Origin of the sequence: Stappia sp. WLB 29, assembly GCF_023507705.1 — a bacterium.
Taxonomy (GTDB): domain Bacteria; phylum Pseudomonadota; class Alphaproteobacteria; order Rhizobiales; family Stappiaceae; genus Stappia.
Map to the genome: position 1 here is coordinate 1 of NZ_JALBGD010000009.1, position 110975 is coordinate 110975.

Genomic DNA, 110975 nt, shown 5'->3' on the forward strand with positions numbered 1-110975 from the left:
AAGCCGGAGAGCCGGGAACCATTGGCATCTTCGACGGATGTTTTTTGCTTCGGCCTCCCCATGCGTCATTCCGGCCAAGCGAAGCGCGAGCCGGAACCGGAGAGGCACGGCGCTTGCGGTATCCGCCGGGAGCGCTCCTGCCGTACTGCGATCACAATGATGATCGAGATCATCGCGAGCATATTGCGAGTCGACAGTATTTTTCAGGCACGGAGAGGCCGTTGCTCAAGAACATCGTCATAACCCTGCTGGCCCTGGGCCTGATTTCGGGGTTTTTCATTTTTCAGAAGAAGCTCTACCAGGCCAGCATCGAGATTGCCGAAGCGCGCTGCGGCGAGATGGTCAACGCGATGCCGGATCGCACGGGCAGAACCGCATCCGGAACCTGCAAGCTCGTTCACCACGACATCTTCATGAAGCTGGAAATCGAGAACCACACGGACATCGTCATGTCCTGCTGGCTCGACTACGGGTTCTGGGGCCCGTCCCCGCCGTCCGATTGCGAAATCCAGAAGGTCCGCGCGAATTAGGGCGGCGAGCTAACCGACAGGCCCTCGGCACTCCGATCCCGGCTCGGCGCTGACGCGCCGTCCGGGAGAACGCAAGGAGAGGGTTCTGTGTCCCCACAGCCGCTCTGGCAGCCAATAGGCCCCGGCGCGCGCTGCGCTTGGCCGGGGTGACGGCAGAGGGGATGCAAGGTCTCCCCCTCAGACCTCCAGCGAGGCGCCGGGGGCGGTGACCTTCACGCGCGAGCCCTGGTCGCCCATTTCCCGCACGAAGGCATCCGCCGACTGGTCGAGAATCGGGAACGTGCCGAAGTGGCAGGGGATGACCGTGTCGAAGTCGAAGAAGCGGCGGCAGGCGAGCGCGGCCGTGCGCGCGCCCATGGTGAAGCGATCGCCGATGGGCACGATGCCGACCTTCGGCGCGTAGAGCTCGTTCACCAGCGCCATATCGCCGAAAATGTCGGTGTCGCCCATGTGGTAGAGGGTCGGCTGGTCCTTGGCCCGCACGATCAGGCCGTTCGGCTGGCCCATATAGACCGGCGGCCAGCCGCCGGCGAGCGAGGACGAAGTGTGATGCGCCTGGGTGAGCGAGACCGCGAACGGTCCGACATCGACCGTACCGCCGCAGCCCATCGGGTTGATGTTCTCGTGGCCCTGCGACTGGACCCACATGGAGACCTCGAAATTCGCCGTCACCTGCGCGCCCGTCGCCTTGGCGATGGCGATGGTGTCGCCGGTGTGGTCGTCATGACCGTGGGTGAGCAGGATGTGGGTGACGCCCTCGCTGGCCTTCTCGACGGTCATGTCGGAGGGGAAGGACGGATTGCCGCTCAGGAACGGGTCGATGAGGAGGATCGCGCCGGGAATTTCGACGCGGAACGCGGCATGGCCGAGATAGGTGAGCTTCATGATGGGGGTCCCCTTGAGACGAAACTGGTGGGCGAACTGTCCCGCCGGAATCTAGCCGCTTGTCGGCAAACGGCAATCCCGGAGCTGTTCGCCCCTGCCGCGCCGTGCTAAAGCCGCAGGATGTCGAGCGACCCTCTCCTTGCGCTGGAAGATTTCGCAGCGCGCCTCCCCCGCATCGGACGCCTGATCGGTCTCGATCTGGGCACCAAGACCATCGGGCTTGCCCTGTCCGATCTCGGCCGCGGCATCGCCTCGCCGCTGGAGACGATCCGCCGCAAGAAGTTCGGCGTCGACGCCGCCGCCCTGCTCGACATCTGCCGCAAACACGAGGTGCGCGGGCTGGTGCTCGGCCTGCCGCTCAACATGGACGGCACCGAAGGTCCGCGCGTGCAGGCGACCCGCGCCTTCGCCCGCAATCTCGCCGCGCTGACCGACATGCCGATGACCGCCTGGGACGAGCGCCTGTCGACGGCGGCCGTCACCCGCACGCTGATCGACGCTGACCGCTCCCGCGCCCGCCGGGCCGAGCTGGTCGACAAGATGGCCGCCTCCTACATCCTGCAGGGCCTGCTCGACCGCCTGACCTATGGCAGCCTCGACGAGCAGGACGACAGGCCGTACGACGACCCCGACGACGGGCGGCCATGAACGGCGTCTTCAATGCGCTGATTCCGGTGCTGCTGGTGATCGCCGCCGGCAACATCGTCGCGCGCATGGGCCTGATCACCGGCGACCAGTGGCGCGGCATCGAGAAGATCGCCTATTTCCTGCTGTTCCCCGCACTGATCATCCGTACGGTCGTGCAGACCGACTTCATGGCGATCCCGGCCCTGGGCATGAGCGCGGCGCTGGTCCTGTCGATCTTCGCCATGTCGGCGCTGGCGCTGGCGCTGCAACCTCTCCTCAAGACGCGATTCGGCGTCGACGGGCCGCGCTTCAGCTCGATCTTTCAGGGCGCGACGCGCTGGAACACCTTCGTCGCGCTGGCCATCGCCGACGAGTTGCTGGGCCGCGAGGGTGTCGCCCTGCTGGCGGTGGCGGTGGTGGCGATGATCCCGCTGCTCAACATCGTCAACGTGCTGGTGCTCGCGCGCTTCGCCAGCGGCTCGCCGCCGGGCGCCGGCCGCATCGCGCTGGATCTGGCGAAAAACCCGCTGATCTGGTCGACCGCCCTCGGACTGGTGCTCAACGTCGCGGGCGTGCCGCTGCCGCGCTTTGCCGATTCGACGCTGCAGATCCTCGGCAATGCGGCGCTGCCCATCGGCATCGTCTGCGTCGGCGCCGGGCTGAACCTTGCCGCCCTGCGCCGCCCCGGCCCGGCGCTCGCCACCGCGACCGTGCTCAAGCTCGCGGTGATGCCGGTCTTCGGCGTCGCCTTCGCCCTGCTGCTGGGGCTGGACGGGCCGGCGCTTTCGGCGGTGATCATCGCCATGTCCGTGCCGTCGGCCGGCAACTCCTACCTGCTCGCCCGCCAGATGGGGGGCGATGCGCCGCTGATGGCCGAGATCCTGACCATGCAGACGGTGCTGGCGGCCATCACCATGCCGTTGGCCCTGTTGCTCGCGCATTAGGAAACGCACTCCCACGGCCATCTAGCGCGGTTTTCTGCGCTCACCGTGCTCACGTACCTGAATGTACGCTGCGCTCCGGTTCTCGAAACCCACACTATCTGGCTCGCGGGAGCGCGTTTCGATCTGCCGAGTGGGAGCGCGTTTCGATCTGTCACGCGGGCGCGCGTTTCGGCTCAATGCCCCCTGCCGGTGGAGAACGCCTCGCCGCGCTTGAGCCGGGCCAAGGAAGCGCCTATAGGGTTGGCTTTAATGAGCGCTCATCATCCCCCCCTCGCGGAGCTTTATCCGCACCGTCACCTCCTCGGCATCGAGGGCCTGCAGCCCAACGAGATCGTCGCGCTGCTCGACCAGGCGGAAGCCGCCGTCGAGATCAGCCGGCAGGTCGAGAAGAAAAAGGCCGTGCTGCGCGGCCGGACCCAGATCAACCTGTTCTTCGAGGCTTCGACGCGGACCCAGTCCTCGTTCGAGATCGCCGGCAAGCGGCTCGGCGCCGACGTGATGAACATGTCGGTCGCCTCGTCCTCGGTGAAGAAGGGCGAGACGCTGGTCGACACGGCGGCAACGCTGAACGCCATGCATCCCGACATCATCGTCGTGCGCCACCACGCCGCCGGCGCAGTGCACCTGCTGGCGCAGAAGGTCGGCTGCTCGGTGGTCAATGCCGGCGACGGCGCGCATGAGCACCCGACCCAGGCGCTGCTCGACGCGCTGACCATCCGCCGCCACAAGGGCGGCATCGCCGGGCTGACGGTGGCGATCTGCGGCGACATCCTGCATTCGCGGGTCGCCCGCTCCAACATCATCCTGCTGAACGCGCTCGGCGCGCGGGTGCGCGTCGTCGCCCCCTCGACGCTGCTGCCGAACGGCATCGCCCAGATGGGCGTGGAAGTGTTCCAGGACATGCGCAAGGGGTTGGCCGGCGCCGACATCGTGATGATGCTGCGCCTGCAGCGCGAGCGCATGCAGGGCGCCTTCATTCCTTCCGTGCGCGAGTATTTCCGCTATTACGGCCTCGACCGCGACAAGCTGGCGGCGGCCGCAGCGGACGCGCTGGTGATGCATCCCGGCCCGATGAACAGGGGCGTGGAGATCGACCCGGAAATCGCCGACGGGCCGCAGAGCCTGATCCGCGAGCAGGTCGAGATGGGCGTTGCCGTGCGCATGGCCGTTCTCGAGGCGCTCGCCGCCCATCTGCCGAACAAGTGAGGAGCCCGGCCATGGCAAACCCGCAGAGCCCGATCCTCCTCACGAACGCCCGGGTGATCGACCCGGCAAGCGGCCTCGACGCGCCCGGCAGCGTGCTGATCGAGAACGGACGCATCACCGCCGCAGGACCGGCGGCGCAGAACCAGGGCGCCCCGGAGGGAACTGAGGTGATCGACGTCGCCGGCGCGGTGGTCGCCCCCGGCCTCGTCGACATGGGCGTCACCGTGGGCGAGCCCGGCGCCGAGCACCGCGAGACGCTGGCCAGCGCCAGCCAGGCGGCGGCGGCCGGCGGCGTCACCACCATCGTCACTTCCCCCGACACCGATCCGGTGATCGACGACCCGGCGCTGGTCGACTTCGTGCTGCGCCGCGCCCGCGACACGGCCTGCGTCAACGTCCATCCCTTCGCCGCGCTGACCAAGGGTCTTTCCGGCGAGGAGATGAGCGAGATCGGCCTGTTGCAGGAAGCCGGCGCGGTCGCCTTTTCCAACGGCCACCGCTCGGTCACCCATGCCGGCATCATGCGCCGGCTGATGACCTATGCCCGCGACTTCGGCGCGCTGGTGGTGCACCACACGGAGGACCCGGCGCTGGCCGGCGCCGGCGTCGTCAACGAAAGCCTGTCGGCGAGCTGGAAGGGCCTGCCGGCAAGCCCCCGCGAGGCCGAGATCATCATGGTCGAGCGCGACCTGCGGCTCGCCGCGCTGACGCGCGGGCGCTACCACGCGCAGTCGGTCTCCTGCTCCGAGAGCACCAAGGCGATCGCCCGGGCCAAGGCGGACGGCCTCGACGTCACCTGCGGCATCACCGTCAACCACCTGACGCTGAACGAGAACGACATCGGCCCCTACCGGACCTTCTTCAAGATGTCGCCGCCGCTGCGCTCGGAAGACGAACGCCAGGCGATGATCGCCGCGCTCGCCGACGGCACCATCGACGTGATCGTCTCGGGCCACGACCCGCAGGACGTGGAGACCAAGCGCCATCCCTTCGCCGAGGCCGCGGACGGCGCCATCGGGTTGGAGACGCTGCTGGCCGCCGGCCTGCGCCTCGTCCATTCCGGCGAGATCGGCCTTGCCACCCTGCTCGCGGCGATGACCTGCAACCCGGCCCGCCGGCTGGGCCTGGAGGCCGGCCGTCTTGCCGCGGGCGCCCCGGCCGACGTTGTCGTGTTCGATCCCGACCGGCCCTGGGTGCTGGACAAGACGCGGCTGAAATCGCGCTCCAAGAACACCCCGTTCGAGGATGCACGCTTCTCCGGCGAGGTACTGCACACCATCGTCGCAGGAAAGATCGTGACGCCCTGAAACCGGCGCACGCCGCTGCGGAAAACCGGATTTCCCTTTTCGATCCGATGTTCTAGAGTTACGTCGTTGCTGCAACCGGAGGCTGCACGTTGCCCGATCCGATCAGCTGGGCCCTCGCCTGGCCCTACTACCTGACTGCGCTCGTCTTCGGCTATCTGCTGGGCTCGATTCCCTTCGGGCTGATCATCACGCGGCTGGCGGGCCAGGGCGACATCCGCAAGATCGGCTCCGGCAATATCGGCACCACCAACGTGCTGCGCACCGGCAAGAAGCACCTGGCCGCCCTCACCCTTCTCGGCGACATGCTGAAGGGCACGGTGGCGGTGCTGGTGGCGAGCCGCTACGGCGGGCCGGACCCGGCGGTAATCGCCGGCTTCGGCGCCTTTATCGGCCATCTATTCCCGGTCTGGCTGCGCTTTCGCGGCGGCAAGGGTGTTGCCACCTATCTCGGCGTGCTGCCCGGCCTCTACTGGCCGGCCGCGCTCGCCTTCGCCGCGATCTGGGTCGCGGTCGCTGTCGTCACGCGCTACTCCTCCGCTTCCGCCCTGGTGGCCAGCCTTGCCACCCCGTTGCTGCTGTGGTTCGTCTTCGACCGGGCGCAGATCGCCGAGCTGATGGCGCTGCTCTCGCTCATCCTGTGGGCCAAGCATCACGAGAATATCGGCCGCCTGATCAAGGGCACCGAAGGCCGGATCGGCCAGAAGGGATGAGCGCAGGCGCGACCGGGCGCGGTCGCGCCCTCTCCGACCGCCAGCGCCTGGCCTGGCTGCGCCTGATCCGCTCGGAGAATGTCGGCCCGGTCACCTTCCGCGAGTTGATCAACCACACCGGCTCGGCCGAGGCGGCGCTCGCCGCCCTGCCCGAGCTGTCCCGCCGCGGCGGCAAGCGCACCATCCGCATCGCCTCACAAGGCGAGGCCGAGCAGGAGATCGAGGCGCTTGCGCGGATCGGCGGGCGCCTGCGCGCGCTCGGCGAACACGGCTATCCGCCGCTGCTGCGCCATGTCGACGGAGCGCCGCCGCTGATCTCGGTGCTCGGCTCCGACGACCGGCTGGCAGAGAGCGCCGCCATCGCCATGGTCGGCGCGCGCAACGCCTCGCTGGCCGGACAGAAGATCGCGAGCGAGATCGCCGGCGACCTGTCGGCGCGCGGCTACACCATCGTCTCGGGGCTGGCGCGCGGCATCGACGCGGCCGCGCACCGGGCGGCGCTTGCGGGCGGCACGACGGCGGTGCTGGCCGGCGGCGTCGACATCATCTATCCGCCGGAAAACCGCGACCTCTATCACGACATCGCCGCCCGGGACGGCGCCGTCGTCAGCGAGATGCCCTTCGGCTGGAAGCCGCGCGCCCGCGACTTTCCCCGCCGCAACCGGCTGATCTCCGGCATGTCGCTGGCAACGGTGCTGATCGAGGCGGCGCGCGGCTCCGGCTCGCTGCACACCGCGCGCTTTGCCGCGGAACAGAACCGCGAGGTCTTCGTGGTGCCGGGTTCGCCGCTCGACCCGCGCTCGGAAGGCGGCAACCGGCTGATCCGCGACGGCGCGACGCTGGTGACGAGCGGCGCCGACGTGCTGGAAAGCCTCGGGCCGCGGCGCATGGCGGAGGAGACCCCCGGTATCGACATCGAGGAACCGGGGGCGGGCAGCGGCCCGGTTCCGCCGCCGGATGTGGGCGACAGCGACCGCGGCCGCGTACTCTCCGCCCTGGGCGCGGCACCGGTCGAGGTGGACGAATTGATCCGCTACACGGGCCTGCCCGCGCGTGTCGTCCATGTGATCCTGCTGGAATTGGAACTTGCCGGGCGGCTGGAGCGCCATCGCGGCCAGCGCATCAGCCTGATCGACGGGCGCTGAGCGAGGGCGCCGCGGCACGAACACGGCAGGCGGACCGGCAGGGGCGAGCCGTCCTCAGGGCACGAGCCTTGCCGCGTCATATGTGCTGCGCATGCCCCCGCTCCCGCCCATCGCTCCTGCCCGTCCGAATGCCGCTGCCGCGTTTCGCCCGCTGCATCGTCATTCGTTCCAGGGGGTATAAAACCGCCAAAGATTGTACTCATAGAAAGCACAACCAAAATTTCAACCACAAGAGGCGACCCGGTTGCGCGATAGATATGCAAACGGGAATGCAACCTGTGATGTGGCTCACCGCCTTGCGGCTTTCCCCGCTCCGGACCGCTCCATCTCCGCATGCCTGTCGAAGGCTTCGACCCGCGCCATTTCAAGCAAATATGCGAGGAATTCCAATTCATTATTGGATGCTAGGTCTCTTAGCTCACGGCAGATCTGAGCGCAGTAGCGAGCTGCCTCTGAGCGGTCATTCTGGGGATCTATCGGCATTGTGTGACCCGGTTGTTGGCCTGACGAGGCGTCACGGAAGATTTATACAACCATTGATTTTATACAATCATAGTACACGTCAAAAACGATGGCTGGCAAGGACGCGGCGCGATATTCGCGTGACCTGCCCGCGGCTTGAGCAGTTTTACGGATCTTTCGCCCCGACTTTCCACGGTCCGCCGCCGCGAGGCAGCTATCGCAGCCACAGCGCCCGGTTTCCGGCAGGTTGCAGCACGGGTTTCACGCCGGACCGCGCGCAGCCGAGGCGGAGGACAACCACAGGGTGAGTCGTCGCTTGCTCTCTCGGACGGAGCGCCCGCGCCGGGCCGGGAACGAATTTCACCCTCGGCGGGTGTGGGGTGGTCAGGTGCCCGCTCCACAGTCGGCTGTCACGCCTGCGCAGGCAGGCGTCCAGAATCCGCGAGAGCGGGCAGGTTTGCGAAGGCGGCACCCCAACCTCGGCGAGGGGCACGCGCGGCAACGCCGGGGCTCGAGCAGAACCGTTCGGGGGTACTGGATCCCGGTCGTCGGCTGCGCCGAAACCGGGACGACAGGCGGGGCGTGGGCGCGCGTCGGAGCACTCTCGCTGCCGCTCCGGGAACGAATGGCCCCCGGCGCGCGCTGCGCTTGGCCGGGGTGACGGCCGAGGGTGGGGGCGACGGCGGAGGGATGATCACCGAAGGGCGGAGGCAAGGCTGCGCGCAAGCGCGGGCTGCCGCCCGCGGCTGATTTCCGGATGCGGGTCACGCGGGTGACGTTGCCGCGTCCCGTGGTCCGGCATGACAGGCGTGTTGGGGGAGCGGGCGGCATGCCGCCCCCTGCCGCTTACGCGGTCTTGTTGAAGATCTCGCGGCCGATGAGCATGCGGCGGATTTCGGACGTGCCGGCGCCGATCTCGTAGAGCTTGGCGTCGCGCAGCAGCCGACCGGTCGGATACTCGTTGATATAGCCGTTGCCGCCGAGCAGCTGGATCGCGTCGAGAGCCATCTTCGTGGCGTTCTCGGCCGCGTAGAGGATGGCGCCGGCGGCGTCCTCGCGCGTGGTCTCGCCGCGGTCGCAGGACTGCGCCACCGCATAGACATAGGCGCGGCTGGCGTTCATCGAGACATACATGTCGGCGATCTTGCCCTGGACGAGCTGGAAGGTGCCGATCGGCTGGTCGAACTGCTTGCGCTCGTGGATGTAGGGAATGACCACGTCCATCGCCGCCTGCATGATGCCGATGCAGCCGGCCGCCAGCACCGCGCGTTCGTAGTCGAGGCCGGACATCAGCACGTTGACGCCCTTGCCGACCTCGCCGAGCACGTTCTCCTCCGGCACCTCGCAATCCTCGAACACCAGCTCGCCGGTGAGCGAGCCGCGCATGCCGAGCTTGTCGAGCTTCTGGGCGACGGAGAAGCCCTTGAAATCCTTCTCGATGAGGAAGGCGGTGATGCCCTTCGGACCGGCGGACGGATCGGTCTTGGCATAGACGATCAGCGTGTCGGCATCCGGGCCGTTGGTGATCCACATCTTGGTGCCGTTGAGGATGTAGCGGTCGCCGCGCTTGGCGGCGCGCAGCTTCATCGACACGACGTCGGAGCCGGCCCCCGGCTCCGACATGGCCAGTGCGCCGAGATGCTCGCCGGTGATCAGCTTGGCCAGATAGCGCGACTTCTGCTCCTTGGTGCCCCAGCGGCGCAGCTGGTTAACGCAGAGATTGGAATGGGCGCCGTAGGACAGGCCGATGGAGGCGGAGGCGCGGCTCACCTCCTCCATGGCGATGCAGTGCTCGAGATAGCCGAGGCCCGAGCCGCCCCACTCCTCCTCGACCGTGATGCCGTGCAGGCCGAGTTCGCCCATGGCCGGCCACAGCTCCTCGCGCGGGAACCAGTCCTCGCGGTCGATGCGGTCGGCGAGCGGGGCGATGGCGTCCTGCGAGAAGGAGCGGACGCTGTCGCGCAGCATGTCGGCGGTATCGCCGAGGTTGAAGTTGAAGGAGGGGAAGTCGTTGCGGATCATGGGTCGTCTCCGAAAATGGGCAGGCGGCGCGCGGCGCCTCAGTCCTGCGAAAACACGTGGTCGTAGCGCACGAAGGGGCTCAGCACCGCGACCTGGTCGTAGAGCCGGCGGGCGCGGGCATTGTCGTCATGGGTCTGCCAGTAGACCGAGCGGCAGCCGAGCCGGCGGGCCGCCCCGTAGACGCCCTCGATCAGCGCGCGGCCGACGCCGCCGCCGCGCAAGGTCTCGTCGACATATAGATCTTCGAGGTAGCAGGTCGGCGCGATGGACCAGGTCGTCTCCTGCACCACGTAATGCACGAAGCCGACCAGCCGCCCGCCGCGCTCGGCGACGAGCCCGTCATGGGCGCCGTCGCCGGAAATCCGCGCGAAGACCGCATCGGTGACGCTAGCCGGAAGCTCCTGCCGGTAGAAGGCGAGATAGGCCTGCCAGAGCGGCTCCCAGGCGGCGCGGTCGGCAGGCATCAGGCGGCGGATGACGGTCTGCCCGGCCCCGCCCTGTACATCAGTCATTCAGCCCCTCCAGCGCGATCATGGTGAAAAGCCCGGTGGCGATGTGGATGTCCTCCTCGCCCGGCGTCTGGCCGTACACGTCGGAGGCGGTGACGGTGAGCGTGCGCCCCGGCTTGATCACCCGCCCGCGGGCGACGAGGCGCGCGCCCCGGCCCGGATTGAGCAGGTTCATCTTGAACTCGGTGGTCAGCACGCCGAAACCTTTCGGGTAAAGCGACAGGGCGGCATAGCCGGCGGCGGTGTCGGCAAGCGTCGTGGTGACGCCAGCATGGAAATAGCCGTGCTGCTGTACCAGGCCGTCCGCGAAGGCCACCGCAAGGTCGACCTCGCCCGGCTCCAGCCGGTCGATGGTGGCGCCCAACGTCTCGGTCATGAACGCCTGGCGGGCGAAACTCGCCGCGACCCGGTCCCGCCATGCGGGATCGCGCGGCTCGAACCGCCGCACCTTGCCTCCCGCCCGTTCTGCAATTTGCGTCATCCCGTCCTCCCGTCGATGGCCCGCCTGGTCATTTCCCGCCCTTCGTCGCCGCGGCCGCGGCGGAGAACAGGTCGCTCATCGGCCCGAGTTCGCCGAGACGGGCGCGGGCGCCCTGCTCCACCTCGTCGAGCTCGGCCAGCGTCAGGTCGATGTCGTGGCGCTTGGCCATCAGCTCGGCGCGCCGCCCCTCGATGCGCTGGAGCAGCAGCTGCAGCTGGCCCGCCTCGCCCGGCGACTTGTCGTACATGGTGATGATGTCGCGGATCTCCGCGAGGGTGAAACCGAGCCGCTTGCCGCGCAGGATCAGCTTCAGCCGCGTCCGGTCGCCGGGCTTGTAGAGCCTCTGGCGCCCGCGCCGCGTCGGCTTGAGGAAGCCCTCCGCCTCGTAGAAGCGCAAGGTGCGTGTGGTCACGCCGAATTCCTGCGTCAGCTGGGTGATGGTGTAATAGGGCTGCATGGCCTCCTCCGCAGAAAACCCTGCATGACGTTTACGTTCCAGTCAACAGGATATATTTAGGTAAATTAATACAAGGATTTATACTGAAATAATTTCAGCATGAAACGAGTTTCGCGCGCCGCACAGGCTCCCGTGTCAGCGGATCGCGTAAGGCACCAGCCGGCGGTCGTCGCTGTCGATGGAGATCGCCCGGTTGAGCGGCGGCACGGAGCGCTGCGGGCAGGTCAGCCGCTCGCAGATGCGGCAGGAGACGCCGATGGGCTCGAACGCGGCCTCGCGGGTGAGGTCGAGATCGTCGCAATAGACGATGTCGCGGGCATGGGCGATCTCCGCGCCCAGCGCGATGGCATAGTGCAGCACCGGGCCGCTGTAGCCGCCGGACTTCTTCACCACATGGGCGGCGAGCGAGATGTAGCGCGAGCCGTCCGGCGTCTCGGCGAGCTGGCGGATGATCGCCCCGTGGCTCTCGAAGGCGCGGTGCACGTTCCACAAGGGACAGGCGGCGCCGAAGCGGGCGAACTGCAGCTTGGTGGCCGAGTGGCGCTTGGTGATGTTGCCAGCCCTATCGACCCGGGCGAAGAAGAAGGGAATGCCCTTCAGCCGCGGCCGCTGCATGGTGGAGAGGCGATGCGCCACCTGCTCCAGGCTGGCGCCGAACCGGTCGGCGATGAGATCGAGATCGTGGCGCGTCTCCTGCGCGGCCGACAGGAAGGCGCGATAGGGCAGCGCCAGCCCGCCGGCATAGGCATTGGCAAGGCCGATGCGCGCGACCTGCGCCGCATCCGGGGTCTGGAACCGCGCCCGCGCCACCACCGTCTCGACGATGTCGCCAGCCTCCAGCAGCGCGATCTGGTGGGCGAGCTGGAAGACGATGGTGGCCTCGGGCAGCGCCTCGTTGAGATAGAGCCGGCGCTGCTCCCGGTCGAAACGGCGGATGGTGCCCTCCCCCGAGCCGCCCCCCGTGCCCGCGCGCCGGCGCTCGACGGCGATGCCGTGCCGGTCCTCCAGATATTGCGCGAGGTCGCGGGCGAAGATCCGCCCCGAGGGCGACAGGCGCGTCGCCAGATCCTCGGCGGCGAGGTCGAGTTCGTGGATGTAGTTGTTCTCGAAATGGAAGAAGTCGCGCACTTCCTCGTACGGGGTCGGCCGGGCGAGTCCCTCGTCGCGGGCCAGCCTGTCGTCGAACTGAGCCAGCTGCTCGCCCATCTGGCGATAGGCCTGGTGCAGGCGCACCAAGGCATGGGCGAAGTCCGGCGCGTTCTGGCTGACCATCTTGACCTCCTGCAGGCCGGGCGCGGCGCCCGCCAGCACCGGATCGGCGAACACTTCCTGCAGGGCGGCGATCAGCCGGTCGTCGTCGTCGACCGAAAGCGAGGCAAGGTCGAGGCCGAAGCGCTCCGACAGGGTGAGCAGGACGGGCGCGGAAACCGGACGCTGGTTGTTCTCCAGCTGGTTGACATAGCTGGTCGACAGGCCGAGGCGCTCGGCAAAATCCCGTTGCGTCAGCTGGGCCTTCTCGCGCAGGCTGCGGATCTGGCGGCCGAGGAACAGCTTCTTCATGGCACGCTCTTCATGGCGGGGGCCTTGCTGGAGATATTTGCAAATTCGCAAACTGAAGTTTGCAAACAGATTAAATTCGCTTTGCAGCTTTTTCAACTCTCCCGCAAGCTGCGGAAAAGGAGTAGCGAACTCGCAAACGCCGCGCATATCGGCGCACAGTGCATTTGCATCCGCGGGCTCCGCCACTCCGGCCCGCCCGCGGCATTCAGGAGGAAACGCCATGTCCGGCAACTTCGCCGCCGCCACCACGACCCGCAGCCTCGTCCGCTCGCTCGCCATCGCGCTGGCCGGCTCGCTGCTGCTCACCGCCTCGGCCAAGGTCAGCGTGCCGTTCTACCCGGTGCCGATGACCATGCAGACGCTGGCGCTCTTGGTGCTGGGCTTCACGCTCGGCCCGCGCCTCGCCGCGGCGGCCGTCGCCGCCTACCTGCTGCAGGGCGCGGCCGGCCTGCCGGTCTTCGCCGATACGCCCGCCAAGGGCATCGGCCTGGCCTACATGATGGGCCCGACCGGCGGCTTCCTCCTCGGCTTCCTCGCCTCGGCCTGGCTTGCCGGCGTCTTCGCCGAGCGCGGCTGGACCCGCAGCCTGTGGCAGGCGATCCCGGCTTCGCTCGTCGCCCAGGCCGTCGTCTTCGTGCCCGGCCTGTTGTGGCTCGGCGCGGTCATCGGCTTCGACAAGCCGATCCTGGCGCTGGGGCTTTATCCCTTCGTCATCGGCGGTATCGTCAAGTCGCTGCTCGCCGCCGCCATCGCCGTCGCGCTGGTGCGAGCCCGCGCCCGCTGATCGCACACAGAGCACAACGCCCCCAGAGCCCGAAAGGCCGGCCATGCAGGAAATTTTGCAGGAACTGGAAAACCGCCGCGCCGCCGCCCGTCTTGCGGGCGGCACGCGCCGCATCGAGGCACAGCATGCCAAGGGCAAGCTGACGGCGCGCGAGCGCGTCGAGATCTTCCTCGATGAAGGCTCGTTCGAGGAATACGACATGTTCGTCACCCACCGCTGCGTGGATTTCGGCATGCAGGACACCTCGATGCCGGGCGACGGCGTCATCACCGGCTGGGGCACGGTGAACGGCCGCATGGTCTACGTGTTCTCGCAGGACTTCACCGTGTTCGGCGGCTCCCTGTCCGAGACCCATGCCCAGAAGATCTGCAAGATCATGGACATGGCGATGAAGAACGGCGCCCCCGTGATCGGCCTCAACGACAGCGGCGGCGCCCGCATCCAGGAAGGCGTCGCCTCGCTCGCCGGCTATGCCGACGTCTTCCAGCGCAACATCATGGCCTCGGGCGTGGTGCCGCAGATCTCCATGATCATGGGCCCCTGCGCGGGCGGGGCGGTCTACTCGCCGGCGATGACCGACTTCATCTTCATGGTCCGCGACACGTCCTATATGTTCGTCACCGGCCCGGATGTGGTGAAGACGGTGACCAACGAGGTGGTGACGGCCGAGGAGCTGGGCGGCGCCAAGACCCATACCAGCAAGTCCTCGGTCGCGGACGGCGCCTTCGACAACGACGTGGAGGCGCTGATCGCCCTGCGCCGCTTCATCGACTTCCTGCCGTCCAGCAACCGCGAGAAGCCGCCCGTCCGCCCGTTCTTCGACGATCCGGCGCGCATCGACAATTCGCTCGACACCCTGATCCCGGACAATCCGAACAAGCCCTACGACATGAAGGAGCTGATCGTGAAGATCGCCGACGAGGGCGACTTCTTCGAGCTCCAGGAGAACTATGCCGGCAACATCGTCACCGGCTTCATCCGCATCGAGGGGCAGACGGTCGGCGTCGTCGCCAACCAGCCGATGGTGCTGGCCGGCGTGCTCGACATCAACTCCTCGCGCAAGGCCGCGCGCTTCGTGCGCTTCTGCGACTGCTTCAACATCCCGATCCTGACCCTGGTCGACGTGCCCGGCTTCCTGCCCGGCACCAGCCAGGAATACGGCGGCGTCATCAAGCACGGCGCCAAGCTGCTCTTCGCCTATGGCGAGGCGACCGTTCCGAAGGTCACCGTCATCACCCGCAAGGCCTATGGCGGCGCCTATGACGTGATGTCGTCCAAGCATATCCGCGGGGACATCAACTATGCCTGGCCGACGGCCGAGATCGCGGTGATGGGCGCCAAGGGCGCGACCGAGATCCTCTACCGCTCCGAACTGGGCGACCCGGAGAAGATCGCCGCGCGCACCAAGGAATACGAGGACCGCTTCGCCAACCCGTTCGTGGCGGCGGAGAAGGGCTTCATCGACGACGTGATCATGCCGCACTCGACCCGCCGGCGGGTCGCACGGGCGCTGGCGACGCTGCGCAACAAGCAGCTCTCCAACCCCTGGAAGAAGCACGACAACATTCCGCTGTGATCCGCGCCGCAGACCCACGAACGGGACCGACAGAAAAATGATCAAGAAAATCCTGATCGCCAATCGCGGCGAGATCGCCTGCCGGGTCATCAAGACCGCGCGCAAGATGGGCATAAAGACCGTTGCCGTCTATTCCGACGCCGACCGCGATGCGCTGCATGTGAAGATGGCCGACGAGGCGATCCATATCGGCCCGCCGCCGGCCAACCAGTCCTACATCGTCATCGACAAGATCATGGACGCGATCCGCGCGTCCGGCGCCGATGCGGTGCATCCGGGCTACGGCTTCCTGTCGGAGCGCGCCGAATTCGCCGAGCGGCTGGCCAAGGAGGGCGTCGCCTTCATCGGTCCGCCGGCCTCGGCCATCGAGGCGATGGGCGACAAGATCACCTCCAAGAAGCTGGCGGCGGAAGCCGGCGTGTCCACCGTGCCGGGCTACATGGGCCTGATCGCGGATGCGGACGAGGCGGTGCAGATCTCCGGCGAGATCGGCTATCCGGTGATGATCAAGGCCTCCGCCGGCGGCGGCGGCAAGGGCATGCGCATCGCCTGGAACGACGCGGAGGCGCGCGAGGGCTTCCAGTCGTCGAAGAACGAGGCGGCCAATTCCTTCGGCGACGACCGCATCTTCATCGAGAAGTTCGTCACCCAGCCGCGCCATATCGAGATCCAGGTGCTGGCCGACAGCCACGGCAACACGATCTATCTGGGCGAGCGCGAATGCTCGATCCAGCGCCGCAACCAGAAGGTCATCGAGGAGGCGCCCTCGCCCTTCCTCGACGCGGCGACCCGCAAGGCCATGGGCGAGCAGGCCGTGGCGCTAGCGAAGGCCGTGAATTACGCCTCGGCCGGCACGGTCGAATTCATCGTCGACGGCAACCGCAACTTCTACTTCCTGGAGATGAACACCCGCCTGCAGGTGGAGCATCCGGTGACCGAGCTGATCACCGGCATCGACCTCGTCGAGCAGATGATCCGCGTCGCCGCCGGCGAAAAGCTGTCGATCACCCAGGACGATGTGAAGTTGAACGGCTGGGCGATGGAAAGCCGGCTCTATGCCGAGGATCCCTATCGCAACTTCCTGCCCTCGATCGGCCGGCTGACCCGCTATCGCCCGCCGCAGGAAGGGAAGCGCGAGGACGGCACCATCGTGCGCAACGACACCGGCGTCTTCGAGGGCGGCGAGATCTCGATGTTCTACGACCCGATGATCGCCAAGCTGTGCACCTGGGCCCCCGAGCGCATCGACGCCATCGACGCCATGGCCGACGCGCTCGACCGGTTCGAGGTGGAGGGCATCGGCCACAACCTGCCCTTCCTCTCCGCCGTGATGGACCATCCGCGCTTCCGCACCGGCGCCATCACCACCGCCTTCATCGCCGAGGAATATCCCGAAGGCTTTGCCGGCGTGACGCCGGCGGGCGATGCGCTTGAGGAGCTTGTCGCGGTCGCCGCCGCCTGCAACCATGTGTCGGAGACCCGGGCAACGCAGATCAGCGGCGCCATGGACAACCACCGCCGGGTGATCGGGCCGAACTGGACCATCGTGGTGGAGCGCGAGGAGTTTCCGGTCGCCATCACGCAGAACGGCGACGGCAGCTACACGGCCGCCGCGCGCGAGGACGCGGACGGCACGGCGCTGTCGGCCCCGCGCAAGGTATCTCTCGGCGACTGGAAGCCGGGCACGCCGCTCATCGAGGCGAGCATCGACGGACGGCCGCTGGCGGTGAAGGTCGACCCGACGCTGCAAGGTTTCCGCCTGCGCCGGCGCGGCGCCGAGGTGGTGCTGTCCTGCCTCACCCCGCGCCAGGCGATGGCCGCGCGGCTGATGCCGGAGAAGATCCCGGCCGACACTTCGAAGATGCTGCTGTGCCCGATGCCGGGCCTGGTGGTGTCCATCGCGGTGGAGGAAGGCCAGACGATCGAGGCCGGCCAGACGCTCGCCACGGTCGAGGCGATGAAGATGGAGAACGTGCTGAAGGCCGAGCGCAAGGGCGTGGTCAAGACCATCGCCGCCAAGCCGGGCGACAGCCTCGCCGTCGACGAGATCATCATGGAATTCGAATAGGAGCGGGTCATGACCGAGAAGAAGACCGTTCGCGACTGGATGGACCTGGCCTCGAAGGAGCTCAAGGGCAGCGATCCGCAGGACCTCGTCTGGCAGACGCCGGAGGGCATCCCGGTCAAGCCGCTCTACACCGAGGAGGACCTGGAAGGGATCGGGCACCTGGGCACCCTGCCCGGCTTCGAGCCCTTCCTGCGCGGCCCCCGCGCAACCATGTATGCCGGCCGTCCCTGGACGATCCGGCAATATGCGGGCTTCTCCACGGCCGAGGAATCCAACGCCTTCTACCGCAAGGCGCTCGCCGCCGGGCAGCAGGGCGTCTCGGTCGCCTTCGACCTTGCCACCCATCGCGGCTACGACAGCGACCATCCGCGCGTCGTCGGCGATGTCGGCAAGGCGGGCGTCGCCATCGACAGCGTCGAGGACATGAAGATCCTGTTCGACGGCATCCCGCTGGAGCAGATCTCCGTCTCCATGACCATGAACGGCGCGGTGATCCCGATCCTCGCCAACTTCATCGTCGCGGGCGAGGAACAGGGCGTGCCGCGGGCCAAGCTCTCCGGGACCATCCAGAACGACATCCTCAAGGAGTTCATGGTCCGCAACACCTACATCTACCCGCCCGAGCCCTCGATGCGGATCATCGCCGACATCATCGAGTACACGGCGAAGGAGATGCCGAAGTTCAACTCCATCTCCATTTCCGGCTACCACATGCAGGAAGCCGGGGCGACCCTGGTGCAGGAACTGGCCTTCACCCTGGCGGACGGGCGCGAATACGTGCGCGCCGCGCTGAAGAAGGGGCTCGACGTCGACGCCTTCGCCGGGCGCCTGTCCTTCTTCTTCGCCATCGGCATGAACTTCTTCATGGAGGCGGCGAAGCTGCGCGCCGCGCGCCTGCTGTGGTCGCGCATCATGAAGGAGTTCCAGCCGAAGAAGGCCTCCTCGCTGATGCTGCGCACCCACTGCCAGACCTCCGGCGTGTCTCTGCAGGAGCAGGACCCGTACAACAACATCGTGCGCACCGCCTTCGAGGCGATGTCGGCGGCGCTCGGCGGCACCCAGTCGCTGCACACCAACTCCTTCGACGAGGCCATCGCCCTGCCGACGGAGTTCTCCGCGCGCATCGCCCGCAACACCCAGCTCATCCTGCAGCACGAGACGGGCGTGACCAAGGTCGTCGACCCGCTGGCCGGCTCCTATTACGTGGAGAGCCTGACCCATGAGCTCGCCACCCGCGCCTGGGAGATCATCGAGCGCATCGAGGCCGAGGGCGGCATGACGGCGGCCGTCGAAAAGGGCCTGCCCAAGCGGATGATCGAGGAGGCCGCGACCCGTCGCCAGGCCGCCGTCGACCGCGGCGACGAGGTGATCGTCGGCGTCAACAGGTTCCGCCTGGAGAACGAGGACGACATCGAGATCCTCGACATCGACAACAAGGCGGTGCGGGACTCGCAGATCGCCCGCATCGAGCGCACGCGGCGCCAGCGCGATCCCCAGCGCGCGCAGGAGACCCTCGACGCACTGCGCGAGGTCGCCCGTACGGGCGAGGGCAACATCCTGGAAGCGGCGGTGGAAGCGGCTCGCGCCCGCGCCACGCTCGGCGAGATTTCCGATGCGCTGCGCGAGGCCTTCGGCGACCACGAGGCGGAGCCCAAGGTGGTGCGCCAGGTCTACGGCCCGGCCTATGAGGGCGAGCCGGAATACGAGACGCTGGTGCAGCGGCTCTCCGACTTCGCCTCCTCGCTGGGCGAGACGCCGCGCGTGCTCGTCGCCAAGCTGGGACAGGACGGCCACGACCGCGGCGCCAAGGTGATCGCCTCGGCTTTCGGCGACATCGGCTTCGACGTGATCGCCGGCCCGCTGTTCCAGACGCCGGAAGAGGCGGCCGACCTTGCCGTGAAGAACAAGGTGCATGTGGTGGGCATGTCCTCGCTCGCCGCCGGCCACAAGACGCTGGCCCCGCAGCTGGTCGAGGCGCTGAAGGCGCGCGGCGCTTCCGACATCATCGTCGTGGTGGGCGGCGTGATCCCGCGTCAGGATTACCAGTTCCTCAAGGATGCCGGCGTCTCGGCAATCTTCGGCCCCGGCTCCAACGTGCTCGATGCCGCCCGTTCGGTGCTCGACCTGATCGCCGGCCGCCGCCGCAACGTGGCGTAAGCTCCAGGAACGGCGGGCCTTTCCGGCCCGCCGCGCCTCTCGCTTCAGGGCGCGCCGCGCCGTGCGCCCGCTGCCGGAAAAACCGGCGCAAGACCCCTTCCCGTCTTATCCCTTCGCAGCAATAGCGCGGCGATTTCTGCGGCGACCCTTGACCCGCCCTGCCGGAAAGGTCATTTGACAGCGGCCATGCATTTGGGGGATCGTCCCGCGTCAGTCGCGCAGACCGTATCCGCTGCAAGGCGCCGTCCGGACGGGTCGGCGCACCCGTTTTCCTGTTTGGGGTCTCATGAATATCGTCATCGTGGAATCGCCGGCCAAGGCCAAGACCATCAACAAGTATCTTGGCTCAGACTATCAAGTCCTCGCCTCCTACGGCCATGTCCGCGACCTGCCCGCCAAGGACGGCTCGGTACTGCCCGACGAAGATTTCGCAATGACCTGGGATGTCGATGCGAAGTCTCAGAAGCGCCTCAACGACATCGTCCGCGCCGTCAAGGATGCCGACCGCCTGATCCTCGCAACCGACCCCGACCGCGAGGGAGAGGCGATTTCCTGGCACGTGCTCGAGGTGCTGCGGCAGAAGAAGGCGCTGAAGGACAAGCCGGTCCAGCGCGTCGTCTTCAACGCCATCACCAAGAAGTCCGTGCTCGACGCGATGGCCAACCCGCGCGAGCTCGACGAGCCGCTGGTCGACGCCTACCTGGCCCGCCGCGCGCTCGACTATCTCGTCGGCTTCACCCTGTCGCCGGTGCTGTGGCGCAAGCTGCCGGGCGCCCGATCGGCCGGCCGCGTGCAGTCGGTCGCCCTGCGTCTCGTCTGCGACCGCGAGGCGGAGATCGAGCGCTTCGTGCGCCAGGAATACTGGTCGGTGCTGGCCAACCTGACGACGGCGGGCGGCGCCACCTTCCAGGCGCGGATCGCCGCCTTCGAGGGCAAGAAGCTCGGCCGCCTCGACATTGCCAACGAGGAGCAGGCCAACAAGATCGCCTCGTTCCTGCGCGCTGCCTCGCTGAAGGTCGCAAGCGTTGAATCGAAGCCGCAGCGCCGTCATCCGGCCGCGCCCTTCACCACCTCGACGCTGCAACAGGAAGCCTCGCGCAAATACGGCTTCGCGGCCGCCCGCACCATGCAGATCGCCCAGAAGCTGTATGAAGGCGCCGATATCGGCGGCGAGACCGTCGGCCTCATCACCTACATGCGTACCGACGGCGTCCAGATCGCCGGTGAGGCCATCGCCTCCGCCCGCAAGGTGATCGGCAAGGACTACGGCGACACTTACGTACCGGAGAAGCCGCGCCACTATTCCTCCAAGGCGAAGAACGCCCAGGAGGCGCACGAGGCGATCCGTCCGACCGATCTGACCCGCCGCCCGCGGGACGTCGCCCGCTACCTCGATCCCGATGCCGCCCGGCTCTACGAGCTGGTGTGGAAGCGCACCATCGCCTCGCAGATGGAATCCGCCGTGCTGGAGCGCACCACGGTCGATATCGACGCGAGCGGCGCCGGCGGCCCGGCGACCCTGCGCGCCACCGGCTCGGTCGTGCGCTTCGACGGCTTCCTCGCCCTCTACCAGGAGGGCCGCGACGACGAGGAGGACGAGGACGCCCGCCGCCTGCCGGCGATGACCGAGGGCGAGAAGGTGGAGCGCCAGTCCATCGAGACGGCGCAGCACTTCACCGAGCCCCCTGCCCGCTTCACCGAGGCGACACTGGTGAAGAAGATGGAAGAGCTCGGCATCGGCCGTCCCTCGACCTATGCCTCGACGCTGCAGACCCTGCGCGACCGCGACTATGTGCATCTCGACGGCAAGCGCCTGATCCCGCAGGACAAGGGCCGGCTCGTCACCGCGTTCCTGGAAAGCTTCTTCAACCGCTACGTGGAATACGATTTCACGGCGGCGCTGGAGGAAAAGCTCGACCGCATCTCGGCCGGCGAACTGTCGTGGAAGGACGTCTTGCGCGATTTCTGGAAGGACTTCTCCGGCTCGGTGCACGACACCAAGGACCTGCGCGTTTCAGAAGTGCTGGAAGCGCTGAACGAGATGCTGGCCGCCCATGTCTTTCCCGACACGGGCAATGGCGATGATCCGCGCAAGTGCCCGGCCTGCGGCGCCGGCCGCCTGTCGCTGAAGGTCAGCCGCTTCGGCGCGTTCGTCGGCTGCTCGAACTACGACAAGGACAAGCTGGAGGGGAAGGTTCCCAACGAGAACCCGCCCCATTGCGGCTATACGCGCCAGCTGTCGGCAGGCGGCGGCGAGGACGGCGAGGCGGAAATCGCCGACGGCCCGAAGCTGCTCGGCCAGGATCCGGAGACCGGCCTCGACGTGACGCTGCGCTCGGGCCGCTTCGGCCCCTATGTGCAGCTCGGCGAGGAGGCCAAGCCCAAGCGCGCCTCGCTGCCACGCGGCTGGCAGGTCGCCGACATGGATCTCGACAAGGCCTTGCAGCTGCTGTCGCTGCCGCGCGAGGTCGGCCCGCATCCCGAAGACGGCAAGACGATCTCCGCCGGCATCGGCCGCTACGGCCCCTTCGTGCTGCATGACGGCACCTATGCCAACCTGGAAAGCGCCGACGAGGTGTTCTCCGTCGGCATCAACCGCGCCGTCGACGCGCTCGCCCAGAAGCGGGCCAAGACCTCGCGCGGCCGCGCCGGGGCAGCCCCGCTGAAGGAGCTCGGCGCGCATCCGGACGGCGGGCCGATCACCGTGCAGGACGGCCGCTACGGGCCTTACGTGAAGTGGGCGAAGGTCAACGCCACCCTGCCCAAGGGCAAGGACCCGATGTCGGTGACGCTGGAAGAGGCGATCGAGATCGTCAACGCCAAGGCCGGCAAGTCGGGCAAGGGCGCAAAGAAGGCACCTGCCAAGAAACCAGCGGCGAAGAAGGCGGACGCCAAGCAGCCGGCGGCCAAGAAGGCGGTCGCGAAGAAGCCCGCCGCGAAGAAGACGGCAGCGAAGCCGAAAAAGGCGAGCGCCGCCGCGGATGGCGCTGCTTGAGCACAAAAGGGCCGAAACGTCCGCGCACGGCGAAAAAGGGCGAAAAGACCAAGGGCGCGGCGGAGCTGCCGAGCCGTGACGAAATCATGGCCTTCCTCGCCGACAATCCCGGCATGGCCGGCAAGCGCGAGATCGCCCGCCATTTCGGCATCACGGGCGGCGCCCGCATCTACCTGAAGCGCCTGCTGCGCGAGATGGCCGACGACGGGCTGCTGGAAAAGCGGCAGAAGCGCCTGTCGCGCCCCGGCGACCTGCCGCCGGTGCTGGTGGTGCTGGTCACCGGCCGCGACAGCGACGGCGAGCTGCTGGCCGAGCCTGCCAGCTGGGACGAGGACGAGCACGGCACCGCCCCGCGCATCCTGGTCCTGCCCGACCCGCGCAAGTCCGATATGCGCGCGCCCGGCCTCGGCGACAGGCTGCTGGTGCGCCTGACCGGCGACCCGGCCGGCGAGGAGGCGACCCGCGCGGGCCGCATCATCAAGCTGCTCGACCGCCAGGCCTCCAGCGTCCTCGGCATCCTGCGCCAGGCGCGCGGACGCACCTTCCTGGAGCCGATCGACCGCAAGCAGAAGGAACTCGAGATCGACACCAGCGATCTCAAGGGCGCGGCAGACGGCGACCTGGTCGGCGCGCAGGTCACCAAGGTCGGCCGCTACGGGCTGCCGCGCGGGCGCATCGTCCGCCGCATCGGCGCCATGCATTCGGAAATGGCGGTCTCCGAGATCGCCCTGCACACCCACGGCATCCCGCACGACTTCCCCGACCGGGTGATCGAGGCGGCGGAGAACGCCAAGCCCGCGACGATGTCGGGCCGCGAGGACTGGCGCAAGCTGCCGCTGATCACCATCGACCCGGCCGACGCCAAGGACCACGACGACGCCGTGCATGCGGTCGCCGACGAGGACCCGGCCAACGGTGGCGGCTATGTCGCCACCGTCGCCATCGCCGATGTCGCCTACTACGTGCGCCCGGGCGAGCCGCTCGACCGCGAGGCGCATCTGCGCGGCAACTCGGTCTATTTCCCCGACCGGGTGATCCCGATGCTGCCCGAGGCGCTGTCCAACGGGCTGTGCTCGCTGAAGGAAGGCGAGGACCGCCCGGCCATGGCCGTGCGCATGGTCTTCGACAAGGCTGGGCGCAAGCTGCGCCACAGTTTCCACCGGGTGATGATGCGCTCGGCGCTGAAGATCTCCTACGACAAGGCACAGGCGGCCATCGACGGCGAGCCGGGCATCGTCGCCGATGCGGTGCTGGAGGAGATCCTGAAGCCGCTCTGGGCCGCCTATGCGTGCCTGAAGCGCGGCCGCGAGGCGCGCGAGCCGCTCGACCTCGACCTGCCGGAACGCAAGATCCGCCTGAAGCCGGACGGCACGGTGGACGGCGTCTACGTGCCCGCCCGCCTCGACGCGCACAAGCTGATCGAGGAGTTCATGATCCAGGCCAACGTTGCGGCGGCCGAGACGCTGGAGCAGCACGGCGTGCCCCTGCTCTACCGCGTCCACGACGCCTCGAGCCCGGAGAAGCTGGAAGCGCTGAAGGAGTTCCTGGGGACGCTCGGCATCCGCCTCGCCTCCGGCGGCGGCCTGCGCCCGGCGGCGTTCAACGGCATCCTGAGAAAGGTCGTGGGAACGCCCGAGGCCGAACTGGTCAACCAGGTGATCCTGCGCAGCCAGGCCCAGGCGGAATATTCGCCGCAGAACATCGGCCATTTCGGCCTCAACCTGCGCCGCTACGCCCACTTCACCTCGCCGATCCGCCGCTATGCGGACCTCATCGTCCATCGCGGCCTGATCCGGGCGCTGAAGCTGGGCGACGACGGGCTGCCGGACGGAATGGAGGGCCGGCTGGAGATGATCGGCGCCGATGTCTCCGCCGCCGAGCGCCGGGCGATGCTGGCCGAGCGCGACACGGTCGACCGGCTGATCGCCCTGTGGCTGGCCGACCAGGTCGGCACCCGTTTCAACGGACGGATCTCCGGCGTCGTCAAGTCGGGCCTGTTCATCCGCCTCGACGACACCGGCGCGGACGGTTTCGTGCCCGCCTCGACGATCGGCGACGACTACTACCATTACGACGAATCGTCGCATTCGATGAGCGGCAGAACCACAGGGGAAACCTACTCTCTCGGGGACCGGGTGGAGGTCCGACTGGTCGAGGCAGCCCCTTATGCAGGCGCCCTGCGGTTTGAACTTTTGAGCGAAGGTCACTATCACAAGAGGCGGAGTGCGCGCGAGCGCACCATGGAGCGCAACCGCAAGCACAAGAGCGGCGGCGCCGGCCGCTCCCCGAAAGGACGGCCCTCGAAAGGACGGCGGAAATGACAGTCACCTATGCAGGCTCGCCCGAGCTGGCGGGCGTAATCCCTGCGGCCGCAGCTGCGACTGCCAAGCCGAAGCGCGACGTCGGCCGCGCCATGATGTTCGGCGCCAAAGGGCGCTGTCCGGCCTGCGGAACGGGGCGCCTCTACGGCAAGTACCTGAAGGTCGAGCCGGTCTGCGCTTCCTGCGGCGAGGAGCTGCACCACCACCGTGCCGACGACGCCCCGCCCTATTTCACGATCTTCGTGGTCGGCCACGTGGTGCTGCCGATCGCGTTGGCGGTCGAGATGGCGATGGTACCGCCGATGTGGCTGCACACGGTGCTATGGCTGCCGCTGATCGTCATCATGACGCTGGCCTGCCTGCCGCCGATCAAGGGCGCGCTGATCGGCCTGCAATGGGCCAACTACATGCACGGCTTCGACCCGAACGCCATCGGTGACGACGAGCCGGCCTACGACTTCGGCGGAGACGGCCCGCGCACATGAACGAGTTCCTGGTGCGCCGGCTGTCCGAGGCCGAGCGGCAGACGAACAACCCGAACCTGCGGCCGAAGGATGCCGCGACGCTGCTCGTGCTCGACCGCAGGGAGGACGGAAATCACCGCGTGCTGATGGGGCGACGCCACATGCGGCACCGGTTCATGCCCGGCATGTTCGTGTTTCCCGGCGGCCGGGTCGACCCGGCCGACAGCCGCGTGCCGGTCGCCGGCGACTATCATCCCGGCGTCGCCGAAAAGCTGGTCCATGCGATGAAGGGACCCAAGACGCAGGCCCGCGCCCGCGCCTTCACCGTCGCCGCCGTACGCGAGACCTACGAGGAGGCCGGACTGCTGGTCGGCACGCCCAGCGAGCTCGCCTGGCAGGGCAGCGGCGACATGGCCGCGTTCTCCGACCGGCGCTTGCTGCCGGACCTGTCGCCGGTGCGCCTGATTGCCCGCGCGATCACCCCTCCCCGCCGGCCGCGCCGCTTCGACACGCGGTTTCTGGCCGTTTTCGCCGATGCGGTGGCCGACCGCCTGCCGTCGGGCACCGGTCCCTCGGGCGAGCTGGAGGACGTGCACTGGCTGACGCTGGAGGAGGCCAAGTCGCTGGAACTGCCGACGATCACGCTGACGATCATCGAGGAACTGCAGGCGCGGCTTGCCGACGATCCCGAGCTCGACCCGGCCCATCCGGTGCCCTTCTACTACTGGCGCGGCAAGGGCTTCCTGCGCGAGGAGATCTGACGCGCGGATCGGCGCGCGAAACCAGGGATGGCCGACGCCTTCCCGCTTGACTTTGGGCGCGCGGGACGTATGTTGCGCGCTCAGTTTCCCAAGATCAACCGGTGGAGCGTCTTCTCCGAAAAGACGGAGGCTCCGACGTACGGCCGGACACTAGTGCAAGGACAAGAACGATGGCCAAGGCGACCACCATCAAGATCAAGCTGCTGTCGACGGCCGACACCGGCTTCTTTTACGTGACCAAGAAGAACTCCCGCACGATGACCGAGAAGATGGTCAAGCGGAAGTACGACCCGGTCGCGAAGAAGCATGTCGAGTTCCGCGAAGCCAAGATCAAGTAAGATCTAGCGCTCGCATCGGCACTGCCGGCAAAGGCCCCTTCGGGGGCCTTTTTTGCGTCCGCACGCCGGAGACGAAGACGCATCCCGTTGCCTGGGGCGAGAGCGCCATACGTCGGGACCTGCCGAGATGGAGATGCTGAGCGAAAGGCGATCGGCGTCCCGGCGGGCCACGAGGAGGCCACTCCAAACCCGGAGGGACGCCGATCAGGCCCACGGTGTCAGGAGATGCGGCGGACCTGAACTTTCCGTGGGTCATCTTGCGCGGGCCCTGCCGATTACGGCGAAGCCGGCAAGATAACGAGGCGACGATCCGAGGATCTGTCGCCGTCGATTGCTGTGAGAGTACCTGAAAGGTCCGTCGAATCAACACACTCGCCGAGATCGTTAAAAGTTTCTTTTCGTTTTATGTAAATAAGTTCGGTTAACGGGCCGAAGTCGCAAGATTGTTGCGCAAGGTCACGGCGACGTGATCGATTCGCCCCACTTCGCGGCGGCGTACCCGCTCGAAACCGGCACGATGCGCGGGTCCTCGGCCCCTCGTTCCTCGTCCTTCGCACATCCGGTTGCGCAAGGCCCGCGCCGCAGCTAAGGAAAAGGCGCCGTTGGGGGGCGGCAGCAGCAGCCTTCCGTGCGGCCTCGTTTCGGCCGAACGGACCCGCCTCATGAAACAGTGCCTCAACGCCGTCCTCCTGATCCTTGCTGCCGGTCTTCTTGCCGGCTGCGAGACGGTCTCCAAGGAACAATGCGTCGCCGGCGACTGGAGCGAGATCGGCCGCGCCCATGCAGCGCAGGGCTACCCCTCCTCCCGCTTCGAGGATGTCGCCAAGGATTGCGGCCGGCACGGCATCACCCCGGACCCGCAGGCCTATATGAGCGGCTGGGACAAGGGCGTGCAGCTCTATTGCACCCCGCTCAACGGCTTCACCCTCGGCCGTCAGAATACCAACCTGTCGCCGATCTGCCCGCCGAACCTTGCCGGCGAGGCCGAGCGCGCCCACCGGCTCGGCAAGCGGGTCTGGACCACCCGCGACAAGGTCACGCAGCTGGAGCGGCGGATCGACGACCGCCAGCGCGAGATCGACCGCCTGCGCTCCGAGCTGGACCGGATCGACTGCCGCGACAAGAAGGGCGACGAGCGCATCGCCTGCCGCGACCGCCGGAACGAGCTGCGCCAGAGGGTGCAGGATTCGCGCTTCAAGATGCAGGATGCCCGCTTCGAGCTGAACGACCGCCGGCGCGACTACGAACTGACGCTGGCGCAGGTGGACGAGGAAGCCCGCCGCACCATTCCCGGCTACCAGCAGTAGGGAACAGATCTATCCGGTCCGCGCGGTGCGGCCGGGTGTGGTGCCGGGCAGCGGCGCGACCGAAGCGTGCCCCTTGGCATTGCTCTCGCCCGCATCCAGCTCGACGCGATTGCGGCCTTCGGCCTTGGCCCGGTAGAGCGCCTGGTCGGCGCGCTTCAGCATGGCCGGGCCGCTGTCGCCCCGCCCTTGGAACGCGGCAACGCCGATGCTCACGGTCACCAGCATTTCGTCGGCGGATGGCAGGGAGAAGGGTTCCGTCTCGATGATCTTGCGCAGGCGCTCGGCAATGCCGGCGGCCTTCTCCAGATCGGTCTCCGGCATCAGCATGACGAATTCCTCGCCGCCGAACCGGCAGGCGAGATCGAGGCTGCGGGTGTGCGAGCGCAGGCGCCGTGCCACGTCGCGGATCACCCTGTCGCCGGCGTCATGCCCGTGCAGGTCGTTGATCCGCTTGAAATGGTCGATATCGACCAGCATCAAGGCCAGCGGCAGGCCGGCCTCGGCCGCCTGGCGTAGTTCGCTCGCCAGATGCGTTTCCAGGTAGCGACGGTTGCGCAGGCCCGACAGCGGATCGGTGACCGCCATCGCCAGGGTCTGCTCCACATCGGCGGCCAGCCGGTCCGTCGCCCGCTTGCGGCTGACCTGCGTGCGCACGCGGATCGCGAGCTCGGTCTTGTCGATGGGGCGAACCACATGGTCGTTGACGCCCAGATCGAGCGCCCGCGTCACCCGCGCCGTATCGTCCGGATCGGCGATGAGCACGATGGGCACCAGCCGCGTGCGCTCGAGCGAGCGCAGCTGCGAGACGAGGCGCAGGGCGTCGTAGCCGGCAAGACGGAGATTGATGAGGATCGTGTCGTAGGCCCCGTTGGAGGCCGACAGCAGCGCCTGCGCGGCCGACGGCTCCACCGCCACATCGTAGTCGCGCGAGAGCGCCGCGGCGAGCCGTTCGGCGGAGACGGAACTGTCGTCGACGATGAGCACGCTGCCGGGCACCTCGCCGGCCGGGTCGAAATCGCTGGCAAGGCCGAATTGCGAGCCGGTCTGGGCGCGCAGGCGCAGCTCGTCGGTCAGCCGCTTGAGGCCGATGAGATTGCGCACCCGCGCCACCAGCGCGACATCGTTGACCGGCTTGCTGAGAAATTCGTCGGCGCCGGCGCGCAGGCCGCGGATCCGGTCTTCCGAGCGGTCGAGCGCGGTGATCAAGACGACGGGGATATGGGAAAGGCGCGGGTCGGTCTTGATTCGCCGGCAGACCTCGAACCCGTCGAGGCCGGGCATCATCACGTCGAGCAGGACGATATCGCAGGGCCAGTCGGCGAGAATTTCCAGCGCTTCCACGCCGCTCACGGCGGACCGGACCTCGAAATACTCGGCTCCGAGCCGGGCTTCCAGAAGCCTCACATTCGCCTTGACGTCGTCGACAACGAGAATGCGCCCGCTCATACCCCGCCCGTTGGCCCTCGTCCGTTGATCAGTCGCCCAGATAGGAACGCACGGTTTCCAGGAACTTGGCGACCGAGATCGGCTTGGAAATATAGGCCTCGCAGCCCCCCTGGCGGATTCGCTCCTCGTCCCCCTTCATGGCGAAGGCGGTGACGGCGATGACCGGGATGGTCTTGAGGTCGTCGTCTTCCTTGATCCATTTCGTGACTTCGAGCCCGGAAACCTCCGGCAGCTGGATATCCATGAGAATCAGCTGCGGGCGGTGCTCACGCGCAAGCTCCAGCGCCTCCATTCCCGTCCGGGTCTGGAGCGTCTGGTAGCCGTGGGCCTCCAGAAGATCATGAAACAGCTTCATGTTGAGTTCGTTATCCTCAACAATCAGCACGGTTTTAGCCATAGTATTCGCCTTCGTCCCCGCGCCCGGCCTACCCGCGGCTCACGTTCCGGCACCTTGCAGCGCCGGCTTGGCGAGAGCGTGACTGGCGTCGGCCCCTTACCCACGATAGGTACCATATATCGTAGAGGGAATTCGTTTCGGAAAGGCAAACGCGAATGATTGCGCGGCATTCATCCCGGCTGGGGTCCGAGGAAGCGGAGGCGATCGCCACGGACGCCCTCGGCTACCTCGCCTCGGACATGGAGCATCTCGGCCGTTTCCTGGCGCTGGCCGGCATCGGCCCGGCGGACCTGAGGGACGCGGCGAGCGAGCCGGGCTTCCTGATCGGGGTGCTGGAGTTCTACATGGGCCACGAGGCCCTGCTGCTGGCCTTTTGCGAGGCGCGCAGCCTGCGCCCGACCACCATCGCCACCGCCCGCCACGCGCTCGACACCGCCCATGGCGAGGGCGTCGTCTACGGGGAGAGCGGCGAATGAGCGCGCCGACGCCGGTGCTGCCGGCAACGCTCGACCAGATCCGCCAGCTGCACGAGACCGCCCCGGCCCGCCCGGGACGACCGCTCGTCATCTGCGACGTCGACGAGGTGGTGCTGCTGTTCCTCGCCCACCTGGAGGAGCACATGGGCCGCTCGGGCCACCGCTTCCTCAGCCACGACTACAAGCTCACCGGCAACATCGCCGATGCCGCCGGAGCGCTGCTGGAAGCGACCGTGGTGCGCGCGCTGATCCAGGCCTTCTTCGACGAGTGGGTCGAGCGGCAGCAGCCGGTACCGGGCGCCGCCGACGCGCTGGCGAGCCTTGCCGGGGCCGCCGACGTGGTGTTCCTCACCAACCTGCCCGGTGCCTGGAACCGCGAGGGGCGCATCCGCACGCTGACCAGCCACGGCATGGCCTATCCGCTGGTCACCAATTCCGGCCCCAAGGGCGGGGCCGTGGCGGCCCTTGCCGCCGGACGCAGCGCGCCGGTCGTCTTCATCGACGACAGCCCGTCCAACATCCGCTCGGTGCGCGACAGCCATGCGGGGAGCACCCTGGTGCATTTCATCGCCGACCGGCGCTTCTTCGCCGGAGCGGAGGATATCGAGGGAACCGGCCTCAAGACCCATGACTGGAGAACGGCGACCACGTATATTCGGCAGGTGATCGGCGGCTGAGACACCACCCAGCCGAAGGACCGGAGCCGCGGGACATGTCGGGCGCAGCGCCTGTCGGGGGACGTACAGCAGGCGGCACGATGGCCGCCCGCGCCGGCACCGCCCTGTGCCGCGACTGCCTGAGCCGGGCGCCGGCGGCGGTGCGCGGCACGTCCCTGCGCTGCCGCGCCTGCGGCAGCCCGCGCGTGCTCTCCCATCCCGAACTCGACAACCTGTCCATCGCCCATATCGACTGCGATGCCTTCTACGCCTCGGTGGAAAAGCGCGACAACCCGGAGCTGGTCGACCGGCCGCTGATCGTCGGCGGCGGCACGCGCGGCGTCGTCTCGACCTGCTGCTACATCGCCCGCATCAAGGGCGTGCGCTCGGCCATGCCGATGTTCAAGGCGCGCGAGCTGTGCCCCGACGCAGTGGTGATCAAGCCCGACATGGCAAAATATGCCCGCGTCGGCCGTGACATCCGCGAGCGCATGCGGGCGCTGACGCCGCTCGTCGAGCCGCTGTCCATCGACGAGGCGTTTCTCGATCTGACGGGCACGGAACGGCTGCATCACGCAAGCCCCGCGGAATCGCTCGCCCGCTTCGCCCGCTCCATCGAGGAGGAGGTCGGCGTCACCGTCTCCGTCGGGCTGGCGCCCAACAAGTTCCTGGCCAAGATCGCCTCCGATCTCGACAAACCGCGCGGCTTTTCCGTGATCGGCGCGGCAGAGGCGGTGAGCTTCCTCGCGGAGCAGCCCATCGGGCTGATCTGGGGCGTCGGCAAGGTGTTCCAGCAAAAGCTCGCCGCCGACGGGCTGACCACCATCGGCCAGCTGCAGAAGATGGAGGCGGTGGATCTCGCCCGCCGCTACGGCGCGATGGGCCTGAGGCTCGCCAGCCTTGCCCATGGCCGCGACGATCGGCCGGTCTCGGCGACACGCGAGACCAAAAGCGTGTCGAGCGAGACGACCTTCGACACCGATATTTCCGACGTGGCGCGGCTGCGCGCCATCCTGCGGCGGCTTTCGGAAGAAGTGTCGACGCGGCTGAAGGCGGCCGACCTTGCCGGGCGCACAGTGACGCTGAAGCTGAAGACGCCGGACTTCCGCATTATCACCCGCTCGCGCAGCCTTGCCGATCCGACGCAGCTTGCCGACCGGATCTTCCGCACCGGCGAGGACTTGTTGAAGGCCGCAGTGGAGGGAAGGCGCTTCCGCCTTATCGGCATCGGCGTGTCGGAACTGACGGACGGAACGCGGGCAGACCCTGAGGATCTGGTCGACCCGGCCGCCGGCCAGCGCGCCCGGGCCGAGCGGGCCATCGACGCGCTGCGCTCGAAATTCGGCAAGCAGGCAGTGGAGCTGGGCCTCACCAAGGCCGGCGACCCGCGCCGCCAGCGCGACCGCTAACGGCGGAAGGGCCTAGCGGGTCTCCTCGTCTGCGGCTTCCTTCTGCCGCAGCGCCTTCAGCCGGGAAATCAGCGTCCGCGCACCGAGCAGGATATGCGTCGTCAGATGCTCGCGGGCGGCGGCGACGTCGCCTTTGCGGCACAGCTCGACCAGCATGCGGTGCTCGCGGCTCATCCGCTCGCGCCCGCCGGTCAGCCGAATCGGCAGGGGAAAGTGCCGATAGGCGTTGCGGTAGAGCTTGTGCACCAGCTCCAGCGTGCGCGGCCGGTTCGCCGGCGCATAGAGCGTCGCATGGAAGCGCCAGTTGAGATCCGACCAGCTCTCGTCGCGCGGATCGCTTTCCATCTCCGTCACCAGCGCTTCGGCGCGCGCATAGTCCCGCTCGCTGAGGATCGGCATCGCCTGCTCCAGCAGCCAGCCTTCCAGCTGGGCGCGGATCTCGTAGGTCTCCTCCAGATCGTCGACCGACAGGCCCGAGACCACCGCGCCCTTGTGAGTGACCAGGGTCACCAGGCCTTCGGCCTCCAGTTGGTGCAGCGCCTCGCGCACCGGCACCCGGCTGACGCCCAGCTCGCTCGCCAGCTTCTCCTGCCGCAGCTGCGCCCCCTCCGGCAGGTCGCCGCTCAGGATGCGCTCGCGCAGCCGGTCGACCACATGGGCGCTCGTCGTCTTGCGGCGCCCGGCCGGGGCTTCGCCCGACGCGGACCCCGCTACGGTCCCTGATGCTGCACTCGATGTCATCGGCAGAACACGCCTCTGTTGCGGTGTCGGTCGGGCAAGGCATAGCCCGTCGCCCGCCGCGATGATAGCAGCCTTTCGTTCTCGAAAAAATTGAATCCAATATTGAAAAATAATATGCCATAATGAGTCGAGACACACGGATATGGTAGAAAATATCCAATTAAAACGCGGAATTTCTCAAAAATCTCCCGAGAATGAACTGGATACAATATGAGAGAATCGAACGTTCGGACTCAGGTCAAGCCGGCATGATCGTCGTCTCCAACAACGAAGGGGGCTGCGGAATTCCGGCGACGGCGCAACTGCTGGCCGAGGGCCGCTCCGCGCTCGACGCGCTCGAGGCGGGCCTGCGCCTGGTCGAGGCGGACGAGAGCGTGCGGACCGTCGGCCGCGGCGGCTGGCCCAACCTGCTCGGCACCGTCGAGCTGGACGCCTCGGTCATGGACGGCACAACGTTCCGCACCGGTGCGGTCGGCGCCCTCACCGGCTTCCTGCATCCGGTCAGCATCGCCCGGCAGGTGATGGAGCAGTTGCCGCACGAGTTCCTGGTCGGCGAAGGCGCGATGCGCTTTGCCCGCGAGATCGGCGCGGAGGCCGGCGAGCTGTTGATGCCGCACGCGGAAAACGCCTGGAACCGCTGGTTCGCCACCGAAGTCGGCGAGGCCGACCGCCGCAACTGGCCGAACGTGCCCATGCGCGAGCTGTGCAAGCAGGCGATCGACCCGGAGCTCGGCCGCGACACGACGGTGTTTCTCGGCCAGGACCGCAACCGCGACATCGCGGCGGCGACCAGCACCTCAGGCTGGGGCTGGAAATATCCCGGCCGCCTCGGCGACAGCCCGGTGATCGGCGCCGGCTCCTATGCGGACAGCCGCCATGGCGCCTGCGCCTGCACCGGCGTCGGCGAGATGACCATCCGCTGCGGCACGGCGCGGGCGGTGGTGCTCTACATGAAGACGGGACTTTCGGTCGAGGACGCCGTCTACGAGGCGGTGGAGGACATGCGCCGCCTGGTCGGCGGGCTGATCGGCCGCGTCACCATCCACGCCATCGACGCGCAAGGACATCACAAGGTCGTCGCGGTCAACGGACTTCCCGAAAACCACTACTGGATCTGGCGCGAGGGCGACGCCGCCCCGCGCGCGGAACCCGCGGAAATCATAGCTATCAGCGACGACCCCACACCGAGGCCAACGGCGCATGGCCGCTACGAGGTCATGGACCTCTAGCGCTTGCCGCCAGCGGAAGGGCGCGGGCAAAGCCCGCCCCTTGAAGTGAAAAAGACGACCCAACCGGAGAACATGGAATGGCATCAACAGGCATCAAGCTGGCTTTGGCTGCAGTCGCAGGAACGCTGCTGTTCGGAAACGCCGCGCTGGCGAAGGGCACGCTCGACATCGTCAAGGAGCGCGGACGGCTGGTCTGCGGAACCAGCACCGGCATCGCCGGCTTCAGCATGGCCGACGACAAGGGCGAGTGGACCGGCCTCGACGTCGACGTCTGCCGGGCGCTGGCGGCGGCGATCTTCGACGACCCGCAGAAGGCGGACTTCGTGCCGCTGTCGAGCAAGGACCGCCTCGTCGCGCTGCAGACCGGCGAGATCGACGTGCTGCCGCGCACCACGACCTGGACGCTCGGCCGCGATTCCGGCATCGGCCTCGACTTCACCGCCGTCAACTACTACGACGGTCAGGGCTTTCAGGTGCGCCGAGACCTCGGCGTGGAATCGATCCGCGAGCTGAACGGCGCCTCGATCTGCACCGTGCAGGGCACCACCAACGAGCTGAACCTTGCCGACTATTTCCGCGTCAACAACATGGACTACCAGCTCGTCACCTTCCAGAGCATCGACGACACGGTGAAGGCCTATGAGAGCAAGCGCTGCGACGCGCTGACGACCGACATGTCGCAGCTCGTCTCCTACCGCCTGAAGATGGCCGAACCGGACGCGCACATGCTGCTGCCCGGCGTCATCTCCAAGGAGCCGCTCGGCCCCTATGTCCGCCAGGGCGACGACGAGTGGTTCGACATCGTCCGCTGGACGGTCTTTGCGATGGTCAATGCCGAGGAGCTCGGCGTCACCAAGGCCAATGTCGACGAACTTGCCGCCACCAGCGACAACCCGGAGATCCGCCGTCTGCTCGGCCTCGACGGCGAATTCGGCAAGACGCTCGGCCTGACCAACGATTGGGTCGCCCGCATCATCCGCCATGTCGGCAATTACGGCGAGTCCTTCGACCGGAACCTGGGCACCGGCAGCCCGATGCAGCTGCCGCGCGGCGTCAACGCGCTGTGGTCGCAGGGCGGCATCCAGTTCGCCCCCCCGATCCGCTGATAACCGCTGATCGACCGCTGACGAAGCCGGGGGGCGGGCGGGTTCGCCTGCCCGCCCCCCAAAGACCTACTGGTCGCACTCGCTGGTCTGCATCCGCGTCATCTCGACGAGGTTTCCGCGCAGCTCGAAGTCGCCGTAGTCCAGCACCAGCCGCCGGCTGACGCCGTTGTCGTAGAGCAGGAAGCTGAGCTGGTAGATCGGCGTACGCTCGCCTCCGTCGCCTTTGCTCTCGTCGAAATAGGAAATCGTCACCGGCCAGTGGGCGCTCGCCCCGATCTCGCCGACGGCGGCCGCGTCGTCGCGCCCGACATCGCCTGTGCCCTCGCGCCGCGGACCGATCACCGCCGTGGTCTCGTAGACCTTCTCGCCGGTCTCCGAACCGTCGAAGAGATCGGCGACGAAGATCGTCTCCCCCTCCTGCGCCTGTCTCAGCATCGTGACCAGGTGCTCAGTGGGGAACAGGACCTTGCGCTTCAGCGCGACCTGGTTCTCCTTCGGCTTCTTCACGTCGATGTCGATGCCGCCGTCCACCCGCTCGGCCCGCCCCTGCGTCTCCTCGCTGAGCTGCTGGTTGACGAAGGTCTTGGAGACGAACTGGAAGCTCTTTCCGGCCGGCTCCTCGAACGAACTGGTCTGCAGGTCGGTGACGCGGCTGTTGCCGCCCTCGTCGGCAACCTGCGTGACGAAACGGAACGCGACGCTGTAGCCCTCGCAGGCATTGCCCGTGAACTCGTAGACCATGCGTCCGCGCACGGCAGTCATGCCGGTCGCTTCGGCGCTGTCCGTCAGTCCGAGATCATAGACGGCGCGATGCGGCTGCAGCTGAACGCCGGCAAGGGCCGCCCCGGGTGCGCCGGCGATCGCCAGCAGGACGCCGAGCCCGGCCATGGCGAGCGGGCGCGTCCAGTGGGTGTGACACATGAAGCTTGTCTCCTTGGAGCAATCCGAAGCCCTACTGTTGCCCATCCGGCGCGCGCCGACCAGACCCATTCGTCCCGCGTGCGCGGCAGCCGCGCCGATCATCCACCCGTTTCTCCCGCACCGACCCGGCAGGCGGCTTGATGCCTTTCCGGATTTGGGCCAATGTCGCCGCCGACAATCCAAAGGAGGACTGCAATGCCGGGTCAGATCGAGGCGCGTATCGCCGAACTGGGCGTCACCCTTCCGCAGGCGGCGGCGCCGGCGGCCAATTACGTGCCCTTCGTGCGCACGGGCAACCAGCTGTTCATCTCCGGCCAGATCCCGATGGGTCCGGACGGCATCCAGTTCCAGGGCAAGCTCGGCGCCGGCACCTCGATCGAGGACGGCCAGGCCGCCGCACGCCTTTGCGCCATAAACCTGCTGGCCCAAGCCAAGGCCGCGCTCGGCGACCTCGACAAGGTCGTGCGTCTCGTCAAGATCGTCGGCTTCGTCAATTCCGCTCCCGACTTCGGCGACCAGCCGAAGGTGATGAACGGCGCCTCCGACTTCCTCGTCGAGGCGCTCGGCGACCGCGGCCGCCATGCCCGTTCGGCCGTCGGCGTTGCCGGCCTGCCCTTCGGCGTCGCCGTCGAGGTCGAGGCGGTCTTCGAAGTCGAGTAACACGGCACAGGGACGGCGGACACCACCATGCGTGACATTTCCTGGCTGACCAGCCGTCCCATCGCCCATCGCGGCTATCACGACGCGTCGCGCGGCTGCCTCGAGAACAGCCAGAGCGCCGTTCAGGCAGCCGTCGACAAGGGCTTCGCCATCGAGGTCGACCTGCAGCAGAGCGCCGACGACGTGCCCATCGTCTTCCACGACGACACGCTCGACCGGCTGACCTTCGAAAGCGGCCCGGTGCGCCAGCGCAGCGCCGCAGAGCTCACCCGCATCGCCTTGCGCGGCACGGACGACCGGCTGTGGACGCTGGACGACCTGCTCGCCCAGACGGACGGCAAGGTTGGTCTTTGCATCGAGATCAAGTCGCGCTTCGGCCGGAAGCCCGAACGCGCCTTCATCGCCTCCATCGCCGCGAGCCTTGCCCGCTATTCCGGTCCGGTCGCGGTGAAGTCCTTCGACCCGGAAATGCTGGCCCTGATGCGCGAGGCCGCGCCCGACATTCCGCGCGGCGCGCTCGGCGACGGCGCCCGCGACCTGAAAGAGTGGGGCCGCGCCGGCCGCGTCGAGCGCTTTGCCCTGCGCCACTTTCTGCACAGCGTCCGCACCCGGCCGAGCTTCGTCTCCTACTGGGTGAAGGACCTGCCGGCGCTCGCCCCGACGGTGCTGCGCAAGGCCTTCGGCCTGCCGCTAATCGCCTGGACGGTGCGCACGCCGGAGGACCTCACCCGCGCCCGTGCCTTCGCCGATCAGATCGTCTTCGAAGGCTTCGACCCGGACGCAGCACCCTCCTCCTGACGCGGCACCTGACGCACCGCCTTTGCAGCACGCGTGCAGCGCACTAGATTTGACGGGCGAGTTCCCCACCCGGCCCGCGGCGCCTCCCTCCGCGCGGGCCGCAAGCGTTGAAGGCCTGCCCGAGTGACCGCATGCGACGACGACACCCGCGCGTTCCGCCTCAAGGCGATCGGCGGGCTCTCCGACTTTCCGCGCGAAGAGTGGGATACGCTCGCCAATCCCGGCTGGCGGCTGGAGCCGGGCGGCAAGCTGACGCCCGCCCCGCTTGAATCGAAATCTGCAGGCGCTGAATCAGTTTCTCCGCCAACCGCCTTCAACCCCTTCATATCGCACGACTTCCTGTCGATCCTGGAAGAGGCCGGCTGCGTCGGACGCCGAGCCGGCTGGCTGCCCCAGCATCTGATCCTGGAGGATCCGGACGGGCGCGCCGTCGCCGCCCTGCCCTGCTATCTCAAGTCCCACTCGATGGGCGAATACGTCTTCGACCACGCCTGGGCCGATGCCTATGAGCGCGCCGGCGGCAGCTATTATCCCAAGCTCCAGTGCTCGGTGCCGTTCACCCCGGCGACCGGCCGGCGCTTCCTGACCGGGCCGGATATCGACCGCCAGGCTGCCATCGCCGCGCTGGCGCAGGGCCTGCAAGACCTTTGCGCGCTGCGCGAGGCCTCCTCAGCCCACATCACCTTCATGGAAGAGGAGGAGTGGCAGGCGGCAGGCGCGCACGGCTATCTGCTGCGCACCGACCAGCAGTTCCACTGGGAGAACCACGGCTATGCCGATTTCGAGGGGTTTCTCGGCGACCTCGCGTCGCGCAAGCGCAAGCAGATCCGCAAGGAGCGGCGCGAGGCGATGGCGGCCGGCATCGAGATCGAGCGGCTGACGGGCAGCGATCTCACCGAACGGCATTGGGACGCCTTCCACGCCTTCTACGAGGACACCGGGGCGCGCAAATGGGGCCGCCCCTATCTCAACCGCCGCTTCTTCTCGCTGCTCGGCGAGCGGCTGGGCGAGCGGGTGCTGCTGGTGATGGCCCGGCGCGAAGGGCGCTACATTGCCGGCGCGCTGAACCTCGTCGGCTCGCACGCCCTGTTCGGGCGCAACTGGGGCTGCATCGAGGAGCACCCGTTCCTGCATTTCGAGGTCTGCTACTACCAGGCCATCGACCATGCCATCGAGCACGGCCTGCCCCGTGTGGAAGCGGGCGCGCAAGGGGCGCACAAGCTCGCGCGCGGCTATCTGCCGAGCCTGACGCGCTCCGCCCACTACATCGCCCACCCCGGACTGCGGGACGCGGTCGCCGACTATCTGCAGCGCGAACGCCGGGCGGTGGAGCAGGAAGGCGCCTATATCCGCGACGAGCACTCGCCCTTCAGGAAAGCCTGAAGACCTCGCCGCATCCGATTCTATCGACTCGCCTTTTCGCTCTCGCTGAATCGGGATGCGAGGTCGATCCTGAACTCTCACGGGCCACCGTTGAATCGATTTCTCAGCTGAATCTGATTCTGAACTTGAACCCCGGCGGCGGCTGTGCTGCCAAGAAGGCAACGCGTTCGCCCGCCAGGGCCCTACCGGAGAACACCATGCCGATCGAAGCTGCCGCCTACGACGACCAGAATGTCTTCGCCAAGATCCTGCGCGGCGAATTGCCCGCCCAGAAGGTGTACGAGGACGACAAGACCCTCGTCATCATGGACATCATGCCGCGCGGCGACGGCCATGTGCTGGTGCTCCCGAAGACCCCCTCGCGCAACATTCTCGACATTGCCGAGGACGATCTCAACGCGGTGATGAAGACCGTGCAGAAGATGGCGCATGCGGTGGTGCGCGCCTTCGACGCCGACGGCACCACCATCCAGCAGTTCTCCGAAAGCGCGGGCGGACAGGTGGTGTTCCACACCCATGTCCATGTCATCCCGCGCTTTGCCGGTGTGTCGCTGCGTCCGCATACCGGCGAGATGGCCGACCAGGCGGTGCTGGCGGCCAATGCCGACAAGATCCGCGCTGCCCTCGCCTGAGCGAAGGCGCGGAACCTCAGTTGCCGCCGCTCGCCTTCGCAGCGGCGGCCTCATGCTCCGCATCGAGCCGGCCCTCGTCCTCGAAGACGCGCAGGAAGCTCGGCCGGGACGTGATGCGCTCGGCATAGTCGGTGAAGACCGGCAGGTCCGGCACCAGCTTGAACATCAGCGTCCAGCGCAGCGTCGAGCCCCAGTGGATGTCGGCAACGGTGATCTCGTCGCCGAGAAGATAGGGCGCCTTGCCGAGCTGCCCGGCCAGGGTCTCCATCACCAGGTCATAGGTGCCATAGGGCGACTGCGGGCTCGGCTCGTGGCCGAGCGCCTTGTCCACCACTGCCGGCTCGAAACTGGCGGCATAGAACACCATCCAGCGCAGATAGGCGCCGCGGCGCGGATCGCCGATGGCGGGGGTCAGCCCCGCCTGCGGGAAGAGGTCGCCGGCATAGAGCGCAATGGCGACGGACTCGGTCACCACCGTCTCGCCATGGGTCAGCACCGGCACCTTGCCGAGCGGATTGATCGCCAGGTAGTCGGGCGACTTCAGCTCGCCGGCACGCATGTTCAGCACATGAAGGTCGTAGGGTGCGCCGAGTTCGTCGAGCAGCACGCGGGCGGTGCTGGCGCGGCTGCGGGGTGCGTAATGCAGCGTCAGCTTGTGGGCGGAACTTGTGTCGGACATGGGATCTCTCCTTGGGGCCTGCGGACGGCGCGCCCTCGCGCCCTCGCAAAGGTGGATTAGCAGCCCCCTGCTGACAGCCTCGTGTCAGCAGCCCATCCTGTCGGCCGCGCTGTCCTCAGCCAAGATCCAGCAGCAGCCAGCCGCCGATCAGCACCACCTCGCCGACCGCAACGCCGATCACCACCTTCTGCCGCGAGGCGAAGAAGGCGGCGAAGCCGCAGGCGGCCGCGACAATGCGCAGCGCCACCGGCGCGCTCTGCAAGGCGCCGGCGGGAAACAGGATCAGCTTGGCGATCACACCGGCGACCAGCGCGGTCGCGATGGAGCGCACGAAGATCATCACCTCGCTATCCTCGCGCAGCTTGCCGCTGGCGAAGACGCCGAGCCAGCGCCAGATGTCGGTGGCGAGCCAGCCCGCCACCACGATCATCACATAAGGCCACCACCAGGCATCGGCAGCACTCATCGCAGCCCCCTTCGCGCGATCCGCGTGCCGACATAGGCGAGCGTGCCGCCGACAAGCCCGGTCCACAACAGGTCGAGCCCCGGCAGGTAGAGATGGAACAGCGGCCCCAGCAGCAACCCGATGGCCATCGCCGCCTTGTCGGCGGAAATGCGCGCCGCACCCCATAGCGAGCACAGGAAATAGACCGGCGTCAGCATGAACAGCGCCGCCGACGGCAGCAGCGGCATGTCGTCCACCAGCACATAGGCGGCCCCCGTCATCACGAAGACGAAAGCGGTGAGGCTGGCGCCGAAGCCGAGGAAGAACGGCAGCCGTGCCTCGCGCGGATGGTCCTCCAGGTAGCGCATGGCCCAGACCCAGGCGGTGACGGCCACGAAATGCGAGGCGATCAGCAGCTGCCAGCGCCGTGTCCTGCCCTCCACCCGCAACACCGGCATCAGAGCCATCGTCATCGGCATCAGGCGCACCGAGGCGAGCGCAACGGCAATGGCGGCCGGCACCAGTCCCATGCCGGCGGTGATCGCGCCGGTGAGCACCACGACGCTCGGCAGCGCCCAGACGAAGCCGACCATGGCCAGCGTCTCGCCGAGGGTGAAGCCGCTTTCGCGCGCAAGGCCGGCATAGCCGACAAAGGCGGCGGCAAGGATGAGCGCCGGAATGGACACCGCCGCCCGGACCCCGCGCAGGACCCACACGCGCGAGGGCAGCTGCTCGCCGCCTTCCGGGCGATGATCGGGCAAAGGTTCGGGCGATGCGGACGGGGGCGTCGGCATGAAACGAGACCGCAAGACTTGGCGCCGGCTCCGGGAGGGGGAGCGGCAGGGAGAGCATCCTACCTATCAGGTTGGCGCCGAAATGCAAAACGGCGCCGCAGGGGCGCCGTTCCGCGAGACCGCACCAGAGTGCGGCGGCGATCGTTGCGTTCTGTCAGTCGGCCAGCGGCACCTTCGGGACGAGGCTCTTCTTGGCCGAACCGCCCTTCTTCGGCGGCGCGGCGGCCTCGGTCTTCTTCGCCGCCGGCTTGCGGCGGCGCTTCGGTCGGGCGGCCTTGGGCTTTTCCGCCTTCGGCTTGACCGGAGTGTCCTCGACCGTTTCCAGCAGCAGGCCCGCCGCGTCTTCCGACACCGACACCTTGACCGTGCCGCCCTTCTTGAGCTTGCCGAAGAGCACCTCGTCGGCCAGCGGCCGCTTGATGTGCTCCTGGATCACCCGGGCGAGCGGGCGGGCGCCCATGCGCTCGTCGTAGCCCTTGTCGGCCAGCCAGGCGATGGCGTTCTCGGTCAGCTCGAACGTCACGCCGCGGTCGGCCAGCTGCGCCTCCAGCTGCATGACGAACTTCTCGACGATGCGGTGCACGACCTCCATCGGCAGGCTGCCGAAGGCGACGACCGCGTCGAGACGGTTGCGGAATTCCGGCGTGAACAGGCGGTTGATCGCCTCCTGGTCCTCGCCTTCCCGCTTGACCCGGTTGAAGCCGATGGGCGGCTTGGCCATGTCCGACGCGCCCGCATTGGTCGTCATGATCAGGATGACGTTGCGGAAGTCGACCTGCTTGCCGTTGTGGTCCGTCAGCCGGCCGTGGTCCATCACCTGCAGCAGGATGTTGAACAGGTCCGGATGCGCCTTCTCGATCTCGTCGAGCAGCAGCACGCAATGCGGATGCTGGTCGACGCCATCGGTCAGCAACCCGCCCTGGTCGAAGCCGACATAGCCGGGAGGCGCGCCGATCAGCCGCGAGACCGTGTGCCGCTCCATGTATTCCGACATGTCGAAGCGCAGCAGCTCGACGCCGAGCGAGGAGGCAAGCTGGCGGGCCACCTCGGTCTTGCCGACGCCGGTCGGGCCGGAGAACAGGTAGTTGCCGATCGGCTTGTCCGGTTCGCGCAGGCCCGCACGGGCGAGCTTGATGGCGCTCGCCAGCGTCTCGATTGCATCGTTCTGGCCGTAGACCATGCGCTTCAACGTAGCGTTCAGGTTCGACAGCACCTCCTCGTCGGACTTGGAGACCGACTTCGGCGGGATGCGCGCCATCGAGGCGATCGTGGTCTCGATCTCCTTGACGCCGATGGTCTTGCGGCGGCGCGCTTCGGGAACGAGCTTCTGCGAGGCGCCGGACTCGTCGATCACGTCGATGGCCTTGTCCGGCAGCTTGCGGTCGTTGATGTAGCGGGCCGACAGCTCCACCGCGGTCTTGATCGCCTCGTTGGTGTAGCGGACCTTGTGGAAGGTCTCGAAATAGGGCTTGAGGCCCTTGAGGATCTCCACCGTGTCCGAGATGGTCGGCTCGTTGACGTCGATCTTCTGGAACCGGCGCAGCAGGGCGCGGTCCTTCTCGAAGAACTGGCGATACTCCTTGTAGGTGGTCGAGCCGACGCAGCGGATCGACCCGGAGGCGAGCGCCGGCTTGAGCAGGTTCGAGGCATCCATCGCCCCGCCCGAGGTGGCGCCGGCACCGATCACCGTGTGGATTTCGTCGATGAACATCACGGCGCCCGGATATTCCTCGATCTCCTTGACCACCTGCTTGAGGCGCTCCTCGAAGTCGCCACGATAGCGGGTACCGGCGAGGAGCGCGCCCATGTCGAGCGAGAAGATCGTGGCGTCCATCAGGACGTCCGGCACGTCGCCGTCGACGATGCGCTTGGCGAGGCCTTCCGCAATGGCGGTCTTGCCGACACCAGGGTCGCCGACGAAGAGCGGATTGTTCTTCGACCGGCGGCACAGGATCTGGATGGTGCGCGAGATCTCGGCATCGCGACCGATCAGCGGATCGATGCGGCCGGACTTGGCCTTCTCGTTGAGATTGACGCAGTAGGCCTCAAGCGCATCCGTCTTCTGCTTAGGCTTTTCCACGCCCTCCTCCGTCGCAGCTTCCTCGTCGGCGCCGCGAACGGGACGTGCTTCGGACATGCCGGCGCGCTTGGCAATGCCATGGGAGATGTAGTTGACCGCGTCGTAGCGGGTCATGTCCTGTTCCTGCAGGAAATAGGCCGCATGGCTTTCCCGCTCGGCGAAGATGGCGACGAGCACGTTGGCGCCCGTCACTTCTTCCCGGCCCGACGACTGGACATGGATCACGGCGCGCTGAATGACGCGCTGGAACCCGGCCGTCGGCTTTGAATCGTCATCGCCGTCGATGACGAGGTTCTCGAGTTCGGTGTCGATATATTCGACGAGATTGCGCTTGAGAACGTCGAGATCGACGTTGCAGGCGCGCATGACGGCGGCCGCGTCCTGATCGTCGATCAGCGCGAGGAGCAGATGCTCCAAGGTCGCGTATTCCTGCTGTCGCTCGTTCGCGAACGAGAGCGCCTGGTGCAGGGCCTTTTCGAGGCTTCGGGAAAATGACGGCACGGGCGACCCCTATTTCTTTTCCATCACGCACTGCAGAGGATGCTGGTGTTTGCGGGCAAAGTCCATGACCTGAGTGACCTTGGTCTCTGCCACCTCGTAGGTGAAAACACCGCATTCCCCGACGCCGTGGTGATGGACGTGCAACATGATGCGCGTGGCTTCCTCGCGGTTCTTCTGGAAGAACCGCTCCACCACGTGCACGACGAATTCCATCGGCGTGTAGTCGTCGTTCAGCAACAGAACGCGATACAGGTTCGGCCGTTTGGCGACTGTCCGCGTCTTGGTGACGAGCTCGCTGCCCGTGCCGTCACCATTTCCGCGCTGAGGTCCATTGGTCATTGGCTCTCCATCGCCCCGTTTGGCGCCCTAACCGGCGCGCGCTCCGGCGCCTTGTCCGACAACGGGTTTCCGTCCATGAGAGGCCCGGATCCCCGTGTTGTTCTTACGGTCACGCACTGCGCCTTTCTCGCTTCCAAACCCTGCCGCGGCGGGCCCGCGGGCCGAGCCCGCCCGGTACGCCGCGGAAGACCGGCGCCGTCGACGCCGACCGGATCCCCGGCTTCCGGCTGCCGGTCCTGCCAGCATGGGCGGAGTCGGAGCGTGTGTCCTGTCCGCCGTTGCGGCAAGCCGGAGATGGCAGCGTTCTGCATCCCTGTTCGGGAAATCCGTACCGCGACCGCGACGCGAACGGTCTTGCCCCAGTTAGCCGGCCCCTTGCGGCAGCCGCTTGGGCAATCGTGCCCGCGCGTTTCGTTAATGTATGGCATCCTGCGCCAAGCTCAATGGCACGCTTGCGCATTCGCGGAGGCAACACGCCGAATTGTTGGACGGCTAGGTCGTGAACTCATAATTCTGGCGAGAAACGGTATGCCCGAACCCGATCGGATACAAGGAGCAAGGCCGCAGGAAACCATTAGGTTTTCAAGGGCTTGCGACGCTGTTGCCGGCGGGTTCCGGCATACCCGAAGGGCGCCGTTCGAGCATCTCACTGCGGCGTCGGACCGCTCGGCCGGGGGACCTGCCCCGGCCCTCGCGATCCTCCTGGCATATCTTTACCCGACCGGACGCCGTTTCCGGCACAATTATGAGTCCACGACCTAGGCCGGCAGGCGGAGCGAAACGGTGCGCCTCCACGACTGGGACGAAAGGGCACCGAAACGAAAAAGACCCGCAGGTTTTGCCTGCGGGTCAAAAGTCCGGCGGCGGACCGCCGGGATCGTCCTGGGAGACGTAAAGATTACTTGGCGACCTTCGAGAAGGCGCTCTCGTACGGCTTGTACGCATCCTTGGCCAGGTCGCTGTACATCTCGCCGATCTTGGTGACCTCGCCGACGAAGCCCTCGTAGGCGGTCTTCACGTACTCGCTCTGGGCCTCGAAGGCCTTGTCGAGCGACTTCGCGGACACCAGCTTCTCGACGGCGGCGGAGCCGGTCTCGAAGGACTTCTTCTGATAGTCGGCAACTTCCGAAGCGATTGCCTGGAAGCCCTTGGTCATGGCACCGAAGCTCTGCATCATGACATCCATGTTGTCCTTGCCGAGCTTCTGCATGTCGTCGAAATTGTTGATCATTGGTGACCTCTGAGCGTTGTCGTGCAGGCCTGACGGCCTTGTGAATTGCCCCGGTGTTCCGGTCCGGTCCGGCCCTCGCCGGTTCCGGCACGCGATGTGCCCGAATGTCCGGACGTCAGCGGAAAATCCTGTCCGGACCTTCCCCAAGCACGCCTCAGCGTCGAGCCTTGCGATAACGATTTCAGATATATGCATTGCACAAATTTTGTCAAGAGTTATTTTGCAGTGCAACATAGCCGGCACAGGAAGGTTTTCCCGAGGTTTCTCCCTTGCGCCGCCCGCCCCTCACCTTCCAAGTCACGGGTTTCGCTGGCCTTTTCCATCGCACTTGCACAAGGGCGGCGCTTTGGGCACGGTTTCGCGCGTCCGGGAGAGCCTCCGGTAACGGCGCATTAACTGCCTTTTGCGACTCTCGGCAGCATCGGAGCCGGCGACAAGTCGGCCAAAAATCTCGAGAACCGGTTTCGCGCAGTGGTCGTGTTTGGACATTCGTAACCGTATTTCGGGCATGATGAGGCAAGACGCGGGGCATCCGGCCGGGGCTGGCAGGGATCCGGATCGCAACGCAAACGAAACACCTGGACCCGAGTGGGGTAAAATTGTGCTGAGTAAAGGTGTGCGGCGCGTCGGACGCGCATTTGCAATGGGAACCCGGGGAGCGCTTCTGGCCGCAGTGGCTCTGGCCCTCACCGCGATGCTTTCCGCTCCCGCCTTCGCCAACTCGAAATATTCGGGGATCGTCGTCGACGTGAAGTCGGGACGAACCCTGTACAGCTACAAGGCCGACACGGCCCGCTACCCGGCCTCGCTGACCAAGATCATGACGCTCTACGTCCTGTTCGAGGAGCTCGAGGCCGGCCGCATGTCGCTGCAGACCCCGCTGAAGGTGTCCAAGTACGCAGCCAGCCGCCCGCCGTCCAAGCTGGGCCTGAAGCCGGGCAGCAGCATCAAGGTCAAGGACGCGATCATGGCGCTCGTGACGAAGTCGGCGAACGACGTTGCCGTCGTCGTCGCCGAGAATGTCGGCGGTTCCGTGCCGGCCTTCGCGCAGCGCATGACCCGCACCGCCCGCCAGATCGGCATGAAGCGCACCACGTTCCACAATCCGTCGGGCCTGCCGGACAACCGGCAGAAGACCACGGCCCGCGACATGGCCCTGCTCGGCCGCGCAATCCAGGAGCGGTTCCCGAAGTATTACAAATACTTCAACACCCGCGTTTACACCTACAAGGGTCGTCGCTACGGCAACCACAACCGGCTGCTCGGCCGCGTGAAGGGCGTCGACGGCATCAAGACCGGCTATATCCGCGCCTCGGGCTTCAACCTGGTCACCAGCGTCAACACCGGCGGCCGGCACATCGTCGCCGTGGTGATGGGCGGGCGCACCGGCGCCTCGCGCAATGCCCAGATGAAGAAGCTGATCTCGCAGTACCTGCCGAAGGCGACCCGCGGCAAGCGCACCGCGCCGATGCTGGTGGCCCGCGCCGAGACCCCGGCCAGTACGCCGAAGGTGACGCCGAAGCCGCTGGCCTTCGCCGAGCTGCGCAACGTGCCCGTGCCCGGCCTCAAGCCGCAGGAACAGCTGATGCGCGTCGCAGCTCTCAGCCAGCCGGCAACCGCCATTCCGGTCGCCGCGCCGGCGGCTCCTGCCGCCCCGGCAGCCCGTGCAACCGAAAGCGCCTCCGACATCGTCACCGGCTCCATCGCGCCGGTGCCGCAGAAGCCGGACCTGAAGGCCATCCTGCGCCGCAAGGCGATGCAGGTCGCCGCTGCCGACCTGGCGCCGCAGCCGGTCGCCGCACCGCGCTCGCCGGCCGTGCGCTCCGTGCGCACCCAGACCATCCGCGTCGCCGCGCTCGGCGACGAGGTGATGGCCACCGCCCTGCCGGATCCGGCTCCGGCGCAGGCACCCGTGACCGCCGACCTGCCGGACGCACCGGCCAACGCCTCGGTTACGGTTGCCGCCAACAACGCCGCCGACCCGATGCCGGGCTGGCAGGTACAGATCGCCGCTGCCGAAAGCGAGGACGCGGCCGTCAGCATGCTCAAGAAGGCGCAGGGTGCGCTCGGCTCCAAGCTGCGCGGCTACGACCCCTATACCGAGCCGGTCGATTCCGGCGGCGCCACCCTCTATCGCGCCCGCTTCGTCGGGTTCGAAACCAAGACCGCGGCCTGGAACGCCTGCCGCGACCTGAAGCAGAAGCGGTTCAACTGCTACGCCGTGTATCAGTAGGACGTCAGCCCATCACCCAGATCAACTTGTCACGCGTACTGGTGAGTTCAATGACGATCGAGAAGCAGGTCCTTCGCCTCGTTGAGTTTGGCGGCGAGAAATCCGCTCCCTCCCTGGTCGGGATGGACGCGTTTCATAAGACGGCGATGCGCCGCCCGGATTTCCGCCTTGCCGGCGCCGGGAGAAAGCCCCAGAACCTCGTAGGCCTCCTGCTCGGTCATGGCGCCCGCGCCCGGCGGGCTTCCATGCCCCGCTGCGGCATCCGCCTCGAAGTCTACACGCCAGCCGGGCTCCCGGCGGTCGAGATAAGCCTCAAATAGGGCGCGGCTGTCCGGATCCCCGGACAGTTCGCCGTAAAGGGTCGCAAGCTCCTCGCGCGACAGGCTGTCGAGTGTTCGCCCCTCGAAGCGGCCGACCAGAACCTCGCCCGCCATGGCACCGCTGTCATGATCGAGACGCATCTCCAGGAAAGCGGAGCGCACCGTCGAGGTCGCTCCGCTTTCGCCGTTCTGGCCCTCGCCTGCCGGCCGGAACCCGTGGGCGCGCCGCAGGCCCAGCAGCGTCAGCCCGAAGCCGCCGGCCAGCATCGCCAGATCGATGCGCCGGAAGAACAGCATCGCCACCGCCACGGCGAGAAGAACGACGCCGCCCGCCGTCTTCATCTGGCGAACGAGATCGGACGGATTGGCCCGTGTCGTGTAATGCGCAAGCGTCAGCAGCAGGGCCAGAAGCCCGATGCCGAGCAGGAAAAATCCCATACCTGTCCTCGTCTTTCGGAATCTTGCAGGTGCCGGCACTATAGTGCCCATCGCGCCCCTGCGGGAGCGCCCGCTCGCGGCAGCTAACCTCAGCCGCGTCGGATCTCAGCCAAGGTGCTGCAGCAGCCGCTTCGCCCCGCCATCGCCCCCGCGCGTCAGCCGCTCCAGCCCCTCGCGCCCGGCCGCAGCATAGACCGCCGCCGCCTTGAGCAACTCGGCAAGCTCGCGCGCCGACGAGCCGTCGAGGCGGAAATGCGCGCCGCGCGTCAGCCGGGCGATCTCGCGAAAGGCGGTCTCGGCATGGGCGTCCGCCCCGTCCTGGAAGATGAAGGCCGGCACGCCGAGCAGGCCGAGTTCCCCGGCCCTTGCGCACAGAGCGTCGACATCCTCCTCCACGCAGTCGCCGATATAGACGAGCGCCTGCACCTTGCGCCGGCGGGTCTCGTCGATGGTGTGGCGGAGCACCTTGCGGATCTGGGTCTGGCCGCCGCGGCAGTCTATTCGGGTCATCAGCCGGGCGAGCGCCTCGCCGTCACCCACCCATTTGGAGGCGGCGCACTCGCCGAAGCCGCGGAAATAGACGAGCTGCATGGCAAGCCGCCCGACCTTGCCGGCGGCAGTGAACATCTCGCCCTGGATCATGCAGGCCCGGTCCCAGGTCGGCTGCCGGCTCATCGTCGCGTCCAGCGCGATCACCAGACGCCCGGCCGTCGCGACATCGCGGGTCGCCTGGGCGGCGCCAATGAAGGCGGAAATCTCGCTTTTGGCGGAGGGCGCAGGGGCCTTGCCCTCGCTCGTCCCGGCCGGGGCGCGGCTGCGCGTCGTCTCCATCCTGCGGTCGTCGTCCACCATTCCTCCTCGCCGTTCGAACAAGCTTTGCAGTCAGTCATCTTTGATATGGCGCCCATTGCGGAAAAATCCAAACCGCGACCGCAAAAGACGCTAAACACCGTATCCGGCGCCAGCACGGAACGGCGCGCCGGAACCGGGAGGATACCGCAAGACATGACCAGGCCGAGGGTTCACGAGACAGTTGCAGACCTGCGCCAGAGCGTCGCTGCCGCACGCGCCGCCGGACATCGCATCGCGCTGGTGCCGACTATGGGCGCCCTGCACGAGGGCCACCTGTCGCTGGTGCGCGCCGCCCGCGAACAGGCCGGGCACGTCATCGTCTCGATCTTCGTCAATCCCGCCCAGTTCGCCCCGACGGAGGATTTCGACGCCTATCCCCGCGACAACGAGACCGACATCCGCATGCTGGAGGAGCTGTCGGTCGAGGGCGTGTTCCTGCCCGCGGTCGCCGAGATGTACCCGCAAGGCTTTGCCACCGGCATCACCGTCGGCGGACCGTCGGCAGGACTGGAGAGCATCACCCGCCCGCATTTCTTCAACGGCATGGCCATCGTCGTCGCCAAGCTGCTGCTCGCCGCCTTGCCCGATATCGCCGTGTTCGGCGAAAAGGACTACCAGCAGATCGCCGTCGTGCGCCGCTTCGTCGCCGATCTCGGCATCCCGACGGAGATCCTCGGGGCGCCGACGGTGCGCGAGGCGGACGGCCTCGCCATGTCCTCGCGCAACCGCTATCTCGATGCCGATGCCCGCCGGACGGCCGCGCTGATCCCGCAGGTCTTGAGGCAGGCGATCGCGCGGATCCAGGCCGGCGAGCCGGCGGAAACGGTGCTGGCAGACGGCACGGCGCAGCTCGCCAAGGGGGGCTTTTCGGTCGACTATCTGGAGCTGTGCGATGCCGCAACGCTAGCCCCCGTGGGACCCCACAGCTTAAGCGCCCGGCTGCTGGTTGCGGCAAAGCTCGGCAAGACGCGGCTGATCGACAATATGGCCGTCGCGCGTCCGGCCGCCGGCTGGACCTGAGCGGACCGGGCCTGAGCGGACTGCGGATTTCGCAAGAAAGAGCGCGTCAGATCAGACAGAGCTCGGCGAGTTCCCGGCGCATCGCCTCCGGAATGTCGCCGCCGCCGGAGAGCTTGCGGATGTCCGCCGGCGCATCCTCCGCCTTGAGGTAGCGCCAGCCCTGGAACGGGCGGCGCGGTTGCGGCCGAGTCGGGTGCAGCACCGGCTCCAGCACCAGCTGGCAACGCTTGATGCCGGCCGCATCGGTGAAGGGGCGGATGTCGACGAGGTGCTGGCGCGCCTGGATCGTGCCCTTGATCACCCAGTAGAGCGAGCCGCCGTCCAGCAACTCCTCGCGCCGGGTCGGGACCATCCTGGTGGTGTGATACTGCTCGGCCGGCTCGCCGCGCGCGCGCTTCTCCTCCAGGCGGAAATCGATCCAGGCCTGAAGATCCTCGATGGCGTCGACGCCGACGCAGAGCTTGAGAAGATGAAGCGGCATGATCCCCTGTTATAGGGCTCCGAGCGCGCCGGCAAACCCGCAAGTCCCCCGCCCTGCCCGCTATGCACAGGCGATGGGCGACGAGGGGTGCGCAAGCAACCCGCCTGCGCGCCCCAAATGCGTGCCCGCCGGCCCTTACGGGGCTCCAGAAACGACCGCGCCCGGCGGCACGATCCGCATCACGAACGTGTCCGACGTCTCGCCAGGTCCGAAAGGACCCGGCACCTTGCGCTCCACCGCGGGAAGCGAACGCAGATAGGCGATGATCGCCGCCATGTCCTCCTCGCTCATCGAGGCGAAAGAGCGCCACGGCATGCTGGGAGCCAGGGTGCGCCCGTCCGGCCGCACGCCGGTGCGCATCGCCCTGTCGATCTCCGCATCCGACCACGCGCCGAGTCCAGTCGCCTTGTCGGGCGTGAGGTTGGGGCCGGCGAAAGCCCCCATTCCCGGAATCTCGAATGCCACTTCAGAGCCCGACAGGCGATGTGCCATGTCCGGCTTGCCAAGGAAATATCCCGGCGTGTGGCAGTCGTTGCAGCCCATCATTTCCGTCAGATAACGGCCGTGCTCGACCGCATCGCCCGACCCGGCCGCGACAGGCTGAGCGGATGCAACCGCAAGCGCGGCAACCAAAACACCATTGGCAAACCCAAAAAACCGCATGGCTCCCTCCGTCAATGCGGCTTCACGGGCCGCGGCGGAATCCATGCGTCTTCCGGCGGGCAAACGCTGTGACGGCCGTCACCTGACGCAGGGTATTCCGTCGAAAATGGCCTAGTCCTCGTCCGCCAGCGCCACCACCGGCGCGCCCTGGTCGACCTGCGCACCTTCCGTAACGAAGACCGTCTCGACGGTGCCGTCGCGCGGCGCGGTGATGGCATGCTCCATCTTCATCGCTTCGACCACGGCCAGCCGCGCGCCCTTTTCCACCCGGTCGCCGGGCGCCACATCGACGGCGATCACCTTGCCGTGCATCGGCGCCTTGACCGCGGACGCGCCCTCCGCGTCCTCGGCGACACGGGCGAGATGATCGACGAGGGTCACGCGCACGGCGCGCCCCGCCTCCACCGCGTAGGTGCCGCGGTCGCTGCGCACCACGCGGCCCGCGCCGGAAGTCTCGCCGCCGGCGACGGAAGCGGTGCCACCGCGCCACTCGATGGCGACCTCGCGCGGCTCGCCGTCGACCTCGACCCGCACGCCGGTCTGCCGGCGGCCGGTGAGTTCGAACGCATTCGTCGCTGCGAAGGGATCCTGCCAGCCGAACGTCTCCGCCGGCACTTCCGGCAGCACGAGCGCCGCCACCGCCGCGGCGATGGTCTCCTCGCCGACCTCGCCGGCCGTCAGCCGGGCAAGGTCGCGGTCGATGAGGCCGGTATCGAAGCCGCCCCGGCGCACCTCCTCATGGGCGACCAGCGCCGCCAGGAAGGCGAGATTGTTCTTCGGGCCGGCGATCAGCGAACGGTCGAACTGTACGGCAAGCCGGTCGAGCGCCGTCTGCCGGTCGGGGCCGTAGGCGATCAGCTTGGCGATCATCGGATCGTAGAAGGCGGAGATTTCCGCCCCGGTCTCGACGCCGGTATCGATGCGAACGCCTTCGCTTTCAGGCAGTTCCAGCAGGTCGAGCCGGCCGGTGGAGGGCAGAAATCCGGTGTCCGGGTCCTCGGCATAGAGGCGCACCTCGACCGCGTGACCTCTGATCGAGATCTCGTCCTGCGACAGCGGCAGACCCTCGCCCGAGGCGATGCGGAATTGCCACTCGACCAGATCCTGGCCGGTGATCATCTCCGTGACCGGATGCTCGACCTGCAGGCGGGTGTTCATCTCCATGAACCAGAACCCGTCCGGCCGCAGCGTGCCCGAGCCGTCGGCGATGAACTCGATGGTGCCGGCGCCCGCATAGTTGACGGCCTTGGCCGCGGCGACGGCGGCCGCACCCATGGCGGCGCGCGTCTCCTGCGTCATGCCGGGAGCCGGCGCCTCCTCCAGCACCTTCTGGTGACGGCGCTGCGCCGAGCAGTCGCGCTCGAACAGGTGCACGGCATTGCCCTTGCCGTCGCCGAAGACCTGGATCTCGATGTGGCGCGGGTTGAGGACAAATTTCTCGATCAGCACGCGGGCATCGCCGAAGGCGGACTTCGCCTCGCGCTGCGCGGAGGCGAGCGCGGCCTCGAACTCGATCGCCTTGTCCACGCGGCGCATGCCCTTGCCGCCGCCGCCGGCCACCGCCTTGATCAGGACCGGATAGCCGATCTCATAGGCCTTCTGCTTGAGGAACTCCGCTTCCTGCCGCTCGCCGTGATAGCCCGGCACCACCGGCACGCCGGCTTTCTCCATGAGAGCCTTGGCACCGTCCTTGAGCCCCATCGCGCGGATCGCCGACGCCGACGGCCCGACGAAGACGATACCGGCCTCCGCACAAGCCTCTGCGAAGGCGGCATTTTCCGACAGGAAGCCGTAGCCCGGATGGATCGAGGCCGCCCCGGTCGCCTTGGCCGCCTCCAGGATGCGCTCGCCGACCAGATAGCTCTCCGAGCTCGGCGAGGGACCGATGGCGACCGCCTCGTCCGCCATGCGCACATGCAGCGCGTCGCGGTCGGCCTCGGAATAGACGGCGACCGTGCGCAGGCCGAGACGGCGCGCGGTCTTGATGATGCGGCAGGCGATTTCCCCGCGATTGGCAATCAGCACCGAGTCCAGCATGGGGTGGGTCCTCGTTGAAAAGGGCAAGGCGAGCGGGGCCGCATAGGCGCCCCGCGACGGGGATTACATGCGGAAGACGCCGAAGCGGGTCTCCGGCACCGGCGCGTTGAGCGTCGACGAGAAGGCGAGCCCCAGCACCGTGCGGGTCTCCTCCGGCAGGATGATGCCGTCGTCCCACATGCGCGCCGTGGCGTAGTAGGGATGGCCTTCCGCCTCGTATTTCTCGCGGATCGGCGCCTTGAAGGCCGCCTCTTCCTCCGCACTCCAGCTGCCGCCGTCGACCTCGATATTGTCGCGCCGGACGGTGGCCAGAACGCTGGCCGCCTGCTCGCCGCCCATCACGGATATCCTCGCGTTCGGCCACATGAACAGGTAGCGTGGCGCATAGGCGCGCCCGCACATGCCGTAGTTGCCCGCGCCATAGGATCCGCCAACGATTACAGTGACCTTGGGCACCTTGGCGCAAGCGACAGCCGTGACCAGCTTCGCCCCGTCCTTGGCAATCCCGCCCGCTTCATATTCACGCCCCACCATGAAGCCTGTAATATTCTGCAGGAACAGCAGCGGAATGCGGCGCTGGCAGCACAGCTCGACGAAATGAGCGCCCTTCACGGCCGATTCCGAAAACAGGATGCCGTTGTTGGCGATGATGCCGACGGGGATACCGTGGATGCGGGCAAAACCGGTCACCAGCGTGGTGCCGTAATTCGCCTTGAACTCGTCGAGCTCCGAGCCGTCGACGATGCGGGCGATGACCTCGCGGATATCGTATTGCTTCTTCAGGTCGACCGGCACGACCGCGTCGAGATCGCGCGGGTCGACCGCCGGCGCGCGCACGGGAGCAAGCGCCAGGTCCGGCGCCTTGGTGCTGTTGAGATTGGCGACGATGCGACGCGCCTGGGCCAGCGCCTGATCGTCGTCGACCGCATAGTGGTCGGCAACGCCGGACACGCGGGTATGCACCTCGGCACCGCCCAGATCCTCGGCCGAGACCTCCTCGCCGGTCGCCGCCTTGACGAGCGGCGGGCCGGCCAGGAAGATCGTTCCCTGCTGCCGCACGATGATGGTTTCGTCAGACATTGCAGGCACATAGGCGCCGCCCGCGGTGCACGACCCCATCACCACCGCGATCTGCGGGATACCCATCGCCGACATGTTGGCCTGGTTGAAGAAGATCCGGCCGAAATGGTCGCGGTCGGGAAAGACCTCGGTCTGGTTCGGCAGGTTGGCACCGCCGGAATCGACCAGGTAGATGCAGGGCAGCCGGTTCTCCATCGCGATTTCCTGCGCCCGCAGATGCTTGCGTACGGTCATCGGATAGTAGGTGCCGCCCTTGATGGTGGCATCGTTGCACACGATCATGCAGTCGCGGCCCGACACCCGGCCGATGCCGGTGATGAGCCCGGCGCCGTGGATGGCGTCGTCGTAGAGGCCGTGGGCGGCGAGCGCACCGATTTCCAGGAACGGGCTGCCGGGATCGAGCAGGCGAGCGACGCGCTCGCGCGGAAGCAGCTTTCCGCGCGAGAGGTGCCGCTGGCGCGCCCGCTCGGGACCGCCGAGCGCGGCGGTGCGGCGCTTGTCGAGAAGGTCGGCGCGAAGTCCGGCCCACGCGGCGCGGTTGGCCTCCACCTCCGGCCCGTGGGTCGTGGAATTGCTGCGCAGGATCGCCAACTGGTCGTCCCCCCGGTTGCTGTCGGGATGGGGCGGCGGACGCCCCTCCCGAGCTTGTCGGTTTCATGCTGCGACGGACAGTGAATGACGCTTACGTTTTAGTCAATACCATCCATATTCATAAAAAAAATCAATTGTTTGTCGTTACATCAATCGACTTCGTCCGCATCGACGACCCAGGTTTCGGTCGCCGCGCCCTCCCGCCACTCGACCAGGATCGGATGCGACATCACCGCCTCGGCATAGGCGCGCTCGACCTCGCCCATCGGCAGAAGGTAGGTGAGAAAGCGGGTGACGACGGGCGCGAAGAAGCAGTCGGCGGCGGAAAAGGCGCCGAACAGGAAATCCCCCTGCCCCGCATGGGCGCTGCGGCACTCCCGCCAGATCTCGCAAACCCGCGCGATGTCCTTCGCCGCGTCGGGCGAGCGCGGATGCGGCGAAGGCGTGCGCCGCAGGTTCATCGGGTAATGCCCGCGAAGGTCCGGAAAGCCGGAATGGAATTCGGCGCAGATCGAGCGCGCCCGCGCGCGCGCCGCCCGGTCCTGCGGCCACAGCCGGCCGGCGGGGGCAAGTTCCGCCAGATACTCGATGATCGCCAGCGAGTCCCATACGGCAAGGTCGCCATCGACCAGCACCGGCACCCGCGCCGCCGGAGAGACCTCCCTGACCCGACTGGCGAATTCCGGCGTGTCCAGCGGCACCAGCACCTCATCGAAGGCGAGGCCGGAGAGCTTCGCCGCCGCCCAGGCCCGCAGCGACCAGGAGGAGTAGGTCTTGTTGCCGATCACCAGTCTCATGCACTGTCTCCCTGACAATTCGGCGCAATAACGCCGGCATCACGCAATCCTTCGTAAATCTGACAGGGATAGACTGACAGCCTCGATCCCCCGCTCCGGCAAGGTCCGATGATCCCGTTCGTGTTGCAAGCCTTCAAACTGGCGCTCGCTGCGAGCATGCCGCTTTTCGCCGTCATGGCCGGCGCGGTTCTCCCCGCAATCGCGGAAGGCCAGGCCTACCGCGTGGCCAACACCGCCGTGATGCGAGGAAACGAGGCGCGTTTGGAGGTGCAGCCGGGAGAGCTCACCCAGCGCATCGTGTATATCGAACGTCGGGAGAACGACGAAAAGCTGCTGCTCGACATCGGTACCTCCTTGAAATTATGGAGAATTCCCGACGGGCTGGCGCGGATCGCCTGGCCGCATAGCGAGGGGATGTCGCTGTCGCGCGAAGATGCCATCGCCCTCGCGGGCCGCGAGAGCGCCGCCGACGTGCTCGCCTGGGGGGCGGATGTCAACTGGCAGGGGATCGGCCCGGTGCTGCTTATCCTCTTCGAGGCCGGACCGGAAAGCTATGGCGGGCTGCTGTCCAGCGCCCCGTCCGGCATCGCCGTGATGCGGCAGATGATGTTCCAGACGGTGGACCCGCGGGCGCGCCCGCGCAGCGGCAATGCCCGCGAGGCGCCTCTCGGCGTCGAAACGCTACCCGACTGATCTTCAAGCCTTTTTCGGCGCACTTCCGGGCAGGTCGACAGGCCCGCCGGCCTCCCGCCAGGCAGAAAACCCGCCGGCGACATGCGCGACCGGGGCAAGGCCCATCTGCTGCACGGCATGGGTCGCCAGCGCCGAACGCCAGCCGGCGGCGCAGAAGAAGACGAACCGCTTGTCCTCACCGAAGACCGGCTTGAAATAGGGGCTTTCCGGGTCGATCCAGAACTCCAGCATGCCGCGCGGCGCGTGCACGGCACCGGGGACGCGGCCCTCGCGCTCCAATTCGCGGATGTCGCGGATATCCACGAAGACGACACCGGGATCGCCATGCAGCGCCACGGCCTCGCCGACCTCCAGCGTTTCGACGGCGGCATTGGCCTCCTTGAGCAAGGCCTTGTATCCCTTGGTGATCTGTCCCGCCATCGCTCTCTCCCTGCACTCCGGCACGCTCCGCCCGGTTCCCGGGCAAGGCCGACATGTTTGCCGAGCCGCCGCCGCAGGGCAAGCCCTGTCCCCGCCGGCAACGCCCCCGCGCCCGGCCGCAAGACGCGAAAAGGGCGCGGATTTCTCCGCGCCCTTCGCAATTCCTGCAGTTCGATGACGTGACCGCCATGCGCCTCCGCTTTTCGCGGGCGCTCTATCGTCTAGTTGGCGATGGCCACGGTCGCGGGGGTGACATCCCCGCCGAACACATACATCAGCGCAAGCGCGCCACCTGCCAGGAGAACGACCCAAGCCGTTACACCCCAACAGGATTTCTGAACCTGTTCGTCCATGAAGATCCTTGTTGCCCGAGTGTGGCGGCGCGTGTTTTGCCCCCGCGCCGCGTTCGGTCCGAAGCTGGATTTAACGATTTGGCAATTATTTCGCAAGCGCAAAAAATGTGCGAGCTGACCTGCACGTCACGCATGACAGTTCGATGAACCACCCCAATCCTCTCGGGAATTTTGCGAGGAACCGCCTCGAAAAATTGCGACGAGCCTCTCAAAATTCGCCGAAATCCGCATCAACTTTTGCGAAATTTCGAGACTCGCCTCTCGAAATCGCAATCCCGCATTGCGCCGCGAAAACGGGGATAAGCGACCGGCGCAGACAAACAGTCAACGGACACGCAGCCAACGGGGATACAGGCTCCCTGATAAAGCTGAAAGTTGACTCCGGTTATTTTGCCGGGAGTTTGCGCGAAGGCGAGTGCTGCTCGCCGGCTACGGGAACATGGACACAGGGTCCTAAGCCAGATCGTGTGAACGAACCGGACGGGACGCCGATCCGAAAGGTCTTGTCCGGCGGCGGCCGGCACGACCCAGCCGCCGGGCTGTCACTCGGCCAGCAAGGCCCACAGGTCTCCTCACGCGATGGAGCGGGAGGCCTCGCGTACCTTCACCGTCGCCTGCTCGACCCGCTCGGTCTCCGCCGAAAGCGACTGCATGTTGCCGCTGATCGCGACGACCCCCGCATGCGCCTGCTGCATGTTGCCGGAAATATCGTGAGTGACGCTCGTCCGTTCCTTGATGGCGCCGCCGCAACGCGGGATCCGCCGCGGCAGGCCGCCGCCCTCCCGACCGTGGACCACCGCCGGACGGTGGTTGATCCGCACCGCGCACGAAGCCAGACTTCGCAAGCAACGCAACGCAAGCGCGGAGACCCTGCATGATCGATCTGGCCGGAACGGATCTGGCGGCGCTGGCCTGGTTCATCGCCGCCTGGCTGTGCTTCAACGTGGTGGTCGAGCTGTCGCCGCTGAAGACGCGCACCCTCTCCCACCACATGAACATGCACCGCCGCGGCTGGATGGAGATGATGAGCCGCCGGCCGGTGCGGATCATGGACGTGGGGATCGCCGCCGGTCTGCAGCAGGGCACCGGCTTCTTCGCCTCCACCTCGCTGCTGGCCATCGGCGGCTGTTTCGCCCTGCTCACCTCGACCGACTCGATCCTCAAGATGATGGGCGACCTCGGCCTGAAGGGCGGCGGCAACCCGGCGCTGTGGGAGCTGAAGGTGATCGGCCTGACGCTGATCTACGCCTATGCGTTCTTCAAGTTCGGCTGGGCCTACCGGCTGTTCAACTACGCCACGATCCTGATGGGCGCGATGCCGGAGGAGAACGCGCCCGAACCGCTCCGCCACGCCTTTGCGGAGAAGGCGGCCGGGATCATGGTGCTCGCCGGAACCCACTTCAATCGCGGCCAGCGGGCGTTCTTCTTCTCGGTCGGCTATCTCGGCTGGTTCGCCGACCCGCGCCTGTTCATGGCGACCACGCTCTTCGTCGTCTGCGTGCTCGCCCGCCGTCAGTTCGCCTCGAGAGCCAGGGCGCTGGCCGCCGCATTGCACCAGCTGCCGTCCGCCCCGATCGAGCCGGCGGGCGGCATGAAGACGGAGACCGGCTCCTCGAACCCCTTCACCCGATAGCTGCCGAGCCCCCCGGCATGGCAGCCCATGAGGTCGGCGATGGCCTCCGAGACGAGAATGTCCTGCTCCAGGTCGCGGGTCAGCCCGGCAATGCGCGAAGCAAGGTTGACCACCGGTCCGACGACCGTGAAGTCGAGCCGCGCCTCGGCGCCGACATTGCCGAAGAAGACGTCGCCCGCATGCAGGGCGATGCCGACGCGCAGCGGCGGCTTTTCGGCGCAGCAGTCGCGATTCATCTCAGCGATCGCCGCGCTCGCCTCGCGGGCTGCCAGCAAGGCCTGGCGCGCCGCGCCGCGGGCGCTCTCGTCGCAGCCATAGGGAAAGACGGCCATCACCTCGTCGCCGATGAATTTCAGCACCTCGCCGTCATGCGCCTCCACCGCACGGGTGACCGCGTCGAAATAGGCGTTGAGCAGCTTGATCAGCTTGTCGCCGGGAATGGCATTGGAGAGTTCGGTGAAGCCGCGCAGGTCGAAGAAGCCGACCACGGCGGAAATCGTCTCGCCGTCGCCGCGCGTCACCGTGCCCGCCAGAACCCGCGCGCCCGCACGCCGGCCGACATAGGTGTCGAGCAGCGTGTGGCTCATGCGCTTCAGGGTGTAGAGCTCGCACAAGAGCGCCAGCGGCCGGGCGATGGTCTCCAGCAACGAGATCTCCGAGCCGGTGAACCCGCCATAGCGACGGGTGGCGAAGGTGACGCCCTTCACCGAACCGTCGGAAAACGGCAGCGGCAGCGCGATATAGTCGGTGTATCCGGCCTCCAGCAGCTCCGGCACGATGCCGTAGGCCGGCAGATCGCCACCGGCGCGCAGGCGGATGCGCACGCTGCGCCGCTCGGAGAACACCACCTTGAACGGGCTGTTGTCGTAGGCCTTGATGCTTTCCGCCGTCTCCATGTAGCGGCGAAGCTCGATGCCCTTCTCCGCCGTCCAGGTGATGCCTTCCGTCCGCACGTTGGGATGCAGCACGGAAATGCCGGTGGCGATCCGGTCGACCTGGATGCCGGCCTCGTTGAGCCGCATCGCCAGCGTCTCGATCAAGGTCGAGACTTCCTCCACCTGCACCGCATCGCCATGGAGCCACTCCATGACCTCGGCGGCGACGAGACTTGCACTGATTGTCATGCGCGGCGTCCCTTCGGCGTTGCTGCGCCGGCATCCGCAATACCGGCGGCCGACCCGCACCGCACAGGGCACGAGCGAACTGGATGCGTGCAGGCCCGCCCCGCGCGCGTTGTGTCATGTGGTGCGCGAGGGCGCGGAAGGGAAGATGCGCAAGACGCCCTTCCCTTCACAAGATCCTGGTCCCTGAGTTCTGAACCTAGTGGATCTTGCGCTTTTTCGCCTTCGCCGCATAGGGGTTGTCGCCCTTGCGATAGCTGAGGCGGATCGGCGTCCCCGGCATGTTGAACGTCTCGCGCAAGCCGTTGACCAGATAGCGCGTGTAGCTTTCCGGCAGCACCTCGGGGCGCGAGCAGAAGACGACGAAATGCGGCGGGCGCGCCTTCACCTGGGTGACGTAGCGCAGCTTGATGCGCCGGCCGGCCACCGCCGGGGGCGGATGGTGGACCAGCACGCCGTCGAGCCAGCGGTTGAGCCGCGAGGTCGACACGCGGCGGTTCCACATGTCGTAGGACTGGAAGGCGGCGTCCATCAGCTTGTCGAGGCCGCGCCCGTGCAGGCCCGACAGGGTGACGATGCGCACGCCGCGGATCTGGTTGAGATAGCGCTCGGACGCATCGGAGATGCGCTGCATCGCCTCGGCGTGGTCCTCGATCAGGTCCCACTTGTTGATGGCGATCACCACGGCGCGGCCCTCGCGGGCGACGAGATCGATGATCTGCAGGTCCTGCTTCTCGAAGGGAATGGTCGCGTCCAGCGTGACGATGACCACCTCGGCGAACTTGATCGCGCGCAGCGCATCGGCGACGGAGAGCTTCTCCAGCTTCTCCTGCACCCGCGCCTTGCGGCGGATGCCGGCGGTGTCGAACATCTTCACGTGCCGGTCGCGCCACACCCAGTCGACGGAGATGGAATCGCGCGTGATGCCGGCCTCCGGGCCGGTGAGCAGCCGCTCCTCGCCGAGAAAGCGGTTGATCAGCGTCGACTTGCCCGCATTGGGACGGCCGACGACGGCCACGCGCAAGGGACGCTGGGCGCTGCCGGCGGGCGGGCCCTTGTCCTCTTCCTCCACGACCTCGCCGTCCTCGTCGGTGGCAAGCTCGACATCGGTCTCGGCGACCTCGCCAGCCGGCAGCGACGCCTCGGCGGCCCGCGCCTCGGCGGCGATCAGGGCCTCCTCGCGCTCCTCCACCGCGTCGACCACCGGCCGCAGCGCCTGGTAGAGATCGGCAAGGCCCTCGCCGTGCTCGGCGGACATGGCCACCGGCTCGCCGAAGCCGAGGCTGTAGGCCTCGTAGAGCCCGCTCTCGCCCGAGCGGCCTTCCGCCTTGTTGGCGATCAGGATGACGGTCTTGTCGCTCCGCCGCAGCACGTTGGCGAAATGGCTGTCGCTCGGCGTGATGCCGGCGCGCGCATCGATCACGAAGAGCACCGCATCGGCATCGGCGATGGCCTCGTCGGTCTGGGCCCGCATGCGGCCCTCGAGGCTGGCGGCGTCCGCTTCCTCGAGGCCCGCGGTGTCCAGGATGGTGAAACGCAGGTCGCCGAGACGCGCGTCGCCCGGACGGCGGTCGCGGGTCACGCCCGGCGTGTCGTCCACCAGCGCCAGCCGCTTGCCCACGAGACGGTTGAAAAGGGTGGACTTGCCGACGTTCGGGCGTCCGATGATGGCGATCTTGGCAGGCACTGTCCTGAAACCCCGGAAATGGCGAAGGCCCCCGGCGGAATATACCCGCCGCGGGCCTGGATCAAATGACGCATCCCGCGCCGGCATTGGCGCGGGATGCGGGAAACGCGGGAGCCGGCCGGGCGATGCGCGCCCGCGCCCCGTCAGTTGAACGCGACGACGTCGCCCTTGGAGGTGATGGTCACCATCCGCCCCCCGGCGATGATCGGCGTCACATAGATGTCTTCCGATGTCTGCGACACGCCGAGCACGCGGCCGGAGGCGGCATCCACCCGCACCAATCGGCCGTCGCTGGAGACGGCGACGAGCACGCCATTGGCGAGCACCGGGCCGGCCCAGTTGATGCGGCTCTTCTTCTTGCCCTCGACATTCGGCAGCACGGTGCGCCACAGCGGCTTGCCGGTGGAGCGCTCCAGCGCGACCATGCGGTCCTCGATGTCGATCAGGAAGACGCTGCTGCCCGACACGATCGGCGTGTGCAGCGAGCCGACATCCTGCTCCCACACGCGCTCGCCGTTGCGCAGCCGCGAGGCGACGAGACGGCCGGACACGCCGGAGGCGAAGACCATGTCGCCGTTGACGACGGGGCTGGCCGAAACATCGGTGAAGCCGGAGACCGCACGGGTGCGGTAGGAGCGGGTGACGCCCTCGACCCATTTCGGCTCGCCGTTCTTCATGTCGAGCGCCATCACCTCGCCGGAGGTGAAGGGAACGATGACGGTGCCGCCGGAAATCGCCGGGTTGGCGAAGGCGAGCAATCCGCTGCTTTCGGCGATGCCGGCATAGGTCCAGCGCTCGGCGCCGTCGTCCTGCGCCGCCGCATGGACCTCGCCGGTCTGGGTGACGGCGACGACCGTGCCGCCGGCCGCGGCCGGGGCCTGACGGGCCGGTGCGTTGATGCTCTTGGTCCACAGCACCGCGCCGGAGGACGCATCCAGCGCGACGAGCTGGCTGTAGCCGGTGGCGACGAAGACGCGGCCGCCATCGACAGCGACACCGCCGCCGGACGCGACACCGCTCTCGCCCTCGGGACGCAGCGAACGGCGCCACAGGCGGCCGCCATTGGTCGACAGCGCGGTCACGTCGCCGTTCTGGTTGTAGACGAAGATGCGGCCATTGTCGGAAACGGGACGCGCGGCGATGCGCACGGTGCCGGAGAACACCCCGCCGCCGCTGCCGCCGACAGAGGCGCGCCAGGCGCGGCCGCCGGAGATCGAGGCCGAGACATTGCCGGAATTGTTGCCGGCATCACCCCCGCCCTGCCGCCATACGACGGAGCTGGCCGAGCCGATGCTGGCGGCCTTGTTGCCGCCCTCGGCGACCGGAACGGTATTGTCGAACAGCGCTTCGCGCTCGCCCGGCAGCACCGTCTCCTTGGAGAAGGGATTGAGATCGGAAAGGGACGAGCAGCCGACCAGCGCCAGCGCCGCCAGCGACAGGGTCGCGGCGCGAAGGAGGGTGCGGGAGCCGCTGCGGTCGAGCGCGTGAGTGTTCGGGCGCATGGTCATCAGGACCCCTCCCCGGCCGGCTTGCCTTCGGCGGCGTCGATCAGGTCCAGCAGGGTGCGGGCGCGCGAAGCGACATCGCCGGGAGCTCCCTCCTGGTCGAGGATGCCGCCGAGCCAGCGGCGTGCGGCGGCGGGGTCGTTCTGCTTCCAGGCGCCGAGCGCCAGCGCTTCGCGGGCGAGGAAGCGCCAGGCATTGTCGTCGCCCGACAGCGCCTCGAGACGCTGCGAGGCGCCTTGGTAATCCTCAAGGTCGAGCGCCAGGTAGCCGGCGCGCAGGCGCGCGATCTCGCGCAGCAGCGGCGCGGTGTCCGAGCTGTCGGCAACCGCGTCGAAGGCCGCGATGGCACCGGCCTTGTCGTCCGCCTGCGCCTTCAGCGCGGCAGCGCGCATGCCGGCCAGCTGCGGATAACCGCCGGGGCCGTCCGCCAGGTCCGCCAGCCGCGCCTCGGCCTCTGCAAAATTGCCCTGATCGGCAAGCCGGGCGGCGCTTACGTAGATATCGCCGGCCTCGCGGCCTGCGCTCTCCTGCCAGTAGAGCCAGCCCCGCCAGCCGGCCGTGCCGGCGACGATGAGGACAGCAACGGCGATCAGGTAGGTACCGAAACGGTTCCACAGGCGCTTGTAGCGCTCGTGCCTGATCTCCTCGTCGACCTCGCGAAAAATGTCGGACATACGCTGCGAATTCCCGATACTTGAGAAATGCCCCGCCCGGTCTGCCGGTGCGACGCGGCGCCACCATATCCATTTGACCTTTCACTGGCAAACGGCAGTGTCCGCTCCGAAAAGCGGCAGGCACCGAAATGAATGCGCGCTCCTCCCCTTGCGCGTCTTCGTGGCGCAAGTGAGGCAGGCGCGCGCTGCGTCTCCTTACACGACCGGCACGCCGATCAGCAGTTCGTGCAGGTAGAAGACGAAGGCAAGATAGAGGCCAAGGCCGACAACGAGCGAGACGATGTCGCCCGCGGCCGACGGCGCGCCGGTCGCGATCCCGTCCAGCGTCGCGGGACGGCGCTTCAGCGAGATCCGGTCGGCGACGGCCCAGGCGAGGAAGGCCGCGAACAGCAGCACCGAGGCCAGATCGCCGTTGGCCAGCAGATGCGCCAGGGCCCAGATCTTCACCGCCAGCACCATCGGGTGCTTCACCGCCTTCTTGATGCGCCCGGCCGGAGCGCCGGAGGCGACCAGCAGCACAAAGACCGGCAGCATCAGGAGCAGGGTGACATGGCGCATCCACACCGGCGGATCGTAAAGGATCGGCGGGCCTTCCGCGCGCGCGGCGCCATAGCCGTAGACCAGCAGCGCCAGGCCGGCGAACGAGGCGAGCGTGAAAAGAGCACGGTAACCGCCGGCGCCGAGCCGCGCCCGCAGGCTGTCGCGCAGGCCGGTCATCATCGGGACGGCATGGATGCCGATGAAAACAACGAGTCCCAGGACGAGCAGGGTCATGGCGATGGTGTCTCCCTCTGTAAGCGGTCAGGGTTGACCTGCCGCAACGCCAGGGTCAAGCCGCGCGGGAGAAGAGGCCCGGCAGGCCCGCGGCGAGCCTGCAGCAGTGTTGCAGGAAAGCGACGGGCCGCCCCCGCAATCCCCTTGCCGCAGTCAATCCGCAAAAAACCCGATTATCGGCCTATTGCAGCCGCAACTCACTTGGAGAATCACTGCAAGAGAGGCCATAGTTCGCACGAGTTTGGAGGCGGGATGAGATGACGATTCGCGACAGGCGGAGCAGCCCGCGCCACCGAACGCTGAAAAGCGGGCGCATCGTCGTGGACGGCGGGGCGAAAATTCACGAATGCCGCGTCCGCAACCTGTCCGATGACGGCGCCCTGCTGAAACTGCCGAGCACCGCCGAAATCCCCGACCGCTTCGAGCTGCGCATCGTCAACGAGGACATCGCCGTCAACGCCATCGTGCGCTGGCGCACCGCCACGGAGCTCGGCATCCAGTTCGAGCGCGAGGACGGCGAGACGGCAGGCTGAGCCCCCGTCCCGCAAAGTTAATCCCGAGACACGTTCGTCCCCACACCTTTCCCCGTCAGGACCCGATCGAGGCCGGCGCCGGTTTCGGCGCCCGGCGCACGGCGACCTGCGCGGCCCATACCCCGGCAAGAACGAGAAGCACGCCGGCGATCTGCGCCGGGGAGAGCGCCTGGCCGAGCAGACCCCAGCCGAGCAGTACGGCAGTGGTGGGGCTGAGGAAGCCGAGCGAGGCGACCGCCGAGGGCTCCAGTCGCGAGATGCCGCGGAACCACAGCACATACGTCAGCGCGCTGGACAGGCTCATATATAGGAAGCCCGCCATGTTGCGCGCGCTCGGCGCGGGCGGCAGCGGTTCCAGCACGACTGCCATCGCCACCAGCAGCACCCCGCCGGCGAGGAGCTGCCAGGCGGCAAAGACCAGCGGCGAGACCGGCGGCTGCCAGCGGCGGGTCAGCACCGTGCCGAAGGCCATCGAGACCGCACCGCCCAGCGCCGCGGCGATGCCGATCGCATCGAGCGCGGCCTCATTGCGCAGCACCAGCAGGGCCACCCCGCACAGCCCGGCAAGGGCCGCGAGAACCGCGAGCGGACGAATGACAGTGCCGAGCAGCATGGCCGCGACGAAGATGACGATGAGCGGCTGCACCGCGCCGACCGTGGCGGCGATGCCGCCGGGCAGGCGGTAGGCGGAGATGAACAGCAGCACCATGAAGATGGCGAAGTTCAGCGCGCCGAGCACGAAGGACCGCCAGATCCACTGCCCGCGCGGCAGCTGGCGCACGATCAGCAGCAGGAGCAGGCCGGCGGGCAGGACGCGGGCAGCGGCGACGAACACCGGGTGGCCGGGCGGCAGCAGCTCGGTCGTGACGATATAGGTGCTGCCCCAGACCACCGGCGCGAGCGCGGTGGCCAGAAGATCGGAAGCGCGGAACATGACGGGCCTCGTTTGAGGAAGGGCGGGAACGGGCCGGGCGGCAGGCGCGCCGCCCGGCGATCTTGGCGGGAGCGAGACGGGCAGACAAGCCCCCTCGCCCATCGAAACATTCAGGCGTGCGACAGCACCTCGCGGAGCGGACGGCGCGGCTTTTGCGGCCAGTTGCCGGGCGCGGCGCGGCCGACGGCCAGCAGCATCACCGGCACTTCGCTCTCGGCAAGACCGAACTCTGCCGCAACGCGGGCCGGATCGAAGCCGACCATGGGCCCGCTGGCGAGCCCCCTGGCGGCGGCGGCGACCATCATGAAGGAGGCGGCGAGCGTCGCCGAACGCACGGCCTCGTCGCGCGCCGCCAGGGGATTGTCGCCATAGGCCGCGGCGACCGCATCGACCCAGCCTCCAACCATGTCGGCGGGCATGAACCCGGCCTCGACGGAGGGACGCAGCCGCGCACCGAGGGTTGCCGCATCGGGATGGCTGCCGACGACGATGAAGGTGACGGCGGCCTCCGACACCTTGGCCTGGCCGTAGGCCGCCTCGCGCAGCCGCGCCTTGGCCTCCGGCGACGTCACGGCGACGAAGCGCCAGTTCTGCAGGTTGTAGGCGCTGGGAGCCCGGGTCGCGAGGTGGACGAGTTCCTCGACCTCGGCGGCGGCAAGGCGGGCTGCAGGATCGAAAAGATTGGCCGAGACGCGGCCTTCCAGAAGGGTGGCGATATCGGTGGCGGTCATGATGCAGGTCTCTCCGTGGAACCAGTGCCGGGAGCCCGTGCTCCCTCTGCCCCGAGAGATATTCCCGTTCCATCTGCGCGATAATCCGGCTATTCATCCGATCACTCGCAACTGAAAGTGAACAGTCATGGAACAGCTCACCGCGCTTCGCATCTTCCGCCGGGTGGTCGACGAGGGCTCCTTTGCCGGCGCCGCGCGCGCCCTGTCGCTGTCGCCGGCGGCGATCAGCAAGAATATCGGCGAGCTGGAAGCCCATCTCGGCGTGCGCCTGCTCAACCGCACGACGCGGCGGATGAGCCTGACCGAGCCGGGCCGGCTCTACTTCGAGCAGGTGGCACGCATCCTCGACGACCTGACCGAGGCCGACGGGTCGATGCAACCGCTGCGGCACCGGCCGAGCGGCCTGCTGCGGGTCGCGGCGCCGATCAGCCTGACGGTCACCCGTCTGTCGCGCACGATCACCGCCTTCATGCTGGCCTATCCGGACGTGGAGATCGACCTGCACCTGGACGACCGGCGGGTCGACCTGGTCAAGGACGGCTTCGACATCGCCATCCGCGGCACGGCGAAGCTGGAGGATTCCAGTCTCGTCGCCCGCCGGCTGACAAGCATGCGCCATGTGATCTGCGGCGCGCCGGGCTATCTCGACAGGGCCGGCCGGCCGCGCCGCCCGGAAGAACTCGTCTCGCACCGGATCGTCCAGTTCTCGCTATCCGGCAATGCCACGGAATGGGCGCTGGAGCGCGAGGGCGAACGCGTGACCATGCCGATCGCAAGCCGCTACCGCGTATCGACCAGCCTTGCCGTGCGCGAAGCTCTGCTCGACGGCTACGGCCTGTCGCTGATCCCTGCGTCTTATGTGCGCCAGGATATCGCCTCCGGCCGGCTGGAGACGGTGCTGGAGGGCTGGGCTCCGGCGAACACGCAGGTCTATGCGGTCTATCCCTCGCGCCGCTACCTGCTGCCGAAGGTCCGCGCGCTGATCGACTTTCTCGCGGAAGACCTGCAGAACGAGGCGTGAGGTCCCTCAGCGCGCCGCCTTCAGCGCCGCGAACCAGAAGCCGATGCACAGCGACAGCGCGCCGACGAAGATCGCAGCCAGCACCGCGCCATAGCCGCCCGACGCCTGCCACAGCAGCGCGGCGGCGAGCGGGGCGACCGCCTGCATCAGGTTCATCGGCCCGGTGAGCGAGCCGCTGACCGCGCCATAGGCCTCCCGGCTGACCATCTCCGGCACGGCGAGCCCGCGCACGATGGTGATCATGCCGTTGGCGGCACCGTAGACGGCGGCGATGGCGCCGATCACCAGCACCGAGGGCGGGGCGAAGGCGAGCGCAGCAGCGGCGAGCGGAAAGACGATGACGACGGCCGAGCCGATGACCCGCACGGGCGCGGCCGGCGCCAGCATGCGGATGGCGATGCGCCCGGCCACCTGGGCCGGGCCGATCACCGCCATCACCGCGACGACGCCGGCCGCATCCAGCCCCCGCTCCAGCAGCAGCGGATAGAGATGATAGGTCAGCGAGGAAAACGCCGCCGCATAGGAGACCCAGGCCAGCATCAGGCCCCAATAGGCCGGCCGGCGCATGGCCGCGGCCACCGCACGGCGCCCCGACAGCGGCGCGCTGCCGTCCTCTCGCACCGGCACGGGCGCATCGCGCGCCGGATCGATCGCCAGAAAGTAGAGCAAGGCGCAGAGCAGTCCGTTGACGCCGGCCATCACCACCAGAGCGCCGCGCCAGCCCTGCGTCTCGATCAGCAGCTGGATGATCGGGATGAAGACGGTGCTGGCAAACCCGCCCCACAGGGTCAGCGCGGTGATGCCGCTGCGCGCCCGCAAGGCTCCGACCCGGCGGGCGATGACGGCGAAGGCCGGCTCGTAGAGCGTCGCAGCCTGCAACATGCCGAGCCCGGCCAGCACCACATAGAAGGCGGCGACATCCTCCACCTGCGACCAGGCGAGAAGCAGCAGGCCGGCCAGCACGGAGGCGCCGGCCATGATGTAGCGCCCACGCCCGCGGTCGATCGCCGCCCCTACCGGATAGGCGGCAAGACTGGCGAGCACCACGCCGAGCGTCGCCGCGCCGTAGAGCACCGGCTTGGACCAGCCGAGATCGCCGCGCATCGCCTCGGCGATCAGCGGGAAGCCGTAGAACAGCGTGCCCCAGGAACAGATCTGGGCGATGCCGAGCGCGGTGATGAACCAGCCGGTCCCGGCCGGCGACGCATCCACGCCAAGGGGGCGCTGCGACATCTGAAATGACCTTTCGCGGACGGCCGGACCGGAAGAACACCGGGCGGCGGGCAGGCAGGTGACCGGGAGGGCGCAGCACCGTCGGCAGCTAGTCAGGCCACGCGGGCGGTACCGGCAGTCTCCCGTTCCACAAGAAGCCACCGCAGCAGCGCGAAGGCAAGTGCCGCGCCGAGACATTCGGCGGCAATGAAGGCAGGAAGATCCGCGGGGCGGATGCCGGCGAACGTGTCGGTGACGGCACGCGCCAGCGCGACGGCCGGGTTGGCGAAGGAGGTGGAGGCGGTGAACCAATAGGCGGCGGTAATATAAAGGCCGACGAGCCAGGGCACGGCATCGGCCCGGAAACGCAGGCCGGCAAGAATCGCAAGCAGCAGCCCGAAGGTCGCGACACTCTCGGCCAGCCACTGGGCAGGGCCGGTGCGGATGGTGGCCGAGACCTGAAAGAGAGGCAGCTCGAACATCGCGTGGGCGACGAGCGTCCCGATAAGCCCGCCCAGCATCTGGGCGAGCACATACGCCGCCGCCTCTCCAGCCGCAAGCTCCCGCCGCAACGCGAAAACCATCGTCACCGCCGGATTGAAATGCGCGCCGGACAAAGGCCCGAGACAGGTGATCAGCACCACCAGGATCGCGCCGGTCGGCAGCGTGTTGGCAAGCAGCGCAAGGGCAGCATCGCCCGTCAGCCGATCAGCCATGATGCCCGAGCCGACGACCGTGGCGACAAGCACACCGGTGCCGAGCGCCTCCGCCACAAGCCGGCGCTGGAGGTCGAAGCCCATGGCTCAGCCGGCCCGGGGCAGATCGCGGCCGATCTCGCCGAGGCGCGACTGCAGCGTCATGCGGTCGAGCGAGGCGAGCGGAAGGGCGGTGAAGATGGAGATGCGCGTGGCCAGCATCCGGTAGGCGTCGGCGAAGGCAAATGCCACCTCGCTTGCCGTCCCCTCGACGGCGGCCGGGTCCGGCACGCCCCAATGGGCGGTCATCGGCTGGCCGGGCCACACGGGGCAGGCCTCGCCGGCGGCGTTGTCGCAGACGGTGAAGACGAAATCCATCACCGGAGCGTCGGGACCTGCGAACTCCTCCCAGCTCTTGGAACGGGCAAAGCCGGTGTCGTGGTTGAGCTTGGTGAGCAGGGCCAGCGCCTGCGGATGCACCTCGCCCTTGGGCTGCGAGCCGGCGGAGAAGGCCTTGAATCGCCCCTGCCCGTCACGGCTGAGAATCGCCTCGGCCAGGATCGAACGGGCGGAATTGCCGGTGCACAGGAACAGCACATTGTAGACGCGATCGGTCATTTACCCCTCCATTTCCCGCTGGCGGGAGATCAGCAATTGCAGGTTACAGCCTCGATCACCGGGCGGCAGAGCTCCGGCGCACCGTTGCAGCAGTCTTCCATCAGAAAGGCGAGAAGATCGCGAAAGCCGGTCATGTCGGCGATGTAGCGCACGCTGCGCCCATCCCGCTCGGCGCGGATGAGACCGGCCTGAGTCAGCGTCTTGAGATGTGCGGAGACCGTGTTCTGGACCGCGCCGAGGCGCGTCGAGATCTCGCCGGCGGCAACGCCCTGCGGTCCGGCCTTCACCAGCAGGCGGAAGATGTCCAGCCGGGTGTCCTGGCCGAGCGCCGCCAGCGCCATGAGCGCGGATGACTTATCCATTTATCTCTCCTTCTGGATATATGGATACATCGAGATGCCGTCGCTCGCAACCGCCTTGACGCGCGCCTCCACATTCGCCAGTCTTGAAACGTTATTACATAACAAATCAGGATCCCGACCATGCGCCTCTTCGTCAATCCGTTCGCACCGCGCGGCCGGCGCCCGTCCCCCGCCGACCCGGCCGGAAGCGATACGAAGGGCGACCGGCACGCCCTGCGCGAGCGGGTCAAGCAGGCGGTGCGCAAGGTGCTGGCGCCGGGCGAGGACGCGGTGATCTCGGTCAGCGAGCTTGCCTGCGGCGAGGACGGTTGCCCCGATGCGGAGACGGTGATCGGCATCCACGAGGCGGGCGCGCCCGCACGCCGGCTGCGCCTGCACATGCCGCTGGCCGCCGTGGGCCTTGCGGATATCGCGGCAGCCGCCGAGGATGCCCGCCGCACTGCAGACAAGGACCTTTCCGCATGAGCCCGAACCCCGTCGACCTGATGACCGAGCGCCTGCTGGACGAAGCGGGCATCGCCCCCGGCTGGACGGTGGTCGATATCGGTTGCGGCCCCGGCGCCGTAACGCGGATGATCGCCCGCCGCGTCGGCCCTGGGGGTCGGGTGCTCGCCGTCGACCGCGATCCCGCCATGCTGGACATGACCCGGCGCATGGCGGCGGACGAAGGTCTCGCCAATGTGAGCGTCATCGAGGGCGACTTCGACGCGGAGCTTCCCGGCCACGGCACGCTGGACGCCGTCGTCGGCCGCAGGGTGCTGATGTACCAGCAGGACCCGGTCGCGGCGCTCGCCGCGATCAGCCGAGCGCTCAAACCCGGTGGGGTCGTCGCCTTTCACGAGCACGACGCCTCGAAGCTGGTGCCCGGCCGCCATCCCCTGCCCCTGCATGACGAAGTGCGCGACTGGCTGGCGCAGATGCTGCGCCGGGAGGGCGCGCGGCTCGACATGGGGCTGACGCTGCACGAGGTGATGAGCGCGGCGGGCCTTGCCGTCGAGAGCGTGCGGGCGGAGGCGAACCTGCTGACGCCGGACAGCAGCTATCCCGTCGGCATGATCGTGCGCGCGGTGATGCCCCGACTGGAGCGCTTCGGCATCACCGACATGGCCCGCGCCGATCCGGACACGCTGGACGCGCGGCTGCGCCAGGAGCGGCAGGCGAGCGGCGCCACCTGCCTGTGGGAGCTCGTGTTCCGCGCTGTCGCGCGGAAGCTGTAGGGTGCCGCCGCCCCGTTCGATTGACCGAAAGCATCGTTCTATATAATGAACGATTGTGCGAAACGATGGATGGAGCGCGGAAATGGTACGGCATGTCGGCATCATCGCCTGTTCGGCGGAAGGGGCGGCGGAGTGCTACCGCATCCTTTGCGCGGAAGCCGAGCCCGTGCTCGGAGCCCATGGAAACCCGCAGGTCAGCCTGCACATGCAGCCTCTCATCGACTACGTCCGTCATCTGGAGGCGGGGCGCGCCGATCTTGTCGGCGAACTGATGCTGGACAGCGCCAGGCGGCTGCAAGCCTGCGGCGCGGAGCTGCTGATCTGCCCGGACAACACCATCCACCAGGGCCTGCCGCATGTGGCGGACCGCATGCCCCTGCCTTTTCTCCATATCGCCGAGGTGGTGGCTGAGGAGGCCGCACGGCGCGGGTTTCGCCGGCTGGCGCTGACCGGCACGGTCTGGCTGACCGAGAGCGACGTCTATCCGCAGGCGCTCGGCAGGCAGGGCATCGAGACCGTGCTGCCGACAAGGGCAGAGCGGGCCGAGATCGGCCGCATCATCATGGACGAGTTGGTGCGCGGGAAGCTGGAGCCCTCGGCGGAAGCTTATTTCCAGCAGGTCATCGGCCGCATGGCGCGCGAGGACGGATGCGATGCCGTGGTGCTCGGCTGCACGGAAATCCCGCTCCTGATGAACGACGGCAACTCGCCGCTGCCGACGCTCGATTCGACGCGGCTGCTGGCGCTCGCCGCTCTGCGCCATGCGGTGGCGGCATAAGCGCTGTCAGCCGTGCTCGATGATCAGCACGGCACGGGTATCCGGCTCCAAGGCCTCGAAGGTGTGGGGCGCATCCGCCGGATAGGCGGCATAGTCGCCGGCGGCAAGCTCGACCTCCCGTCCTTCCGGCCCCAGACGCGCGCGGCCGCGCATCACCACCACATGCTCGCGCGTGCCCGGCCCATGTGCCGGAGAGAGATGGCCCGCAGAGAGATGCGGCGCGCCGGGCGTCGCCTCGATCAGGTAGAGGTCGCGGCGGCTGCCGGGACCTGCCGCGGACAGCAGCCGGGCGAGATAGTCGGCGTGGTCGGAACGGGTCGGCGGCCCCTCCCCGGCGCGGATCACGTCGACCTCGCCGCGCGGGGCCTCCAGCAGTGCGGCAACGCTGACGCCCAGCGCATCGGCGAGCCTCCACAGGGTCTCGATGGCGGGATTGCCGCTCCCCGATTCCAGCTGCGACAGGGTCGACTTGGCAAGGCCGGCGGCGCGCGCCAGTTCGCTCGCCGACAGGCCGGCGCGCAGGCGCTCGCGCCGCACCGCAGCCCCGACGAGCGCGCCGATGCCGGTTGCCCCCTTGATGCCCTCGCTGCCGTCCACCTGCCCGCCTTTCCCGCATTGCCCGGCCACCGCGCACCGGACCGGATGCGGCCACTATAGGAGCGCCCTCTCCGACGAACCATCCCGATCCGCATTTTCCCGGCCGCGACGATTTCCCCTCGTGACAGACGTGCCCGGGGTCGCTAGAGAGCGGCAATGCACAGCATGAGGGAACTCCTGAAGGACCAGTTGCTGACGTGGTCGATGGCCGCGACGATCGTCCTTGCCATGCTGCTGCAGGGCATCGTCGCCGCCAATGCGCGGACGGCGATGGCCGCCGACGGCACCAGCCCGGCCTATGTGCTGTGCTCGCCCAAGGCAATCGCCGATCCGGGCGAAGACCATCCGCTCAAGGACCTGGCCCGCGACTGCTGCTCGACGCTGTGCAAGCTCGCTTGTGCCGGCGGCACGCTGACCGCACCTGTCGCAATCGTCCTGCCCGCTCCCGAGGCGGCCGAGACCGCCGCCTGGGTGCCGGCTCCCGCCCCGACCGCCACTGAGCGCGCGGAAGGACCGCCGCCACCGGCCCGTGCGCCGCCGCACATCTCCATCTGACGCAAACCAACACCAAAGGACCGGCCATGCCCGATGGCCGCCGGTCAGCATAATTGCGACTTATGGAGCCTATCCCATGCGTACCCTTCAGTTCGTCTTCGCGCTCTCCCTGACGCTTGCCGCCATCGTCGGTGCCCAGGCCCACAGCTACCGGATCGGCGAGATTCAGATCGGTCATCCCTGGACCCGCGCGACGCCGCCCGCCGCCAAGGTGGCCGGCGCCTTCATGAGCTTCACCAACGAGGGCGGCACGGCCGACCGGCTGCTCGGCGGCTCCTCGCCGATTGCCGAGAAAGTCGAGATCCACACGATGGAAATGACCGGCGGCATCATGAAGATGCGCCCGCTCGGCGACGGCCTCGAAGTCCCGGCCGGCGCCAAGGTGGAGCTCGCGCCCGGCGGCATCCACGTCATGCTGATCGGCCTGAAGCAGCCGATCGTCGAAGGCGACCGCGTGCCGCTGACCCTCACCTTCGAAAAGGGCGGCGACATCGAGGTCGAACTGGCGGCCGACAAGATGGGCGCCGGCGGCAACGCGCACGACCATGCCAGCCATGGTCACGGCGAGACGAAGAAGCAGGGCCACAGCACCCGTTGAGCAGGGCAGTTCCGGCCCGGCGGTGCGCACCTCGCCGCGCGCTGAGGCAAATCGAAACGGCTCGCGGCGGCGACAGCTGCCGCGAGCCGAACGGACAGCGGCTCAGGCCGTATCGGCACCGGCTTCGCGTGCGGCCCGGGCCTGCGCCGGTTCGGCGAAGAGGATCCAGTCCGGGATCAGCGAGAGGAGCCGCGCCAGCAGCGCCGTCGCGACCACCGCGAAGAGCAGCCGCCCGAAGAAGACGCTGGCGAAATCCGCGCCCACCGCGACGACGATCAGCGTGTCCTCGATCAGGCTGTGGGCAAAGCCCATGAAGGCGCTGGCGAGAAACACCTGGCGCGGGTCGACCCGCGATTCCCGCGCCTCGCGGATCAGCAGGCCGCCGCCGTAGGAAATGCCGAGCAGCAGGCCGACGGAGGCGAACGGCACGGCCGGCGGGGCGATGCCGGCCAGGCGGAACAGCGGCACCAGCGCGCGGATCAGCCGGTCCATGATGCCGGTGACCTTGAGGATATCCATCAGCCAGCACAGGCCGAACAGGATCACGAGCATCATCAGCAGCGTCCTGCCGAGGCCGATGGCGAAGCCCGTCCAGGTCGAGGTCTCCTCCATCGGCATCCACACCGGCGACAGCGGCGTGGAGAGCCAGCCGGTAGCCTCGTAAAGCTGGTGGAGAAACGCGGCGCAGGCGAGGCCTCCGACGATGCGCAGCACCGTGGTGATCCAGAAGCCTGGCCCGGCGCGCTGGATGATGCGCTGCTCGATGGGCAGCGCATGGGCGAAGAGCAGCAGCGTCGAGAAGACGGTCATGTCGGCGACGGTGAGCTCCGACACCGGCACCAACGCAAAGACGATGACGATGGCGCCCCACAGGCCGATCAGCAGGCCGGTGAGCCAGGCGAGCGCGATCTCCGGCGGCAGGCCGTAGAGCTGCATCACCGGCTCGAAATAGGGCGACATGGCGCGGATGGCGCCGAGACGCGCCAGGATCTCCACGATCACCATCACCGGCACGATGATGCGCACCAGTTCCCAATAGAGTCCAAAGGCTTCGCGGGTCCGCCGGATCAGCTGCGCACGCACAGACATTCGAGTCACTCCAACATTTTCGTGCGCTACCGATACCGCAGCCGCGCGGCATTTTCGGTCAAACTTTGCAAGTTCGTGCAATTTTATTGCATAGTAGTGCGAACCCCGGAGGCGCCATGGACCGCATCGACAGGAAGCTGCTGAACCTGCTGCAGGCGGACGCTGCGCGCACCAATGCCGACCTTGCCGAGGAGGTCGGCCTGTCGCCGTCGAGCTGCCTGCGCCGCATCCGCCGGCTGAAGGCGACCGGCGTCATCGACCGCACGGTCGCCATCCTCAACCCGGCGCGCGCCGGCAAGGGCCTGAAGGCCGTCGTGACGGTGGAGCTGGAGCGCCACGGCGAGCAGCAGACCCGCCGCTTCCTGGCGCTGGTGGAGAACGAACCGGCGGTGGTGCAGGCCTACAGCGTCAGCGGCGAGACCGATGTGGTCCTGATGCTGCGGCTGTCGGGCATGGAGGAATTCGACGGGTTGTGCGAACGTCTGTTCCGCAACGAGACCAACGTGGCGCGCTTCTACACGATGTTCGTGATCCGCACCGGCAAGGAAACCACAGCGATCCGGCTGGCGCCGTGAGGCAGGCAAGACGGGAGGACGCAGCCTGATGGAAACACTGGTCGCCAATCCCGGCGCCTTCGTGCATGTGCGGGTGTTCATCGGCATCATCACCGGCCTGTGCGTGGCGCGGCTGCTGAACGGGCTCGCCAACATGGTGCAGAACCCGCGCCGCGAACATCTCTACAGCGTCCATATCGGCTGGGCGCTGTTCCTGCTGCTGGCGGTGATGCATTTCTGGTGGTTCGAGATCGGCCTGGCGCGGATCGAGCGCTGGACCTTCGGCCTCTACTTCCTGGTGGTGGCCTATGCCTCGTGCTTCTTCTTCACCTGCGCCATCCTGTTTCCGGACAAGGTCGGCGAGAATTCGAGCTACCGGGACTATTTCCACACCCGCCAGAAGTGGTTTTACGGGCTGCTGGCGACGCTGTTCTGCCTCGACATGCTCGATACGGCAATGAAGGGCGCCGAGCATTTCCGCTCGTTCGGGCCCTTCTACCCGCTGCGGCAGACGGGGCTCGCCGCCCTGTCGGTCGCGGCGATGTGGGCGCGTTCGCCGCGCTTCCACATCGCCTTCATGGTGCTGGCGCTGGCCGCGGAGGTCTTCTGGATCCTCGACCAGTTCGCCGTGCTGGACTGAGCCTGAAGGGTCAGGCCGCCTCGAAGCGGATGTCCTGCGCGCCTTCCCACAGGACCTTGCGGCCGAGCTCGGGCAGCTTGTCGAGGTTCGAGGTCAGCGTGACGAAGTGGTTGCCGGCGAGCTGGCCCATCTTCGAGGAGAAGTCGACGCCGCCATAGGCGAGCAGGATCTCCGTCTCGCTGATGCCGCCGGGATAGAGCAGGATGTGGCCCGGCGCCGGGTGGCTGGTGTGGTTCTCGTAGCCAACGCCGAAGGACAGGTCGCCGAGCGGGATCCACACGCCCTCGCCCGACCAGCGCACATGCACGATCTGCCCGGCAAAGGGCATGCGCGCCAGGAACGCCTTGCAGGTCTCCGGCGCCTTCTCGGTCTCCAGCACCGCATCGAAAGTGAAGGGGCCGGCGGTGATCTTGATCTTCATGTCGTTTCCTCCTTTGGGATTTCAGAGCGGTGCGGCACTGCGGGTGCGGGCCGACCGGTAGGTGCCGTCGCCCTTGGCGCCGACGAGCGTGTTGTCGCGGACCATCACCCGGCCGCCGAGGATGACGGTGGTCGGCCAACCGGTGATCTCCAGCCCCTCGTAGGGCGAGTAGTCGGCCCCGTCATGCAGGTCCGCATGGCGGATGGTCCGCTTTTCCGTGGGGTCCCAGATCGCAAGGTCGGCATGCGAGCCGATGGCGATGGTGCCCTTTTCCGGATAGAGGCCGTAGGTGCGGGCATGCGCGGTGGCGGCCAGCGAGACGAAGCGCGGCAGGTCGATCCGCCCCTTCATCACCCCTTCGGAGAAGAGGATCGGCAGGCGCGTCTCGACGCCGGGAATGCCGTTGGGAATATGCCGGAAGCTGGTGAGGCCCTTCGGATTGCGCTTGCCGCGTTCGTCGTCGTAGCGGAACGGGCAGTGGTCGGAGGAGAACAGGTCGAAGACGCCCGTCTCGATGCCGCGCCAGCACTCGGCCTGGGCCGCCTTGTCGCGCGGCGGCGGCGAGCAGACGAACTTCGCCCCCTCCCAATCCATGCCGTCGAGATCCTCGGCCGTGAGCACCAGGTATTGCGGGCAGGTCTCGCCGACCACCTTGAGCCCGCGCGCACGGGCCCGCGCGATCTCCTCCATCGCCTCGCCGTTGGAGACATGGACGATGACGATGGGCACATCGGCGATCTCGGCGAGCGATAGCGCCCGGTGCGTCGCCTCGCGCTCCACCGCCACGGGACGGGTGGAGGCATGGGCGCGCGGGGCGACGTCGCCGGCCGCCTCGTGCCTGGCGATGAGAAAGCGGATCGCGTCCTCGTTCTCGCAATGGACCATGACGGTGGCGCCCGTCGAGCGGGCAACGTCCAGCGTCTTGAGGATCTCCGCATCGCTGAGCCGCAGGTCCTCGTAGGTCATGAAGACCTTGAACGAGGAATACCCGTCGGCGGCGAGCGCCGGGAGTTCCTGGCCGAGCAGCGAATCCGTCGGGTCGGAGACGATCAGGTGGAAGCTGACGTCGGTGTAGCAGTTGCCCTCGGCCAGCTTGTGATAGGCGGTCAGCGCCTCGCGCATCGGCCGCCCCTTCTCCTGCAGGCAGAAGGGCATGATGGTGGTGTTGCCGCCGAACAGGGCCGAGAGCGTGCCGCTCTCGAAATCGTCGGCCATGACGATGCCCTCGCCCGAGGGCTGCGAGACGTGGACATGGCTGTCGATGCCGCCGGGCAGCACATATTTGCCGCTCGCGTCGATCACCTCGCACTCGCCCGTCAGCGCCTCGCCGATCTGGGCAATGCGCCCGTTGCGGATGCCGATATCGGCACGGAACACGTCCGAGGCGGTGGCGATGGTGCCGCCGCGCACGATCAGGTCGAAACGGTCCATGGTCGGCCCCTCAGTGATGAAGGATCTTGCCGAGGAAGGCCTCGGTGCGCGGGTTGTGGCGGGCGGTGAAGAACTCCTCGGTCGGCCGGTCCTCGACGATCTCGCCCTGGTCGATGAAGATCATGCGGGTGGCGACGCGGCGGGCAAAGCCCATCTCGTGGGTGACCACCATCATCGTCATGCCCTCGCGCGCCAGGGAGGTCATCACGTCCAGCACCTCGGAGATCATCTCCGGGTCGAGCGCCGAGGTCGGCTCGTCGAACAGCATCGCCTTGGGGTTCATGGCGAGCGCCCTGGCGATCGCCACGCGCTGCTGCTGGCCGCCGGAGAGCTGGCCCGGATACTTGTGCGCGTGTCCGGTCATGCCGACGCGCTCCAGGAGTTCCATCGTCCTGGTGCGGGCGACCTGCTGGTTGCGGTTCAGCACGATGCGCTGCGCCAGCATGATGTTGTTCTCGATGGTGAGATGCGGGAACAGCTCGAAATTCTGGAACACCATGCCGACCAGCGAGCGCAGCTCGGGAAGGTTGGTCTGCGGGTCGTTGACCTCGACCCCGTCGATCCGGATCGAGCCTTCCTGGATCGGCTCCAGCGCATTGACGCACTTGATGAGGGTGGACTTGCCCGAACCGGACGGGCCGCAGACGACGACGACCTCGCCCTTGGCGACGCTGGTCGAGCAGTTCTTCAGGACGGGGAACTTGCCGTAGTATTTCGTCACTCCGGTGATCTCGATCATGGTCACCCTCCTTGGAACCGGGAAATGGAAAAGGCCGAAAGGTCGCGGCCGGGATCGCGGCCGCGCACCAGCGCCGCCGTCAGCTGCCCGACCAGGGGGCCGAGCGTGTAGCCGTTGGACGTCACGGCGTTGAAGAAGCCGGGCATCGCCGGGTGCTGCCCGAGGATCGGCGCACCGTCGATGTTGATGTTCATCGCCGCCCAGCTGCGGATCACATGCAGCTTGCGCAGGCCCGGCACCACGTGCTGGGCGACCCAGAGATTGCCTTCAAGGCTGGAGAACAGCGGGCGCGGATGGCTGTGCACGGGGTCGAGGCCCGCCGTCCAGCCGCCGCCGATCAGGAAGTTGCCGTTGGCCGCCTGCTTCAAGGTCAGGTGCCGGTCGGCATGGGCGACGAGATGGGAAACGGCGGGCGCGGCGGCTTCGGTCACCACCATCTGCAGCGGCGCGCCGAAGACGGGAACGTCGAGCCCGAGCATGGCACCGATCCGCGCGGCGAAGGCGCCGGCGGCATTGACGAGACGCCCGGCGCGCAAGGGTCCGCGCGAGGTGTCCACGACGAAGCCCGCCCCCTCGCGCCGGATCGCCAGAACCTCGGTGCGGTCGAACACGCGGGCGCCGGCCGCGACAGCGGCCTCCAGCACATGGCGGGTGGCGACCAGCGGGTTGATCTTGCCCTCCTGCGGGCAATAGGCCGCGCCGATCATCGCCGGCGACAGGCCCGGCTCGAGCCGGGCGAGATCCTCGCGGCCGATCACCTGGCAGTCGATGCCGTGGCTGCGCTCGACGCGGGTCTTTTCGTCCAGGAAGCGCAGATGCGCCTCGGTCTCCGCGACCATCAGCCCGCCGGTGATCTTCATCTCGAAGTCGCGGCCGAGCCGCACCTCGAGCTCCCGCCACAGGTCGATGGCATCGCGCTGCAGCGGCAGGGTGCGGGCAGCGGCTCCGCCGTCGCCCTCCGCCTTGGCGCCATGGTCGAAGGACAGAAGCTGGGCGTGCAGGCTGCCGGCATTGCCGCCCGAGGCGAGCCCGCCGGGGAAGCCGCGCTCGACCACCGCCACCTCCTCCCCCGCCTCGGCGAGGAAGAGCGCGGTCGCAAGGCCCGCAATACCGGCGCCGATGACGAGCGTCGCGACCTCGCGGATCGGCAGCGGCTCCGGATTGTCCAGCGGCGGGCGCTCGGGCAGCAAGGCCCGCTTGTGGCCGCCCCATTCGGGCTTCTCGACGGCAAGCGCTGCCAGCGGCACCGGGCGCAGCGGCATTTGCGGAGCGAGCAAGCCGCTCGTCTCGTCGGCCGGACGCCCCGCAAGCGCAGTCAGCGTGCGCCCGCAATAGCGGCCCTGGCAGCGGCCCATTCCGGCGCGTGTCAGGCGCTTCAAGGTGGCGATGTCCGGCGGACCGCCGGCAGCCGTCTCGCGCAGCACACCGAGCGCGACGCTCTCGCAGCGGCAGGACAGCGTGCCGACCGCATCGGCCTGCGCGTCCTCCGCCGGGCGGAACAGCTGCCACAGCGCCTGCTGGAAGCGGCGGGCACGATTGAGCCGGCGCTGCGCGCCCGGATCGGGCTCCGCGGCAAACCCGAGCTTGCGCGCGATGGCAAGGCCGGCCAGACGCCCGGCGGCCATGGCGACATGAGCCCCGCCGAAGCGCGCGGCCTCGCCGACGATATGGACGTGCGGGTCGGAGCTTTCGCCGGCCTCGTCGCACCGGGCGACCAGCGTGCCGTCGCCGGCAACCACATGGGCAAGGCCGAGCAGGCGCGACAGCTCGTTGGACGGGGCGAAGTCGCCGCCGACCAGCACGGTATCGACCTCGAGAACCTCCTCGCCGGACGGACCTTCGAGGCGCACGGCCTGCGCAGAGGTCTCGCCCAGCACCTCGACGGCGCGGGTCTGCCAGCGGATGGAAACGCCGGCGCGCTGCAGGGCGGCGATCTCGCCCATGCCCTTCAGCGCCAGCGCCGGATCGGCCTGCAGGATGGTGATGGCATCGCGCGGGCTCGACCAGGGCGCGCGGGCCCGGTCGGCCAGGCACACGACCTTGCCGCCATGGCGCAGGATCTCGCCGGCGACCTGGATATTGAGCGGGCCGTTGCCGGTGATGGCGAAGCGGCGTCCGGGAAGGCTCGCATAGCTGCGCAGGAGGGTCTGCGCCGCGCCCGTCGTCATGACGCCCGGCAGCGTCCAGCCGGGGAGCGCGGCCGGCCGCTCGAACGCACCGGTGGCGATGACCAGCACGCGCGGGTGCAGATAGAAGGCGCCGTCCGGGCCGAGGCAGCCGAGGACGGGGGCGCCGTCCGGCTGGCGCTCGGCGCCCCAGACGGTGACGCCGGAGAGGAGTTCCACGCCGCAGGCGCGCGCCTCGGCGACGAGGCCGGCACCGTCCTGCGCCTGCCGGTCGCGGGCGAGCGCATGGCGCGCCTCCCGCGTGACGGGCTGCTTGTAGAACTGGCCGCCGGCAGCGGGCCGCTCGTCGACAAGGGTGACCTTGGCGCCGGCACGGGCGGCGGCAATGGCGGCGGAAAGTCCGCCCGGCCCCGCGCCGACGACCAGCACGTCGACGGCACGAGTGGGCAGTTCCGCCGGCACGGGTGCAAGATCGGCGAGCGCCGGCGAGAGAATGTCGGGCCGCGGAGCCTGCCGCTCGACCCGCATGCCGTCCTGCACCTTGGTCATGCAGGCGCGCTGGCTGGTGCGCCCGTCTATGGTGACCAGACAGTCGTGGCACACGCCCATGCCGCAGAAGAGCCCGCGCGGACGGCCCGCCGCATCGCGCGAGAAGGACGCCCGCCCGCCGGCCGCAAGGGCTGCGGCGACGGACGTGCCCGGATCGACACGGTGCACCTCGCCATCCAGATGGACGGTCACGAGGTCTGGGGCCGGCCTGGCGTCGTGCGGGGCCGCAGCGGACATGGGCGTCTGCCTCCGGTCAGGTCTCGAAGCGCAGGCCGAACCGCTCGACCAGCGCCTTCATCTGCGCATCCTGTGCGGGCGGTAGCGGCAGGCGCGGCGGCAGTGGTGCGCCGGTCGCAAAGCCCATATGCGAGAGCAGCGACTTGGTGCCCGCGACATAGGCCTGGCCGCCGACCGCCTGGATGATCGGCAACCACTCCAGATAGAGCGCGCGGGCCGCATCGTAATCCTTGTCGTCGGCAGCAAGCGTGAAGATGCGCGACATCGGCCCCGGCGCGACGTTGGAGGCGACCGCCACCCAGCCCTGCGCGCCCATCACGAAGGATTCGAACCCCAGGATGCCGCCGAACGGCACCATGCGGTCGCCGGCAAGGCGGACGATGTCGCGAATGCGCGTCACCTCGAGGGTGGATTCCTTGACGTAGTCGCAGCCGTCGATCTCGGCGATGCGGGCCAGCAGCTCCGGCTTCATGTCGACATTCGACGTCGCCGGGTTGTTGTAGACCATGATCGGGATCGAGATCGCCGCCGCGATGGTGCGGTAGTGCTCGACCAGCTCGTCGTCGGTGGGGGTGGAGTAGAACGGCGGGATGATCATCACGCCGTCCGCGCCCATCTCCTGCGCCTTGCGGGCGAGCCGGACGCATTCGCGTGTGTCCTCCGCGCCGGTGCCGATCAGCACCGGCACCCGGCCGGCGGCGGTGTCGATCACCGTGCGCGCCACCGCATCCTTGTCCTCCTCGGACAGCGACAGGAACTCGCCGGTGGAGCCGAGCGGGATGAGGCCGTGCACGCCCTCGCGGATCTGCCAGTCGGTGAAGGCCGCGAGGGCTGAAAGGTCGGGCGTTCCGTTGCCGTCGACCGGCGTGATCATCACGGTGAAGACGCCGCGAAATTTCGTGGACATATGAAGGTACCCTTATGGAGATTCAGCGCTTTTCCGTGAGACCCACGGCGGCGGTCGACTGGCCGAACCGGCGTTCGATGCGTCGCTGGACGAAGTCCCAGAGCGTCGTGAGGATGAGGTAGTAGAGGGCCGCGACCGCGAAGAGCTCCAGCACCATGAACTTCTCCTGGATGAGCACCTGCGTGCGGCGCAGCAGCTCTTCCATGGAGATGACCGAGGTGACGGAAGTGGTCTTCAGCAGGCCGTTCACCGAGTTGCCGAGCGGCGGGATGATCACCTTGAAGGCCTGCGGCATGATGATGTAGCGCATGATCTGGCGCTCGGTCATGCCGAGCGCCCGGGCGGCCCGCGACTGGCCTTCCGGCACCGCCTCGATGCCCGCACGGATGATCTCGGCGAGATAGGCCGCCTCGTTGAGCGCAAGGCCGATCAAGGCCGCCTCCACCACCGAGAAGCGGATGCCGAGCTGCGGCAGCGCCGTGTAGATGACGATGAGCTGCACCAGGAGCGGCGTGCCGCGGAACAACCAGATGTAGAACCAGGCGACGGCGCGCAGCACCTGCAGCTTCGACCGCCGCATCAGGGCGATGAGGAAGCCGAGCAACAGGCCGCACAAAAGCGAGACGCAGGTCAGCCAGATCGTCGTGAACACGCCTTCGAGAATATAGGCGTTGGTGAGATAGCTGAAGAAACCTGACCAGTTCCAGACTGACATGGCGGGCCTTTCTATCGGGTGCGGCAGGAGGCGGGCGGCACCGCCTCCCCGAGGGGAGCAGGCCGGGGACCGGCTGCAGGCTTTCGGGGATGGAACGGGTCGAACGACATGCAAGCGCCAGCGACAGGATCGCGCCCTTCCAAGGGGGAAGAGACAGCGGGGTGAGATGGGGCCACGGGTTGGTTTGCTTTTCCCGCATTCATTTGGTATACCGATTTAATACACAGCAACAGGACATGCGCAAGTCCCTTTGTCGGACCTGTGCACGCCTCTCCCGCAAGGCCTCCCCAGGCCGTTTCCGAAAGGCACAGATGGCGCCCGTCTCGTCCCGCCCGGCGGCGATCTCAGTAAGTGGAAAGAACCCGCTGGCGCACCTTTTCCAAGTGCTGCGCCATGCTCTGGCGCGCGGCCTCGGCATCGCGCGCGGCAAGCGCTGCGAGGATCTCGCGGTGGTCCTCGAGGCCCGGCTTGCGCTGTGCCAGCCGCCGCTGCCGCTCGAAGATCGTCGTGTAGCGGCGCATCTGGACGATGGTCTCGGCCATGAACGGATTGCCGCTCGCCTCGCCCAGCCCCTGGTGCAGCGCATCGTCGAAGCGCCAGATCACCGCCGGATCGGGATCGGGATCGTCCTCGATGGATTGCAGCATGGCGGCGAGCTCGGCGAGCTTGCCCTCAGTGATCTCGGGACAGGCGAGCGCGGCCGCCGTCGGCTCGACCAAGAGGCGCATGGTCAGGCTGTTGAGATAGTCCTTCAGGGTGATAACGCGCACGGTGAGCATGCTCTTGCCGTTGCGCACCAAAAGCCCCTGCCCTTCCAACCGGCCGAGCGCGTCGCGCATCGGCGAGCGCGACACGCCGAGGCGGGCGGCAAGACGCCGCTCCTGAATGACGACTCCTCCGGCAAGCTGTGCCGACAAGATCTCCTCCAGCAAGGCGCGATAGGTCTCGTCCGCGAGACTCGTCTCCGTGCCGGTTTCCTGTTCGGCCATCTGCCGTCTCCACTTCACCATTTGACGATCAGGACTGCTATGCCGCATGCCTTTTGCCAAGGGCAAGCATTTCGCATGAGGTCGGACCCGCGCAATACCACGCCTTCGGAGGGGCAAGCCAAGTGAGCGTTACGGAGGAAAACGGCGGCGCCGCGTCCGCCCGCGGAAGCCACAGCCTCGCGGCGCTGGCCTACAACGCCGTGTCGGACATGATTCGCCACCGCAAGCTCGGTGGGGGCCATGTCATCGTCGAGGCGAGGCTCGCCGAGACGCTGGGCGTCTCTCGTACGCCCTTGCGCGAAGCCCTGCAGCGGCTGGAAGGCGAAGGCCTCGTCCACAAGGGCGACGGGCGCAACTACGTGGTGCGGCACGTCGATATCGGCGAGTACATCCAGAGCCTGAAGCTGCGCCTGCTGATCGAGCCGGAGGCGGCGGTGCAGGCGATGGGGAGCATTCCCAGCCGCAAGCTGATAGAGGTTCGCCGCGAGATCGACGACCTGATGGGCACGACCAGCTATCACACCGATGCGCACTGGTTCTCCGACGACCACCTGCACGGGCTGATCATCGACCATTGCGGCAACGACGTGATGGCCCAGGTGCTGCGCAACCTGCGCGCAACAACGAGGCTGTTCGAGATCGGCCGGCTGAAGGATCGCCTGACACCGGATTCGACCGAGCACCTGATGATCATCGACGCCTTGCAGCGGCAGGATGCCGACGCCGTGCGCCGGACGGTGGCGAGCCACATCGTCAGCCTGATCGACTTCGCCCGCAAGCACCTCAACATGACGGACTGAGGCGCGCTCAGACGAGCGTCAGCAACCGCGCCGGCGTCCGCTTCAGCAGGAGGTCGATCTCGGATTGCGCGAAACCCCGGTCGCGCATCAGGGGGATGACGTTGCGCAGCATGTGCGCATAGCCATGGCCGCCATGGCACTGCAGGCGCGAGCGGGTGCAGATGTCGTGCGACAGGACGACATTGCCGCCGAGCCCTTCCTCGAACAGCCGCCGCACCGCATGGATGCGCATGTAGTCGGTCGGAAGGTCGGCGACCGCCATCCAGTATTGCGACTGCTCGATACCGAAGAAATCGTACTCGACGACGCAGCCGCGCCGCGCCAGCGCGACCACCTGTTCGACGCTGTCATAGGTGCGGTCCATGTGGTCGATGATGACGCGGGAAAGGTCCGCGCCCGCGGCCTGAAGGACGTCGAGGATCTCGTGCGGGGCGTCGGGATGGCGGCCGGGATGCACCGTGATTGCCGCGCCGGTGCGCTGCTGGGCGATGGCCCCGGCGGCAAGCGAGCGCCGCTCGAATGGGGTCAGCGGCCAGGAACAACCGATCTCGCCGATGATGCCGCAGCGGATATCGGTGCCCCAGGCGCCTTCCTCGACCTGCGCCGTGACGATATCGGCCAGCGCCTCGAGCGGCAGCGCCAGCACCGCCTCGTCCTGATAGCCTTCGGTATAGAAGCCGGCGCCGAGCACAACATGAACGCCGGTCTCGGCCGAGATCGCGGCGAGCCCCTTCGGGTCCGGGCAAAGCCCGCCGGTGGTCATCTCGACGATGGTGCCGCCGCCCGCCTGCGCGAAGCGGCGGGTCTCGGATGTCGCGATGGCAAGGTCCTGGAGGCGGTGGTTGCCGTGATAGTCGTTCGGCCGGTAGGTGACGTCGAAGACGTTCTCCAGCGTGATCTCCACCTCGGGCAGGCCGCAGCCGCGCCGCGCCGGTAGGGTCAGGTCGCACAACAGGTGCTCGTGCATCAACGCGTAGCCGAGCGCCTCCGGCGCGACCGGGCCGCACACCGTCTGAACCGTCCCCGCCCGCACCATGCAGACCTCCCTGATTGTGGTTGATTTTGACTGCTTGCAGACCGCATATAAATGGTATACCGTCCTAATACAATATAAAAACAGGCCTCATCAAACCAACCAGAGCGGAAGATAACCTCATGAAAAACAACGGATTCGATCGCATCCTCGGCGCAGGTCTCTCTCGCCGCAGCGTGCTCCTGGGTGCCGCGGCCACCGGCGCCGGTCTCGCCCTCGGCGGCCGGGCGGCCTTTGCGCAGCCGGCGCTCGCCCCGCCGCACATCATCAAGCCGGGCACGCTCGTGATGAGCACCAACCCGACCCTGCCCCCGCTCCAGTTCGTCGACGACAAGGGCGAAGTGCAGGGCATGCGCATCGAACTCGGCAAGGAGATCGCCTCCAAGCTCGGCCTGACGCCGGAATACATCAAGGTCGAGTTCGCGGCGATGGTGCCGGGGCTTGCCGCCGGCCGCTGGGACATGATCAACACCGGCATCTTCTGGACCGAAGAGCGTTCCAAGCTGATGTACATGGTGCCCTACGAGCGCGCCGCCGTGAGTTTCCTGGTTCCCAAGGGCAACCCGAAGAACATCACCAAGTGGGAAGAGCTGGCCGGCCTGTCCGTCGGCGTCGAGCTCGGCGGCATCGAGGAGCGCCGCACCCGCGAAGTCGACGACATGCTCAAGAATGCCGGTCTCGAAGGCATCACCGTGCGCGTGTTCAACAACTTCTCGGAAGCCTTCCAGGCCCTGCGCGCCGGCCAGGTCGACGCTGCGACCTCGATCGATGCGACCGCGAAGTTCCTCGAAGACCGCGACGACTTCACCCGCGCCATCGCCGGCCTGTTCCCGCAGACCGCAACGTTCGCCTTCGCCGACAAGACGCTGGCAGAGGCGGTCGTGGGCGTCCTCAACGACCTGCGCGCCAGCGGTTTCTACGACGAGCTGTTCACACGCTACGGCGTGCTGACCATCGAGGAAGAGAAGTTCGCGATCAGCGGCCCCGGACCGGCCTGAGGTCAGGTCTGACGGCCGGGCTCGACTGCCCGGCCCTGCTCTCCCGGCCCTGCCAGGCGCCCCGGCGCCCGGCAGGGCCTGCGGCGGACGGCGCCCCATCGCCGCCGCCGCACTCATGCCTTCTCATTTGGATATCGCCATGAGCACCCGCCCCCGGGACAGGCTCGGGGTCATCGGCTTCGGGCCCATCGGCAGACGCCTTGCCGCCCGCTTCCGCGATGCGGCCGAGGGACCGCAGCTTGCCGCGCTTCTGGTGCGCGAGCGCCAGGCGAGCGATGCGAGCGCCCTTGCCCCCAACGCCGCGATCTGCACCGACATCGACAGCTTCCTGAAAGCCCGGCCGACCGTCGCGGTGGAATGCGCCTCCGCCGCAACGCTGGTCGAGGCAGCCCCTGCCCTGCTCGCCTCCGGCTGCGATATCCTGCCGCTGTCGCTCGGCGCCTTTGCCGACCGCGATGCGGAAATCCGGCTGAAGCAGGCCGCTGCCAAGGGCCCGGGGCGCATCGAGGTGCCGGCCGGAGCGCTGGGCTCCATCGGCTTCCTGACTGCCGCCCGCGAAAACGGCCTTGCCCGTGTCGGGATGCGCATCGGCTATCCGCAGGAGCGTTGGCAGGCGATGGGCGCGGACCGCTTCATCCGCCTTGAGGGCTTGCGCGAGCCGGCAGTCTTCCTGGAGGCGAGCGCCCGCGAGATCGCCGCGCAGTTTCCCGGACATCTCAATGTCACCATCGGCGTCGCGCTGGCCGGTCTCGGCCTCGACGAGACTCGGGTGACGCTGGTCGCAGATCCGACGGTCACCCAGGCCTGGTTCGAGGTGGAGGCCCACTCCGCCTCCGGCCCCGTGCATCTTCGCGTCGACGGGCGGGACGCGCCCGTCCATCACGATCCGCTCGACTACACGACGTTCAGCGTCATGCGCCTCTTGCAGCGCCGCGCGGCGGCCATTGCCACGTGACCGCCGACAGAAAGACCGACAGGGAGACCACCGTGACATCGATCCTGCAGGACATCGCCGGCGCTTCGGCGCGCGAGCACGCACGCATCCTCGACGGGCTGCGGACCTATGTCCGCGCCGGCAAGGACGGCGAGGCGGCGGTCCAGACCCTGTTCGCCGAAACCGCCGAGGCGCTCGGCTGCACCGTCGAGGCCAGCTCCTACAATCCGGCGGATGTGCGCATGATCGAGGAGTTCGCCGGCGAGACGGCCATCGATCCGCAGGCGCGCACCAGCATCATCGCACGCTGCAAGGGGACGGGAAACGGCCGCAGCCTGATCCTCTTCGCCCATCCCGACGGCGAGCCCGTCACCGGCACCGACCGCTGGCGGCACGACCCGTTCGCCGGCGAGGTCGACAACGGCCGGCTTTACGGCTGGGGCGTTGCCGACGATCTCTCCGGCGTCGTCGCCGGATTGCAGGCGCTGGAGCTGCTCGCCTTGCTCGGCCTTCGACCGGCCGGCGACGTGCTAATCGCCAGCACACCGAGCAAGCGTCATGCCCGCGGCGTCTCGCGGCTGATGCAGGAGGGGATGACGGCGGATGCCGCGCTCTACCTGCATCCGGCCGAGTCCGGCGCCGGGCTGCGCGAGATCAAGGCGCTGGCCTCAGGCCAGGTCGAGTTCCGGGTGATCGTCGAGGGCTGCCCGCCGCCGACGACCGAACCGCTGCAGACCGCCTTCGGGCACCTCGGCGTCAACGCCATCGACAAGGCCTTCGTCATCTGGGAGGCCTTGAGGCGGCTCGATGCCCGGCGCGGCGAGGCGGTGCACCATCCTGCGCTGCACGGCGAAGTCGGCCGCTCGACCAACATCATGATGTCCTACATCTCGGCCGGCGACCCGAAGCGGCTCGCCCGCCTTGCGACACGCTGCACGCTCGGCGCAGCGCTCGCCTTCCCGCCGCCGGAAAAGCTCTCCGACGTCTGCGCGCAGATCGAGGCGGCGGTGGCGGAGGCTGCCGCGAGCGATCCCTGGCTGGCGGAAAACCCGCCGCGCATCGTCTGGGACAGCGGCACGACAGGCGCCGAGGTACCGGGCGACCATCCGCTGCTGCTCGCGGCCCATGAGGCGATCCGCGGGGTCTGCGGCCTGGAGGCGCATGTGAACCCGATGCATACGGGCAGCGACATCCGCAACCCGATGATCCAGAAGGGCATCCCGACCATCGGCATCGGCCCGCTCTGCGGCGATCTCAGCCAGAACGACGGCACCGACGAATGGGTCGATGCCGACGACCATGTACGCTTCGTCGGTGCCGTCGCCGGCATCATCGCGCAGTGGTGCGGGGTCGCGAAGGCCGAAGGATAGCTGCGGCGGCCACGGCCTCAGGAAGCCTCCCTCTCCTCGCTCCCGATCTGCGGGATGAGCGTACGCTCCTCCTCGCGGGCGCCGCAGAGCAGCTCGACGGCGCGGTCGGCAGCGTCCTGGAACGGCTCCAGCACCATGTCCGCTCCGGCCGCGACCATCGCCTCGGTGTCGCTGGCGTGATGCGAGGAGACGGCGATGCGTCCGCCGAAGCCGGCGCTGCGGGCCAGTTGCAGCAGGGTCGTGCGCGGATCCTCCTGGCTGAGCCCGGTCACATGGCTCGGCACGGTCGACACCAGCCACTCGGCATGCGCCATCGGCAGTTCGGAGATGAACTCCGGATCGGTGGCATCGCCGAACTCGGTCTCCAGGCCGAGTTCGCGCCATCGCCGCACCGCCAGCGGATTGAAGTCGACGCCGAGCACGCGGATGCCCCGGCGCTTCAGCCGCATGCCGATCGCCGTGCCGAAGCGGCCCAGGCCGAAGACGATCACCTTGTGGCCGGTATCCTCATGCGCCGCCGCCTCGCTCGGCTCGCGCGGTGTGCCCCTGCGCTCGAACACGCCGAGCAGCGGCTCGCACAGGGCATAGAGCTGGTGGGAATAGGTGATCATGTAGGTCGAGGCCGCGATGGTGACGAGGCCGACCATCGTGACGAGGCCGAGCGCATCTTCCCGCACATGCCCGAGCGAGACGCCCATGGCGATGAAGATCAGCGAGAATTCGCTGATCTGAGCCACGGTCAAGCCGGCCAGGAACCCGGTGCGCTTGCGGTAGCCCATCGCCCCCATGATCGCCAGTACGATCAAGGGATTGCCGATCAGCACGAAGAGCGAAAAGATGATGGCGCCGGTCACATGCGCGCCCAGCAGCGACAGGTCGAGCGTCGCGCCGAGCGCGATGAAGAAGAACAGCAGCAGGAAGTCGCGCAGCGGCGCCAGCCGCGCCGCGATGGTCTCGCGATAGGGCGTGGAGGCGAGCGAGACGCCAGCCAGCAACCCGCCGACCTCCTTGCCGAGCCCCACGGCGTCGCCGATGGCGGCGAACATCGCCGCCTGGGCGATGGCGAAGATCACCAGCAGCTCCGGCGCCCGCGCCAGCCGCTCGGTCAGCGGCGTGGCGACGAAGCGGACGAAGAGGACCACCAGCGCAACCATGGCGATGCCGGAGACCAGCACCGTCAGCACCGAGCCGCCGCCATGGCCTCCCGCCCCCTCAGTGGCCGCGCCGATGCCGATGGCCGACAGCACGATCATCGCCAGCACCACGACCAGATCCTGGACGATGAGGAAGCCGAGGGCGATCTGCCCATGCAGCGAATCGATCTCGCGCTTGTCGGACAGCAGCTTCACGATGATGATCGTCGAGGAGAAGGTCAGGGCCACAGCCACATAGAGGCTCGTCGTGTGACCGAGCCCGAGCGCAAGGCCGATCAGATAGCCGAAGAACGAGGTGAAGGCGACCTGACCGAGCCCGGTCAACAGCGACACCGCGCCGAGCGAACGGATCAGCTTCACGTCCAGCTTGATGCCGACGAGAAACAGCAGGACGGCAATGCCGAGCTCCGCGAGCAACGCGATCTGCTCATCGGCATGAACGAGATCCAGCGCCGAGGGACCAGCGATCAGGCCGACCGCGATGAAGCTGACGATCAACGGTTGCCGGAGCAGGATGCCGACCAGTCCGACGGCCGCAGCCATCACGAGCAAGACGGCAACCTCTGCAAACGGAGACTGGATCAGCATATCCATCAGGCACTCCTGTCCTCGGGCGCCGCCGCATCCGGCCGTGCCCGTGTCGCATGGTTGTTCAGGAAGGCATCGAAATCACTGTCGGCAATCCGCCACCCCTTGCCGATATCGATCGCCCGCAATTCGCCGCTTCGGATCCACAGCCGCACCGTCGCCTCGCTGATCTTCAGGCGCTCGGCGACCTCCCTGACTGTCTGATACTGATCCCGGGTCATGCACATGCCATTTTGGGAGTGTTTGTTCCAAAATAGCGAAATATGATCCTTCTTGCCTGACCCAGATCAAGGAAAGCGTCCTTTTTTCATGTCTGTGTAGGCTAGGGAACGGCGGAGAAAACGCACAATGAAGACAATCATGGTGGCCACCGATTTTTCCGAACGGTCCGACCGGGCCCTGCGGCGCGCCACTTTGCTGGCACGGCAGACGGGGGCGCGGCTGTCGCTGGTTCACGTGGTCGACGACGATCAGTCGATGCGGATCGTCGAGGCCGAACGCGAGGTGGCGCTCCGCCTGCTTGCCGAGCAGTCTGCTACGCTGCGCCGGATCGACGGGGTGGCTTGCGAGACCCGCGTGGTTCTCGCCTCGCCGTTTGCCGGCATCGCGCAGGCGAGCGAAGATGAGATGCCGGATCTTCTCGTGCTCGGCCCGCATCGCCGTCAGGTGCTGCGCGACGCTTTCGTCGGCACAACGGCCGAACGCGCCATCCGCTTCGTCGCCTGCCCGGTGCTGATGGCCAACGCGCCTCCGGTCGGTCCCTATCGCAACGTCCTGCTGGCCACCGACCTGTCCGACGCCTCGCGCGCGGCGATCGAGACCTTCCAGGCGCTCGCCTTGCACGGACATGCGCGGCTGTCCGCCCTCCATGTCTTCGACGCCCCGGCGATCGGGCTTGCCATGGGCCATTCGCTGAACAAGGAGGACAAGGAGCACTATCTGGAAACCGAGCGGAGCGAGGCGACCGGCAAGCTTGCGGCCTTTTTCGACGATCTCGACATCGCACCGGCCGAGTATCTGTTGCGCCACGACGCATCGGGCACGGCGGACGAGATCCTGGCCGCGGCGCGGCAGGACGAGGCCGGACTGGTCGTCGTCGGCACGCGCGGGCGCGGCGGCCTTGCGAAATTTATTCTCGGAAGCGTCGCGGAGGAGGTCCTTCGCAACGCCACAATGGACGTGTTGGCGATTCCGCCGGGTCCGATCGGGCAGGACGACGATTGACGCAGAGAACAGGCCCGAACAGGCTGCGGCGGCAGAATCGATCCGCCGCCGCAGGGAGCGTCAATCGCAGGCGGCGGTGACGATGATCTCGACCTTGAGGTCGGGCCGCGCGAGCTTGGCCTCGCCGCAGGCGCGGGCGGGCGCGCAGCCGGCCGGCACCCAGGCATCCCAGACCGAGTTCATCTCGGCGAAGTCGTTCATGTCCGCCAGCCAGACGATGGCCTGCAGCATCTTCTCGCGCGAGGAGCCGGCACGGTCCAGCAGCGCCTCGACCCGGGCAAGGCACTCGCGGGTCTGGTCCGCGACGGTTTCGCCCTCGCCGACCTGGCCGCACAGATAGGCAACGCCGTTGTGCTTGACGATCTTGCTCATGCGCGTCGCCACATCGATGCGTTCGATCATTCCACAGTCTCCTTGCTTTGCGAGGCGGCCAGTGCCGCCAGTTCGCCCAATGTCACCGGCTTCAACGGCGGCCGGATGCGGTAATAGCCGGTCTCGTCCTGGCTGCGCCCGTTGGCGGTGGCCAGCAGCTCCGTCACGGTCAACCCGCAATAGCGCCCCTGGCACGGCCCCATGCCGACCCGGCCGAAGGCCTTGGTCTGGTTGGGACCAAGGCAGCCGATGGAGGCATAGCGCCGGATGTCGCCCGCCGTCACCTCCTCGCAGCGACAGACCAGCGTGTCATCCCCCGGAAGCAGCGCGCCGGCAAAAGGCGGATAGGCCAGATCCCGCTCGCCGAACGCGAGATGATCACCCCTGCGGATCTCGATGGCCGGTCGCTCTCCATGCTGGTGCAGGAGTTTGCCGCAGAACTGGCCGATCAGCTGGCCGAGCTTGCCGCAAGGCGCGACTGGTAGGCCGGAGGTTTCCAGGTCTACTGGCGCCGGCAAGGTCACTGGGCGCTGGACCGATCGATCACCGCGGAGCGACGCAGCAGCTGCTTCATCCTCTTGCGCTCGTGCCAGGACCGCAACTGTCGCGCCTCCAGCGAGGTGGACCTGAGGCAGCCATCGGTCAGCAGAAACTCCCGCTCCGCCGCCACCAGACGGTCGCCCCCGGAATAGATCCCGATCGCCGTCAGCGTGAAGCGAACATTGCCGGTCTGCTCGCAATCGGCGCGCAGCAGAAGGTCCCGGAACGAGCCCAGCATGATCATCTCGCCGCTTCCCAGCGGCCCCTGCATGGCGCCGCTGCGCACATCGGTACGCCTTGCATCCATCTGCAGGTCGCTCAGCGAGCGCACGTTCGCCCCGCCTTCTCCCTGGATCGAGATTGCCACGGCCTCCACATAGATCGGCTCGCGGCTGAGATTGGCGAGAATGCACTCCGCCGCCAGTTGAGGGCCGCCGGCGATCGAGATGAGGATGCTGGCGCGCTGGGTGTTGCGGAATCCGAGATAGAGAAGCTGAAAATAGAGCAGCCAGACCACCAGCGTCAGACAGCTGGCGACAGCGCTGACGGCGCCATGGTTTTCGCTGATCCAGGACCACATCGGTTCCGCCTTCCGCCCGCTTTGAGTGTGTCCTCTAACGCCCTCCCATCGGCTTTGATCCTTCGGCGGCGCGGCATCGCAAGCAGGCGGATCAAAATCGGGTGGCCGGGAGTTGGGGAAGGCCCCCGGCAATGCGGGGGTAAGCGTCGGGCGCTTCGCCCGCGCCGAGTGACCTGAGGAGAGACGAATGGCCTATCTGAGAACGGCGCTTTTTTCCGGGACGGGAGCGGCGCTCGCCGCGGTCACCGCCATCACCCTGCTGTCGCGCATCGAGGGAAAGGGCGCGGCCCGGCCTCTCAACGCGACGAGCCATGTCCTTTGGGGGCCGAAGGATGCAGCGCGCGATGAGATCGATCTTGCACATACCGGTTCAGGCCTCGGCATAAACGTCGGCTCTGCATTCTTCTGGGGTGCAATCTTCGCGCTGGCTGCCCCGCGCCCGGCCAATACACCGCCGCGCAGCCTTGTCGCCCGCGCTTTCGGAACCACATTGCTGGCGGCGCTGGTCGATTATGCCGTGGTCCCCAAACGCCTGCGGCCGGGCTGGGAACTCGTGCTGCAGGCGAGGTCGGTGGCGGCGGCGATGGTCGCGATGGGGACGGGCCTTGCCGCTGGCGCGCTGATCGCGCGCGAAATGGACGGGCCGCAGAAACTCGTCTCGACGCTTGCCACCGGTCCCGGCGCCCCGCCGGACTGAGAGCGGCCAAGGCCTGCGCGCCCGCCGGTCACCAGATGACGGCGGCAACGATCAGGAGCGCGACCACCGCGGCCGCGATCATCGCGACGGTAACCATCCGTGTGGGAGACCTCTGCGGTTGCCTGTCGAAGGGGCGCATGGCGGAGGCACGGGACGAGGCGTAGGCATACGGCGGCGTCGTGTCCTCGCTTGCAGCTTCTGCCGTCCGGCGGGCCTCGCCGGTCGGCGGGGGCGGCTGCGTGCCGGCGGCTTCGGCGTCGGTCTCCATGGGCGCCGCCGCCGGATCGAAGCCCGGCACCTTGTCGCCGGTCCGCCCCTTCTGGATGTCCCCGCGCACATTGGCGGCCGTCTGGTGATCGTCGAGTTCCCGGCCCATGGCTGTCTGCTCCTGTTCGCGGGGCGCACCTCGCGCCGCCCATCCAACGATCAAACCCGAGGCACGGGCGATTGTTCCTCTCGCCTCAGCCGCCAAGCCTTGGAACAATGCAGCGTCCGGTCGATTGGACGGTCCTCGAAAAGGAGATCGACATGACCGACATGAACGAAACGCTGAACCAGTGGCTGCGCGACGCCCATGCGATGGAAGAACAGGCCGAGCAGATGCTCAAGACCCAGGCCTCGCGCATCGAAAGCTATCCGGAACTCGCCTCCCGCATCCGGCAACACTTGGAGGAAACCCGCTCCCAGCGCGAGCGGTTGGAGAGCTGCATCGAGCGGCGCGGCGCATCCAGTTCCTCGATGAAGGACATGGCCGCGAGGATGTCTGCGATGATGCAGGGTATGGGAGCGATGATGTCGGGCGACGAGGTTATGAAGGGCCTGCTGACCAGCTATGCCTTCGAGCACTTCGAGGTCGCCTCTTACCGCATTCTCATCTCCGCGGCCGAGGCGGTCGGCGACGCGGAGACGGCGCGCGTCTGCGAGGCGATCTGCCGCGAGGAGGAAGCCATGGCATCCTGGCTTGCCGATCACATTCCCGGCGTGACCCAGACATATCTGTCGCGAGAAAGCGCCGACCTGGACGAGGCGAAGCGCTGATCGGCCGCTTGCGGGCACCGAGGCCGCCGGACCTTACGAATAATCTCCCCCGGCACGTGGGGCCATCACGGCCGGGGGAAGCCATGGCCAGGGGGAGCCACGGCCGGGAAAGCGGGCTGTCAGGCCCCCTCCCCCTTTTGGGCAGCGGCGGCAAGACGTGCCGGACGGATCCGCAGGAACCACACGAACGCCGCCGTCATCAAAAGCAGGATCACGCTCGCCGGACTGCGCAGGAAGATCGTCGGATCGCCTTCCGAGACGATCAGCGACCGGCGCAGGAACTCCTCGAAATACGGCCCGAGGATCACGCCCATCAGCGCCGGCACGACCGGATAGCCGAAGCGGCGCAGGAAATAGGCGAGCACGCCGATGGCCAACGCCATCCACATCTGGAAGATCGAGAAGGACGAAGCGTAGACCCCGACCAGCGAGATCAGGCCGATGAAGGCATAGAGGAAGCCGCGATTGATCTGCGACAGGCGCAGATAGACCGGACCGAACGCCAGCACCGACAGGAACACGAAGATCGAGGCGACGAAGAGCGCAGCGAACATCGGCGCGATCAGCGGGAAGTTCGCTCCCAGCAGGGCCGGCCCCGGCACAAGGCCGTGGATCAGCAGCACGCCGAAGATGATCGCGGTGACCGCATCGCCCGGAATGCCCATGGTCAGCAGCGGAATGACCGCGCCGCCGCACATGGCATTGTTGGCGCTTTCGGAGGCCGCCAGCCCCTCGTAGGAGCCCTTGCCGTATTGCTCGGGATGCTTCGATCCGCGCTTGGCGTCCGCATAGGCGATGAACGAGGCCATCGACGCACCGCCCCCCGGCAGCATGCCGATCACCACGCCGATGACCGAACTCTTCACCGAGTTCAAGACGCCGATCTGGCGCAGGTGCTCGCGGCGGGGAATAAAATCGCGGCGGCGCGGCCGCGCAGCTTGTGCTGCAGACACGCCCTGCACCAGCTTCGCCGGAATGCCGGACTGGGCAATCATCTCGCAGATGGCGAAGAGGCCGATCACAGCAGGCAGCAATCCGACACCCTCGATCAGGTGGTAACTGCCGAAATCGAAGCGGCCGACCGGCGCCATCGGGTCCATGCCGACGGTCGAGATCATCAGGCCGATGGCCATGGCCACCGCCGATTTCAGCAGCGACCCTTGCGAGACGATGGCCACCGTGACGACGGCCAGCAGCACCAGCGAAAACTTGTCCGGCGTACGGAACAACAGCGCAAGGCTGCTGACCGGCTGCGCCAGCGAGATCAGCACCACGGTGCCGATCAGACCGCCGATGGCGGAGGACAGCGCGCTGACGCCCAGCGCCTGAACGCCCTCGCCGCGCCTCATCAGCGCATTGCCCTCGATCGTGGTGATCGCGCCCGACGGGGCGCCGGGAATGTTCAGCGTGATGCCGGTGATCGAGCCGGCATAGATGCCGGCCATGTAGATGCCCGCCACCATGACCAGCGCGTCGGCCACCTTCATCCCGAAGGTGAAGGGCAGCAAGAGGGCGATGGCCAGCGTCGCGGTGAGGCCGGGAATGGCACCGAAGACGATGCCGAGGAGAAAACCGCCGATGAGATAGAGAAAGGTTACGGGGTCGGTGAGCGCCAGGAACCCGTCGGCAAGCTGTCCAAACATCTCACAACTCCCACATCGGCAGGTAGAGGCCGAACAGCTTCACGAAGAACAGCCAGCCGAACGCCGTGATTGCGGCGGAGGTCACCACGGCGAACAGGACCGAACGGCCCCAGCTGCCGCTTTGTTCGTAGTTGAAGAACAGGGCGATCGCGAAGGTGTAGAGCGCGGCGGCGACGATGTAGCCGGCATAGAAGAAGACGATCACGAACAGGCTGATGAGGGCGATGGCCGCCAGCGGGCCGACGATGCCGAGCCGCGGGATCGCGCTGAGGGCGCGCTCCGTATCGGGCACCGGTTCGGGGCTGCGGAATTCGTCGACCAGGATCTTCAGGACGCCCAGATAGACGAAGCCGCACAGCAGCACCGGCATGAAGGCCGGGCCCGGTTCGCCCGTCGCAAAGGGAAGCGGCATGGCCAGTAGCTGGCTGGCATAGACCGTGTTCATTCCGAGCAGGACAAATGCAAACAGCACCTGCCCCGTGATACGTCGCGTCATTGGCATACCCTCCTGCGCCGGCACGGCGCAGTCCCCAAGGCCGATCAGGAACGCAAATCGGGCGGGGCGGCTCGGCCCCGCCCGTACGGGCCTTACTTCTGCAGCAGGCCGTCGGCGATCAGCTGGTCGATCAGCGCGAACGCCTTCTTCTGCGACTGCTCGACATAGGCAGCGGTCTCTTCCGCGTTCATCCACACGGCGCCCATGCCGGTCTCCTTGGCGGTTGCCTGGAACTCCGGCATCTCGAAGACGGCGGCAAAGCCTTCCTCGAGGGTCTTGCGCATCGCCGGGTCCACCTCGGCCTGGGTGCCGACCAGGCGGAAGCCGCCCCAGACGACGTCGTAGCCGGCTTCCTTGAAGGTCGGAACGTCGGGGAAGTTCGGGTCGCGCTTGTCGGCCATCACGCCGAGCACGCGGGCCTGGCCGCTGTCGATGGCCGCATAGGCGGCGGAGATGCTGATGGACGCAGCCTCGGTCTCGCCGGAGAGCAACGCCTCGCGCTGCGCGGCCGAGCCGCCCGGATACGGGATGTGCTGCACCTCGATGCCGGCCTGGCTGGCGAAGTCGAGCGCCGGCAGGTGCCAGACGCCGCCGGTGCCGACGTTCGAGATCTTCAGCGTGCCCGGCGCGGCCTTGGCGGCCTCGACGAATTCCTCAAGCGTCTGCCAGGGCGAATCCGCCCGCACCACAATAGCCGTCGGGTGCACGGTGACCGAGCCGAGATAGGCGAGCTGAGCCGTGTCGAAGCCCGGCACCAAGTCGTAATACGGCACGGTGATCACGCTGTCCCAAGTCAGCGAGCCGATGGTGTAGCCGTCCGGGCGCGACTTCATCAGGCGCAGCGTGCCGACGCCGCTCTGCGCACCGGTGATGTTCTGCGTGTTGATGCCGACGCCGAGCGACTTCTCGGCAAAGCTCATGAAGGTCCGCATGACGGTGTCGGTGCCACCGCCGGCGCTCCACGGCATGATGTGAATGATGTCCTTGCTGGGATAGTCCTGGGCGCTTGCCGCCGGCACGAACGGCAGAGACAGCGCCGCGGCCACGATCAGGGCCTTGGACAGGTTCGCGAATTTCATGAGCTCATTCCCTCTGGTTTGCTGATGTTGATTGAAAGCCCGGTGAAAAGGTGGATGACAGGCCCTGCCCGCCTGCGGATCAGGCGAAATACGGCAGCTTCCGCTCCTTGGCCGTGCGGACCCAGGCCGGCACGAAGGGGACGATCTTGTCCTGCGAGGGCACCATCATCTCGATGAAGTTGGCGCCCGGATTGGCGATCGCCTCGCTGAGCACCGCCTCGATCTGGTCTTCGCTGGTGATGCGCGCCGTCTTGAAGCCGAAGCCTTCCGCCACCTTGATGTAGTCGACGGCACCGAAGTCGGTGGTCCAGGGCGCGTCGACATTGTCGAGCAGGATCGCCTCGCCGCGGATCCAGCCGTAGGTGTCGTTGCGGGTCAGGATGACGGTGATGTTCTTGCCGCTGCGGCGGATGGTCTCGAAGTCGCCGAGCACGAAGGCCAGCGATCCGTCGCCGGTGAAGGAGATCACCGGCCCGTCGGAGGCGAAGGCCGCGCCGATGCCGGCGGGCACGGAATAGCCGAGCGAGCCCATCGAGTAGTTGGTGATGTAGCGGCGCCCCGCCTCGCGCACCGACATCAGCGCCGACGGATAGATGGCGCTCACCCCCGGTTCGGCGGTGACGATGGCATCGGCCGGCAGGATGCGGTCCAGCACCTGTGTCAGTTTGACCGGGGAGACGGTGCCTTCCGGCATCGGCATGTTGGAGTTGAACACCGCGTCGAGCGCCGTGCGCTTCATCTCCGTGAGATCGATTGTCTCGCGCTTGATGCCCGGATGCTCGGCGCGGATCAACTCGACCATGTAGTCGAGCGTGGCGCGCGCATCGCCCACCATGCCGACCTTGAGCGGGAAGTTGTTGCCCACATGCGCCTCGGCAATGTCGAGATGCAGGAAGGTCTTGGTCTTCGGATCGCCGTAGAGCTTCCAGTGGTCGGTGCTGCTGGAATCGGTGTTCGAGCCGATGAAGAAAACCGTGTCGGCCTCGCGGACATAGGAGTTGGAATACTCCATGCCGCCGCGCGCACCGATCACCCGCAGCGACAGCGGATGGGTCTCCGGAATCACGCCCTTGGCGGGCGTGGTGGTTCCGACGGGGATCTGCAGCAACTCGGCCAGGTCGAGCACGGCCTGCGTCGCCCTGGAGATGAGAGCGCCCTGTCCGCAGACGATGACCGGCTTCTTTGCGGCCAGCAGCACATCGATTGCGGCACGGATCCGGCTGTGATCGGCGACCGGACGGTGGGCGGGGAAGAACTGGTATTCCGGCTCGGCATAAAGGTCGACGATCTCCGCCTCCTCGTGGAAGACGTTGATCGGCACGCGGATATGCACCGGCGCCGGGCGGCCCGAAGTGGCGACGCGGAAAGCGCGGCGCAGCAGGAAGGGGATCTCCGCCACTTTGGTGAGGACGAAGGATTCCTTGCAGATGCTGGCATAGAGCGCCGTCTGGTCGACGCCGGTCAGGCCGTGCTTCTTGTCCTGGTTGATGGGGATGTCCGAACTGAAATAGATCACCGGCACCGAGCTGAGATAGGCTTCGGTGATGCCCGGCGTGCAATGCGTCACGCCCGGGCTCGGCGCCTCGAGCACGCAAGGCCGGCCGGTGATCTTGGCATAGGCCTCGGCGGCGAAGGAGGCGGTCCGCTCGTCGCGAGTGAGCACATATTCGATGTTCGAGTGCTCCTGCCATTCCTTGTACCAGCCGATGGTCGTTTCCCCCGGCAGGCCGAACACATGCCGGACGCCATGCAGCTCCAGCATCTTCAGGATGACCTGAGCGCCATTCATCGTCTGTGTCACGAAAGCCTCTCTCGTCGCCGCGCGCAATCTTGCATTCCATTCTGTATACAGGACGATACACAGAACAAAACACAATTCAATTGTTTTTTCAGGACCGATGGCTAGAGTGCTTCGCAGGGACGGCGCGGGAAATGGAACCCATTGAAAAAATGACAAGAACCGAAGGCAGCGTGGAGCGGACCTACCGCGAGCTCAAGGAAATGGCGGCGAATTACCGGTTCAAGCCGGATTCCCGCCTGAACGAGAGCGAGTTGGCCAAGAAGCTCGACACCAGCCGCACGCCCCTGCGCGAGGCGCTCAACCGCCTGGTCGCGGAAGGCTTCCTGACGTTCCGCAGCGGCCAGGGTTTCTTCTGCCGTTCGCTCACCCCTGCCGAGATCATGGACCTTTACGAGGCCCGCGCCGCCATCGAGTGCGAAGCGGCCAAGCTCGCGGCCCTGCGCGCCAAGCCCGAGGACGTGGCCGCGCTCGAGACGTTCCTCAACGAGTCGCGCGTCGACTACCAGCCGGGCACCTCGCCCGTCGACCTCGTGCGGCTGGACGAGGAGTTCCACACGCGGCTGACCGCGCTCTCCGGCAATGCCGAGATGGTGCGGATGCTGGAGAACATGAACGGCCGCATCCACTACGTTCGCCTGATCGACCTCAAGACCCTGTGCGAGCGCGACGGGCCGGACAGCGTGACCACGGATCCGCACCAGCGGATCCTGGAGGCCGTGAAGCGCGGCGATGCGGACGCCGCACGGGCCGAAATGGCCGCCCATATCGAGCGGCGCCTGGAATCGATCACCGAGAACGTGCGCAACGCCTTCGCACAGCTCTACGCGCCCTGAGAGGCTGCCCCGAGACTGCCTGAGAGGCTACGCCAGAATGGTCAGGGCTCGGTGAACCCGTCGATGCTCAATTGCAGGTCCGCCCGGGAAACGCCCGCATCGTCGAACAGGAAGGCCCCACGGCGGGTCGCATGGCCGGGCACATAGTCGAACCGGATCGTCTTGCGGATGCGCTGCCCCGCCGCGCCCATGGTTACGACCTGGGCGACGACCCCCGCCGCCGTCCGGTCGCCGTCGTTCCGCACGATCACCTCGACAACCGTGCTGCCGTTGTTCATCCGTTCGAACCGGTCGATCGACACCCCGAGAACAGGCGGCGCTGCACCGCCAAACAGCGCCTCATAGGCCAGGAAAGCGATGATGCAGGCAACCAGCGCGAGAGAAACGGAGCCCACGACCCATTCGACCGCCGGTCTGCCCCCTGCCTCGCTGCGATTGCCCTCAGCCATTGCCGACCCTCCTCACAACACCAGCCGCGCCGCGGCCGCCCCCAGGGCCGAGGGAAACGCCAGCACCACCGCCGTCATCACGATGCTGCCCGCTTCCTGTCCGTCGAAACGGGCGAACACCCACAGCAGAAACAGGCTCATGGCCAGCGCGATGACGTAGCCGGGCAGGGTCAGGCGCAGGAACGGGCTCCACCACGGCTCCTCCGGCGAGGTCGGCGACCCGCCGGCAAAGCCGACCGCAAAGACGAAGGCGTGCATCAGGCCGATCGACAGGGCGAGCAGGCCGAGCCCATGCCATGCACTCATCTGGTAGGAGATCAGCATCATTTCCTCGGTCGGCGCGACGTTGAGGCCGAGGAACAGGGCACCGATCCCCATCAGGAAAAGTTCGCCGCCATAGGACTCGCGAGCCTCCCTGGGGGACTCGCCCTCCTCGCCGGTGCTGCCAGCAAACTGGCTGCGTGCCAGAAGCGCCCCGATCGAGGCCGGAACCATCTGGATGGCGATCTTGCCGGCAAGCGCGTCGGCAGGCTCGCCCGACCGGACCACCCCGAACAGGGCCAGGACCACCAGACAGACCACCACCGATATGCCGAGCGCGAGAGCGGCGTCGAGACAATCGTCGCGCCAGTTGCGCGTGCTCTCGATGCCGATCCAGCGCGACAGCAGCACCAGCATCGGCAAGGTCACCAGCACCAGCACGAGCAGCCGCACCGGGTCGAGATAGAGACCGAGATCCCACATCTCCATCGTCATCAGCATCGGCAGCGAAAAGATCAGCGCACCGCCGCCCGCCCGTCCGACATCCCGGGCGAGTTGGGCGATCCCGTAGTCATCCCTGCGACGAACCTGCACCGGCGCTCCGCTTCTGCCACCCGAACCGGCGCAAGCGCCGCCATCACGGAACTCTAACCCGCAGGGATGCTTCCGGTTCCCGCACGGCTGCAGAGTCGCGCGACGCTGTCCCTGACGGCACTGCTCGTAGCACGAGGGAACCGGCGTCAGCAGCGCCGGCGGTTCAGTTCATCGCCGCCTGCGATGCGCAACGCAGGCAAGGCCGCCGGCGGCTTTGCCAATATCCCGGCCAAGGCCAACCGCAAGCGCAGCTTTCCCTTCAGCGCCTTCCTTTACCGCTATCGCAATCTGGTCGAACTGAACCGCCCCGGATTTGTCGGAGACTCCAACTCCTGAGAAGGTGGGGCCGTGCTCGACGGCCTGTTCAAAAACCAATGTTTGGGGTTGGTCTTCCTCAGTGCCACATTACTTTCTGATTGGAGCCGCACGGCCATACCGTGCGGCTCCAATCATGCGTGGGCGACCGGCCGCATCATGCCGGCATGCGGAAATTTTCCGTGGCGGTAGGCGTCGTAGTAGCCAGCCAATTCCTCACGCGAGCCGGCGATAAACGGCCCCTGTGCGACCACCGAAATGTTCTGCGGTTGCCCCGCGTACATCAATAGACGAGCGCCGCGGTCGCCCGCCCGCAATGAGAGTGAACTGGCGCCATCGCCCAAGGGTCCTGTCCAGCCTATCGCGCCCTTGGTTAGAACCTCGGCGGTGACGCCGCCCTCCACCTCGCCGTCGATCCCCACGACAAATCCGTTGTAGGAGGCCGGCAGTTGGGGCGCGAAAGCGGCGCCGGGCTCCAACCGGATGTCGATGAGCGTGACCGGGACGGCGTTCATCGTCGGTGCCACCGCTTCCCCTAACTGGCCGCTATAGACCTTCGCCATGACGCCGGGCTCGGCATGAACCGGCATCGCAGAGCCGCGCAGGATCTGCACCCGAGGGGGCATATTGCGCTGCGCCTCCGGCAGGATCAGCCAAAGCTGGAGCAGGCGCATTCCGGTGGAGACCATCGCGTTTTCGGAATGGACGATGCCGCTGCCGGCGGTCATCCACTCGACATCGCCTTCCTCCAGCCGCCCGCCGGTATCCTCCATCGTACCGTTGAGCATGAACGTGACGGTTTCCAGGCCAGCATGAGGGTGTGCCTCTCCAAATCTTCCCTCCAGCGTAATGTTGTCGTCGGCCATCAGGAAGAACGGATCGGTCGCGGCCAGTTCGCCCGGCGCAATTACCAAAGCGGCCTTGTGCCTCTCGCCGTCGAAGCCCGGCCCCAGCGCCGGTATTTTGGTGATGCGATCCAACGATCTTTCAAACATTGCCCAAGTCCTTCTCATGGCGCGGCGCCGTCTTCCTCATGGAATGAAATCGCGCCAGCAGGGTTACATTTCATCTCGGAAACGTCCGGTCTGGATCAAGATGCGCGGTCAAGAACCCAGCGTTGCCCATCAAGGAACCCAAAGGTTCGTGCCGGTTTCGGGCCGACCGTCTACATTTGCTCCATGCCAGATTCATTCGATAGCCGGCATGAGCGCCGCCCCATGAACCCGATGCGCGGCGTCCTAGACGAAGAAATCCATGAGTTTCCCGAGCACGAGCGCGCGCCCGTCGCCGGTTCGCCCGCAACGCCGAATCATGGCCCGGCGATTCGACTTGCCTATGCGCTTGTCGCACTGCTGGTCGGGACGACCGCGGGCATGGGCAGCGCCCTGGTGAACGTCAACACGCCGCAGCTGCAGCAGCTCTTCGGTCTGAGCGCCAATCAGGTGGCATGGCTGTCGACCAGCTATGTGATGACTGCTGTCTCGGCCAACCTGCTGCTGATCAAGGTTCGGCAGCAATACGGCCTGCGCCGCTTCACGCTGATCTTCCTGGGCCTCTATGCCGCGCTGGCGCTGGTGCACCTTCTCGTCTTGGACCTTGGGACGACATTGCTGCTGCGCGCGATCAGCGGGTTCGTTGCGGTGGCGCTGATACCGCTTTGCCTCTTCCACATGATGCAGGCTTTTCCAGCGGAATGGCGTCTGCGAGGGCTGGTACTCGGCATCGGGGTGACGCAATGCGCGACGCCGCTGGCACGTGTCCTGTCGCCCTCCTTGCTTGCCAGCGAGGGATGGCGTTCGCTGTTCATGCTTGAGGCGGGACTCGCCCTGCTGTCGATGGCGGCGGTCGGCTTGCTCCGCCTGCCGCCAGCAGTGCGAGTGAGCGTCTTCAAGCCGCTGGACTTGCTGATCTTCGTTCTAATGGGCGGTGGGCTGGCGCTGATCGCTGCTGTGCTGGGGCTCGGCCGATGGGAGGGATGGTTTCAGGCGCCGTGGATCCTCGTGTCGCTTTTTGTCGCCATACCCGCGCTGGTGGCGGCAGCTACCATCGAGACATACCGTAAAACGCCGCTGCTGAACCTGCGTTGGCTCGGGCGTGGCGATGTTCCGCGTTTTGCCGCGGCCATCTTCATGGTGCGCATCGTCTTGGCCGAACAAGACCTTGCGATCGCAACCGTGAAGTCGCTCGGAGCCACGAACCATCAACTGTGGACGCTGTCTCTGGCCATGTTCAGCGGGGCCGTCGCCGGCGTCCTGGCGAGCGCAGTCTCGGTGAATGCAGAGAAGCTGGCCCGGCCGATGATGCTGGCCATCGGGATCGTCGCTATCGCGGCCCTGATCGACAGCGCTGCGACAGGTCCGCATCATCTGCAGCGCTTCTACCTGTCGCAGGCGGCAATCGCGTTCGCCGGAACGTTCTTCCTAGGGCCGGCGCTGCTGCTCGGCATCGCCAGCGCACTTCAGCATGGCAACCGAGAGCTTATCAGCTTCATCGTCCTGTTTGGTGTCGTCAACGCACTTGGCGCGCTGGCCGGCCCAGCGCTGCTGGGGAGTCATGCCGACTGGACCGTGGCGACGACGGGAGAGACGCAGGGAGCACAAATGGGCACGTTGCGTCTGGCGGCAGGTATCGCCGCATTCACAACGATCTACCTCGCGCTCCTCCTCGCGATCCGGATACGACGGCGGCTAAAGGAATTGCGGGCTCTGGACTTAGCGGGGCCGGCTCTTCAGCGGGGGGAAACTTACGCGTCCGCAACGCAATCGATCGATAGTGGCTGGCGCCCGCCTCGTCCCGGAAATGCTCCCGCTGCGGTGTTTGTGACTATTGCGATCGTCGGCGTTGCACTGCTGGTCGCAGCCTGGGGATTGCCCGTGTTGTGAGTCGACGAGCTACTCAAACTTCCCGGTCGATCCTCTCGTAGAGGAAGTTCACCAGCGCGCGTACTCTTGCAATATCAGATCGTGCGGGCGGCATGAATATCTGCAGATCGGCCCCCTCGTGCGGGAAGACAGGCAGGATGGCTTCCAGTTCACCACGCAGCAGCGCTCCTTCGACCATAAACCTGGGAACAAGGGTCACGCCCAGCCCCGCACGCGCAGCGGCCAGGAGCATATGTCCGTTGTCAGCGCAGAACTCCGAGTCCATGCGCACGTGCTCCCAGCCATCCGTACCTTGGAAACGCCAGTTTCCGGCGTCCTGGACGTGGAGCAAGGCTTTGTGAGCGTTCATATCGGAGGGTCTGGTGGGGCGACCTCGCGCATCTAGATAAGCCGGGCTGGCGACGACAACCCAGCGAACTTTGGCAAGTTTGCGGGTGATGAGCGTCAGGTCCGAGTCGGTTCCCGGCTTGATCGCGAGATCATAAGCCTCGACGTTCATGTCCACCCGACGGTCCTCGAAGTATATGTCTAGCTGAACGCGCGGATGAAGCAGTGCGAACTCAGCAAGCAGGGACGCGAGTACATGCTCGCCAAAGGCGGTCTGAACCTGGATGCGGAGCAGCCCGGAAATCTCGCTCGTCAGTTTGTTGACGACTTCCCGCGCTGATTCCAGTTCCGCCAAGCCACGTCCAGCGCGCGCATGATACTCACGGCCAACATCGGTCAACGACGTGCCCCTCGGTGTGCGGATCAGCAATTGCGTGCCGAGCACTCTCTCCAGGCGGCTGATACGACGGCTTACCATGGACTTGGCGATGCCAAGACGCGCGGCCGCATTCGCAATGCTGCCGGTTTCGACCACGCGAACGAACGAGACCACATCTAAAAGATCAACGGGGTCGGGTTCCGGCATCAGCAACTCCTGGTTCCTGTCACGATGGCTACTGCAACACTATCGAACCGCTACTCTCAGCAAAAGGGTTGCGGACCCAAGGCTGCGCGCCCGGATATCATCTGACGGAGGCTGCCAATGACGAGCTCACACACCGCTGATGATCCTCATATCGGGCAGGAGCACGCATGACCCAGCAAGCACGCGCAGCGGTGATCGAACGAAAGGACGGGCCGTTCATCATACAAGACGTCACGCTTGAAGCGCCCCGCCCGGACGAGGTGCTCGTGCGAATGGTTGCGACGGGGATCTGTGCCACCGACGCCCACGTTCGCCGGCAGCTAATGCCGGCGCCGCTCCCGGCGATCCTCGGCCACGAGGGGACGGGCATCGTGGAACGGGTTGGATCGACAGTCACCCACGTCAAGCCCGGAGACCACGTCGTGCTGTCCTACCACTCCTGCGGAGAGTGCAAGCCCTGCCTATCCTCCCACGCCGCATATTGCGACAGGGTCTGGGAGGCCAACTTCGCGGGCGCGAGGCTGGACGGCTCCAGAGGCGTCAGGTGGCAAGGCGCTGACGATCTGCATGGCCACTTCTTTGGCCAGTCCTCGTTCGCCACCTATGCGCTTGCTCATCAGCGCAACACCGTCAAGGTGCCGAGCGACGTTCCCCTGGAAATACTCGGGCCGCTCGGCTGCGGCATGCAGACCGGCGCAGGCGCGATCCTGAAGGCGATGAAGGTTCCGGTCGGTGCCACCGTTGCCGTTTTCGGCGTCGGCGCGGTCGGCCTTGCCGCGATCATGGCCGCCAGGGTCGCGGATGCTGCGACCGTCATCGCCATCGACGTGAACGTCGAGCGGCTGGAACTCGCGAAAGAGCTGGGTGCAACGCATGTCATAAACGCCGCAGGCGGAACGGACGTCTGCACCGAGATACGACAAATCGAACAGCGGGGCGTTGAGTTCATCCTCGACACCAGCGGTCGCGCGGAGAACCTCGACGCCGGGATCGGTGCGCTGGCCCCGCTCGGGAACTTCGGGTTTGTCGCGTTCAATGATCACTCGGGCGCGATCGTGGATGCGGCGCGTCTAACGGTCGGGCAGACGCTCCAGGGCATCATCCAGGGCGACGCGGTGTCGGCGCTGATGATTCCAGAGCTGATCGGTCTCTATCGCAGCGGCCGCTTCCCGTTTGACCGGCTCATCACCTTCTACAACTTCGCGGACATCAACCAGGCTTTCGACGACGTCGCCGCAGGTCGAGTCATCAAAGCAGTCCTCCGCTTCGAGCCTTCGGCTGTCTGAACGGCCGAACTTCACGATCAGCACAAGGAAGGAAGCAAACCATGTGCAACAACCACCAGAAGCCCATCACGGCGTCCGACACGCCGGCCTTTTTCGGCATCGACCGATACGGCTTTCCAGAGGCAGGCGAGCATCCGCTCGATCCCCCCGAATATTACCCGCCCTACTTCTGGAGCGAACGCTTCCAAAAGCTCGGTTACCATGTCGAGGAGCTCCGCGACGGCTTCTACTGGGTAACCAGCGGCGGCTATGATGCGGCCTTCGTCGTAACGGACGAAGGCGTGATCGCGATCGATGCACCGCCCACGCTGGGTGAGAACATGCTGGCAGCAATCGAGGATGTCACGGACAAGCCGGTGACCCACGTAATCTACAGCCACTGGCACACCGACCATATAGGTGCCGCCTCGGTCTACGGGCCGAATGTGGAGATCGTCGCGCACGAGATCACCAAGGAACTGCTGGAGCGCTTCCCGGATCCAGGCCGACCGCTGCCCACGATCACCTTTGCCAAAGAGTATGCGCTGACGGTCGGCGGCGTGACCCTGAAGCTCTCCTATAAGGGCGAGAATCACTGCCCCGGCAACATCTTCATCTACTCCCCGGCGCAGAAGGTGCTGACCTGCATCGACATCATCAGCCCTGGCAGCGCCACCTTCATGCACTGCGACGCCTCCCAGAACATCACTGCCTGGTACGAGGCTCAGCACCAGATCATGGAGTACGACTTCGACTTCCTCGTCGCCGGTCATCACATGAAGTACGGTACGCCAGAGCTGGTCAAAGAGGCGATTGAGTATTTCGCTGACATTCTCGAAGGTGCACAGGCGGCCATCGATATCTACTCGCGATCCGACAGGCTGGTCGACATCCTGCTGAAACCGGGTCTCGACCGCTTCTGGGTCGGGTCGGAGAACTGGATCAACTCAATGGTCAATTACACGACCAAGCACGTGCTCGAGAAGAAGACCAGCAATGGCAAGCTCTGGTCCGAGCGTCTGGCCGGCGTGACCAGCATGACCAAATATCACGCCTATACCGTCATGGAGTCGATCCGACTGGAGAGGCCGCGCCCCAATTACCGGCTGCGCGGCGAGAACCCGCCGCCGTTCCTCGCCTAGCCCCAAGCCCGCTCCTCCGGCCACGATGCGGCGGGAGGAACAACGAGCCGTGGCTCCGTAGCAGCGCCGCTTAAATTTGGGGCGATGCCGGAACCCGTCATGCCATGCAGGTTCCGGAAGGATGATCCGATGACGACTTACTTTGCCCAGAACTGGATCGACGGCGCGTTCGTTTCGTCGACGAAGCACAGCGCTTCCATCAATCCGGCCACCTGCGATGTCATCGGAAAATATGTAGACGATGGCGGACCGGCTGCTGCTGCGGCGATCGACGCAGCAGCCCGCGCCTTTCGCGGCTCGGAATGGGCGCACGATGCTGAACTCCGCGCGAGAGTTCTCGACCAGATGGCGGCGGCGATCGAAGGGAACTCCGAAAGATTGATCAATATCCTCGCGCTCGAGAATGGAAAGGTCAGGAGCGAAGCCGCACTCGAAGTCTCCGCAGCCCCGAACAAGCTGCGCTACTGGGCGGCGATGACGCGCACGGAGGCAGGTCGCGCCACGCGGCCGCGACCCGGTAGCCTTTCGATTATCCTGCGCCAACCGATGGGCGTGGCGGGCGTCATCGTGCCCTGGAACTCACCGGTCATCCTGGCGGTGAGGTCGTTCGCACCTGCGCTGGCGGCGGGATGCACCGTCGTGGTCAAGATGCCCGGGCAGGTCGCGCAGACCGCAGCTGTGCTGGCGGAGATACTCGCCGAGAGCACAGATCTGCCGCAGGGCGTCATGAACCTCTTCGTCGAAACCGGATCAGACGGCGCCGCGCTCCTCGTTGAGAGTGCCGAGGTGCCGACGATCAGCTTCACAGGAAGCAC

The 110975-nt window shown here is 67.3% G+C and carries 111 protein-coding genes and 3 pseudogenes (1 of these 114 running past the window's edge); 54 read left to right on the forward strand and 60 right to left on the reverse strand.

The features are described from left to right. Positions 1-530: hypothetical protein (locus tag MNI96_RS16195; protein WP_249694832.1), on the forward strand; the 530-nt coding region annotated here is incomplete at its 5' end. A 177-nt stretch (positions 531-707) separates the two neighbouring features. Here the strand turns inward: MNI96_RS16195 and MNI96_RS16200 are convergent. Further along, a complete protein-coding gene (locus MNI96_RS16200; RefSeq protein WP_249694834.1) occupies positions 708-1415 on the reverse strand; it encodes a metal-dependent hydrolase in 708 nt (235 codons plus the stop codon). A gap of 120 nt (positions 1416-1535) precedes the next feature. On the opposite strand from MNI96_RS16200, the gene ruvX reads away from it, so the two are divergent. From ruvX to dprA, 6 genes are all read left to right on the forward strand, one after another. Next, positions 1536-2063, forward strand: a complete 528-nt coding sequence (gene ruvX / locus MNI96_RS16205) for a Holliday junction resolvase RuvX (protein ID WP_249694836.1) — start codon at positions 1536-1538, stop codon at positions 2061-2063. After that, positions 2060-2986, forward strand: a complete 927-nt coding sequence (locus tag MNI96_RS16210) for an AEC family transporter (protein WP_249694838.1) — start codon at positions 2060-2062, stop codon at positions 2984-2986. The genes ruvX and MNI96_RS16210 overlap by 4 nt, the downstream gene beginning before the upstream one ends. A 249-nt stretch (positions 2987-3235) precedes the next feature. Continuing rightward, the gene (locus MNI96_RS16215) at positions 3236-4192 is read left to right on the forward strand and encodes an aspartate carbamoyltransferase catalytic subunit (RefSeq protein ID WP_249694840.1); all 957 of its coding nucleotides are present in this window, start codon (positions 3236-3238) and stop codon (positions 4190-4192) included. An 11-nt stretch (positions 4193-4203) separates the two neighbouring features. Continuing rightward, on the forward strand, positions 4204-5499 hold the full coding sequence (locus tag MNI96_RS16220; protein WP_249694842.1) for a dihydroorotase: 1296 nt from the start codon (positions 4204-4206) through the stop codon (positions 5497-5499). Between the two features lie 89 nt (positions 5500-5588). Next, positions 5589-6209 (forward strand): glycerol-3-phosphate 1-O-acyltransferase PlsY, encoded by a 621-nt coding sequence (plsY, locus tag MNI96_RS16225; protein WP_249694844.1) that lies wholly within the window; start codon positions 5589-5591, stop codon positions 6207-6209. Continuing rightward, positions 6206-7354: a DNA-processing protein DprA gene (gene dprA, locus MNI96_RS16230; RefSeq protein ID WP_249694846.1), complete on the forward strand. Its 1149-nt coding sequence runs from the start codon at positions 6206-6208 to the stop codon at positions 7352-7354. The genes plsY and dprA overlap by 4 nt, the downstream gene beginning before the upstream one ends. Positions 7355-8662: 1308 nt before the next feature. On the opposite strand, the gene MNI96_RS16235 is transcribed toward dprA, so the two are convergent. From MNI96_RS16235 to MNI96_RS16255, 5 genes are all read right to left on the reverse strand, one after another. After that, positions 8663-9838, reverse strand: coding sequence for an isovaleryl-CoA dehydrogenase (locus MNI96_RS16235; RefSeq protein WP_249694847.1), 1176 nt, complete (start codon positions 9836-9838; stop codon positions 8663-8665). A gap of 38 nt (positions 9839-9876) precedes the next feature. Beyond that, the gene (locus MNI96_RS16240; protein ID WP_249694848.1) at positions 9877-10350 is read right to left on the reverse strand and encodes a GNAT family N-acetyltransferase; all 474 of its coding nucleotides are present in this window, start codon (positions 10348-10350) and stop codon (positions 9877-9879) included. After that, on the reverse strand, positions 10343-10828 hold the full coding sequence (locus MNI96_RS16245; protein WP_249694849.1) for a PaaI family thioesterase: 486 nt from the start codon (positions 10826-10828) through the stop codon (positions 10343-10345). Before MNI96_RS16245 ends, MNI96_RS16240 begins: the two co-directional genes overlap by 8 nt. Before the next feature lie 28 nt (positions 10829-10856). Beyond that, positions 10857-11285, reverse strand: coding sequence for a MerR family transcriptional regulator (locus tag MNI96_RS16250; RefSeq protein ID WP_249694850.1), 429 nt, complete (start codon positions 11283-11285; stop codon positions 10857-10859). A gap of 135 nt (positions 11286-11420) precedes the next feature. Then, positions 11421-12845, reverse strand: a complete 1425-nt coding sequence (locus tag MNI96_RS16255; protein ID WP_249694851.1) for a helix-turn-helix domain-containing protein — start codon at positions 12843-12845, stop codon at positions 11421-11423. Between the two features lie 220 nt (positions 12846-13065). Here MNI96_RS16255 and MNI96_RS16260 point away from each other — a divergent pair, with 220 nt between their 5' ends. The 12 genes and pseudogenes from MNI96_RS16260 (at position 13066) to MNI96_RS16305 (ending at position 27616) form a co-directional block, all read left to right on the forward strand. Beyond that, positions 13066-13629, forward strand: a complete 564-nt coding sequence (locus MNI96_RS16260) for a biotin transporter BioY (RefSeq protein WP_249694852.1) — start codon at positions 13066-13068, stop codon at positions 13627-13629. Positions 13630-13672: 43 nt separating this feature from the next. Continuing rightward, entirely contained in the window at positions 13673-15205 is a 1533-nt protein-coding gene (locus MNI96_RS16265) for an acyl-CoA carboxylase subunit beta (RefSeq protein WP_067215996.1), read from the forward strand. A gap of 37 nt (positions 15206-15242) precedes the next feature. Further along, a pseudogene (locus MNI96_RS16270) lies at positions 15243-16710 on the forward strand (acetyl-CoA carboxylase biotin carboxylase subunit); the annotation flags it as partial. Then, a pseudogene (locus tag MNI96_RS22100) lies at positions 16704-16985 on the forward strand (hypothetical protein); the annotation flags it as partial. The pseudogenes MNI96_RS16270 and MNI96_RS22100, both read left to right, overlap by 7 nt. A gap of 96 nt (positions 16986-17081) precedes the next feature. Then, positions 17082-17273: a DUF2118 domain-containing protein gene (locus MNI96_RS22105; RefSeq protein WP_502960355.1), complete on the forward strand. Its 192-nt coding sequence runs from the start codon at positions 17082-17084 to the stop codon at positions 17271-17273. A 9-nt stretch (positions 17274-17282) separates the two neighbouring features. Further along, entirely contained in the window at positions 17283-19430 is a 2148-nt protein-coding gene (scpA, locus tag MNI96_RS16275) for a methylmalonyl-CoA mutase (protein ID WP_249694854.1), read from the forward strand. A gap of 286 nt (positions 19431-19716) precedes the next feature. Continuing rightward, positions 19717-22425, forward strand: a complete 2709-nt coding sequence (gene topA, locus MNI96_RS16280; RefSeq protein WP_249694856.1) for a type I DNA topoisomerase — start codon at positions 19717-19719, stop codon at positions 22423-22425. 86 nt (positions 22426-22511) lie between these two features. Then, positions 22512-24746 carry a ribonuclease R gene (rnr, locus tag MNI96_RS16285; protein WP_249695206.1) on the forward strand — a complete coding sequence of 745 codons (2235 nt, stop codon included), beginning with the start codon at positions 22512-22514 and terminating at the stop codon, positions 24744-24746. Beyond that, complete coding sequence (locus MNI96_RS16290; protein WP_249694858.1) at positions 24743-25231, forward strand: DUF983 domain-containing protein; 489 nt, start codon at positions 24743-24745, stop codon at positions 25229-25231. The genes rnr and MNI96_RS16290 overlap by 4 nt, the downstream gene beginning before the upstream one ends. Beyond that, the gene (locus tag MNI96_RS16295; RefSeq protein ID WP_249694860.1) at positions 25228-25971 is read left to right on the forward strand and encodes an NUDIX hydrolase; all 744 of its coding nucleotides are present in this window, start codon (positions 25228-25230) and stop codon (positions 25969-25971) included. Before MNI96_RS16290 ends, MNI96_RS16295 begins: the two co-directional genes overlap by 4 nt. Before the next feature lie 170 nt (positions 25972-26141). After that, the gene (gene rpmG, locus MNI96_RS16300) at positions 26142-26309 is read left to right on the forward strand and encodes a 50S ribosomal protein L33 (RefSeq protein ID WP_249694862.1); all 168 of its coding nucleotides are present in this window, start codon (positions 26142-26144) and stop codon (positions 26307-26309) included. A 662-nt stretch (positions 26310-26971) separates the two neighbouring features. Next, complete coding sequence (locus MNI96_RS16305) at positions 26972-27616, forward strand: DUF2799 domain-containing protein (RefSeq protein ID WP_249694864.1); 645 nt, start codon at positions 26972-26974, stop codon at positions 27614-27616. A 9-nt stretch (positions 27617-27625) separates the two neighbouring features. Here MNI96_RS16305 and MNI96_RS16310 read toward each other — a convergent pair whose 3' ends face one another. Both MNI96_RS16310 and MNI96_RS16315 read right to left on the reverse strand, forming a co-directional pair. Next, positions 27626-29062: a PleD family two-component system response regulator gene (locus MNI96_RS16310; RefSeq protein ID WP_249694866.1), complete on the reverse strand. Its 1437-nt coding sequence runs from the start codon at positions 29060-29062 to the stop codon at positions 27626-27628. A gap of 28 nt (positions 29063-29090) precedes the next feature. Continuing rightward, positions 29091-29459: a response regulator gene (locus MNI96_RS16315; RefSeq protein ID WP_067216017.1), complete on the reverse strand. Its 369-nt coding sequence runs from the start codon at positions 29457-29459 to the stop codon at positions 29091-29093. A 155-nt stretch (positions 29460-29614) separates the two neighbouring features. On the opposite strand from MNI96_RS16315, the gene MNI96_RS16320 reads away from it, so the two are divergent. The 3 genes from MNI96_RS16320 (at position 29615) to MNI96_RS16330 (ending at position 32000) form a co-directional block, all read left to right on the forward strand. Beyond that, positions 29615-29935 carry a DUF3572 domain-containing protein gene (locus tag MNI96_RS16320; protein WP_249694868.1) on the forward strand — a complete coding sequence of 107 codons (321 nt, stop codon included), beginning with the start codon at positions 29615-29617 and terminating at the stop codon, positions 29933-29935. Next, the gene (locus tag MNI96_RS16325) at positions 29932-30612 is read left to right on the forward strand and encodes a hypothetical protein (protein ID WP_249694870.1); all 681 of its coding nucleotides are present in this window, start codon (positions 29932-29934) and stop codon (positions 30610-30612) included. The genes MNI96_RS16320 and MNI96_RS16325 overlap by 4 nt, the downstream gene beginning before the upstream one ends. Positions 30613-30692: 80 nt before the next feature. After that, positions 30693-32000 carry a DNA polymerase IV gene (locus MNI96_RS16330; RefSeq protein WP_249694872.1) on the forward strand — a complete coding sequence of 436 codons (1308 nt, stop codon included), beginning with the start codon at positions 30693-30695 and terminating at the stop codon, positions 31998-32000. 12 nt (positions 32001-32012) lie between these two features. Here MNI96_RS16330 and MNI96_RS16335 read toward each other — a convergent pair whose 3' ends face one another. Further along, positions 32013-32741 carry a GntR family transcriptional regulator gene (locus tag MNI96_RS16335; protein ID WP_249694875.1) on the reverse strand — a complete coding sequence of 243 codons (729 nt, stop codon included), beginning with the start codon at positions 32739-32741 and terminating at the stop codon, positions 32013-32015. Between the two features lie 248 nt (positions 32742-32989). Between MNI96_RS16335 and MNI96_RS16340 the strand changes: the two genes are divergently transcribed. Both MNI96_RS16340 and MNI96_RS16345 read left to right on the forward strand, forming a co-directional pair. Then, the gene (locus MNI96_RS16340; protein ID WP_249694877.1) at positions 32990-33970 is read left to right on the forward strand and encodes a glycosylasparaginase; all 981 of its coding nucleotides are present in this window, start codon (positions 32990-32992) and stop codon (positions 33968-33970) included. Between the two features lie 77 nt (positions 33971-34047). Next, positions 34048-35076 (forward strand): amino acid ABC transporter substrate-binding protein, encoded by a 1029-nt coding sequence (locus tag MNI96_RS16345; RefSeq protein WP_249694879.1) that lies wholly within the window; start codon positions 34048-34050, stop codon positions 35074-35076. 66 nt (positions 35077-35142) lie between these two features. On the opposite strand, the gene MNI96_RS16350 is transcribed toward MNI96_RS16345, so the two are convergent. Then, complete coding sequence (locus MNI96_RS16350; protein ID WP_249694881.1) at positions 35143-35997, reverse strand: cell envelope integrity EipB family protein; 855 nt, start codon at positions 35995-35997, stop codon at positions 35143-35145. Between the two features lie 195 nt (positions 35998-36192). Between MNI96_RS16350 and MNI96_RS16355 the strand changes: the two genes are divergently transcribed. The 4 genes from MNI96_RS16355 to MNI96_RS16370 all read left to right on the forward strand — a co-directional run bounded on the left by MNI96_RS16355 (position 36193) and on the right by MNI96_RS16370 (position 39470). Further along, entirely contained in the window at positions 36193-36657 is a 465-nt protein-coding gene (locus MNI96_RS16355) for a RidA family protein (protein ID WP_067334142.1), read from the forward strand. 27 nt (positions 36658-36684) lie between these two features. Beyond that, positions 36685-37455, forward strand: coding sequence for a glycerophosphodiester phosphodiesterase family protein (locus tag MNI96_RS16360; protein WP_249694884.1), 771 nt, complete (start codon positions 36685-36687; stop codon positions 37453-37455). Positions 37456-37578: 123 nt separating this feature from the next. Next, positions 37579-38838 carry a GNAT family N-acetyltransferase gene (locus MNI96_RS16365; RefSeq protein ID WP_249694886.1) on the forward strand — a complete coding sequence of 420 codons (1260 nt, stop codon included), beginning with the start codon at positions 37579-37581 and terminating at the stop codon, positions 38836-38838. Positions 38839-39041: 203 nt separating this feature from the next. Continuing rightward, complete coding sequence (locus MNI96_RS16370; RefSeq protein WP_249695208.1) at positions 39042-39470, forward strand: HIT family protein; 429 nt, start codon at positions 39042-39044, stop codon at positions 39468-39470. A gap of 16 nt (positions 39471-39486) precedes the next feature. Here the strand turns inward: MNI96_RS16370 and MNI96_RS16375 are convergent, their stop codons facing one another. The 6 genes from MNI96_RS16375 to MNI96_RS16400 all read right to left on the reverse strand — a co-directional run bounded on the left by MNI96_RS16375 (position 39487) and on the right by MNI96_RS16400 (position 45536). Further along, positions 39487-40149, reverse strand: a complete 663-nt coding sequence (locus tag MNI96_RS16375; protein ID WP_249694887.1) for a glutathione S-transferase family protein — start codon at positions 40147-40149, stop codon at positions 39487-39489. A gap of 115 nt (positions 40150-40264) precedes the next feature. Then, entirely contained in the window at positions 40265-40615 is a 351-nt protein-coding gene (locus MNI96_RS16380; protein ID WP_249694889.1) for an AzlD domain-containing protein, read from the reverse strand. Continuing rightward, complete coding sequence (locus MNI96_RS16385) at positions 40612-41388, reverse strand: AzlC family ABC transporter permease (RefSeq protein ID WP_249694891.1); 777 nt, start codon at positions 41386-41388, stop codon at positions 40612-40614. The genes MNI96_RS16380 and MNI96_RS16385 overlap by 4 nt, the downstream gene beginning before the upstream one ends. Positions 41389-41542: 154 nt before the next feature. Then, a complete protein-coding gene (gene clpA, locus MNI96_RS16390) occupies positions 41543-43969 on the reverse strand; it encodes an ATP-dependent Clp protease ATP-binding subunit ClpA (protein ID WP_249694893.1) in 2427 nt (808 codons plus the stop codon). A 9-nt stretch (positions 43970-43978) separates the two neighbouring features. Continuing rightward, a complete protein-coding gene (gene clpS, locus MNI96_RS16395) occupies positions 43979-44308 on the reverse strand; it encodes an ATP-dependent Clp protease adapter ClpS (RefSeq protein ID WP_249694895.1) in 330 nt (109 codons plus the stop codon). 898 nt (positions 44309-45206) lie between these two features. Beyond that, positions 45207-45536 carry a phasin family protein gene (locus MNI96_RS16400; protein WP_209001614.1) on the reverse strand — a complete coding sequence of 110 codons (330 nt, stop codon included), beginning with the start codon at positions 45534-45536 and terminating at the stop codon, positions 45207-45209. 646 nt (positions 45537-46182) lie between these two features. Between MNI96_RS16400 and MNI96_RS16405 the strand changes: the two genes are divergently transcribed. Further along, positions 46183-47772 (forward strand): serine hydrolase, encoded by a 1590-nt coding sequence (locus MNI96_RS16405; protein ID WP_249694897.1) that lies wholly within the window; start codon positions 46183-46185, stop codon positions 47770-47772. Between the two features lie 47 nt (positions 47773-47819). Here MNI96_RS16405 and MNI96_RS16410 read toward each other — a convergent pair whose 3' ends face one another. Beyond that, positions 47820-48530 (reverse strand): DnaJ domain-containing protein, encoded by a 711-nt coding sequence (locus MNI96_RS16410; protein WP_249694900.1) that lies wholly within the window; start codon positions 48528-48530, stop codon positions 47820-47822. Between the two features lie 105 nt (positions 48531-48635). Beyond that, positions 48636-49382 carry a vWA domain-containing protein gene (locus tag MNI96_RS16415; protein ID WP_249694902.1) on the reverse strand — a complete coding sequence of 249 codons (747 nt, stop codon included), beginning with the start codon at positions 49380-49382 and terminating at the stop codon, positions 48636-48638. Positions 49383-49535: 153 nt separating this feature from the next. On the opposite strand from MNI96_RS16415, the gene panC reads away from it, so the two are divergent. Beyond that, on the forward strand, positions 49536-50402 hold the full coding sequence (panC, locus tag MNI96_RS16420; RefSeq protein WP_249694904.1) for a pantoate--beta-alanine ligase: 867 nt from the start codon (positions 49536-49538) through the stop codon (positions 50400-50402). Positions 50403-50448: 46 nt separating this feature from the next. Here panC and MNI96_RS16425 read toward each other — a convergent pair whose 3' ends face one another. The 5 genes from MNI96_RS16425 to MNI96_RS16445 form a co-directional block, all read right to left on the reverse strand. Beyond that, a complete protein-coding gene (locus MNI96_RS16425; RefSeq protein WP_249694906.1) occupies positions 50449-50883 on the reverse strand; it encodes a DUF1489 family protein in 435 nt (144 codons plus the stop codon). Positions 50884-51018: 135 nt separating this feature from the next. After that, positions 51019-51546, reverse strand: a complete 528-nt coding sequence (locus MNI96_RS16430; RefSeq protein ID WP_249695210.1) for a c-type cytochrome — start codon at positions 51544-51546, stop codon at positions 51019-51021. A gap of 111 nt (positions 51547-51657) precedes the next feature. After that, a complete protein-coding gene (locus MNI96_RS16435) occupies positions 51658-53583 on the reverse strand; it encodes an acetyl-CoA carboxylase biotin carboxylase subunit (protein WP_249694908.1) in 1926 nt (641 codons plus the stop codon). 63 nt (positions 53584-53646) lie between these two features. Beyond that, positions 53647-55254 (reverse strand): carboxyl transferase domain-containing protein, encoded by a 1608-nt coding sequence (locus MNI96_RS16440; protein ID WP_502960351.1) that lies wholly within the window; start codon positions 55252-55254, stop codon positions 53647-53649. 149 nt (positions 55255-55403) lie between these two features. Then, positions 55404-56051 carry a glutathione S-transferase family protein gene (locus MNI96_RS16445; protein WP_249694910.1) on the reverse strand — a complete coding sequence of 216 codons (648 nt, stop codon included), beginning with the start codon at positions 56049-56051 and terminating at the stop codon, positions 55404-55406. Between the two features lie 108 nt (positions 56052-56159). Here MNI96_RS16445 and MNI96_RS16450 point away from each other — a divergent pair, with 108 nt between their 5' ends. Then, entirely contained in the window at positions 56160-56744 is a 585-nt protein-coding gene (locus tag MNI96_RS16450; protein ID WP_249694911.1) for a hypothetical protein, read from the forward strand. 3 nt (positions 56745-56747) lie between these two features. Here MNI96_RS16450 and MNI96_RS16455 read toward each other — a convergent pair whose 3' ends face one another. Together MNI96_RS16455 and MNI96_RS16460 are read right to left on the reverse strand one after the other, a co-directional pair. After that, complete coding sequence (locus tag MNI96_RS16455; protein WP_249694914.1) at positions 56748-57164, reverse strand: rhodanese-like domain-containing protein; 417 nt, start codon at positions 57162-57164, stop codon at positions 56748-56750. A gap of 925 nt (positions 57165-58089) precedes the next feature. Then, on the reverse strand, positions 58090-58338 hold the full coding sequence (locus MNI96_RS16460) for a hypothetical protein (RefSeq protein ID WP_249694916.1): 249 nt from the start codon (positions 58336-58338) through the stop codon (positions 58090-58092). Positions 58339-58391: 53 nt separating this feature from the next. Here MNI96_RS16460 and MNI96_RS16465 point away from each other — a divergent pair, with 53 nt between their 5' ends. After that, a complete protein-coding gene (locus MNI96_RS16465) occupies positions 58392-59150 on the forward strand; it encodes a DUF599 domain-containing protein (RefSeq protein WP_249694918.1) in 759 nt (252 codons plus the stop codon). Positions 59151-59194: 44 nt separating this feature from the next. Here MNI96_RS16465 and MNI96_RS22015 read toward each other — a convergent pair. The 5 genes and pseudogenes from MNI96_RS22015 to MNI96_RS16490 form a co-directional block, all read right to left on the reverse strand. Continuing rightward, a pseudogene (locus MNI96_RS22015) lies at positions 59195-60274 on the reverse strand (adenylate/guanylate cyclase domain-containing protein); the annotation flags it as partial. A 196-nt stretch (positions 60275-60470) separates the two neighbouring features. After that, positions 60471-61958, reverse strand: a complete 1488-nt coding sequence (gene der, locus MNI96_RS16475) for a ribosome biogenesis GTPase Der (RefSeq protein WP_249694920.1) — start codon at positions 61956-61958, stop codon at positions 60471-60473. Positions 61959-62101: 143 nt separating this feature from the next. Then, positions 62102-63466 (reverse strand): outer membrane protein assembly factor BamB family protein, encoded by a 1365-nt coding sequence (locus tag MNI96_RS16480; protein WP_249694922.1) that lies wholly within the window; start codon positions 63464-63466, stop codon positions 62102-62104. Continuing rightward, positions 63466-64137: a tetratricopeptide repeat protein gene (locus MNI96_RS16485; protein WP_249694924.1), complete on the reverse strand. Its 672-nt coding sequence runs from the start codon at positions 64135-64137 to the stop codon at positions 63466-63468. The genes MNI96_RS16480 and MNI96_RS16485 overlap by 1 nt, the downstream gene beginning before the upstream one ends. 195 nt (positions 64138-64332) lie before the next feature. Next, entirely contained in the window at positions 64333-64911 is a 579-nt protein-coding gene (locus MNI96_RS16490) for an NnrU family protein (RefSeq protein ID WP_249694926.1), read from the reverse strand. A 257-nt stretch (positions 64912-65168) separates the two neighbouring features. Here MNI96_RS16490 and MNI96_RS16495 point away from each other — a divergent pair, with 257 nt between their 5' ends. Next, positions 65169-65444: a PilZ domain-containing protein gene (locus MNI96_RS16495; RefSeq protein WP_249694928.1), complete on the forward strand. Its 276-nt coding sequence runs from the start codon at positions 65169-65171 to the stop codon at positions 65442-65444. A 55-nt stretch (positions 65445-65499) separates the two neighbouring features. Here MNI96_RS16495 and MNI96_RS16500 read toward each other — a convergent pair whose 3' ends face one another. Both MNI96_RS16500 and MNI96_RS16505 read right to left on the reverse strand, forming a co-directional pair. Further along, entirely contained in the window at positions 65500-66378 is an 879-nt protein-coding gene (locus MNI96_RS16500) for an EamA family transporter (protein ID WP_249694930.1), read from the reverse strand. Positions 66379-66488: 110 nt separating this feature from the next. After that, positions 66489-67109 (reverse strand): nitroreductase family protein, encoded by a 621-nt coding sequence (locus tag MNI96_RS16505; RefSeq protein WP_249694932.1) that lies wholly within the window; start codon positions 67107-67109, stop codon positions 66489-66491. Positions 67110-67236: 127 nt separating this feature from the next. Here MNI96_RS16505 and MNI96_RS16510 point away from each other — a divergent pair, with 127 nt between their 5' ends. After that, positions 67237-68130: a LysR family transcriptional regulator gene (locus tag MNI96_RS16510; protein ID WP_249694934.1), complete on the forward strand. Its 894-nt coding sequence runs from the start codon at positions 67237-67239 to the stop codon at positions 68128-68130. A gap of 6 nt (positions 68131-68136) precedes the next feature. On the opposite strand, the gene MNI96_RS16515 is transcribed toward MNI96_RS16510, so the two are convergent. From MNI96_RS16515 to MNI96_RS16530, 4 genes are all read right to left on the reverse strand, one after another. Continuing rightward, on the reverse strand, positions 68137-69363 hold the full coding sequence (locus MNI96_RS16515) for an MFS transporter (protein WP_249694936.1): 1227 nt from the start codon (positions 69361-69363) through the stop codon (positions 68137-68139). Between the two features lie 92 nt (positions 69364-69455). Further along, positions 69456-70142, reverse strand: a complete 687-nt coding sequence (locus MNI96_RS16520) for an aquaporin (RefSeq protein WP_249694937.1) — start codon at positions 70140-70142, stop codon at positions 69456-69458. Positions 70143-70145: 3 nt separating this feature from the next. Further along, complete coding sequence (locus MNI96_RS16525; protein WP_249694939.1) at positions 70146-70655, reverse strand: arsenate reductase ArsC; 510 nt, start codon at positions 70653-70655, stop codon at positions 70146-70148. A 29-nt stretch (positions 70656-70684) separates the two neighbouring features. Beyond that, positions 70685-71017 (reverse strand): ArsR/SmtB family transcription factor, encoded by a 333-nt coding sequence (locus tag MNI96_RS16530; RefSeq protein ID WP_249694941.1) that lies wholly within the window; start codon positions 71015-71017, stop codon positions 70685-70687. Between the two features lie 120 nt (positions 71018-71137). Between MNI96_RS16530 and MNI96_RS16535 the strand changes: the two genes are divergently transcribed. The 3 genes from MNI96_RS16535 (at position 71138) to MNI96_RS16545 (ending at position 73012) form a co-directional block, all read left to right on the forward strand. Then, entirely contained in the window at positions 71138-71482 is a 345-nt protein-coding gene (locus MNI96_RS16535; protein ID WP_249694943.1) for a nitrate reductase, read from the forward strand. Continuing rightward, positions 71479-72234: a class I SAM-dependent methyltransferase gene (locus tag MNI96_RS16540; protein ID WP_249694944.1), complete on the forward strand. Its 756-nt coding sequence runs from the start codon at positions 71479-71481 to the stop codon at positions 72232-72234. Before MNI96_RS16535 ends, MNI96_RS16540 begins: the two co-directional genes overlap by 4 nt. Before the next feature lie 82 nt (positions 72235-72316). Beyond that, positions 72317-73012 (forward strand): aspartate/glutamate racemase family protein, encoded by a 696-nt coding sequence (locus tag MNI96_RS16545; RefSeq protein WP_249694946.1) that lies wholly within the window; start codon positions 72317-72319, stop codon positions 73010-73012. 6 nt (positions 73013-73018) lie between these two features. On the opposite strand, the gene MNI96_RS22020 is transcribed toward MNI96_RS16545, so the two are convergent. Further along, positions 73019-73609 (reverse strand): helix-turn-helix domain-containing protein, encoded by a 591-nt coding sequence (locus MNI96_RS22020; RefSeq protein ID WP_249694948.1) that lies wholly within the window; start codon positions 73607-73609, stop codon positions 73019-73021. A 156-nt stretch (positions 73610-73765) separates the two neighbouring features. Here MNI96_RS22020 and MNI96_RS16555 point away from each other — a divergent pair, with 156 nt between their 5' ends. Continuing rightward, positions 73766-74164 carry a hypothetical protein gene (locus tag MNI96_RS16555; protein ID WP_249694950.1) on the forward strand — a complete coding sequence of 133 codons (399 nt, stop codon included), beginning with the start codon at positions 73766-73768 and terminating at the stop codon, positions 74162-74164. A 76-nt stretch (positions 74165-74240) separates the two neighbouring features. Next, on the forward strand, positions 74241-74762 hold the full coding sequence (locus tag MNI96_RS16560) for a copper chaperone PCu(A)C (protein ID WP_249694952.1): 522 nt from the start codon (positions 74241-74243) through the stop codon (positions 74760-74762). A 102-nt stretch (positions 74763-74864) separates the two neighbouring features. On the opposite strand, the gene MNI96_RS16565 is transcribed toward MNI96_RS16560, so the two are convergent. Further along, positions 74865-75851, reverse strand: a complete 987-nt coding sequence (locus MNI96_RS16565) for a nucleoside recognition domain-containing protein (RefSeq protein WP_249694955.1) — start codon at positions 75849-75851, stop codon at positions 74865-74867. 116 nt (positions 75852-75967) lie between these two features. On the opposite strand from MNI96_RS16565, the gene MNI96_RS16570 reads away from it, so the two are divergent. After that, complete coding sequence (locus MNI96_RS16570; protein WP_249694957.1) at positions 75968-76426, forward strand: Lrp/AsnC family transcriptional regulator; 459 nt, start codon at positions 75968-75970, stop codon at positions 76424-76426. Between the two features lie 28 nt (positions 76427-76454). Then, positions 76455-77045 (forward strand): hypothetical protein, encoded by a 591-nt coding sequence (locus tag MNI96_RS16575; RefSeq protein WP_249694959.1) that lies wholly within the window; start codon positions 76455-76457, stop codon positions 77043-77045. A gap of 10 nt (positions 77046-77055) precedes the next feature. Here the strand turns inward: MNI96_RS16575 and MNI96_RS16580 are convergent, their stop codons facing one another. From MNI96_RS16580 to MNI96_RS16610, 7 genes are all read right to left on the reverse strand, one after another. After that, positions 77056-77466, reverse strand: coding sequence for a DUF3830 family protein (locus tag MNI96_RS16580; protein ID WP_186389109.1), 411 nt, complete (start codon positions 77464-77466; stop codon positions 77056-77058). 21 nt (positions 77467-77487) lie between these two features. After that, the gene (hydA, locus tag MNI96_RS16585) at positions 77488-78897 is read right to left on the reverse strand and encodes a dihydropyrimidinase (RefSeq protein ID WP_249694961.1); all 1410 of its coding nucleotides are present in this window, start codon (positions 78895-78897) and stop codon (positions 77488-77490) included. A 10-nt stretch (positions 78898-78907) separates the two neighbouring features. Beyond that, positions 78908-79636: an amino acid ABC transporter ATP-binding protein gene (locus MNI96_RS16590; protein WP_249694963.1), complete on the reverse strand. Its 729-nt coding sequence runs from the start codon at positions 79634-79636 to the stop codon at positions 78908-78910. A gap of 2 nt (positions 79637-79638) precedes the next feature. After that, positions 79639-82548 (reverse strand): FAD-dependent oxidoreductase, encoded by a 2910-nt coding sequence (locus MNI96_RS16595; RefSeq protein WP_249694965.1) that lies wholly within the window; start codon positions 82546-82548, stop codon positions 79639-79641. Between the two features lie 16 nt (positions 82549-82564). Continuing rightward, complete coding sequence (locus MNI96_RS16600; protein ID WP_249694967.1) at positions 82565-83455, reverse strand: dihydrodipicolinate synthase family protein; 891 nt, start codon at positions 83453-83455, stop codon at positions 82565-82567. 22 nt (positions 83456-83477) lie between these two features. Next, positions 83478-84170, reverse strand: coding sequence for an amino acid ABC transporter permease (locus MNI96_RS16605; protein WP_249694969.1), 693 nt, complete (start codon positions 84168-84170; stop codon positions 83478-83480). A 344-nt stretch (positions 84171-84514) separates the two neighbouring features. Continuing rightward, entirely contained in the window at positions 84515-85159 is a 645-nt protein-coding gene (locus MNI96_RS16610) for a GntR family transcriptional regulator (protein WP_249694972.1), read from the reverse strand. A gap of 122 nt (positions 85160-85281) precedes the next feature. On the opposite strand from MNI96_RS16610, the gene MNI96_RS16615 reads away from it, so the two are divergent. Further along, a complete protein-coding gene (locus MNI96_RS16615; protein WP_249694974.1) occupies positions 85282-85959 on the forward strand; it encodes a GntR family transcriptional regulator in 678 nt (225 codons plus the stop codon). 7 nt (positions 85960-85966) lie between these two features. Here the strand turns inward: MNI96_RS16615 and MNI96_RS16620 are convergent, their stop codons facing one another. Next, positions 85967-86995: a phosphotriesterase family protein gene (locus MNI96_RS16620; protein WP_249694976.1), complete on the reverse strand. Its 1029-nt coding sequence runs from the start codon at positions 86993-86995 to the stop codon at positions 85967-85969. Positions 86996-87114: 119 nt separating this feature from the next. Between MNI96_RS16620 and MNI96_RS16625 the strand changes: the two genes are divergently transcribed. The 3 genes from MNI96_RS16625 (at position 87115) to MNI96_RS16635 (ending at position 90294) form a co-directional block, all read left to right on the forward strand. Then, complete coding sequence (locus tag MNI96_RS16625) at positions 87115-87990, forward strand: ABC transporter substrate-binding protein (RefSeq protein ID WP_249694978.1); 876 nt, start codon at positions 87115-87117, stop codon at positions 87988-87990. A gap of 139 nt (positions 87991-88129) precedes the next feature. After that, on the forward strand, positions 88130-88945 hold the full coding sequence (locus MNI96_RS16630) for an aspartate dehydrogenase domain-containing protein (RefSeq protein WP_249694980.1): 816 nt from the start codon (positions 88130-88132) through the stop codon (positions 88943-88945). Between the two features lie 32 nt (positions 88946-88977). Then, positions 88978-90294 carry a M20/M25/M40 family metallo-hydrolase gene (locus tag MNI96_RS16635; protein WP_249694981.1) on the forward strand — a complete coding sequence of 439 codons (1317 nt, stop codon included), beginning with the start codon at positions 88978-88980 and terminating at the stop codon, positions 90292-90294. Positions 90295-90311: 17 nt separating this feature from the next. Here MNI96_RS16635 and MNI96_RS16640 read toward each other — a convergent pair whose 3' ends face one another. After that, the gene (locus tag MNI96_RS16640; protein ID WP_249694984.1) at positions 90312-92042 is read right to left on the reverse strand and encodes a cation:proton antiporter; all 1731 of its coding nucleotides are present in this window, start codon (positions 92040-92042) and stop codon (positions 90312-90314) included. Then, entirely contained in the window at positions 92042-92257 is a 216-nt protein-coding gene (locus MNI96_RS16645) for a helix-turn-helix domain-containing protein (RefSeq protein WP_249694985.1), read from the reverse strand. Before MNI96_RS16645 ends, MNI96_RS16640 begins: the two co-directional genes overlap by 1 nt. Before the next feature lie 127 nt (positions 92258-92384). Between MNI96_RS16645 and MNI96_RS16650 the strand changes: the two genes are divergently transcribed. Further along, complete coding sequence (locus MNI96_RS16650) at positions 92385-93260, forward strand: universal stress protein (protein ID WP_249694987.1); 876 nt, start codon at positions 92385-92387, stop codon at positions 93258-93260. A gap of 60 nt (positions 93261-93320) precedes the next feature. On the opposite strand, the gene MNI96_RS16655 is transcribed toward MNI96_RS16650, so the two are convergent. From MNI96_RS16655 to MNI96_RS16665, 3 genes are read right to left on the reverse strand one after another with little or no spacing between them, the layout of a single operon-like run. After that, positions 93321-93662 (reverse strand): RidA family protein, encoded by a 342-nt coding sequence (locus MNI96_RS16655; protein WP_249694988.1) that lies wholly within the window; start codon positions 93660-93662, stop codon positions 93321-93323. Then, the gene (locus MNI96_RS22110; protein WP_502960352.1) at positions 93659-94156 is read right to left on the reverse strand and encodes a (2Fe-2S)-binding protein; all 498 of its coding nucleotides are present in this window, start codon (positions 94154-94156) and stop codon (positions 93659-93661) included. The genes MNI96_RS16655 and MNI96_RS22110 overlap by 4 nt, the downstream gene beginning before the upstream one ends. Next, the gene (locus MNI96_RS16665; protein ID WP_249694990.1) at positions 94153-94752 is read right to left on the reverse strand and encodes a hypothetical protein; all 600 of its coding nucleotides are present in this window, start codon (positions 94750-94752) and stop codon (positions 94153-94155) included. Before MNI96_RS16665 ends, MNI96_RS22110 begins: the two co-directional genes overlap by 4 nt. Before the next feature lie 187 nt (positions 94753-94939). Between MNI96_RS16665 and MNI96_RS16670 the strand changes: the two genes are divergently transcribed. Further along, a complete protein-coding gene (locus MNI96_RS16670) occupies positions 94940-95449 on the forward strand; it encodes a hypothetical protein (protein ID WP_249694992.1) in 510 nt (169 codons plus the stop codon). A gap of 28 nt (positions 95450-95477) precedes the next feature. Here MNI96_RS16670 and MNI96_RS16675 read toward each other — a convergent pair whose 3' ends face one another. Next, positions 95478-95825, reverse strand: coding sequence for a hypothetical protein (locus MNI96_RS16675; RefSeq protein ID WP_249694994.1), 348 nt, complete (start codon positions 95823-95825; stop codon positions 95478-95480). 152 nt (positions 95826-95977) lie between these two features. Here MNI96_RS16675 and MNI96_RS16680 point away from each other — a divergent pair, with 152 nt between their 5' ends. Beyond that, positions 95978-96487: a ferritin-like domain-containing protein gene (locus MNI96_RS16680; protein ID WP_249694996.1), complete on the forward strand. Its 510-nt coding sequence runs from the start codon at positions 95978-95980 to the stop codon at positions 96485-96487. A 119-nt stretch (positions 96488-96606) separates the two neighbouring features. Here the strand turns inward: MNI96_RS16680 and MNI96_RS16685 are convergent, their stop codons facing one another. The 4 genes from MNI96_RS16685 to MNI96_RS16700 all read right to left on the reverse strand — a co-directional run bounded on the left by MNI96_RS16685 (position 96607) and on the right by MNI96_RS16700 (position 101506). Next, on the reverse strand, positions 96607-98130 hold the full coding sequence (locus MNI96_RS16685; protein WP_249694998.1) for a tripartite tricarboxylate transporter permease: 1524 nt from the start codon (positions 98128-98130) through the stop codon (positions 96607-96609). Position 98131: 1 nt separating this feature from the next. Continuing rightward, positions 98132-98626, reverse strand: a complete 495-nt coding sequence (locus MNI96_RS16690; protein ID WP_249695000.1) for a tripartite tricarboxylate transporter TctB family protein — start codon at positions 98624-98626, stop codon at positions 98132-98134. 92 nt (positions 98627-98718) lie between these two features. Further along, complete coding sequence (locus tag MNI96_RS16695; protein WP_249695002.1) at positions 98719-99705, reverse strand: Bug family tripartite tricarboxylate transporter substrate binding protein; 987 nt, start codon at positions 99703-99705, stop codon at positions 98719-98721. 79 nt (positions 99706-99784) lie between these two features. Continuing rightward, the gene (locus tag MNI96_RS16700; RefSeq protein ID WP_249695004.1) at positions 99785-101506 is read right to left on the reverse strand and encodes a thiamine pyrophosphate-binding protein; all 1722 of its coding nucleotides are present in this window, start codon (positions 101504-101506) and stop codon (positions 99785-99787) included. A 149-nt stretch (positions 101507-101655) separates the two neighbouring features. On the opposite strand from MNI96_RS16700, the gene MNI96_RS16705 reads away from it, so the two are divergent. Next, positions 101656-102339 (forward strand): GntR family transcriptional regulator, encoded by a 684-nt coding sequence (locus MNI96_RS16705; protein WP_120267525.1) that lies wholly within the window; start codon positions 101656-101658, stop codon positions 102337-102339. Positions 102340-102380: 41 nt separating this feature from the next. Here MNI96_RS16705 and MNI96_RS16710 read toward each other — a convergent pair whose 3' ends face one another. Together MNI96_RS16710 and MNI96_RS16715 are read right to left on the reverse strand one after the other, a co-directional pair. Continuing rightward, a complete protein-coding gene (locus MNI96_RS16710) occupies positions 102381-102788 on the reverse strand; it encodes a hypothetical protein (protein ID WP_249695006.1) in 408 nt (135 codons plus the stop codon). 12 nt (positions 102789-102800) lie between these two features. After that, entirely contained in the window at positions 102801-103643 is an 843-nt protein-coding gene (locus MNI96_RS16715; RefSeq protein ID WP_249695008.1) for a TIGR02587 family membrane protein, read from the reverse strand. Positions 103644-103709: 66 nt separating this feature from the next. Between MNI96_RS16715 and MNI96_RS22115 the strand changes: the two genes are divergently transcribed. Continuing rightward, positions 103710-103979 (forward strand): hypothetical protein, encoded by a 270-nt coding sequence (locus MNI96_RS22115; protein ID WP_502960353.1) that lies wholly within the window; start codon positions 103710-103712, stop codon positions 103977-103979. A 113-nt stretch (positions 103980-104092) separates the two neighbouring features. On the opposite strand, the gene MNI96_RS16725 is transcribed toward MNI96_RS22115, so the two are convergent. Further along, positions 104093-104953, reverse strand: coding sequence for a pirin family protein (locus MNI96_RS16725; protein WP_249695011.1), 861 nt, complete (start codon positions 104951-104953; stop codon positions 104093-104095). A 222-nt stretch (positions 104954-105175) separates the two neighbouring features. Between MNI96_RS16725 and MNI96_RS16730 the strand changes: the two genes are divergently transcribed. Beyond that, positions 105176-106840, forward strand: a complete 1665-nt coding sequence (locus tag MNI96_RS16730; RefSeq protein WP_249695013.1) for an MFS transporter — start codon at positions 105176-105178, stop codon at positions 106838-106840. 13 nt (positions 106841-106853) lie between these two features. Here MNI96_RS16730 and MNI96_RS16735 read toward each other — a convergent pair whose 3' ends face one another. Then, positions 106854-107753 carry a LysR family transcriptional regulator gene (locus tag MNI96_RS16735; protein WP_249695014.1) on the reverse strand — a complete coding sequence of 300 codons (900 nt, stop codon included), beginning with the start codon at positions 107751-107753 and terminating at the stop codon, positions 106854-106856. 167 nt (positions 107754-107920) lie between these two features. Between MNI96_RS16735 and MNI96_RS16740 the strand changes: the two genes are divergently transcribed. The 3 genes from MNI96_RS16740 to MNI96_RS16750 form a co-directional block, all read left to right on the forward strand. Next, entirely contained in the window at positions 107921-109039 is a 1119-nt protein-coding gene (locus MNI96_RS16740; protein WP_249695015.1) for an NAD(P)-dependent alcohol dehydrogenase, read from the forward strand. Positions 109040-109080: 41 nt separating this feature from the next. Further along, positions 109081-110160: an MBL fold metallo-hydrolase gene (locus MNI96_RS16745; RefSeq protein ID WP_249695018.1), complete on the forward strand. Its 1080-nt coding sequence runs from the start codon at positions 109081-109083 to the stop codon at positions 110158-110160. Positions 110161-110289: 129 nt separating this feature from the next. Next, positions 110290-110975: the start of an aldehyde dehydrogenase family protein gene (locus MNI96_RS16750; RefSeq protein WP_249695019.1), read on the forward strand. The gene runs 769 nt beyond the window's last position; only the first 686 of its 1455 coding nucleotides appear in the window; it begins with the start codon at positions 110290-110292; its stop codon lies off the right edge, out of view.

What these genes read in the sequence shown, in the direction of transcription:
- MNI96_RS16745 (WP_249695018.1), top strand. Translation starts at nt 109,081, where the DNA reads ATGTGCAACAACCACCAGAAGCCCATCACGGCGTCCGACACGCCGGCC.
- MNI96_RS16260 (WP_249694852.1), top strand. Translation starts at nt 13,066, where the DNA reads ATGTCCGGCAACTTCGCCGCCGCCACCACGACCCGCAGCCTCGTCCGC.
- MNI96_RS16535 (WP_249694943.1), top strand. Translation starts at nt 71,138, where the DNA reads ATGCGCCTCTTCGTCAATCCGTTCGCACCGCGCGGCCGGCGCCCGTCC.
- MNI96_RS16430 (WP_249695210.1), bottom strand. Translation starts at nt 51,546, where the DNA reads ATGCGGTTTTTTGGGTTTGCCAATGGTGTTTTGGTTGCCGCGCTTGCG.
- MNI96_RS16640 (WP_249694984.1), bottom strand. Translation starts at nt 92,042, where the DNA reads ATGGATATGCTGATCCAGTCTCCGTTTGCAGAGGTTGCCGTCTTGCTC.
- MNI96_RS16530 (WP_249694941.1), bottom strand. Translation starts at nt 71,017, where the DNA reads ATGGATAAGTCATCCGCGCTCATGGCGCTGGCGGCGCTCGGCCAGGAC.
- hydA (WP_249694961.1), bottom strand. Translation starts at nt 78,897, where the DNA reads ATGGACCGTTTCGACCTGATCGTGCGCGGCGGCACCATCGCCACCGCC.
- MNI96_RS16605 (WP_249694969.1), bottom strand. Translation starts at nt 84,170, where the DNA reads ATGTCAGTCTGGAACTGGTCAGGTTTCTTCAGCTATCTCACCAACGCC.
- MNI96_RS22105 (WP_502960355.1), top strand. Translation starts at nt 17,082, where the DNA reads ATGCCGGGCCTGGTGGTGTCCATCGCGGTGGAGGAAGGCCAGACGATC.
- MNI96_RS16620 (WP_249694976.1), bottom strand. Translation starts at nt 86,995, where the DNA reads ATGGTGCGGGCGGGGACGGTTCAGACGGTGTGCGGCCCGGTCGCGCCG.
- MNI96_RS16380 (WP_249694889.1), bottom strand. Translation starts at nt 40,615, where the DNA reads ATGAGTGCTGCCGATGCCTGGTGGTGGCCTTATGTGATGATCGTGGTG.
- MNI96_RS16610 (WP_249694972.1), bottom strand. Translation starts at nt 85,159, where the DNA reads ATGGCCGAACAGGAAACCGGCACGGAGACGAGTCTCGCGGACGAGACC.
- MNI96_RS16465 (WP_249694918.1), top strand. Translation starts at nt 58,392, where the DNA reads ATGATCGATCTGGCCGGAACGGATCTGGCGGCGCTGGCCTGGTTCATC.
- MNI96_RS16650 (WP_249694987.1), top strand. Translation starts at nt 92,385, where the DNA reads ATGAAGACAATCATGGTGGCCACCGATTTTTCCGAACGGTCCGACCGG.
- ruvX (WP_249694836.1), top strand. Translation starts at nt 1,536, where the DNA reads ATGTCGAGCGACCCTCTCCTTGCGCTGGAAGATTTCGCAGCGCGCCTC.
- MNI96_RS16525 (WP_249694939.1), bottom strand. Translation starts at nt 70,655, where the DNA reads ATGACCGATCGCGTCTACAATGTGCTGTTCCTGTGCACCGGCAATTCC.
- MNI96_RS16350 (WP_249694881.1), bottom strand. Translation starts at nt 35,997, where the DNA reads ATGTGTCACACCCACTGGACGCGCCCGCTCGCCATGGCCGGGCTCGGC.
- MNI96_RS16480 (WP_249694922.1), bottom strand. Translation starts at nt 63,466, where the DNA reads ATGACCATGCGCCCGAACACTCACGCGCTCGACCGCAGCGGCTCCCGC.
- MNI96_RS16295 (WP_249694860.1), top strand. Translation starts at nt 25,228, where the DNA reads ATGAACGAGTTCCTGGTGCGCCGGCTGTCCGAGGCCGAGCGGCAGACG.
- MNI96_RS16625 (WP_249694978.1), top strand. Translation starts at nt 87,115, where the DNA reads ATGAAAAACAACGGATTCGATCGCATCCTCGGCGCAGGTCTCTCTCGC.
- MNI96_RS16645 (WP_249694985.1), bottom strand. Translation starts at nt 92,257, where the DNA reads ATGACCCGGGATCAGTATCAGACAGTCAGGGAGGTCGCCGAGCGCCTG.
- MNI96_RS16600 (WP_249694967.1), bottom strand. Translation starts at nt 83,455, where the DNA reads ATGTCCACGAAATTTCGCGGCGTCTTCACCGTGATGATCACGCCGGTC.
- MNI96_RS16325 (WP_249694870.1), top strand. Translation starts at nt 29,932, where the DNA reads ATGAGCGCGCCGACGCCGGTGCTGCCGGCAACGCTCGACCAGATCCGC.
- MNI96_RS16405 (WP_249694897.1), top strand. Translation starts at nt 46,183, where the DNA reads ATGGGAACCCGGGGAGCGCTTCTGGCCGCAGTGGCTCTGGCCCTCACC.
- panC (WP_249694904.1), top strand. Translation starts at nt 49,536, where the DNA reads ATGACCAGGCCGAGGGTTCACGAGACAGTTGCAGACCTGCGCCAGAGC.
- MNI96_RS16540 (WP_249694944.1), top strand. Translation starts at nt 71,479, where the DNA reads ATGAGCCCGAACCCCGTCGACCTGATGACCGAGCGCCTGCTGGACGAA.
- MNI96_RS16310 (WP_249694866.1), bottom strand. Translation starts at nt 29,062, where the DNA reads ATGAGCGGGCGCATTCTCGTTGTCGACGACGTCAAGGCGAATGTGAGG.
- MNI96_RS16250 (WP_249694850.1), bottom strand. Translation starts at nt 11,285, where the DNA reads ATGCAGCCCTATTACACCATCACCCAGCTGACGCAGGAATTCGGCGTG.
- MNI96_RS16490 (WP_249694926.1), bottom strand. Translation starts at nt 64,911, where the DNA reads ATGACCCTGCTCGTCCTGGGACTCGTTGTTTTCATCGGCATCCATGCC.
- MNI96_RS16730 (WP_249695013.1), top strand. Translation starts at nt 105,176, where the DNA reads ATGAACCCGATGCGCGGCGTCCTAGACGAAGAAATCCATGAGTTTCCC.
- MNI96_RS16565 (WP_249694955.1), bottom strand. Translation starts at nt 75,851, where the DNA reads ATGTCTGTGCGTGCGCAGCTGATCCGGCGGACCCGCGAAGCCTTTGGA.
- scpA (WP_249694854.1), top strand. Translation starts at nt 17,283, where the DNA reads ATGACCGAGAAGAAGACCGTTCGCGACTGGATGGACCTGGCCTCGAAG.
- MNI96_RS16735 (WP_249695014.1), bottom strand. Translation starts at nt 107,753, where the DNA reads ATGCCGGAACCCGACCCCGTTGATCTTTTAGATGTGGTCTCGTTCGTT.
- MNI96_RS16200 (WP_249694834.1), bottom strand. Translation starts at nt 1,415, where the DNA reads ATGAAGCTCACCTATCTCGGCCATGCCGCGTTCCGCGTCGAAATTCCC.
- MNI96_RS16710 (WP_249695006.1), bottom strand. Translation starts at nt 102,788, where the DNA reads ATGGCTGAGGGCAATCGCAGCGAGGCAGGGGGCAGACCGGCGGTCGAA.
- MNI96_RS16345 (WP_249694879.1), top strand. Translation starts at nt 34,048, where the DNA reads ATGGCATCAACAGGCATCAAGCTGGCTTTGGCTGCAGTCGCAGGAACG.
- MNI96_RS16500 (WP_249694930.1), bottom strand. Translation starts at nt 66,378, where the DNA reads ATGTTCCGCGCTTCCGATCTTCTGGCCACCGCGCTCGCGCCGGTGGTC.
- MNI96_RS16450 (WP_249694911.1), top strand. Translation starts at nt 56,160, where the DNA reads ATGATCCCGTTCGTGTTGCAAGCCTTCAAACTGGCGCTCGCTGCGAGC.
- MNI96_RS16510 (WP_249694934.1), top strand. Translation starts at nt 67,237, where the DNA reads ATGGAACAGCTCACCGCGCTTCGCATCTTCCGCCGGGTGGTCGACGAG.
- MNI96_RS16455 (WP_249694914.1), bottom strand. Translation starts at nt 57,164, where the DNA reads ATGGCGGGACAGATCACCAAGGGATACAAGGCCTTGCTCAAGGAGGCC.
- MNI96_RS16705 (WP_120267525.1), top strand. Translation starts at nt 101,656, where the DNA reads ATGACAAGAACCGAAGGCAGCGTGGAGCGGACCTACCGCGAGCTCAAG.
- MNI96_RS16680 (WP_249694996.1), top strand. Translation starts at nt 95,978, where the DNA reads ATGACCGACATGAACGAAACGCTGAACCAGTGGCTGCGCGACGCCCAT.
- MNI96_RS16315 (WP_067216017.1), bottom strand. Translation starts at nt 29,459, where the DNA reads ATGGCTAAAACCGTGCTGATTGTTGAGGATAACGAACTCAACATGAAG.
- MNI96_RS16545 (WP_249694946.1), top strand. Translation starts at nt 72,317, where the DNA reads ATGGTACGGCATGTCGGCATCATCGCCTGTTCGGCGGAAGGGGCGGCG.
- MNI96_RS16630 (WP_249694980.1), top strand. Translation starts at nt 88,130, where the DNA reads ATGAGCACCCGCCCCCGGGACAGGCTCGGGGTCATCGGCTTCGGGCCC.
- rpmG (WP_249694862.1), top strand. Translation starts at nt 26,142, where the DNA reads ATGGCCAAGGCGACCACCATCAAGATCAAGCTGCTGTCGACGGCCGAC.
- MNI96_RS16595 (WP_249694965.1), bottom strand. Translation starts at nt 82,548, where the DNA reads ATGTCCGCTGCGGCCCCGCACGACGCCAGGCCGGCCCCAGACCTCGTG.
- MNI96_RS16335 (WP_249694875.1), bottom strand. Translation starts at nt 32,741, where the DNA reads ATGACATCGAGTGCAGCATCAGGGACCGTAGCGGGGTCCGCGTCGGGC.
- MNI96_RS16375 (WP_249694887.1), bottom strand. Translation starts at nt 40,149, where the DNA reads ATGTCCGACACAAGTTCCGCCCACAAGCTGACGCTGCATTACGCACCC.
- MNI96_RS16590 (WP_249694963.1), bottom strand. Translation starts at nt 79,636, where the DNA reads ATGATCGAGATCACCGGAGTGACGAAATACTACGGCAAGTTCCCCGTC.
- MNI96_RS16485 (WP_249694924.1), bottom strand. Translation starts at nt 64,137, where the DNA reads ATGTCCGACATTTTTCGCGAGGTCGACGAGGAGATCAGGCACGAGCGC.
- MNI96_RS16220 (WP_249694842.1), top strand. Translation starts at nt 4,204, where the DNA reads ATGGCAAACCCGCAGAGCCCGATCCTCCTCACGAACGCCCGGGTGATC.
- MNI96_RS16330 (WP_249694872.1), top strand. Translation starts at nt 30,693, where the DNA reads ATGGCCGCCCGCGCCGGCACCGCCCTGTGCCGCGACTGCCTGAGCCGG.
- MNI96_RS16560 (WP_249694952.1), top strand. Translation starts at nt 74,241, where the DNA reads ATGCGTACCCTTCAGTTCGTCTTCGCGCTCTCCCTGACGCTTGCCGCC.
- MNI96_RS16265 (WP_067215996.1), top strand. Translation starts at nt 13,673, where the DNA reads ATGCAGGAAATTTTGCAGGAACTGGAAAACCGCCGCGCCGCCGCCCGT.
- dprA (WP_249694846.1), top strand. Translation starts at nt 6,206, where the DNA reads ATGAGCGCAGGCGCGACCGGGCGCGGTCGCGCCCTCTCCGACCGCCAG.
- MNI96_RS16685 (WP_249694998.1), bottom strand. Translation starts at nt 98,130, where the DNA reads ATGTTTGGACAGCTTGCCGACGGGTTCCTGGCGCTCACCGACCCCGTA.
- MNI96_RS16570 (WP_249694957.1), top strand. Translation starts at nt 75,968, where the DNA reads ATGGACCGCATCGACAGGAAGCTGCTGAACCTGCTGCAGGCGGACGCT.
- MNI96_RS16410 (WP_249694900.1), bottom strand. Translation starts at nt 48,530, where the DNA reads ATGGGATTTTTCCTGCTCGGCATCGGGCTTCTGGCCCTGCTGCTGACG.
- MNI96_RS16505 (WP_249694932.1), bottom strand. Translation starts at nt 67,109, where the DNA reads ATGACCGCCACCGATATCGCCACCCTTCTGGAAGGCCGCGTCTCGGCC.
- MNI96_RS16575 (WP_249694959.1), top strand. Translation starts at nt 76,455, where the DNA reads ATGGAAACACTGGTCGCCAATCCCGGCGCCTTCGTGCATGTGCGGGTG.
- MNI96_RS16725 (WP_249695011.1), bottom strand. Translation starts at nt 104,953, where the DNA reads ATGTTTGAAAGATCGTTGGATCGCATCACCAAAATACCGGCGCTGGGG.
- MNI96_RS16360 (WP_249694884.1), top strand. Translation starts at nt 36,685, where the DNA reads ATGCGTGACATTTCCTGGCTGACCAGCCGTCCCATCGCCCATCGCGGC.
- MNI96_RS16555 (WP_249694950.1), top strand. Translation starts at nt 73,766, where the DNA reads ATGCACAGCATGAGGGAACTCCTGAAGGACCAGTTGCTGACGTGGTCG.
- MNI96_RS16235 (WP_249694847.1), bottom strand. Translation starts at nt 9,838, where the DNA reads ATGATCCGCAACGACTTCCCCTCCTTCAACTTCAACCTCGGCGATACC.
- MNI96_RS16670 (WP_249694992.1), top strand. Translation starts at nt 94,940, where the DNA reads ATGGCCTATCTGAGAACGGCGCTTTTTTCCGGGACGGGAGCGGCGCTC.
- MNI96_RS16215 (WP_249694840.1), top strand. Translation starts at nt 3,236, where the DNA reads ATGAGCGCTCATCATCCCCCCCTCGCGGAGCTTTATCCGCACCGTCAC.
- MNI96_RS16695 (WP_249695002.1), bottom strand. Translation starts at nt 99,705, where the DNA reads ATGAAATTCGCGAACCTGTCCAAGGCCCTGATCGTGGCCGCGGCGCTG.
- MNI96_RS16240 (WP_249694848.1), bottom strand. Translation starts at nt 10,350, where the DNA reads ATGACTGATGTACAGGGCGGGGCCGGGCAGACCGTCATCCGCCGCCTG.
- MNI96_RS16255 (WP_249694851.1), bottom strand. Translation starts at nt 12,845, where the DNA reads ATGAAGAAGCTGTTCCTCGGCCGCCAGATCCGCAGCCTGCGCGAGAAG.
- MNI96_RS16305 (WP_249694864.1), top strand. Translation starts at nt 26,972, where the DNA reads ATGAAACAGTGCCTCAACGCCGTCCTCCTGATCCTTGCTGCCGGTCTT.
- MNI96_RS16445 (WP_249694910.1), bottom strand. Translation starts at nt 56,051, where the DNA reads ATGAGACTGGTGATCGGCAACAAGACCTACTCCTCCTGGTCGCTGCGG.
- MNI96_RS16580 (WP_186389109.1), bottom strand. Translation starts at nt 77,466, where the DNA reads ATGAAGATCAAGATCACCGCCGGCCCCTTCACTTTCGATGCGGTGCTG.
- MNI96_RS16655 (WP_249694988.1), bottom strand. Translation starts at nt 93,662, where the DNA reads ATGATCGAACGCATCGATGTGGCGACGCGCATGAGCAAGATCGTCAAG.
- MNI96_RS22115 (WP_502960353.1), top strand. Translation starts at nt 103,710, where the DNA reads ATGCTTCCGGTTCCCGCACGGCTGCAGAGTCGCGCGACGCTGTCCCTG.
- rnr (WP_249695206.1), top strand. Translation starts at nt 22,512, where the DNA reads ATGGCCTTCCTCGCCGACAATCCCGGCATGGCCGGCAAGCGCGAGATC.
- MNI96_RS16520 (WP_249694937.1), bottom strand. Translation starts at nt 70,142, where the DNA reads ATGGGCTTCGACCTCCAGCGCCGGCTTGTGGCGGAGGCGCTCGGCACC.
- MNI96_RS16495 (WP_249694928.1), top strand. Translation starts at nt 65,169, where the DNA reads ATGACGATTCGCGACAGGCGGAGCAGCCCGCGCCACCGAACGCTGAAA.
- MNI96_RS16425 (WP_249694906.1), bottom strand. Translation starts at nt 50,883, where the DNA reads ATGCCGCTTCATCTTCTCAAGCTCTGCGTCGGCGTCGACGCCATCGAG.
- topA (WP_249694856.1), top strand. Translation starts at nt 19,717, where the DNA reads ATGAATATCGTCATCGTGGAATCGCCGGCCAAGGCCAAGACCATCAAC.
- MNI96_RS16515 (WP_249694936.1), bottom strand. Translation starts at nt 69,363, where the DNA reads ATGTCGCAGCGCCCCCTTGGCGTGGATGCGTCGCCGGCCGGGACCGGC.
- MNI96_RS16435 (WP_249694908.1), bottom strand. Translation starts at nt 53,583, where the DNA reads ATGCTGGACTCGGTGCTGATTGCCAATCGCGGGGAAATCGCCTGCCGC.
- clpS (WP_249694895.1), bottom strand. Translation starts at nt 44,308, where the DNA reads ATGACCAATGGACCTCAGCGCGGAAATGGTGACGGCACGGGCAGCGAG.
- MNI96_RS16245 (WP_249694849.1), bottom strand. Translation starts at nt 10,828, where the DNA reads ATGACGCAAATTGCAGAACGGGCGGGAGGCAAGGTGCGGCGGTTCGAG.
- MNI96_RS16340 (WP_249694877.1), top strand. Translation starts at nt 32,990, where the DNA reads ATGATCGTCGTCTCCAACAACGAAGGGGGCTGCGGAATTCCGGCGACG.
- MNI96_RS16675 (WP_249694994.1), bottom strand. Translation starts at nt 95,825, where the DNA reads ATGGGCCGGGAACTCGACGATCACCAGACGGCCGCCAATGTGCGCGGG.
- MNI96_RS16740 (WP_249695015.1), top strand. Translation starts at nt 107,921, where the DNA reads ATGACCCAGCAAGCACGCGCAGCGGTGATCGAACGAAAGGACGGGCCG.
- MNI96_RS16210 (WP_249694838.1), top strand. Translation starts at nt 2,060, where the DNA reads ATGAACGGCGTCTTCAATGCGCTGATTCCGGTGCTGCTGGTGATCGCC.
- MNI96_RS16320 (WP_249694868.1), top strand. Translation starts at nt 29,615, where the DNA reads ATGATTGCGCGGCATTCATCCCGGCTGGGGTCCGAGGAAGCGGAGGCG.
- MNI96_RS16385 (WP_249694891.1), bottom strand. Translation starts at nt 41,388, where the DNA reads ATGCCGACGCCCCCGTCCGCATCGCCCGAACCTTTGCCCGATCATCGC.
- MNI96_RS16665 (WP_249694990.1), bottom strand. Translation starts at nt 94,752, where the DNA reads ATGTGGTCCTGGATCAGCGAAAACCATGGCGCCGTCAGCGCTGTCGCC.
- MNI96_RS16355 (WP_067334142.1), top strand. Translation starts at nt 36,193, where the DNA reads ATGCCGGGTCAGATCGAGGCGCGTATCGCCGAACTGGGCGTCACCCTT.
- MNI96_RS16415 (WP_249694902.1), bottom strand. Translation starts at nt 49,382, where the DNA reads ATGGTGGACGACGACCGCAGGATGGAGACGACGCGCAGCCGCGCCCCG.
- MNI96_RS16690 (WP_249695000.1), bottom strand. Translation starts at nt 98,626, where the DNA reads ATGACGCGACGTATCACGGGGCAGGTGCTGTTTGCATTTGTCCTGCTC.
- MNI96_RS16290 (WP_249694858.1), top strand. Translation starts at nt 24,743, where the DNA reads ATGACAGTCACCTATGCAGGCTCGCCCGAGCTGGCGGGCGTAATCCCT.